This is a genomic window from Bdellovibrio bacteriovorus (assembly GCF_048286975.1).
Lineage (GTDB): Bacteria > Bdellovibrionota > Bdellovibrionia > Bdellovibrionales > Bdellovibrionaceae > Bdellovibrio > Bdellovibrio bacteriovorus_H.
Genome location: NZ_JBLVRT010000004.1, coordinates 113,326 through 226,472, shown reverse-complemented (window position 1 = coordinate 226,472; position 113,147 = coordinate 113,326). Strand labels below are relative to the sequence as shown.

The following is a 113,147-nucleotide window of genomic DNA, read 5'->3' as shown; positions in this document are numbered from 1 at the left end:
AGCGCTCAATTGGTTGCTGCGGGCGTTCCTGCACAAACAGTGACTTCCATCGGCATGGGTGCATTGAACCCAGTGGACCCAGCGAAAACGAAAGAAGCGCGCGCGAAAAACCGCCGCGTGGAAATCGAAATCACTGTGGACGAATCCAAAGTTCCTAAGTCTTAATTTCCCAATAAAAAGGCCCGATCTCTTCGGGCCTTTTTGCTGACTCTCAGCACAGACTTCCCGTGTATGTTACCACTTCATTTGATCCCATTATCTAGATAGCAAAACTGTGCCCTACACTTCTCTTTAAACCTTTCAGAGGAGTTTTCCATGGCATTTGGAATTGTTCATTTTTTCCCGAACGGCACAAAACAACAATACGACGCCACACTGGCCGCCGTACATCCGGACCGCAGCACATTGCCAAAGGGGCAGCTCTATCACGCCGCAGGCAAATCTGAAGGCGGATGGACCGTCATCGCGATCCACGATTCAGCGGAAAGCTGGGAAGAGTTCCGCAACGACATTTTGATGCCTCGTCTTTCCAAAGGCATCCAGGGTGGCTTTACGACGCCTCCCCAAGAGCAGAGCTTTGAAGTTTACTATGAAAAACAAATCCGCAAAGGGCCGGAACGCGAAGCGCATATTTAATATCCAAGCGGGGCCCTGTTTGAGTTTGAAGATTCTTTCAATCAAGTCTTTCTGACAAACCGAGCCTCGTCTTTAATCTGCAAGACCGCGCGAAATCCCGCGCTGCCACACATTGCGGCCACCAGGCATCTCATGGATTCAATGGTGCGCCCCTTCGAGCCTACAATTCTGCCAAAGTCGGCGGACACGGTGTCGATTTCATACAGAGTCGTTTTGCTTCCGACACTGACTCGGACCGTGGTTTGACTTGGTTCTGCGACAAGGCAGGACAGCATCTCTTGAAGCACGAAACGGACCCTTTCACGCACGTCAACGGGGTCTTTATCCGAGTCCCCACTTTGCACCTGAGAACCAAGACCGTTTCTTCTGATCACCACGACATCATTACCGTCACCTTTTCCCACCACGTCCCCCCTGTCCCATTAGATTTGAGAATTGGAACAAAGAAAAGTCCGGCAAAAAAAACTATCGTTGCTCAGAAGTACTGGGCAACGGTGAGGCCTTCGTAGCCCCACCGTTCCAGTTTTTAAATTTTAGTTGTCGCCACGATCATGGCCTCCGCCATGCCCACCGTGACCACCATGGCCGTGACCTCCGCGACCGCCTTTACCACCGCGATCCCCACCGCGCCCTTCATGGTCACGATAGGGTTTGCACACGCTACCGCAACGATAGAAGCCACGGCCCCAGCCGCCCCAGCAGTACTTCGCTGTTTCTTCATAGTGCGCCGGGCATTCAGAGCTGTTCGAAGGTTCACAGGCGCCAAGAACCTGCAGGTCTTCGGCCGTGGGTTGCGGTGGGCAATAACCACTCAGCGGCTGCAGAACAATCGTTCCATCCGAACCAATCGCCACGGTGCCTTCCTGCGTTTGCGCCTGCGCGAAGGAACCCATCAGCATGAAACTCAGTACCAGAGATGAAATAACTTTTTTCACGATTTCTCCTTAATGTTTTTTTTCGGGCGAAATTGCCCTTGGATCGGCAGCCTATTTTTGCAAATCAGGAATTTCCAGAAAAGTTCGATCGGCCTGCGGTTAAACAGCGAGCATTCAAAATTTTGAGCAACACCCAAGATAATCAAGAAAGTCGTGTTGCTGGCGAAAAAAGAGCAACGGAATAGAAGGCCCCCGCACTCTCCCCGTTTGACACCAAAACTTCAAAAAAGAGATTGTACCCGTACATGGATCTCTCACAACTTCTGCAAGACGAATTCGAAAAAAGAAGACGCAAAAACCCACGCTACAGTCTGCGGGCCTTCGCCAACAGTCTGAACATAGATGCGGGAAGCCTGGCCCGGGTCATGAGCGGGCAACGCGTCGTCAAGGATGCCACCGCCCGACAACTGATGACGGGTCTGCAGATACCGAATGAACACCAGATCGTGGTGCTCAGCCACCTGGAAGCCAGTCGACGCAAAAAGAAGGAACAGGATGAAATGAGCTTCCTGGCCACGAGCTCTATTGAAGAGGCCGTCGACAAACTGAATATCTATATCCTGATAAGCCTTGAAAGCGGTCCGTTCTGCCAAAAAGAAAACTTTCCCAAGCTGGCCCAGCTTCTTAACATCAGTATTGAAGAACTCCAAAAACGCCTCTTGGAGCTGGAGCGATTGGGACTGTTGTCAGCAACCGACACTCACATGGTCTGCGCCAGCAGCAGTATCAGCAATATGACTTTGCCATTGAATCCGGAAGACCTGCCTCGCGTGCGTGACATTCTTAAGAATGCCCGAAAACGGATCAACGTTCTGACCTCCCGAAGCAAAGGAGACAAAGTCCTCTACAATATCTGCACGGTCGCCTTCCCCGTCTGAGCACACACCTGCATCTGAATAATTTACAGGCCGTTGCTCAGGTTTTTCCAAGCAACGGTATTAAAATCCCCAATCTCCTTCTTACAAATAACGTAATTGACATCTAATTTGCGCTCCATAGAAGATGCGCCTCATGGAACTAGCGGCACTTTTAAGAACAGAACTCGCAAAAAGGCAGAACAAGAATCCTCGGTACAGCCTTCGGGCGTTTGCCAAGAGTCTTGATCAGGACGCCGGAACACTGACACGGGTGATGAGCGGCCAAAGAGTCGTAAAACAGCCCACAGCCCTGGCCGTGATGCAGGCGTTGAATATTGATTCTGGGATGCAGGACCAGATTCTGGCCAGCCTTTCCAGCAGCCGCAAACAAAGAACACCAAAGACCGCCAAGATGCAGCCCGTTTCCGTGGCTGACTTTGAGAACATCTTTGAAACAACCAACATTCATCTTCTGGCCAGCCTGCGCCTGAAGAAATTCAGACCCAAACGCAATTGGGACAACCTGGCCCGCCACCTGAGTCTCGCACCGGAAGAACTCGAGTCCCGCCTGATCAGTCTTGAAAAAATCGGTGCCATCGCCATCAAAAACTCGACTGTGGAAGTCATCAGCAAAAATCTCAGCACCCTGCCTATTCCGTTCACCACGGAAAGACGCAAAGCCGTGCAGAAGGCTTTCCTGGATCAGGCCAAACGCGCCATTGACGAGGTTCCCTTTGAGCTTCGGGACAACTGCACCTTGACCATCCCCATCAGCGGGAAGGACCTTGCCAAGATCAAACAGATTCTGCAAAAGGCCCGGACTCGTATCAATGATCTGTCTGAAAAAAAATCGACCCATGACCATATCTATAACGTCAGCATGGCTGTTTATCCGGTGATTCTATGACAAAACAATTCCTGTGCCTTGTGCTTGCTCTGACTTTCGTGTCAACCGTGGCTTCAGCCCAAGTTCAGCGCCCCGGCGGCATTGAAACCAATGGCGGCAACGCTTATGCCGCAGAGTTTTTCAGCATCCTGGATGATCTGCTGTCTCAGTTTGGCCAGAAAATTCTGTCAGAGAGCGATTCAACCGTTGTCGCCAAAGTGCGAGCCACCAGATACAGGATCTCGGTAAAGTCCGAGACACGCGTGCTACTTGGCGATGTCGAGGTGAGCGCCATCAACCAGCCGGGCTTGAACCTGATCATCTTGTCCGAGGACGCTTGGAGCCGTCTTAACGCCGATCAAAAGCGTCTTTTGGTGTTGCATGAAATCCTGCCTGTTGCGGGATTTGGTGATAAGAACTACCACCTGTCGTCGTCCCTTTTGGCGGTGCTCGCCACGACTGACGCCACTGCTGAACAGATAAAAGACCTGATCGGCATGTGCCAGAAGTACCGCATCGCCACTTTTGATCTGGAGCTTCTGAAAAGTCGAAAAGATCTTAGTTATATGATTCACGTCGCCGCTTTGCGCGGATGTCATCCGTTTATTGAAAAAGCGGCTCAGGCAGAGTGGGATGTGGATTCCTGCTGGAACGAAAAAACCGCCTACCAAAGACTTGTAAAGTCGGTCGACGTTCTGCTGCCCGCAGAGATGCAGGATCGCCTGGACACCGCAGATCTGCTGTTAAGGCTGGGTGCAAACGAAGAGTTCAACTGTAAGTAAGGAACGATACGGAAGCCCAGAACAGGGCTTCCGAATGGGTGCGAGCTTATTTCTTCAAAAGGCTTTTTGCCAGATCCAGGAAGCGGGCCTCGGTGACTTCCGACGGCCAAGGGATGATCGGGAAATCAAACGGCTCATCTTCTGAAATATTCCAGGACTTCAGATCTTTGGTGATCAGGTCACGGACTTCCGTCGCCAGCAGGCGGCGGTCGATCTGCTTCACCACTTTTGGCAGTGGGTATTCCAGGTTGAAACGCTTGGAAATCGCCCAATGAATGCGGGATTCGATGATTTCAAAATCCGGCAGCAAAGCCTTCACCGGAGACACCAGGTCGCCCACATAAGCCTCGGTCGCATCATGGAAAAGCATGTGCAAGGCGATCTCTTTGGTTGGGGAAACTTCCGCCCCCAGGCAAGAGTGCTGACCCACGCTGTAGAAGAAGCGTGTGTGCCCATTAAATCTTGCCTGACGAGCCAGCGCACAAGCGATGTCTTCGATCATGATCGCATCCGGATCCGGCTTCAGAATGCTGAAGCGGCTTCCCGACAGGGTCACAACCCAGGATTTTTCCACGATTTCAGGACGATTCAAATTTTCCGGCAGAATGGGCATTTCGATGTTCATGGGTTGGTTGCTTACCTTATGGTTTCAGCAGTTGCATGAAGAATCCGCGCAAGGCGCCGCGTCAGGGTAGGAATTTCTCGGAACAGTCAAAAGACAAAACACCCCCCATTTACCGGACGGTAACTTGAGAAAAGTATGTGCTCTGCCAGAAGCTGCCTCCATCTCTTTGCGCAAAGAGGACAAATAAAATCGAACACAAAATGGAGACCCCAGAATATGAAACGTATTATGACTCTTTTGATCACTTTGATGTCCGCTGTGCCTGCTTTTGCCGCTGTGAACGCCAACTCTTCATGGGAAGAGATCATGCGTGACCGCTATGCGATCGTGAAGGCCCCAACGATTTACATGGGCCGCGCGATTGACTACACCTTCGCCTGCCAGGACGGTGACCGTCTGCGCACACAAAAGCCCGTGGACACCACTGTCAGCCGCACTCGCGGTGACCGCGAAGAGATCATCGTGATCGACCGCGATTATCTGTCGACGCCAATCAACTACACTCACGAAGTGGAAAACTGCTTCTGGAACAACAACCAGCGCCGCTGCAAAATGGAGACGGTCACAGGCTCTTACCCACTGACAGTGAACATCCCGGTTTACAAGCGCATCTCCAACCGCAACGTGGAAAGATATGAGCTTATGTTTAGAAAATCTTACACGGTTCCTCAGTGTGACACTCCGACTGTGGACTAAGTTCTGCTTTCAATACCCTTTCAACAAGAGGAGTTCTAGGAACTCCTCTTGTCTGTTGAAGGCCCCGGAATTAATCAATCGCCATGCAAAGACGTGATTTTCTAAAAACCAGCTTGTCCGTGGCAGCTCTTTCTTCTCTTCCTGCATCCTCTCTGGCCAAAGGCTCTGAGTGGGTCAATGACCAGCTGACGGACGACTGGCCGATCGCGCGCCTGAAGGACTCTGAAAACAACAGCATCGACTTCAATGGTGACGACATCAATCGCCCGCACGATGCCTTCTGGAACATCGACGGCTATATCGAGAAAAAAGGCGGCGAGCCGAAGTCCTTCTCTGAGGATCTGGATGTCGTGATCGTGGGTGGCGGCATTGCCGGTCTTTCCACAGCTTACTATCTGCGTGACAAAAAAATGGCCCTGCTTGAAATGGATTTCCGCCTGGGTGGAAACTCCAAAGGGGAACAGTACAAAAATTCTGTCTATTCTACTGGCGCGGCTTACCTGGTTGAACCAGATCAGACAGCTCCTTTGGGAACCCTGCTGACAGAGCTGGGTATCTGGGACAAGGCCCGCCGTGAAAGCTCTGATCACACCACGGTTCTTTACAACAACAAATTCACGTCCCCGTTCTGGAAAGGGGCCACTGACAAAGCGGCCGCTGACAACTTCAACAAGGTCTTTAAGCGCCTAGCTGAAATTGGCGCCGAAGCTGATTTCGACTATAACGGAGAGCTGGCTCGTTCGGTGGATCACCTGAACTTCGAACAATGGCTGGCAAAAGAATTCGGCGATGTTCACAAGCACTTGCTTGAATACTTCCAGCTGTACGGATGGAGCTCGTTCTGTGGATCTACCGACGAACTGTCGGCGTACCAGTACCTGGGCTTTATCTGTGCTGAAACCGGCACGTTGATGGCCTATCCGGGTGGGAACGCTTACGTGGCACACAAGATGGCGCAAAGAATCCGCAAAGATGCGGGCGATAAATCCCTGCGTGCAGGAAGCATCGTTTTGCGTGTGACCACTGAAGGTGATTCCGCTGTGATCCTTTATGAAGACGCCATGGGTGTTCTGAAAAAGATCCGCGCCAAACAAGTGGTCATGGCCTGCCAAAAGTTTGTCGCCAAACGCCTGTTGCCCCAGATGCCAAAAGAACAAGCTGACGCGATCACCATGCTTCCGTACCGCGCGTACCTGGTGGGTAACATCCTGACGAAAAAGAACTTCCAAAGCCCCAGCTATGAACTGTACTGCCTGAAAGGCCAAGTGCCCCCGTCGCCAACACCGATGAGACGTGGTGACCGCAGCTTCACGGATGTTTGTTTCGGCACTTGGGCCCAGGAAGACAAAGTCGATCACAGCGTCCTGACTCTTTATCACGGCATCCCTTACGATGGGGCCCGTCAGTTCCTGTTCAACCCGGCTTCCCATGACAAATACAAAGCCAAATATCTGCAGGATGTGGAACCGATTCTGCAAACCATGAATCTCGGCATGAATGACGTGCACGGCATCCGCCTGACCCGCTGGGGTCACGCATTGCCGCTGTCTCGCGCGGGCCTGATTCAAGACGGTTTGCCACAAAAAGCGTCTGAGTCCATCAACGGCATCATCCACTTCGCCAATCAGGACAACTGGATGAATCCCTGCTTTGAGACGGCTCACCATTGCGCAATCGAAGTAGCGACAAAAATCAAAGGCCAGTAAGACCGAACCCACCCATGTTCAAGCTTGGCAACGGACGTTGCCAAGCAGATACTGTCTTCAGCAAAAGGCGGTATCGTGTCCCCGGAAATCAAAGTTCATTTTGAAACCGAGTTAAGTAAATCTTTGGAGTTCATCAAATCCAAGGATTTTGATTCCGCATGGACTGCTTTAGCCCGAGCCCATATCCTTGGCCAGTTCGATGCAATTCCCCACTTTAAAGTTCACTGGCATATGTTCCGCTTAGGAATTGCTTCACTGAATACGCAAGAGATTCTGGGACAAATTCCCCGAATGATTCTGGCGATTCCAGGTTCTTTAACCGGCAAAGCTCCGAAGGGAAACACGGGGCTTTCCAACGTCGGAATATTTGAGCCCATGGACGTGCCTGAAGACCTGCAGAAAATCCTGAATCCAAGACTGTAAAATCCGTCATATTCCTGACCTACTGGCCGTATTAATTTGAGAATACAGGCGCTTTTTTCTAAAGATCACGGGCGACAGAACGATATAGATTTATGCGTTTTATTGCCCTTTTGCTTTTTGTGACGACATCTGTGAATGCCTGGGCTGATGGCAAAGCCTATCTTGATCTGGAAGAAGACCAGATCCTTTCCGTATTCAACAAACCCGGAATGAACTGGAAGAACTGTTCAGCCGATCCCAATTGCCGCCCCGTCGGCTGGCCGGATCGTGATGCTTCCATTGAAGTGACTTCCAAGCCGCGCAAGATGAAGGTGGAAGATCCCTACACGGGACAGATGCAGGACGAAGAATACGTTCAGATCAAATATTCCTACACCCGCGAACGTGAAGGCATCACCTACACCCAGCAAGGCACTGGCTGGGTCGATGCCGCCTATGTCAGTCGCAGTAAGACCAAAGCGGTCTATGGTGCCGCTGATGACAAATCAGAATACTGCCCACCCGTTCAGAAATCGACAACCGGTGGTGGCCCCAAAGAAACTCAAAAAAGTATTTCTGCCATTCAATCCGCCATCGCCAACAAAGGTGTGAAAGAAACCGCCGCGGCACTGAAAGGTTCTGTCGGTGCTTGTGTGATCAATCCGAAGAATCCACCGGCTGCCTACAAGGGTGAAAACCCGTTTGATTCTTATGTACTGCCCCACCTGAAAAAACAGCCCGTTCCCAAAGTGGCTCGTGAAGATGGCAAGATGATGACCCAGCAGGATCTGGTCACCATCGATGCCCTTTCCCGCACCATGTATGCCGAGATGGCCCGTTGTTACAAACACGGTCTGCACTATCCAATGGCCGTGGCAAAGATTGCAGTGAATCGCGCCAACACAGAAAGCCGTCACAAGGAGTTCATCAAAGGATCCCACAACGGCGGAAAAAGTGATTTGGCAAAAGTGGTGACCACTCCCTCGCAGTTCAACCTTTGGATGAAGACCCACAACGGCCAAAAAAACGGCCCCCTGGCCCATGCCCTGTGCCCGCCCTCTGACAAAAACAAACTATTCTGGAGTGGTGCCAAGCCCAGCAAAGAAGAACAGGACATCTGGGACAACACGCTTCGTATCGCGACTGAGGCCGTGCTGTTTCCAAAAAAGTTCAATGCCCGAACTTCGCAGCTAAAGCAGTTCCACTATACGTCGGGTATGGACAGCTTCTTCGGAATGAAGCAGGTCTTCCCTTGGATCGCCGACCGCAAAGTTTCCAAAAATGCCTGTGTACAGGTCTGGGATGGCGGCGTAAAATAGCCGCATGAACCAACAAAACACCAACTATGTTTTTCTGATGGATTGCGCAGATTTTTCAGAAGCTCAGGTCGTAAAGTCGTATCTGACTTCTCAGGGTTTTCATCCTCGCGTGCGGGATGAACAAACCCGCGGCGTGGCTCCGCATTTTGGTCAGTTGTTGGGTAAACTCACATTGGAAATCCCTGAACATGAATACATGGAAGCTTCATTGCTGATGGAAAGCCAGGAGAAGCCCCGGGTCCAGATTATTACAGAGAGCGGCTATGACACTCAAGCCTTGGCCAAGAAAGCTCTTTGGAATGCAATCATTGGCTGCACGATGGTGCCTTTGATCTGCAATTTCTATTCGATGATGCTGGGTTACCGCGTCCTTCGTCATGAAGTTCCGCTAAGCAAGACCAGCCGCAATCGTCTGTTCTTGGCGATCGTGTTTAACTCTATCGGGTTCTTTGTTTGGCTGACTGTGGGTCCTAAGATCCTGAAGCTCGGTTTCTAAGTCCACAAGACTCACCTTGACTAGCTCTGGACCTCGCGGTTGTCAAAATTCAATCAAGGTTGCGCTACAATGATTGCATGAAGCGATGGACCGCCCTTATTGCCTTGATTTTTGTTGCCTTAACATCAATGAATGCCCGCGCCCTTGTCGTCGTGGGCCAAGACTATGAGCCTTACTATTTTCATAATGGAACTTCCGGTGTGAATGGTGCTTGTTATGAGATCGTGCAAAAGCTCTGCACTCTTGAAAAAGTTCACTGCAAATTCAAATTTGCTCCAGTACGCCGGTTTATGGCCATGCTTAAAAATGGCGAGGCCGATGTTGGCTGCCCACTGTCCCGGTCCGCACCACGCGAGACCGCCTTTCACATGCACACCCTGTTTCGCGGCCGCTATGCGTTCTTTGGACTGCTTGAGGCCACTCACAAAATCAAAAACTACACGGATCTAAGCGGGCTAAAAATCGGTGTGTTGTCCCCGGCGATGACCGAAATCAGCCTGCAAAGGATTCACGAGTTCACAGACAAGACATTTACGATTGAACCTGAAAAGACTATCTTTAATTCCCTGCGGAAGGCCGAAAAGAAAACCTATGCCCTGGCCTATGGAAATCGTGATGTGGCATTGCGCTGGATTGAAAAGACCCGCAGCAAACTGCGCGAAGTCCCCGAGCTGGGGGAACCGGTGGCGTATTCGATCGCGTTTTCAAAAAAGAACATCGATGACAAACGCTTTCAAAAGATCCAGCAATATCTGTCCGTACTGCACAAGGATGGCACCCTTGAACAAATCGCCCGCAAATACCGGCTGACTCTGGCGGATAACTTCACCTCAGCCCCGGTCTCGGATCCAAACCCTTAGACACAAATAAAAAACCCCTGATGTCAGACACCAGGGGTTTTGTTTTTGAAACTGTCAGCGACTGATTACAGGCCGCGGATCAGATTCAACGCACTTCCTGCGCGGAACCATTTCAACTGTTCAGCGTTGTAAGTGTGTTTCAGCTCGATAGTCTCAGCAGAGCCATCAGCGTGTTTGATGTTCATTTTCACGTTTTTGCCTGGAGCCAGATCTTTCAGATCAACCAGGGAAACACGGTCTGCTTCCTGAACTTTGTCGTAATCTTTTGGATTAACGAAAGTCAAAGCCAGCACACCTTGTTTTTTCAAATTCGTCTCGTGGATACGAGCGAAGGATTTCGTGATAACTGCAGAAGCACCCAAGTGTCTTGGGCACATTGCCGCGTGTTCACGGGAAGAACCTTCACCGTAGTTTTCGTCACCGATGATAACCCAGCCTTTACCCGCTTTTTGGTAAGCACGTGCCACCTGAGCGAATTCTGCTGTTTCACCAGTCAGTTGGTTTTTACCTTTGCCGATTTCACCTGTGAACGCGTTATCCGCACCCAACAACATGTTGTTGGAGATGTTGTCCAAGTGACCACGGTAGTTCAACCATTTACCACCCGGAGAGATATGATCCGTCGTGCACTTGCCTTTTGCTTTCGCAAGAACCAATTGATCAACGAAGTCTTTGCCATCCCATTTAGTGAATGGAGAAAGAAGCTGCAAACGATCAGAAGAAGGATTCACTGCCACTTGAGCGGTTGCACCTGCTGGTTTCTGATAGCCTTCAGTGTCGGCGATGAAGCCTTTAGCCGGCAACTCTGGAGCCACTGGCGCCTGAAGTTTGATTTTGCCTTTTGGTCCTTCCAGCTCGTCAGTCGCCGGGTTGAAGTCCAAACGACCCGCAAGACCCAACGCCATAACGATTTCCGGAGAAGCGATGAACGCCAGAGTTTCTGGGTTCGCATCGTTACGCGCACGGAAGTTACGGTTGAAGGAAGTTACGATCGTGTTTTTCTCGCCAGACTTGATGTCGTCGCGTTTCCACTGACCGATGCAAGGACCGCAAGCGTTCGCCAACACTGTCGCGCCCACTTCATTGAACGTTGCCATCTGGCCGTCACGCTCAATCGTGTTCTGGATCTGAGTGGAGCCCGGGGAAACCAGGAACGGAGACGTCATTTTCACGCCCACTTCCATAGCTTGTTTCGCCACGAACGCCGCGCGACCGATATCTTCGTAAGAAGAATTCGTGCAGGAACCGATCAAAGCAGAGGAAATCTTAACTGTGTAACCTTTCTCAGCCACTTCTTTTTTAAGTGCAGAGATCGGACGAGCCAAGTCTGGAGTATGAGGGCCCACCAGGTGTGGTTCCAAAGCAGACAAGTCGATTTCGTAAACTTCGTCGAAGTATTTGCCTGGGTTTGCCACAACGTCCGCGTCTGCAGACAGGATGTCTTTGTGACCGTCAGCGATGGACGCCAATTGATCACGACCTGTGGATTTCAGGTAAGCGCCCATGCGCTCGTCGTATGGGAATACAGAGCAGGTTGCACCCAGCTCAGCACCCATGTTGGTGATAGTTGCTTTACCAGTACAAGAGATGGAGGACGTGCCTTCACCGAAGTACTCGACAACTTTATCCGTACCACCTTTTACAGTCAGCATTCCGCACAGCTTCAGGATCACGTCTTTTGCAGACGCCCAACCGCCCAGTTTGCCTTTCAGGTGAACACCGATCAGCTTAGGATTTTTAACTTCCCAAGGCAGACCCACCATCACGTCAGAAGCATCAGAACCACCAACGCCCACAGCACACATACCCAAACCACCCGCGTTCGGAGTGTGGGAATCTGTACCGATCATCAAGCCGCCTGGGAACGCGTAGTTTTCAAGGATGACTTGGTGAATGATACCAGCGCCTGGTTTCCAGAAGCCGATGTTGTAACGGGAAGAAGCTGTTGCCAGGAAGTCATAAACTTCTTTGTTGGTTGCATTGGCAACAGTCATATCTGCGCCCGCACCTTTGTAAGCCTGGATCAAGTGATCGCAGTGAACTGTGGAAGGAACAGCTGCTTCGTCTTTACCTGCAAGCATGAATTGCAACAAAGCCATTTGCGCTGTCGCATCTTGCATCGCCACGCGGTCTGGTCTCAACAACAAGAAACTTTCGCCACGAACCAATTCCTGGTTTTGTGGATCGTCCAAGTGACCGAACAAAATTTTCTCCGCCAATGTCAAAGGGCGGTTCAAGCGATTGCGAACAACAGCCAGTCTTTCAGCTGTCTTCTTGTAAACGTTCTGCACCATATCCGGTGTAGTTTCGATTTTCGAAGCCATTGTAATTGCCTTTCGTTTAAGAACGCCCCATCCTAATGAAAATCAGTTGAAATCTCAAACAAAATGCGGGGCTGGGATTCATTCTCGGGACCGTCCCCATGGCCTGAATTGCGCGAGGCATAATGGACTTAAGGCTATTTAAGAACATCGTCATCCTCACTGGCGCCGGTATCTCGGCCGAGAGCGGAATTCGCACGTTCCGGGACCAGAACGGCCTGTGGGAAGATCACCGCATCGAGGATGTGGCAACTCCTGAAGCTTTTGCTCGAAACCCGGCTTTGGTTCAGCGCTTTTACAACCTGAGAAGAGCTCAACTGAAAGAGCCCAACCTCGCCCCGAACCCAGCCCATCAGGCCCTGGTCGAACTGGAAAACCTATGGGAGGGAAACTTCCTGCTGGTCACCCAAAACGTCGACAACCTTCACCGACGCGCAGGTTCAAAGAATCTGCTGCACATGCACGGGCGCCTTGATCGCGTGTTTTGCCTGCATTGTGACGAGCATTTTGAGTGGCTGCTGGATCTGGCGGTGGATGAACCCTGCCCTCATTGTGGGCGCAAAGGCGGCGTTCGCCCTGATATCGTCTGGTTTGGTGAAATGCCCCACCACATGGAGGAAATCTATGAGGCCCTGGACAAGGCTGATTATTTTATCTCGATTGGAACCAGCGGGAATGTCTATCCGGCGGCGGGCTTTGTGCGTCTGGCCTGGAAAGCGAAGAAAATAGAAATCAATCTCAAAGACACCGAGATCTCCCCCGCGTTTGACGAGCACTTTGTCGGCCCGGCCTCCACGGAGGTTCCTCGGTTTATTGCAGAGTTCCTTCAGGAAGGAACCTAGAACTTACCAGCCAGAATAGCAGCGTTGGGAAGTGATCACTTTGTCAGAGTCACGAACCATGTACAGGCAGCTTTCATAAGCCATGTGAAGCTGGATGCGCACGTGAGGAATCACGTCGCCTTTTGGTGTGATCACGCGGGACGGTTGAGCTTCAATGTCCAGGATTCTCGCGAAAGTGCAAAGCTCGTCGTAAGAGAAGTCCTCTTGAGCCGCCACAACCTTGATCGCCGCTGTATAACGGTCGCTGTGCTCCCATTTCGTGCAAAGGTTACCGGCAAAAGCCGCAGAAGATGCCAACAAAGTCAAAGTCGCCAAAAGAATACGCATTTTGATTCCTCCTTAGGAAAACGGTCCCATGCTTAAAGGACATAGACCTAAAGAGCAAGAGTGCCCCGAGCCTTCTCATTCAATGAAAACTCAATGAAACCGCCCCGCAGCGTATCAAAACAAAACAGACAACTTCTTTTTGGTTACAAAGTTATGAACGGCGTTAATCCGGCTGTTGTTTATCCGATACGTTGGTCTATGGACCAATATCGAGAGCCCTCCATTAACTCGGATGACCTTATCTTGCTGAAGAAAGAGAACCCGTTCACCCGGTTCCTTTTCTGCGACTTCAACTTTGTAAGTCGAATCTTTTCACGCCGCAGTCAGGAGCTGATCAGGGCAATTTGGATCACGTTCATTTTGGGATCCCTGCTGATTTTCTTTTGCTCACTTGTTCTTTCAGGATTCGATTTTACTACGACGGCTCGCCTCATCCGGGACACATTTACCGCTGTCAATGGTTCCACTAGAAACTTAACTCAAGGATTCTTAACAATCACTATGGCTCCGATCGCTGTTTACTGGAGTTTGGACGCCATCTTTGGCCGACGATGGACTTACTGCGCGGGGCTTTACAATGAGCTCGTTAAAATGAGGATTACCAACACTCCAACTGACAGACTGGAGCTTTATTTCTTCAACCGAAAAGAGGAGTATTTAGAAGCTCTCATCGCGTATGACCTCTTTGATTTGGATCTGTACCACCAGAAGTCATTTAGTGAGTTTTTTGCACGCGTACTCGAAAAGTCAGTTAAAGAAAAAAACTGGGTTTTGAACAGCTTCATCGTCGATTTGAGATCGAAAAAGATCGGCCATGAGCAAGTTAAAAATCTGCTTAGCGCATACTTAGACAAGAAAAAACGAGCCATGGAAAGCGCTCGAAATCGCGCCGTTACACTTCGCCATACTCAGACAGTGACGCGAGCAAGGCAACATAACCAAAACAAAATCAAGCTAAGAGGCCATCTGGCAAAATATAAAGGCAAAAAAGCCAGTATCACCGTTGCCTCCGGCCAATTCCCGGGAAGTCCAAAAAGGAAGACGCCTTAGTACCCCGGAGCCCCGGCTTCTTTGGCGCCGCCGGCTTCCCGTTCGGCTTCTTCTTCGTCGGTTTCAAAAAGCTCGACGTAATCCTGATAACCGTTTTGAGAAAGATCGCGGACCGGGATGAATTTCAATGCGAACGGATTCACCCAATAGTCGTTGTCCGCCCGAAGCAGAATAGGCTCTCCGGTTTTGGCGTCGACAAAGATGCCTTCGGGTTCAAGGCCCTCAATATCATTCATGTGACGAAATGGCGAAAAATCGGGAGTCGTCATAACTGCCTCCTTCTTTGCCTCTGATTATCCCCCCGCGTTCAAGGGAGCCCAAGGTCTTTTGTTCTGCCATTCTGCACCAGCGACCTTGATTTTTGTTGGCAACGAATCTCTGTTCGATAGTCTAGGGTTATGATGCATCTATTTTTACTGCTGACACAATTGGTATGGGCGGCTCCGCAAGCGGCTCTTTATGAACGTCCTTGCTACATTGACGAAGGCGACGCGCTGACGACCCATCTGCAGGTTTCAGACAGCCAGTGGATCATGACTCATGTGGCTTATGAAGAAGATGCGTGCAAACAGCCGTATCTGACGTTTGAGATCCAGTACAACACCGTCACTGCCGGGACTGACGTGGATATGACTGTGTCGGAATCCTCTTACACTCCTCTGACGGAAGAGGTGGCCGAGGCTTTGAATATGGTGAGATACTGCGACTACACTGACTGGAAACGTGGCGAGAAAAAAGTCGTCTCTGGATACTTGTGTGACGAGTACAAGGCACCGAACGTGGGAGACAAAACTTATTCAATCTTCAAGGCGGAACAAAAAGACGGAGCCGAATTGCTTTATATCGGAACCGCCTCGGCGGACGGAAGTGGCAAGACACCCTCCCAACGTCATAAAAAGTACGAACCGCTTCCGTTCTTTAAACGATAAAAAACAAAAAACCGGATGAAAATCCGGTTTTTTATTAACGCAATCCGCCTCCGTAGCGATGGCTGATTGCGCCATGCCGAGCTGATTTCCCCATCAAGGGTTACTTCTTTTTGGTCTTCTGAACTTCAAAAATGTACGGATAGAAGAGACTCACGACTTTCCCCGCTCTTTGACTTTGCAGTTTTTCGAACTTCGCCTGACGAATGGAATTTTCAATACAAGAGTTCAAAGCTTCAGAGGCTGGACGAATGCGGTTTTCCTTGAACTGGAAGTTCGTCACTGTGCCTTCAGAATCAAAACTGAAATCCACAACCACTTTACCCACCGGAATCGGCTGATTGGCCGCTTTGGCTTCAGCAACCGTCTGGTCATGACATTTTTTAAGTTCACCGATCACAACGTCTTTGTTGGTGTGGTGAGCGGACTTCAGATCGACTTTGGCTTCGCCCTGAGGAGCTGTCAAAGTGATGTTTTCTGAAGGCATTTGCTCTGGTGTTTCAGAGCCAGGTACTGGATCTGCCGGAGGCGTCTGCGCCCCTGCGTGCAAAGCCATAAGGGTCAGTGAAGTCACAATCAAAGATTTCATTTCTATTTCTCCTCGACCGCGGATACCACCGCGTTCAGAACTTTTTTAGCATGATCCACCTGGGATTTCATGGTTTCTTTTTCTTTCATTTTGCCCAGCATCTCTTCCGGGGCAAAACTCAAGGTCTGGAAGAACTCAAAACTTTTTGCAATATCATCACCGTGGTCACGGCGAATACTTGGCGGAATCACTTCCAGCAGACGTTCAATTTCCATCGCCGCCCCACCTGTGCCGGACACTTCACCCAGAACTGTGTAGAAGGTGTTGGTCATTTCCACACCCACTTTACGGTAGTCGGTTTTACCCAAAGCCGTGTCGACAACTTTGAAGCGTTTTTGAACAAGCTCTTTCAAAGTACGGCGACGTCGGCCCCAGCCGAATTCACGTTGAGCTCTAACCAGCAACAACAAAGAAGCAACAGAATATAAAACCGCCCACAACCATGGACGATAAAGGACGCTGGCTTCGGCTGCTGGCTGCCACTGCATCAAAGGATCTGGCAGACGGTTTTCGACCACCTTCGGAGCATCCGCTTTTTTACCGGCATCCGCCATGCGTGAAGAAGAACCCACCGGCGCATTTGGATTGTTGGAAACAGTCAGGTTGATCGGTTGAGTGGTGCGCGTGTAGTACTTCTTGGTCTGAGGATCAAACATGCTGACACTCAAGCCCGGCAGAACCATCTGGCCTTCCTGACGAGGAATCACCAGCACTTCAAATTCTTTGTAGCTGCGCCCGTTTTTAAAGAACTTGGATTCCGACTTGCTGTCGTACTGCTCAAGGCCCGTTGGCAGATTCAAAGCCGGAAGATCAATCATCTTCGCATTGCCGGCACCCTCAAAGCGGATTTTCAGACTGAACGGCTGATTCACCAAAACCTGCGGATTTTCCACAGACGCATGCAGCTCAAACTGCCCCACCGCTCCGGTAAAGTCAGAAGGACGCCCTTCCAATGGCAACGGTTTTACTTTGACTGGAACTGCCGCAGAACTTTTCGTGTACTCATACGGCTTGCCATAGAATCCAAAACCTTGGGTCGGCAGGCGCACGCGGGACTTGATTTTGTATTCATCAATGGTCGCCGTCCCCGGTTTGATCGGGAACAGAGCGTGGGACGCCAGCAGCGCCTTTTTCCAAGGGGTGCCGTTCACGATTTCTTCGGTGAACTGGATGGAGGGAACTTCTTCGATGATCTCTTTCCAGTAGCCTTTCAGACTTGGGAACTTAAGACGATCCAGGGTTTCCATCTGACCACGGGTGTAGATGTACCAGTTGACTGTCACCTGCTCGCCTTCAAAGACCTCGGTCTTGTCGACTTCAACAGAAATGAAAAAGGCTTCGTTGGGATTCGTCGGCAAACTGCGGAAGGCAGCTTCCGGCAAGCCCGTCGTATTCGGATAGCCACCAAAGTCTTCTTGCTGCTGCTGTCCCTGCATTTGCTGTTGTAAAAGTCTTTGGCGCTGACGCAACAACTGATCAAAGATCTCTTGTTCGGCCTGATCCATGGATTCAAACGGATCATCAAAACCCGGAGGAGCCATCGACGGACGCTTCGGTGGTTTTCCCCCGCCCATGCTTTCCTGGCCGACTTTGATCACGATGGGTTGTGTGCGGTGGACCTTGCCACCGATCACGACCTCATAAGAACCAACGCTAAGAGTGCCCGTTTTCTTGGGGCTGAGCTGATAGTGGAATTCCTTGCGGCGTTGGGTCTGAAACTGCATCCCGGAAGGTGTGTTCACCAGCTTCTGAGCAACGGCATTGCTTTGCCAGTTGTTCAAAAGATCAAAGCCATCCAGATCCGGCAAACGCGGGTCCTGGATATCGACATCCTCACTGGATGTCACGGCCACGGTCAAAGTGAACGTATCGCCAAGGCCCATCTCGGTGCGGTCCACTGTGGCCTGCACCGTGGTGCCCGCGGCATGGGCAAAAAGCCCGAAGAAAATAAAACTTAGAAAGAACAGGAAATTACCAGTCTTTGTCACGAGGCTGCTCCTTCACATCTTTGCGATTGTATTCAGCACGGATTTTTTCTTCCTGCTGTTTCAATTCGCCCAGGATCTTTTTCACGTCCCCTTCAGTCAGCTCTTTCCCGTTGAACGGACGAGGCTTGTACTTTTGGGACTGTTGAGGGGTTTTGCCCTCTTTTTGTTCCTGATCCTTGTCGCCTTCTTTAGGATCTTTACCATCCTGATTTTGATTCTGCTGATTCTTATCACCGTTTTGCGGCTGATCTTGCTTGCCTTCACCACCGCCCTGCCCCTGCTGTTGTTGGGTCAGAAGCTCGATGTTGGTTTTCACTTCTTTGGAAGAAGGAATGATCTCCAGCGCCTTTTGGTAAACCGCCAAGGCTTCGTCCACTTGTTTAGCTTTGCCTAAAAGCTGCGCCTGATTAAAGCGCGCCATAAACACCAGCTCAAAGTTCTTGTCAGCCAAGGCCAGCTTCTCGGCTTCACGATAAGACTGCAGTGCTTTTTCCGCCTGCTGCAGACCTTCAAAGCTCAAACCCAAATTCAAATGAAGCTGACTGACAAAGGGATCATAACGAAGCCCTTCAAGATACTTTTCCATAGCCCCCGGATAAGTCTGCGCCGTCAGGGCTTTGTTCCCCTCACGATTCAGCTCCAGAGTTTTAAGATGAGGCCTGCCCGGCCCACACCCTGTCAAAGCAACTGCGATTATGGATGCACCAACCAAGTGTTTCATGCTGGAGGCACCTCGTAGCGACCTTTCCAGAACAGGAAAGAGTTTCTGCGTTCACCCAGGAACAGTTCTAGAAGCGCGATGATAATTCCCAACATCAGAACTGTCTGGAAGCGTTCTTCGTACTGGGTGGCCATAGTCGTGTCGAACTGGGCTTTTTCAAGCTTGCTGATGTCTTCCACCAGCAACTTGGTCTGCTCGCCCCCAAAAGTGGCGAAATAGAAGCTGCCCTGACCGGCTTCAGCCAGCGCGCGCAAGGCATCGCCTTTCACGGTGGTCAGAATGGTCTGACCCTGACGGTCTTTTTTATAACCTTTTAAGAAGCCCATGCCGTCACGAACCGGAATAGCGCCGCCTTTTTCCGTCCCGTAAGCCAGCGAGAAGATTCTGACGCCTTCACCAGCCATTTTTTTGGCTTCATCCAATGCGCCCTGCTCGTGGTCTTCCCCGTCAGAGGCAATCAGGATCACGCGGGTTACCTTCACGGTTTCATCGGTGGAAACCCCACCGCGCTCGAAAGCTTCTTTGGAGATCTTCAAAGCTTCCGTGAAGTTTGTTCCTTGCGAGGACACAGAGCTTGGCTCCAGGGATTCCAGATACATTTTGATCGCGCCCGGATCATTTGTCAGGGGCGACAACAACGCCGCCGATCCGGCAAAGGCCACGATGCCCACTTTATTTCCCGGCATCAGATCCACCAGACGGCTCAGTTCGGCTTTGGCTTGCGCCAAGCGCGAAGGTTTCACGTCTTCGGCCATCATACTTTCAGAAACGTCGACGGCGAAGATGATCTCAACCCCTTCACTTTTGACTTCCTGTTGGGATTCACCCATTTGTGGGCGTGCCAAAGCCAGTACAAAACAAAGCACGGCCAAAACCTGCAAAGTGGTTTTGATTGAACGCTTCTTGCGCGATACAGAACTTGAAAGGAACGGATACAGTCTTGAACCAATGGCGGCTTCCATCTTTTTTCGCGACATGCGATCAAAGACAAAGCCCACGATGATAATCACCGGGATCAGCCACAAATAATTAAATGCCGCAAGGTTTTCAAAGCGGAACATTATGGCACCCTCCTTAACCAGGAACGGCCCAAAAGCAGTCCGGCCAAATAAAGAACCAAAGCCCAAATCAGGAAGGGCGGAAATTTTTCAGTGTAGTTCGTGAACTTGTTCACATCGATCTTGGTTTTTTCCAAAGTGTCGATGTCATTAAAGACCCGTTGCAAGGCCCCTTCATTGGTCGCGCGATAGTATTTACCGCCGGTGTCGGAAGCCATACGACCCAAAAGATCCTCGTTCACGGTGCTTTCAAATGGCTGATAGGTTTTTACCCTCTGGCCGAAGATGTCGCGGGAATAAACCGGGATGCGCGTCGGACCGTCTTTACCAATACCGATGGAATAAACCTTGATGCCGTAACCCTTGGCGATTTCAAGACCCGTTTCAGGATCAATCGTGCCCGAGTTGTTCTCCCCGTCCGTCATAAAGATCATGACACGGCTGCGGGCTTGGGAATCTTTCAAGCGGCCGGCCGCATTGGCCATCGCCACACCCAAAGCCGTACCATCTTTGATTTTTGCGCTGGAAGCACTGGAGATCTCATTCACCCGCTGCAAGATCATCTGATAATCCAGCGTAGGTGGTACCATGGTGAAAGATTCACCGGCAAACACCACCAGGCCAATACGATCGGAAGTACGCGCGCTGATGAACTTGGCGATGGTTTCTTTCGCGGCTTCCAGACGGTTCAAAGGCTTCATGTCTTCAATCAACATTGAATCAGAAACGTCCAGACAGATGACGATGTCGATACCTTCCACATTCTTGCGGATCTTGGTGTTCATTTCCTGCGGGCGCGCCAACGCGACAATCGCAAACACCAAAGCCAGGGATTTTAGAATCACCGGCAGGTGCATCAAACGCGTGCGCAAGGTCGGCGCCACGGATTTTAGCAGCTCAACCGAGCCAAACTGCAAAGTCGGCGTCTTCTTTTTTCTTTTCCAGAAGTTCCAGATAAGAATCAAAACCAGCGGCAGCAGGAACCACAGGGCCCACAACGAATGATAGGTCATGAGGACACCCTTTCCATTTTCTCTACCAGAGTGCGGCAGTGGGTGGCCAGATTCAAAACGTCGCTGCTGGAAAGGTTCTGCTTATCCGCGAACGCGTGCTGATATTCATGGAACAGCTTCAGCAGGCCTTCGCCCGCTTCCACATAGACGTTGCGATGGTATTTCTTGATATCCTTGATCACCAAACGCTCGCTCCACTCCAATGCCGGCACGCGGAACTGGCGGGTCAGGAAAAGCTTAAACATCTTATTGGTTTCAACCAGCACCTGCTCGATTTCTTCTTTTTTGGCGTCTTTGCCAAAGAAGACCGGATTGGCACGTTGAAGACGGCGATAGTTCTGATGGAATTCAGACAGCGGCGTTAAAGCCGAGTCATGTTCACGCAGGCGTTCCAGCATATTGCGTCTTTGAATCACGCGATAAATCTTGGTGATCGCAATCAAAGCAATCACACCCAGGAATGCCGCTAAAATTCCCCAATAAAGCATCGGCACACCGATGCTGGCAGGCCCAATCGGACCATAAGGTTCTTGTTTCACGGGCTGTTCACCCGGATTTTGCGGCGGAGGCGGCAACACGGAAGTCACCCCGTATTGAATCGGCCCCAGATCCAGCGTCTGCACACCGTCACTCAGCTGCAGGTTTTCAAAGGGAATATTGCCAGCCGTGTACGCGGTGGCCTTGATATCAGCCAACGTGGGCGAGCGGAATTCAAAACCCAGAAGCTTGATCTGGTACTTCTGCTCAGGCTTCAGAACAAAATGAAGTTTTTCCTGCTGAAGATCGCGCGGGAATTCCCCGTCACACACCAAAAGAAACTCGCGCCCGACGGTGAGCTCGTTGTCTTTCAGTCCCTCGACTGCGGGAATTTCTGCCTTACACTGAATTAAAGCCATTATCTTCTCTTCTTAAAGAAGGCCACCAAAGGATTTACATAATCCTCGCTGGACTTCACATCCACACGCTCCACCTGAGCCAGGCGAAGCAGACGATCCCGGGCGTCTTTGCGTTTGGCCACGGCCTCTTCATACTGGGCGCGGAACGATTGCGAAGACGTGTCCACGGTGACGATCTCCCCGGTCTCGGCATCTTGCACTTCGATCACACCCATGGAAGGCAAAGAATACTCGGCCGCATCGTTGACCACGCAGGCCACGACGTCATGCTTTCTTCCCAGCAAACGCAAGGACTGTTCAAAGCCCTGATCCATAAAGTCACTGAATACAAACACCGTCGCGCGTTTCTTCAAAATCCCCTGCAAATAAGAGAACCCGGAAGAAAGCTTCGTGCGATGGCTTTTTGGTTTATAATAGAACAAATCCCGCAGCAGACGGTGCACGTGACCCCGCCCCTTTTTCGGCGGAACAAAGTGTTCAACCTGATCACTGAAAAGCAACAAACCAATCTGGTCGTTGTTCTTCACCGCAGAAAACGCCAAGAGGGCTGCCATGTGGGTCATGACTTCGCCCTTAAAATAGGGCCCGGTTCCAAAATCACTGGAACCACTGACGTCCACGGCCAGAATCAGGGTCAGTTCACGCTCTTCCTCGAAGGTTTTGATGTACGGCTTTCCCGTGCGCGCGGTCAGCGGCCAGGAAATCGAACGAACATCATCGCCCGGAACGTACTCCCTGAAATCTGCAAAAGTCATCCCCTGCCCTTTGAAGGCCGTGTGGTATTCACCAGCAAAGAGATTGTTCACAAGTCTTCTTGTGTTGATCTCGAGCAGTTTGACTTTCTTTAAGACCTCAGGAGGCAAGCTCACTATGGCACCTCGACCTGACTTAGGATTTCTTTGATGATGTCATCGGTTCTGATGTTTTCAGCTTCGGCTTCGTACGTCAGAATCAGACGATGGCGCAGAACGTGGTACGCAATGGCTTTCACGTCTTCGGCAGTCACATAACCGCGACCCCGCAAGAACGCGTGAGCTTTCGCCGCACGATACAAGCTGATCGTCGCACGCGGGGAACCACCCACGTTGATCAGGTTCGCAATACGGCTCAAACCGTATTCACCCGGCTTACGGGAGGCCATGATCAATTCCACGATGTAGTTTTTGATTTTGTTATCAACATAGATCTGATCCGCACGGTGAGCCGCACGCAAAAGGTCTTCTTTTGAAATCACCGGCTGCACTTCCGGTTTTTCGTTCGTGCCCATGCGGTTGAGGATTTCAAGCTCTTCGCCCTTACCTGGGTAAACGACGTTGATCTTGAACATGAAACGGTCCATCTGGGCTTCCGGAAGCGGATATGTACCTTCTTGTTCCAACGGATTCTGAGTCGCCAGAACCAGGAAGGGACTGGAAAGTTTGTAAGACTCATCCCCGATGGTGACTTGTTTTTCCGCCATGGCTTCAAGCAGTGCTGATTGCACTTTCGCCGGAGCACGGTTGATCTCATCCGCCAGAACGATGTTCGTGAAGATAGGTCCTTTGCGCGGAGCAAATTCACCGGATTTGGGATTGAAGATCATGGTACCAATCAAGTCCGTTGGCAGAAGATCCGGCGTAAACTGGATGCGTTGGAAATCCAATGAAATGGATTTGGAAACCGTCGCGATGGTCAGCGTCTTCGCCAAGCCAGGCACACCTTCCAGCAGGATGTGGCCGCCGGTCAGAAGGCCCATCATGATGCCCTCCACCATTTCCTTTTGCCCAACGACAACCTTGTTGATTTCAGCCATCATTTTATCAATGAATTGGCTCTCTTGCTTGATTGCGGCATTCAGGGCCATGATATCGACTTCACTCACGTTCTTGCCTCCAGAGTAGATGAACCTCTCTATTTCACAATTTGCTCTGAATCTTCGCAAGCTTAGAGTGAAATCCCGACGAAAAACTATGCGCCGTTCCTGTGCTTGCCAAGGGTCTGGTTTAGTGGGACTAATTTTATATGATCAACAACAATACAAAAGTCTGGATATTCATTCTATCAAGCTCTCTGGCCCTGCTGGTTCTTGGCTACCAGTTCGGGGAACGTCTGGGGTTGTTGATTGGTTTCTTCTTTGCGGTTCTTTTGAACTTCTTTGTGTTCTTTTATGGCGAAAGCCGCGTGCTGGCGAAATTGAACGCACAAAGAATCAAAGGCCAGGATTCCTGGGGTCTGATCGACAAGGTTCAAAAGATGTCAGCCCAACTGTCCATGCCGCCACCTGCGGTCTACATCACCCCGCATGCGTCCGTGAACGCATTCTGCGTGGGTCATTCCTGGAAGCGCGGATCTTTGGGTTTCACCGCCGGGCTTTTGCAAAAACTGAGCGATGAAGAGCTTGAAGCCGTCGTTGCCCATCAAATCTGCCACATCCGCCGTCTGGATACTTTCGCATTCGGAGTCAGCAGCACACTGGCTAATTCCGTGGTCGGCCTGGGGCAATTCCTGGACAACCTGATCCCTTATAAGTTGCAGTTCTTTATGCCTCTGCTGTCCCCGATTGGCTGGCTGATCATCAAGCTTGTGGTGGTGGAAAAGTCTTTCTTTGAAAATGATTTGATGGCTTCCGAACTTTTGGAAAGCCGCAACCGTCTGGGTGAGGTTTTGTGGCGCATGGAGGGTCTGGCTCAGACCCAGCCGCTGGACATCCCGGCCTGCACCAGTCATCTGTTTATGGTGAACCCGGAAGGTTTTAGACAAAAGAATCTATTCCTGAAATCCCACCCGGCCATTGAGGTCCGTTTGCAAAAGCTGATGGGTTATTACCCCATCTAACTTGACAGGATTAGCAGGGAACTCACATTCACAAAGAGGGTATTTATGAACGAAAAAATTGAAGCCTCCTTTTCAGTCCTAATTATGTCCGTCGCCTCTTCGGCGATTATGGCTATGGGTCTGGCTCCAAATCCTCAAAACGGCGAAGTGAGCAAAGATAAAAATATGGCTCGCTTTAACATCGACCTTTTGGTGGTCCTGCAACAGAAGACCAAAGGAAATCTAACTGGCGATGAAGCCAAATTTTTGGAAAACTTAATCAGTGATCTGCAAATGAAATTTGTGTCTATGTAAGGAGAAAACTGTCTATGAAGACGCTGTTGGTTCTTATTCTGTCTGTCGCAATGACCGCTCAAGCCCAAACGGGCGCGAAGGAACTCCCGAAAGATCCGCCGAAGATGAATCTGAGCGCCGCCCTGCCGGGGAATCTGTTTGTTGAACTGGCCAAGGCCATCAACCCGGCGGTCGTGAATATCTCCACCACCGCAATTCCCAAGAACTCTCCGCGCATGCGCGACCCGATGCTGGATATGCTGGAACAGCTTTATGGCTTCCGCATGCAGCAACCTCAACAGCAGCAACAGCGCCCGCAGCAAATGGGCCTGGGTACCGGCTTCATCATCCGTGAAGACGGCCTGATCGTGACCAACAACCACGTGATCGCCGGTGCTGACATCATCAACGTGCAGCTCAGCGAAAAATCCACCGAAGTGTTTGAGGCAACCCTTGTCGGCAGCGACGAACGCACGGACATCGCGCTGATCAAGATCACTCCAAAAGGCAAACTGCCAGTGGCGGTTCTGGGCTCTTCTAAAGACGTGGAAGTCGGCGAATGGGTGGCGGCCTTCGGGAATCCATTCGGTCACGGTCACTCAATGACCAAAGGAATTATTTCCTCCAAAGGCCGCGACATCACTGAGATCAATAAAATCCCTCTGCTTCAGACTGATGCCAGCATCAATCCGGGGAACTCGGGCGGTCCGCTGGTGAACACCAAAGGTCAGGTGATCGGCGTGAACTCGGCGATTGATGCGCGCGCGCAAGGGATCGGTTTTGCGATCCCGATTGATGAAGTCAAAGCCATCTTGCCAATCCTTGAATCCAAGGGCCGTATTGCCCGTGGCTTCCTGGGTACGGCCTTGGGTGACTTGGATCCGGAAGCCGCCGAGTACCTGGGACTGGGCGAGCTTCGCGGGGCCGTGATCACGCAGGTGTCTCCGGGCAGCCCGGCTTTGAAGGCCGGTTTGAAAATGTATGACATCGTGACCGAGTTTAACGGCAAGAAAATCAGAACCTCTTTGGATCTGATGGATGCGGTGGCAGACGCCCCTATCGGTCAGCCGATCAAAACCAAGATCATCCGCAACAACAAGGAAATGACCCTGAATGTGGTGACGGCCGAACGTGTGGAAGAAAAACGCGCGGTTCGCGCAGCGACTAAAACCTATGCGGGCCAGAAAGCTCCGTTTGATCTGGGCTTCACGGTGATTGATCCAACCACCGAGCTTCGCAAGGAATGGGGCCTGCCGGACGATATGAAGCAGCCGGTGGTGATCGAGACGGAAAGAAACTCCAACGCCTCCAAGGGTGGTTTGCGCGTGGGCGATGTGATTTTGGATGTTAATAAACAGCCGGTCGACACCGCCAAGGACGTTTTAAAGGCTCTTAAAAAGGGCAAGAACACCCTTAGAATTGCCCGCAACACCCGTATTCAGATCATCAGCATCGAATAGTTTGGCCTTCGGAAATTTTAATAAAGAGCAGTGCTTCAAAGCCCATCTTCGGATGGGCTTTTTTATTTTGCCGCTATATAAGTAAACACCTGCCTCAAATTGAGGCAGGTCGCGGAACCTCAGTAAAAATATAAAAAAATCCTCGACCTAGGTCTTTAGTTTTTCTTGGGCCCACCGAGAAGAAATACGGACCATAGTTTGGCTCCAAGATTGCGACAAAAAGGCCGGTCAAACGGCTTTTAAGAATGAGCAACTGTTATGGCAACAAGAACGGCAACAAGAAAGGGACTGTATGAAAGTCACCGAGGTGAAAGTTTTCCCCGTCAATGAGGACCGGCTGAAGGCCTACGTCTCGATCACTCTGGACAACTGTTTTGTCGTGAGGGATCTGAAGGTCATCCAAGGAACCAGCGGTTTGTTCGTGGCTATGCCCAGCAAAAAACGCAAAGACGGTCAGTTCCGCGATATCGCCCACCCCCTGAATCAGGAGACCCGGGCGATGATTGAAGACCTCATATTTGAGGCCTACGAAAAAGAATTAAAATCCATGGGCGAAACCCTGGTCAGTCTAAAACGCCAAAAAGCTCCTGGGAGCGACTACGGCAACGACGACTACTAGGTTTGACTTGATTCACCCTAGGGCCATGGGGCCGGGGTCGAGTTCCCTGCTCACGCACACCTGGCTGCCTAATGTGGAGGCAGCCAGCAACGGCGGCTTCAAGTAAACCCCCTGGAATTCTTAGCCCGTCAGATCCCTGACGGGCTTTTTTATTAAAAGGTTCCCGGTTCTTTCCCAGGCCCATGGCGCGTTATCTTTCAACGCATAAAGTCTTTTCTTGATTTTGGGCCGCAATATCCGTAATTTGGGCCTTCGAACGCATCATCTTGCTGGGGTATCGTCAAGTTGGTAAGACAACAGATTTTGATTCTGTCATTCGCAGGTTCGAGTCCTGCTACCCCATCCATTTTTCCTAAAAAAAATAAGACAACATAGACACCAGGAAACTCGCTTCGGGCATTGCTACGTCTTCAGGGTAGCAGGACTCGAAGAGAGCAATCGGCTTTGCGGTGAATGCGCCAGTGGCGCGTTCAGCGTAAAGCGGCAGGCCCGGACGGCCTGACGAGATTGCGGCCCCGGCTCCGGGACGAAAAGGCGTGACGCCTTTTCGTGGGAGGACCGAGTCCTGCTTTTTGACGCCTCGACCTGACATAGCACCTAATTGACGGCCCCTTACCCTTATTTATAAAAATCCCATAGCCACCATTCAATTAATGTTAAGCAAAGGAATGACCTGCATGTGGAATTACCTCGGCGCTCTTTTACTGGAAAAGGAATTTCAAATTGGCATTCTGCTCTTGCTCATAGGCTCTATGGGCACATTGATGTGGGGTTTTACCAAAAAAGCATATGAGAAGGTCCGTCCACCCCAAGCAGCAGATGATAGTCCACTATCGTTTGAATACTGGCGGCTTTTCGGCGGGGCAACTGTCCCCCTCATTATGAGGGTTCTGGCCGAGGAATATTCAGTTGAAGAGCAGCGGCTATCTGATGACGAATGGCCCTACGCCAATCTTCACTTCGCCAGCGGTGAAGATAAATTCGTTTTGTTAAAGAAACCAATTTTTTCATTTTTTCATACTTTAAAATTGAAACGATCGGAGCCGTTGCTCGTGGCTAGAGACCCCTTATGGGATCTATATTCCTTCAAGCATGAAGAAGGCATCAGACTAGATTTTTTGGCAAAGCCTCCCGACGATATCAATATCATGAGATGGATTGAGGAAAACTATATGGATGAGTCCGGAGATGTAAACTATCCGGAAACCGTGAGATCTAAGTGGTCACCTCAACCTGAAAGTGATTTGTCAAATCAAGTTGGTTTCCTGTTTTTCAAAGTAAAAAACAAATCATCAGAATCTCTATACGACACTTCAATTGAGTTTGAAAGGTCAAGTGTTTTAGAGTTCTATAGCGATATAAAACATCCTATATCGCATGATTGGCAAACCATAAAACGATCCTTTGAACACAAAGGTCAACCAGAGCAATACCTAAACAGCACGCCTTTTGAGGACGGCACAAAAAAAGTAGTTAAGATTCCAGAGCTTCTTTCAAATCAAGAACTTCTGTTTCTTATTTCCGTCTACAGGTCAGATGCGGATGGATTCGAAGTACAATATTTCTCCGACAAATACCTTCCGCTTTCAGCAGAAATTCGAACCGAAAAAAGCACCCACAAAATCAATATTAGATCGCCACATAAACAGGCAGCCCTAAAAAGGAAGGTACCTTATGGGTGGTTTCAACAATAAAAAATAGAAGTAACTCTCTATCGTATAGTCTTCCGAGCTTCAACGGACAGACTAACTCTTCTCAGAGTAATACTTTTGCAGATCCTCAATATGTTTTTTCATTTCTTTAGCTCTTGCTGAAACCTCTCGTAAAGAGTTCTCAAGACCTTGTTTTATTTCCGAAGTATAATTTCCCGATAAAGCATTAACCTGATGGTATCGCCCAAACTCCTCAATGCGCCCATCACAAACATTGACTATCTCCTGCAGAACCTGTTTACTTTTAAGAACATTCGAAAGTGATTCACGAGCATTCAAGTCTTCAAGATTAATCTCTCTTTTAAGCCTATTAGCACTAATTGCGACTCTTTTTCCAGACCAGTTCAGAAACTTCTCATAGACCTCTTTTAATATCGGAAGCACCAAAATACAAATTATCGTGAGCCCTAGCGACCAACCAAAACTCGTCCAGAAATAATCTTCAAGAACTCGATTACCTTCCCTCAACTTTCCCTGATAATCTAACTCAGAAAAGATTATTACGAAAAATCTCCAATTAAAGATAAGTAAATAAATTGAGAAAGTTCCAAAGATTGGACTTTCAAGACGGCTTTTAATAGCTCCACTTACTTCATCAAAACTCATTCGTTACCTCTCACATGTCCCAACCAAGAGATTGGCAAGCAATTAGAAATCGTAGTACTCTGGACATCAACTTCATGTCCACAATGCCCTGCCTTTCTAGAGAAGTAAATTCGAACGTGCTCTGTCGCCCATAGCAACAAACAAGTCCACACCCATCCAACAAACTATTACAGTACTCATTGTCTTAATTCTGGCATGCTATCTTTAGGGGGAATCATACCTAGACACTCCTTTAAGTCTCCAAAACTTGGTATTAACTATAATTCAAAAAAAGTCGTACTTCTTCAAAATCCAAGAACCACCGAAGACGCCGATCGTATTCTCAATGAACTTGACCAATGTAAAGCCAAACTTCTTGCAGACGGAATTTGCGATCATGATGTAACCACCATGTTGATTGATCTCCTTTTTGAGAAGATCGTCCTGAAGTCTCGTTCTTAAACCAACTGTACCATTCAATGGGAAGATGAGAAACCTACTGGGACTTACCCAATAAGCCTGCCATCTCTCTCCGCTAGAACCCCCTCCCAAATTTACAAAACCCCTCCCCTTCACCCCACTTTCAAATACTTAATTTGCGTTTTCCCGGGATAAACAATAAATCATCTAGCAACCAAAACCCTGGAGAAACCTTTGAAAGCCTTCAAACGTGCCCTGACTGCGATCGTTCTGTCCCTGGCTCCGTTCGTAAACGCTCACGCTGCTGTATGCACTATCACCACGAGCGAAACCCCATTTAAAGCCTCTAAAGAACAGCCGGACCGCGAATACGCGACCCTTGAAAAAGGCTCTGCCAACGGAGTTGATTTTTACCTGCGTGCCGCTCACGGCGTGGTTCGACTGGAAGCTTGGAAATCCGGAAAACTCGTAGTCAGCACCTTTGCTCAAGAAGGCGCTCAGTCCCCTTATGGCGATGCCCTGAACCTGGCGATCCAAACCCCTGCGGGTCCGGTAGAGGCTCAATGTGAAGGCTTCAACGCCCTGCTTGGCTATTAGAACCAGTTAAAACTACAAAAGGGGCAAAAGCCCTTGCCTATACCCCTGTTTTTATGGGACTTTCGCCCGTCATCCCCTAAAAACAGGAAATACGTTATGCAAGACTTCATCCCTCCACAACCACCAAAATCCTTCCGCATTGTTCTGGAGCTGTTCAAGTCTGCCAAACGCCTTGATGGCGTCCTGCTAACGGCGATCAAAAACCAAAACGAAGACCTGAATCTGCGCGAGATTTCCCGCACACAATACAAAGAGCTATTTACTTCCGGAAAAATCCTGATCAAAGGTCAAAGAGCAACACCGTCTTCTTCCGTTGCTAAAGGCATCACTTACGTAGACATCCTGGGATTCAAAAACAAATAATCCAGTCGGCGGGATGCTTAAGTCCCGCCAAACTTCGCGATCATGCCGCAGCGACAGGCACCGAAAATGTTCTTATCTGGATTGGCTTTCACCGTGACGGCCCCACAAAGACAAGTGCCTGTGATGTGATTCCCTGTTTCCATTTTAATTCCCCTTTGCCTTGCTCATCTCAACCAGACGTTTGCGGATCTTGCCGATATCCATCTTGGGATTATAGTTCGTCACGGCCGCAAGCCACGCCCCGTCCGCAGCATATCGGATGATTTCCAACTGCTGGTCGGAATCGGTCTTGGCGTGCCTTTTCATTCTTTTCACGTACCAATCAGTACTCAACGATGACAGATCCGGGTCGGAAAGAAGCACGGATGAAAAAGCTTTTCCGTACTCGCTATGCAAATCTAAAATCACCTGCACATAAGCGCGAGTGAAAACACCATAGTCATTCGAGTCTTTCGCGATCAGAGCATCAATTTCTTCATCCAGGCTTTCCACCAGATAGTCCATCATGGCGGCAATCAAAGCCCGCTTGTTTTCAAAATGATGAAATAACGCCCCCTTCGTCACCCCCGCGGCTTTTGAAACCAAACTTAAGGTGATCGCTGGAACCCCCTGCTCACTTGCAAGCTTTGCCGTGGCCTTTAGCAAAGCCAGTCTCACATTTTCAGGGTCTTTCTTTCTCTTGGCGGGACTTTTCGTTTTCATTTCTATCCTAAAAGTTGATGCACCTTTACAAACATACCGGACGGTAGGTATGCTGGCAAGGATTATGGAAAACACGCTAAAACACAATAAATGGCTCATTCTCTTTGCGGCCTTGCTGGCAAGCCTCCCCGTCGTGATCAACATGACCACCCTGCACGTGGCCATCCCGACACTGACAACCTCCCTGCAAGCCAGTGGCACGCAGGTGCTTTGGATTATTGATATCTATGCTTTGATGATGTCAGGTCTGTTGATCCCCATGGGAACACTCGCCGACCGAGTGGGCGGACGAAAGATGATTCTTGCTGGCTTGACGATCTTCCTCAGCGCTTCGTTTGTTGCATCATGGGCCACGTCAGCCAATTTCCTTATTTTTGCAAGGGCCGCCACCGCCTTTGGTGCGGCGATGATCATGCCCAGCATTCTGTCGATCATTCGCATTGCCTTTGATGATGAAAAAGAGCGCGGTCTTGCCTTGGGTACATGGGCCACGGTGGGTGCTGCTGGTGGGGCCATCGGGCCTCTGATCGGCGGCTATCTGCTGACGCATTTTTCCTGGAGCTATGTCTTTCTGATGAACGTTCCTTTGATTTTGATCATCATTCCATTCGGGGTGATGGTGTATCCAAAATCCGCAGTTCAACCTTCCGGCAAGTGGGCTTTCGATCAAGCCTTGCTGCTGATCGTTGGATTGATCAGTTGCATCTATGCCGTCAAGTCCGCATTTAAGGCAGACATCAGCATCTTGGAGCTTTCAGGAGCACTCGCCCTTGGCGCACTCAGTTTGTATGTGTTCTTTAGAAAACAAAAGACTTCCGAGTTCCCTCTTCTGGATTTGGAGCTGTTTAAGAAACAGGAAATTCGCGTTGGTTTGCTGCTGGCTTTGGTAGTTTCAGGAGCCATGGCGGGCGTTGAGTTCACCATTGCGCAAGAGCTTCAGTTTGTCTTCGACAAAACTCCTCTTCAGGCAGGTTCGGTCATGCTTCCGTTGATGCTGGCCACGGGGCTCGGTGGTCCCGTTTCCGGCTATCTTGTGGGAACCTTTGGCGTAAGACTTGTCGCGACCGTCAGCCTTCTGGTGTCGGCAGCATGCCTGCTGACACTGACGATTGCAGACTTTGGTTCCATTGGGCCCGTCATTGTCGGCTCCCTCTTCATTCTGGGGCTGTCCTTGGCAATTGGCCTTACGGCTTCTTCTATTGCTATTATGAATGCGGCCCCACCCGAGAAGGCCGGAGCGGCTGGCTCTATTGAAGCCGTCGGTTATGAACTGGGTATGGGACTGGGGATTACATTCTTTGGTTTGATGATGTCAGCAAGCTATCGTCACGCAATCACCCAGGCTTCGGAAGTCATCGCCACCCTGCCCAAGCAGGCGACACTTACTATCGGCGACACCATGATCGCGGCAAAGCAGTTTGACCCAAGCACGACCGAAGCCATTCTGTCGGCGGCCAAGAATGCTTTTTCATCAGCCCATCAGAATGTGCTGGTCACTGCCGGAGTCATGATCGCCCTGGTCGGGATCATTGTTTTTGTTCTGCTTGGCAACCGTGCAGGCGGCCCACAGCGTTCTTAAATTCGTTTTCGGATTTATAAATCGCCAAGGCATTTTCAACCATCTCGTCGGCTGATACTGCCTGCTGGTTGATTTGAATCAAGGTCTTTAATTTCTGCGCGTCCAGAGAGGCGCGCTTTTCTTTGGCCGTCATTGCAATCCCGGCATAAGACTTCTTTACATGGGCTTGATGGCGCCCCACTAGTGGTGATCAAAATCCAAAACGAAGACCCGAACCTGCGCGCGAGTTCCCGCACAGAATTCAAAGAGCTTTTCAATACTGGTAAAATTCAGATCAAAGGCCAAATAGCAACGCCGTCTTCTTCTATTTCTAAAGGCATCACTTATGTAGACATCTCCTGGGATTCAAAACAAATAGCCAAAAAAGCTGCTGACCGCTCTAGTTAGGGCATAAAAAAAACACAATGAACGGTCGTAAGGGATACTTTTTAGATCTCTACTTTTCGCGTACTGTAATCGCTGTGGACCCAAAGCAGCAAATTCAAGATAGACTTAAATTTTTCAAAGTTAATCTCTTTTTGGCCCTTTTGTACAACTGCAGATGCAAAAATTTTCTTCCCATAATGACTTTTATTGTCATGCTTATTCGCTCGAGAGAACGACTTGCCGCCAATCTTCTTTTCCAGAGTACCCTGATCAAAATAGTCTTCAATAACAGTGGCCTTCTCGCTTAACTTGGGAATTCTAACAATATAAAGATTCTGAGAGACATAAAATACATCACTGTGAACCTCTGTCGCTCGTGCACCTGTTATTAGTTCATTCCCTGCCTTATCGTTATCAGTGAGCATTATTACTGGATGAGCAAGCCCTCTACATCTAAACTTACTCATAAAGCGGCTATAGCGCAAAGCGATGAATTTCATGCCGCTAGCTCCTTCGGCCAACTTAAGCATGTTAGCATTTACATCAGTTCTCTTAAAAAATTTTATTTTAAATTCAACACCTTTATCACTTCTCTCCGCTAAGCTTGGAAATGCCTCAAGCAACTGCCGAATTGCACATTTAAGATAAATATTGTCCGTCTCTCCCTCACAAAAAATCAGGGGCTTGCTCAATGCAAAGAAGTACTTAAAATATAAGAACTTCTCATACAGATTCTTGATTCCATCAATTGCAACAACATGGCTCTTATCAGAGTACTGACTACACCGATTTAGTGGCGGATACATAGGTGTCTCATTTTCCTGCCTAGGCTTAAAATGACCGTCGTGTCTATGCTTTCTATAGCCAGGTCTCGCATACCAATTCCTGAAGGACTTGATACTATAAATATAATTTATCCTTCCTTCGATCTCGAAAAAAGATACAATCTTTTCATCTTTGCTTCCTCGATGGAAGTAACTCCCGTCCTTAAACAACTGGTTACACATTGTTCGCGTATCTCGGTAGTACTCAGAAGGAACGTTCACATAACTATTTACAACCAACCCAGTAACTTGCTGTCGAGAGGTCCGAAATTGCATTCGCGTTTTTTCTTTATTGATTTTAAATCCCGACCATTTTATACAGCCCTCCAATTCTTTTCCAACAATCCATTCCCCGTTCAGCTGGCATCCAATTGCGGCAGGAAACAATCGAAGATTTGTTGAAAAAGTTAAATCATCGGCATACCGAGAATAATTACATCCACTCCTCTTAGCTATTCGAGCTAATCTGACATCGAGAATTCGTCCAATTAAATTGGACATTATCGGAGAACATGGACTACCTTGAGGCAGCTCGTTATTATGACAAATAATCTTAGCCAAAATTGTGGCAATCTTTGGATCAAGGCCGAAATTTCGATCTTTAATAAAGAAACCGCGGACTCTACCGTAATTAATTGAAGGAAAAAATCCTTCAATATCTAAATTAAAAACATATCTTTTTTGAAGATGCTTCTCAGCATTCGTTTTGATTGAGAGTCCTTTTTGAAATCCGTGAGAAATGACGTTCGAAGGTCTTCTTTTGCCACCATATGAATCACTCTCAACAAGTTGGCCATGTGGATTCGAATATTCTTCTACGCAATTTTCTAAAAACTTCGCTAGAGTCTTCTGGAGTTTTTTTAGACGAGGAACCGGCGACTTAATTTCCCTTTGGCCACCATTCTTTTTGGGAATCGTAAACGTCGCATACTTGGACTTGTCAGGAATTACATAGATTATGTAAGAGAGGCTCTTCGCCTCATAGTTCAACAGTTTGGCTAGATCTTCTAAATTCTTTGCTTTTCTAAGCGCTTCAACTTTACTCATTTTAAAAAAAAGGTTTATGGGCACTCTTATGCGGCCCTAGCGGCACTTTAATACGCTAAAGAAGGCGAAAGATCCTAGAAAGTGTAGGTAGCAAATGCTCCAAACATTCTATCTTAAATTGCGATACGCAATAATAAATCTGCCCATAAACCAAATAAAGATTATCACCAAACAAACAAAATCCAATGTTATTCGCCAGGGCAAGACTAAAGTCCAATACGAAAAAAGGACAAATGCATAAGATCAAGGAAAATGAAAATGAAAGATCCTGCAAATCAATCAATTACCAAGGGCGCAACCGTGCAGGCGGCCCACAGCGTTCTTAAATTCGTTTTCGGATTTATAAATCGCCAAGGCATTTTCAACCATCTCGTCGGCTGATACTGCCTGCTGGTTGATTTGAATCAAGGTCTTTAATTTCTGCGCGTCCAGAGAGGCGCGCTTTTCTTTGGCCGTCATTGCAATCCCCGCATAAGCCTGCTTCACGTCGGCCATTTCAACAGCACTGAATTCTGGAAGTGTCGGATCGGTCCCGATATACACAAAAGCCGTTTGCAAGGACTCTTCCCCGCAGACCACATCCAGATCCGAACGCCATACGTATTCGGCCATCATGATGTTTTCACTTTTCAGGGCTTTTTGCAGAAGCAATCGGAAGCGTGCATTTTCAGGCTGAAGAATCATCGCCAACGTCATCTCGGAAATTCGCATGGAATCAGGAATGCCGTTGGCCGCGTCCGCCACCAGATGACCTTCCTGATATATTGCTTTAACAGTGTCTTCACTCAGGTAAAGGCCACGGGCCAGGCTGATATAGTACGAATCAGGCTTCACCGTGAACTCGATCATCATCTTGCCATAGCTTTCAGAAATATTCGGGTCGATGGCCAGATAAAGACCTTCCCCGGCAAACAACCCTTTGTTGCCGGAAGCTTTGGCCCAAAACTTGGAAGTCGCATAAGAAATGCGGGTTTGCAAAACCTGCTTTCGCCCTTGAGGTGTCGCCATCAAGGCTTGAGTGGCAGGGGCTGCTTCCTGATAGATGTCGAAGTAATGATATAGCCGCTGCTCATGACCAAAGGTCACCTTGGCATTTCGCAAATCACGCGCCAGCAAGGCTTCGGCGGAAGCGGCAAAGGCTTCCACGCCCAGAATCAGACCTAACGCTATGATACTTAAAAGCTTACCCATCCTAATCATAGATCCCTCAGTTATCGGCAGTCCGACAGTTCGCGAACAACGACTTCATCATGTCTTGCCACGGGCTCGGACTTGATTTCAATCGTGCCTTCCTCGTTATAGACCTGCATGATGACTTGTTCAGTCCAGTTCATCGCATGAACCAGAACATCTTGTCGGCCAGAGTAAGACTGCTGCTGCATCTCGATGGTGGTTGAGATATTGCCATTGCTATCGACACGGGTCACTGGCGTTGGCACCAGAACAAAGTAACTGCAGCCCTTCACGACTTCCAAACGCTCGGAAGTCACATCCGACTTCTGCACAACAGAGCTGAGGTTGGCACTTTGTTCGGCCGCTTCCGAGCTAACCAAGAATTGCCCTTCGGACTTGATCGAGCTTTTTGGAATTCTAAATTCAAAAACTTGGCCCTGATCCTGAATTCGCACCACACGTTCGTTTTTCATCCAGCGAACAGGAGATGACAGCTTCGAGGGTTTGCTGATTTCAAGCTTTACGGCCCCGTCCTTGATCGCCACCGCACGGCCGTCTTGATTTAAAAGCTCCAGGCGGCCTTTAACCACACGAACCGAAGCCAGTTGTTCCTCTGCCAGGGATGTCAAAGGAACAGACAATAAACAAATTGCGACCCATAGTGCCTTCATATTTCCACTCCCTGTTCCAATAGCTTTTCTTTGAGGTAAAAAACTTCGTCTGCCAGCTTAGATTGCAAGCGCCAGTCCATTCCGTCCGCCCTTACCAATAGCCAGCCAGGGACAAGTGAACATTACTAGTATCCGTATCCCCCAGACGCCTCGAAAGCCGCATCTAGGGCCAGTCTTAGCCTCGATCTTCAACAAATTTATTATAAATCTGCAAAGTTCTTTACACTGTACCCTGACAAGGAGAACTGATGCGCCCATCTTTCAAAACGACTGCCAGTGCCGCTCTTCTGCTCACACTTACAGCCTGCGCAAGCACGCCTGCCAAAAAAACCACCGCCCCTGACAAGCAAAGCCTGGTGATTCCCGCTGCAAAGTTGGATCCCGTCAATGCTCGTGCCGAGGCTGACTATAACTTCATTATGGGTGACGTTCTAAGCCGTGAGGGAAAGTCCGAGCAGGCCGTTGCTCTTTTTGAAAAGGTCGCAGCCTTGGATCCAAATTCCCCGGCAGTGCAGATGCGTTTGTCTGCTGAATACCTGAAGGTCGGCAAAGTGAAAGAGGCGATTCAAAAAGCCGAACAAGCCGTCGCCAACGATCCGAAAAATGCCGAGTCCCTGTTGGTATTGGGCGGACTGTACTCTGCTGAAAAATCCTATGATAAAGCCATCGCTCAGTATCAGGCCGTTTTGCGCCTGGATCCGAAAAATAGCGAAGCTCCGATTTACATCGGCTCTTTGTATGCAGATAAAAAAGAATTCAAAAAAGCACAGCAGTATTTCAACTCGTTATTGAAAGATACCAGCTATGAAACTCCGCACGAGGTGCACTATTACATCGGCCTGACCCACCTGGATCAGGAAGGTCCCGTTCATCAAAGAGCGGCGGAAAAGGCCTTCAAAAAAGCCCTGGAAATCAAACCGGGGTTTGAAGATGCTTTGATCTCGCTTGCGAACCTTTACCTGCAACAAACCAACCGCGCCAAAGCGCTGGCCCTGTGCCTTGACTATCAAAAACAAGAAAACTTCAGCCCGAAGGTTGCCGACCTTATCGCGCAAATTTACCTTGAGGATGGAGATTCTGAAAAAGCCTATTCCCAGCTGGAACTGATCACTGGAAATTCAGAATCCTCGTTGGACGTGCAAATGAAGATGGCCTTGCTGTTGATTGAACAAAAGCGTTTCAATCAAGCCGGAGCCAAACTCAAAGATATCGTCAGCCAGTACCCGACAGCGGACTCTGCCCGTTATTATCTGGCGGCGGTTCAGGAAGAAACCGGCGATATGGAAAATGCGATTCGCAACTATATGCAGGTCGCACATACCAGCCAGCATTTCAGCGAAGCTATTGTGCATGCGGCCCACCTGCTGAAAGGCCAAGGCAAGTTGAACCAAGCCCTGGTTGTCACCAAAAAAGGCCTGCAAACCAATGCCGACAAACCGCAGGTGTACACCATGTACGCTTCGTTGCTTGATGCCAAGGCGGACTATTTGGGCGCGGCTCAGGTGTTGGAACAAGGCCTTTCCAAGTATTCCAAGAATGTTGAATTGTTGTTCCAGCACGCGCTGATCCTGGATCGTCTGGGCAAAAAAGAAAACATGATCGCACAAATGAAAAAGGTTCTGGAAATCGAACCTAATCACGTTCAGAGCTTAAGCTATCTGGCCTTTTCATTGGCCGAACTGAATCAGCATCTGCCTGAGGCTGAAAGACTGGCAAGACGCGCTTTGGAGCTTGATCCTAAAGACGGCTATGTTCTGGATACGCTGGGTTGGGTGCTGTTCAAACAAAAACGCTTCTCTGAATCCATTCAAGTCCTGGAGAAGGCCCACGAGTACCAGGCCTCTGCCAGCATCATTGCTGAACACCTGGCTGATGCTTATTCCATGGAGTCCAAAACGGACCAAGCCAAACAGATGTATGAAAAGGCCGCCAGCCTGACCACAGATGAAAAGCGAGCAAATAAGATCCGCAGCAAACTTCAAAGGCTTCTTTCCTAGTGAGAGAAGCCTTCTTGTGATATCTTAGCCCCATGTTAAAGTCCTATTTTCCTGAGCACTCCTTTAAAGCCCTTTTGTTTGATTTTGACGGCACCGTGGCCGACACCATGCCAGCGCACCTGTCGGCTTGGAACAAAGCCTTGGACAAATATGATCTGTCCCTCAGCCGGGATCAGCACATGTCCTGGGCCGGCCGTCCCACGGCACGAATTGTTGAGATGATGAATGAGCTGCATAAGACGAATATCAATCCTGAGCAGTTCGTGAAAGAAAAGGAAGCACACTATCTGGCTTCTTTAAGCGATGTCACCACCATCAAATCTGTGATGGAGATCATCGAGCACTATCATGGCAAGGTTCCGATGGCGATCGTCACCGGCAGCCGCCGCAAGATCGTTGAACTGACAATGAACCAACTGGGTATTCAGAAGTACTTCGAAACGTTGGTCTGCGCTGAGGACTATACCCAAGGCAAACCCGCACCGGATTGTTTCTTGATGGCCGCGGCGAAAGTCAATATTGCGCCGACGGACTGTCTGGCCTTTGAAGATGCGGTTCTGGGGATTGAAGCGGCTCATACCGCAGGCATGAACTGCCTCAAGGTGACTGACGACTACAGTCTGATTCACACTCGCTAACGGGTCTTCAAGGACGGCAGCAGCAAACGCAGTAAGGCCGTCGTCGTTCGCGCCTTGTCGTACTGTTCATACGGGATGTTCACAACCGTTTCCCCATGGTCAGCGCCGTCCAAACGGACAAAGTCCACGCCCGGAAGCTTGGAACTTTCAAAAGGCACCATCCCGTCACTCAGATCATACGGTCCGGAATAAAGCCTTACCACACACTGGCCAAAAACTTTTTCAAGACAACCCATCGCCATAATATTAACCGCAGGAGTGAACAAGCTGTTCTGCCCGTTGACCACCCCTCCGACCGTAATCATCGGAATATTTGTGATCGTGGTGATCGTCTGGCTGTTTTCTTTCATAAACTGCGAACGGCTGGCGGTCCCCAGATAACGAATGGTTTCTGGCGAAGTATTAAAGAACGGGATCAGTCCGCCCAGGAACTTATCCAGATAAATCGGATTATCAAAATACGCATCCGCAATGGGTGAGCCCTTGAATGGGCTTTGCAAGAATACAATTCCCGCGACAGAGTCCCTGTAATTCGGGGAATCCACCAATTCTTCCAGCAGCGCCAAACCACCCAAAGAGTGAGTCAGGAACACGGCTTTTCTGCCGACACTCGCCGACTGATTCAGAGCTGCACGGATACTGTCTTTGATTTCAGAGACTGATTTGGAAGAACTGGAAAGCCTGACAGAATTAAATTTATAAACGTTCTGTAGAAGCTCTTGCTGGGTGCCTAGATAATCGCCCGTCAAACGCGCGAAGCTGACTGAAGATCGGTCGTCCTCTTTCAAGAAGGCCTCGGACAGTATTCCCGGCACCAGATAAAAATCAAATTGGCGAAGCTGAGCTTGCTCGGCAAAGCTTAACAGAGAATTGTCGGCATAGGTCTTCTGAAAGACCGACGTCAGGTCCGCAGCCCTGCCAGATAGGCTGACCACAAGACCCAAAGCTAAAATGAAAATGGCTTTCAACCGACTTAGCACCATCCCCTGCTTATAGCTTGAAATATGCCAATCATAAAGACCCATTTATTTCATTTTAAGCCTGAAAATACGCCGTTTTACGTCCTTTACGACGCCAGAGGGCCTTCAGATAGTCCCAGCCCCCGGTGCACCAAAGCGCCCAGGCCACCAAGACCGGTTGAAAGAACAAACGAATCAGCCTTGCCGTGTCGGTATTTAAACCGAAGGCATCGATCTGATAGACGTACTGATTGATATTCCCCGGAAAGATCGCAATGAAGAACAATGCCCCGGCAACTCCGACCTGCGCTTTGTAACGGGTCAAGAACAGGAAACTAAGACCCAGCAGGATCTCAACAACCCCCGAGGCCACGACCACAAAATCAGGATCCAAGGGCTGCCATTTTGGAACTTGCGCCAAAAATTCAGTGCGAAGCCATGTCAAATGCCCAGTGCCGGCATACACCAGAAAAGCGCCCAGCAAAATTCTAAGAACCAGTTTGATTTTAGATTTCATCGTAAGATTCCTTATACCTATTTTCTATCAGGCGGAATCTTAAATTAAAAGGACAAAGAGGCCCTTTGTTTTCACAAAGAGCCTCGGCAATTTTAGCGTTTCTTCGGCGAAGAACTTGGATAGCTTGTCTGGGAAAGATCCACAGTCTTTTTCAAAGAATGTCCGGTTTTAAGGCCAATCACAAACCAACCCAAAGCCAATGCACCCAAGGCAAAGACTGTGTCGCCAATCACTCGCAACCAGCGAATGACGTCCAACAGCTCCGTCTGCATAAATTCAGCGGACCTTGCGTACCAAAGACCGTGCTCAACACTGGCCATGGTCTGCAACAACCCCAGAGGCAACAGACTTAACAGCGCCATCAGCAGCAAACCAATGTTGATGCTCCAGAAGGCAAAACCAATCACTCCGTCCCGCCATTCATTACGGGCGGCCAGGCCTTTAAGCACGAACAGCATCAAACCGATTCCCAGCATGCCATACACCCCAAACAAAGCGGTATGACCATGCAGTGGAGTCGTATTCAAGCCTTGCATATAATAAAGGGCAATCGGTGGGTTGATCAGGAAACCAAAGATGCCTGCACCCAGGAAGTTCCAGAACGCCACCGACACGAAACAGTAGATTGGCCACTTGTAGGCTTTCAACCACGCCGTTGATTTTCCCAGTTTCAGGTTGTGATAGGCTTCAAAACCCATCAGCACCAAGGGCACGCATTCCAGCGCACTGAACGACGCTCCTAACGCAAGGACCGCCGTTGGAGTTCCAGTAAAGTACAAATGGTGGAAAGTCCCAAGAATGCCCCCGAACAGGAAGATCACTGTCGAGAACAGAACCGTACTGGAAGCAAGCTTCACGTTGACCAGTCCCATGCGCACGAACAAGAAGGCGATCACGACGGTTGCAAAGACTTCAAAGAAACCCTCAACCCACAAGTGAACGACCCACCATCTCCAGTACTCGGCCACGGCCAGATTTGTGTGACGTCCCCACATCAGACCCGCGCCATAGAACAACGCAATCGCCGCACAAGAGATCAGGAACAGCGCCAGCAAGTGACGTGATTCTTGCGCCTTTTTAAACGCCGGCCAAACCGAGCGCACCATCAGGAACAACCACAAGAACAAGCCAATCAACAAGAACGCCTGCCAGAAACGTCCCAGGTCGACATATTCATAGCCCTGATGACCGAACCAGAAGTTCTGCACCAGATCCAGTTTTTGCATGACCCCGAACCACTGGCCCGCCATCGAGCCAACGACGATCACCAGCAAAGAAATGAAAAGGAAATTCACACCGAATCTTTGGAACTTCGGCTCATGTTCCGAGATCGCAGGACCAATAAACAATCCCGTTGCCAGCCATGAAGTCGCAATCCAGAAGATACCCATCTGCACGTGCCAAGTGCGAGTCACCGAGTACGGCAGGAAATCCGAAAGCGGAATACCATAGAAGCCATCCCCTTCGACCGCATAGTGGGCCGCCACCGCCCCCAGAATCACCTGCACCACGATCAATGCCGTCACCACCCAGAAATACTTCAGGGTCGCTGACATGGAAGGTGTTGGATTCAATCCCAGCAACGGATCTTTTTCAGGCAAACTTGCGACACCGGGATCTTCATCCCTTTGAGCCGCATAATAAAGCCCCAACGCCCCCACACCGGCCAGCAGAATGATGACACTAAAGCCCGTCCACAACAGCATGGAACCTGTTGGTTCATTGCCGATCAATTTGTCCGGAGGCCAGTTGTTGGTATAAGTGATATCGTGACCAGGGCGCTCGGTGCCCGCAGCCCATGATGCCCAGAAGAAAAAGGCATTCATCTGGCGCATGCGATCCTGATCGCGAATGGCGTTTGCCGGAATCGCATAAGCTTCACGCAAACCTTTCAACGCCGGATCGTCCATGAACAAGGAACGATAGTGCGCATTGTTGGAATCCATCGACTCTTTACGAATAGCCGAGACTGTCAACGTGCCATTTTCTTTAGAGTAAGTATTGGTGCGCATTTCTTTTTGAAGACGCGCCACCAGCCCGGCCTTTTGTTCTTCGTTCAGCTGCTCATAAGGTTTTGTGAATTCGGCGTTGGACCATTTATCCAGAATGAATACGGCTTCACGATGAAGCCAGTCCGCTGTCCAGTCCGGCGCCACATAGGCCCCGTGACCCCAGATGGATCCGACCTCTTGTCCGCCCATGGACTGCCAAACGTTCTGCCCGTTTAGAATGTCTTCACCCGTGAAAAGGACTTCACCACTGGCGGTGACGACCTTGTCCGGTATCGGGGGCGCTTCGCGATAGATCTCGACACCATAGAAAATCAAAACCGAGAAAGAGGCAACAACCACAACCCCAAACGCGATCCAAAGTTTTTTCATGCTCATTTTAGTTTCTCCATATACAGCTATTAAACAAAATGATGACGGCAGAATTCGCAAGAGTTTCCGTGGAACCCTGCCGTCCCGCAAATGCGGTTTTGAGATGAAAATGGACCTGTTTTGATTTAAGAACCTTGATCGATATCAAGATTGAAACTTTTCCACCCCGGGGCGGAGAAAATTTCTGCGTTTCTGCATAATGACTTCTAAAACCATTACATGGAAAATCATGTTTAGCAGAGGAGCTATTATGTTCGCAGCAAGATACGTCCCTGGAAAAAAAGAACTTTCCCTTGTCGATATTCCCAAGCCAACCCCAGGTCCGCTGGATGTGATCCTTAAAGTCCGCGCGGCAGGCATTTGCCATTCAGACCTTCACGTTCTGCACGGTGAAGTTCCTTACAAAGAAACTTTCACTATGGGTCACGAGGCCTGCGGTGAAGTGGTGGAAAAAGGTTCGGAGGTCACAGGTACTTTCAATCCCGGTGATCTTTACGCGGTTCACGGGCCCAACCCTTGTGGGCACTGCGACTATTGCCGCACTGGTCACGACAACCTGTGCAATGACCCGAGCAGAACCTTTATCGGCCTGGGACAAGACGGCGCGTATGCCGAATACCTGAAAGTTCCTGCACGCAACATTGTGAAAGTCCCTAAGGGTATCAGTCCCGAAGTCGCGGCTGTTGCGACCGATGCGGTGTTAACACCCTATCACGCCATCAAAACCAAAGGCGGCGTGGGCTTGGGATCCAAAGTGCTGGCCATTGGCTTGGGTGGACTGGGAATGAACGGTGTTCAGATTGCTTTGGCTTTGGGGGCCGAGGTCACAGCCGTTGATTTAAAAGATGCCAACCTTGAGATGGCGAAATCTTTTGGCGTGCAGAATGTTTTGAATTCGAAACAGATCTCTTCACTGAAGCCCCTGTCCTATGATGTGGTGGTGGATTTTGTGGGCCTTGAATCAACCTTCAAAGATGCCCAGAATTTTGTAAAACCCGGCGGCACCATTCTGCTGATCGGTTTGGGGTCTGCGCAAGTGCCACTGACAACTGCGACAGCCATCACCTTTGAAACCAAAGTGCAGGCGTCCTTCTGGGGTACACACGTTGAGATGCAAGAGCTTTATGACTTGATTGCAGAGGGTAAAATTAAACCGCAGGTTCAAACCGCCCCCATGAAAGAAGTGAATCACTGGCTGCACGAGCTGGAAGCCGGACGAATCAAGTCCCGCATGGCCTTACTGCCATAAGAAATTTATTTTCCGGATTTCTTGGCAATGGATAAAAAGAAGGCGTTTTCCTTCTTTTTATCTGTCTTGGCTTTCCGCGGGGATTTCTTCGCGGAAGTCCCTTCGGCTTTTTCCGACAAAGTTGACTTCACCGGCAGTCCCAGCAGCGGATTGCCCTTGCTGATTTCGCGCATCAGTTGTTTGACCTCGTCTTCGAAATCTTCAGACTGGGCCGGAATATACAACCAGTCTTTGTTCGCCGGATGATTTTCCAAAAACAGATATTTCAAAAAGAACGCACTTTGCTTTTTCTTTTCCACCGGAATGATACAGCCATTCCACAGCTCAAAGGGATAGCTGACACCTTTATGTTCATAAAGACCTTTTCGCTCGACCAGAATAAGCACCAGCTTCATATCCAGATAGTAGGCAAGACCGCCGTGCTTGGGCAGGCAATCATATCCCGGGGGCAGAAGCTCCTCGATCCAGTAAAGATCATTCAGTGGCTGTTTCATTTCACCTCAACAAAGTACAATCCAGGATGGATCCTGGTCTCAAATTTACCAAAAGGATACCGTTGAGTCATGAACAAACCCGCCACGGGCCTGTGTGGTTATCGTCAGGTTCCGCGGAAATATTCGCAATACTTAGTTTGTTTTTGGTTGCCTGACAGGCCTTGAAAAACAATGCTTATACAAACCAAAAAAGGAGACACCATGAGATCACTTCTATTGCTGCCTTTGCTCTTTGCCGCGGCCTGCAGTTCCACTCCCAAGGAAACAAAGCCTGCCACCCCAGCGTTGCCAACCACATTGCAAGAAGCTCTAAGCAGCCCTTATCGCACAGAAACCAACAAAGTCCGCGATGCTTACCGCCATCCTGCTGAAACTCTGGAATTCTTTGGTCTGAAACCGGAAATGACCGTGGTGGAAATTTCTCCGGGTGCCGGCTGGTATGCTGAAATCCTGGCCCCTTATCTTTCTGCCAAGGGCAAGTACATCGCCGCAGCGGTCCCAGTGTCTGTCTATGGCGGCGGTCAGAAATTCCTGGACTGGCTGCAAGCTCACCCTGAAATCAGCGCTAAAGTGACGGTGAATGACTTTGCTCCCCCGGCAAAAATCGCCGAAGACAATTCAGCTGACATGGTTCTGACCTTCAGAAACGTTCACAACTGGATGACTCATGGTTCTGAAAAAGCGGCTTTCAAATCTTTCTTCAATGCCCTGAAACCTGGCGGCGTCCTGGGTGTGGTTGAACACCGTGCCGATGCCCGCAAAAAAGAGGACAAAAAATCCAAGAGCGGTTACGTCAGCGAAAAGCAAGTCATTCGCATGGCTCAGGCAGCAGGTTTCAAACTGGTTGAAAAATCCGAAATCAATGCCAACCCAAAAGACACCAAGAACTATCCAAAAGGTGTCTGGACTTTGCCACCGTCTTTTGCTGAGGGCGACAAAGACCGTGCGAAGTATGAAGCTATCGGTGAAAGCGATCGCATGACCCTGAAATTCGTTAAACCGTAATTCACTGATCTAGATCCCGGCCGTGTCGTTCGCGCGGGCCGGGACAATACACCCCGTTTCTAGCAAATGGGTGTGTCGCAATTATTCAATTTTTCCAGAATCAGCTTTTTCATCATCTTCAGCCCCTGGCTTTGCTGCTCGATCCAAAGCAGCTTCTTTTCAAGCTGCGAACGCACTTTTTCGCGGGACAACTCACCTTTAAGCAAAGCCACCTTCAAACTCTTGATTTCTTTCAGGCTGAAGCCCAGGGTTTTGGCAAGCTGGATCAGCTTCAGCTCCTCCACCACCGCAGACGCATAGTCTCTGTATCCATTTTCTCTTAATGAGCTGCGGATCAGCCCCTCTTTTTCATAAAAGCGCAAGGTATCCCGGGAGATACCGGTTTCTTTGGATAATTGTCCAATCAGCATAAAAAGCCCTCTTGACCATGGAGTTTACTCCATAGTTTAGGATGAAGTCCATGGGAGTTCGTATGAGAAAATATTTGATGATTTTAATGGCAATAACCGCAATCTCATTCCCGAGCTGGTCTCGCGATGAGAAACTGAATGTGAAGGTTCTGTATACCGGAACCATTTCCCCGCCTGAGGCTGAAACTATCAAAGGAGGCTCGTGGTTTAAAAAGTTTTCCATGGTCCACCCCGCATTCTTTATCCAGCATCCGAAAGGGACATTCCTGTTTGATACCGGTTTGGGACATTCCATTAAAGCGCAGGTGAAGGATATGGTCTGGTGGGCCCGACCGGCCACAAAGTTTATACAAAAAGAATCCGCCGCAGATCAGCTGAAAGCCCTAGGGCTTAAGGCAGACCGTATTATTCTGTCCCATGCTCACTTTGATCATTCCAGTGGCTTGATCGATTTTCCAGGTGTCCCGGTCGAGGTTCTTCCTCAGGAACTGGATTTTTTAAAAACAAAAAATGCCTCTCCGGCAATCTTCCCCTCTTTGTTCAACGACCAGATTGTCTGGCAGACTTACACGCTGGAAAACAAAAGCTATGAGGGCTACGCGAACAGCCGCGATATCTTTGGTGATGGAAGTCTGATTCTGGTGGGAATGCCGGGGCATTCTCCGGGGTCCGTGGGGCTTTTCATCAATCTTGCCAGCGGCAAAAGAGCCTTTCTGGTCGGTGATACAGTTTGGAATTCCGACGGGATCACCAAAGGGCTGCCCAAGTTCTGGATTAGCTCGAAATTCGCTGACAACAAACCTGATGAAGTCATGACCCGGATTCTTGAACTGCAGGCTCTGCAAAAAAAGTATCCCGATCTTCTGATAGTTCCAAGCCATGACGCCAAAGCCGTCGGGGCCTTCGAAGAAATGATGAACCGTAACTAGTGATCCAGCCCCTGATTTTGTACCGGGGTCTGGGAGGTAGAGTCCTGCAGTGAGGACTCTACTATATGCAGATCCCGCCGTGGATAAGGAATGAGTATTTTATTTTCCTGAAAACGCTCGACGATTATTGAGCGAATATCGCTGGTGATGCTTTCAATGCGCCAGATATTCTGACACCAAAAGCGCAGATCGAAATCCAGCGACGATTCCCCGAAGTTTTTAAGCAAAGCATTGGGTTTGGGTTCCTTCACAACTTCGGTGTGCTCCAAAGCGGCTTCAATCAGAATCTTTTTCACCAGTGCGACGTCAGAACCATAGGCCACACCCACCGTGATGTGCTGGCGAATTTTGCCCGAGGCCAAACTTTCATTAGTGACTTCTTCAGAGATGAATTTGGAATTGGGAACGATGATGGTGATATCATCCCGGGTCTGAATGATCGAGGAACGCACCCGGATGTCGATGACTTTTCCAGAGGTGTCGCCCACCCGAATGATGTCGCCGACCTTGATCGGACGCTCTATCAGTAAAATTATCCCGGCTATAAAATTCTGGGTGATGTTTTGCAAACCAAAACCGATTCCCACCATCAGGACGGCCCCGACTGCCGCCAACGAGCTGATCGAGATCCCCATGTTATCAAGGGCAAATATGCCCCCCATCACCACCAGCACATAGCGCACAAACTTCGCGATGGAGTCACGCACCCCGCTGTCCACCCGGCGCCGTGACAGCTGTCTGACTACAAGCTTACTGACCAGCTTCGAACCATAGACAGCCGCAACCAGCAACAACAGAGAAACCAACACACTGGCCGCAGAAATCTCGGCGTCCTTGATGCGAAAGATGGGCTCATTGAGCATTTGCCAAACCTGCTTAAGCTGCTGATACAATTGTGTGTCTTTCATAGCTGTCATTTTATGAAAGATCATCGGTGGGGGCATCCTTCACGCCACACTAATGCTGCCAACTTGTCACAAATCAGTGTCACAATTTGAGACTTTACAATCTGAGCAGTTGATTCAGGTCCAGTTTCATCCGATACCCTTAGTCTATGAGACATATCCTTTCACCCGCCATGGTCGCGCTTCTGATCTCTGGGGTCGGTCTGACCACCTTGGCGCAAGCTCCAAGCCCCATTCAGCGCCGCCCCTTCAGCGGCGACACCTTGGGTAAGAATGCCGTGATGTGCCTGATTGCCAAAAACATGGAAGTCCATGGTCACCGCGGCATCGATGGATATGCCAATAACACCATTGCCTCTTTCAAAGCGGCTTATGATGCGGGGGCCGACACCGCAGAGCTGGATCTGATGATCACCGGGGATGATCAGATCGTGACGGCTCATGACCCGATTCCAAACATTCAGGCGGAACGCTGTTCTTTGCATGGCAAGTCCCTTGAAAAAGCCGCACTTCGCAATATGAGTTATGCCGAAGCTTCGCAGATCCGCTGCGGAGAACGCCACTATTCTGAAGCTCACACCGAACCCATCCCGCTGTTGCGTGATGTCTTTAGTGTTTTCAAGGATTATAAAGTGGCAGGCAAGCCCACTCGTCTGAATATCGAAATCAAATATTTCAAAGATCAGGTGCAGTATTTCCCCGCAGAGGAGCAGTACCTGGAACTGATCCTCAAAGAGATCCGCCAAAGCGGCTGGAGCCATGACCGATTCTTTGTGCAGTCCTTCAACCATGAAACTCTGAGGAATCTGAAAGCCAAAGCTCCGGACATCGAAGTCGTGCCCTTGATATGGGACGCCCGAGGAGCCTTGGAGGCCGCCAGCAAACTGGGCAGCCGGCTGGTAACAACGGGCTGGCCACAGCTGACGCCGGAGGTGGTCTTTGGACTGCATCAAAAAGGAATTCGCGTGGTGGCGTGGACTCCGAACTCGGTTGAGGAACTGAAGTGGGTCATCGCCTCTGGGGCCGATGGCGTGATTACTGATCGCGCGGATCTGTTCATGAAGATCCGCGACGAACTGTGTGAGTAGTGTCAGTCAATAGTGATTAATACGATTGCGGTGCCCTTCGCTGTCGATGACTTCAGATTTATCACCGTCTTTTTTATCCCAGGGCTTTTCCTGATCGTCTTTACTTTGATGATCCTCGATGTCCCCTTGATTGTACTGAACACCGTTTTGAACTGCCGGATTGCGTTCTTTGCTGAAGTTGCCGGAGATTGGTGACGCTTCGGAAGGCTTACTTGAGTCCATAAACACCTCTCTGGATGACTTACATTAGACGATACAAGCCCTCCCCGCGCTACGAACCCATGACAACAATCATGGTCCCCGGACCAATCCCCGCCTGAAGGCAGTCCAGGTCCCAACCTGTGAATCACCTTCCATAGGTATTCACCTATAGAAGGTATATACAATATCTGACTTTACATATAAATGCCTTCATAATAGCTTGCGATCAACAAATTGGAGGTATCTTATGAAATCACTTTTCCTGGCCGCTGCTCTTCTTCTTGGCAACTCAGCAATGGCCTTAAATCTGGAGTGCACGGACAGCCCCTCTTTCACACAACGTAACTTCTTCATCAACCGTGACGGCGCCATCGGCTTTGACGGCACCTACATCACTCTGAACGCAGAGTTAGGCTACTGGGGCAATCGCGGCAACTACGACCTTTCTCAAGTCACAGGGCGTGCAGCGGATGCAAATAAAACACTGACTGGCATGACATTGGCCATCAGTCCGAAAGCCGCCTGCACGAATCCCCACGGGGATCTTATGAAAACGTCGTTCACATGCGGCCCGGTGCAAGCCACCATCATTGCCAAGGGGGAAAGCACCTCCAGTGAAAATGGAATCTTTGACCGTACCACCATTTACAGTCAGCTGAAAGGTCAGGTGACGGCCTCGTTGTCCATCAATCCCAATGGAACTATGCTACTAAAAGCCACCGTGACTTCATTGGGTAACACCCCGATTGAACTGGAAGTTCCGGTTCGCGACTCAAAATACTGCAATATCACCGGTGACAAAGTCAGCCAGGACAATTAATACATTTTCCAGAAAATCCACTAGGCACCTGCTGTCAGAATAGGCTAAAAACAAGCCCTCAACAGACAGCAGGTTCCAATGAAAAAGATCCCCAAAAAACACCAACCCCGCGGCTTTGAAATTCTTCACGAAGACCTGGATGTCATCGTCGGCAACAAGGCAGCCGGTGTTCTGACTGTGGCGGCTAAGTGGGATCGAGACAATACTGTCCACAACCTGCTGAATCTGTACGTCCGTAAGGGCAACCCCCGTTCCAACAAGTGTGTCTTTGTCGTGCATCGTCTGGATCAGGCCACAACCGGTGTTTTGATCTTTGCAAAAACCGAAGAGGTTATGCACTTTCTGAAAGACGACTGGAAATCCACGATCAAAACATACTACGCGATTGTTCACGGCAAGATGCCGAAGAAAAGCGGCACGATCACCAGTTATCTGGAAGAGGATGAAAACTACGTTGTCCATTCCAGCAAGGATTCCGACAAAGGAAAGTTGGCAATCACCGAATATGAGGTTCTGAAAGAAACTGAGAAATTCAGTCTTTTGAAAATCAACCTGCTGACCGGCAAGAAAAATCAAATCCGCGTGCATCTGGCTGGCGAAGGACACCCCATCGTCGGCGATCCCAAGTACGGAAAGCCCACAACGAACTTCAAAGAACTGCGTCTGCATTCTGCCAGTCTTGAGTTCACTCACCCGCACAGCAAAAAGCGCATCACCATCAAGGCTCCTGTCCCGAATTATTTCCGCACGCTCATTGATTACGAATATTAAAAGGCCAGTCTGATCCTGACTGGTTTGGCAGCGTAAATTACCAGTGATACTTTGAAGCCATCAGCTCCACACATTCGTACAAGGAGGTGGTTATGCGTTTCAAAATAATATCACTTTTTGCGACGTTGTTATTGTCTTCATTCTCGGCCCAAGGGTACGTTCCCAACTCGCCCCTCACGACAAATGATCCTTCGTTCGGTATGACCGGAAAGTTCAATCCCGCCGGGTGGTCCGATTGGATCACCATCGGTGGTATTGGCACTTCCGATCCGGCCAGTTGTTCCATGTCGGGTTTTCGTAACATCGTGTTTGTGAAAGGCACCGACAATGCGCTGTGGTCGCGCTATTGGAATGGCGCTGGCTGGTCGGAATGGTTTTCTTTAGGGGGCGTGCTGACGTCTTCTCCGGCGGCAGCCTGCCAAGGTGAACAGATCTATGTCTTTGCCCGAGGCACTGACAATGCTCTCTGGGCGCGTTACTGGTGGGGATCTCAGTGGAGTGAATGGATCAGCATCGGTGGTGTGCTGACATCAGGCCCTGCGGTGACTTCATGGGAATTTGGCCGGGTGGATGTCTTTGTTCGCGGCACCGACAATGCTCTCTGGCACAAGTGGTTCGCCAGTGGCGCGTGGTCTGAGTGGGAATCCTTGGGTGGCATTCTGACTTCCGACCCTGCGGCGGCGTCATGGTCCGCCGGAAGAATTGACGTCTTTGTCCGTGGCACTGACAACGCCCTCTGGCACAAGTGGTTCGCGGGTGGCTGGTCCGGCTGGGAATCTCTGGGCGGAATTCTGACCTCTGATCCCGATGTGGCTTCCTGGGGCGCAGGAAGACTGGATGTTTTTGTTCGCGGCACTGACAACGCCCTTTGGCACCTGTGGTGGGATGGCAAATGGAGCTCGTGGGAGTCCTTGGGAGGAATTTTAACCTCCGGCCCCGGAGCTGCCGCATTGGCTCAAGGGTATCTGATCATTTACGTGAAAGGAACTGATCAGGCTCTCTGGTTTAAGGCCTTTACACCTTAACAACCTATTCATCACAAAAAACTGACACCGAGTGCTCCGTCGGAATCTGACGGAGCACACAATTGAAAAATCCCGTGAATAATTTTTATCCGACCCTCTGCCCCCATAGTGATTCGTATTTGTCTGTGCTAAAGAGGGCTCTTAAAAAACCACGGAGTTTCCCATGAAATCATTGATTCTTGTTCTGATGACCCTCGTTTCCACTTCCGCGATGGCTGCTAAACTTGAAAAACTTCCCTGCGCTCAGTTTGCACAAGGTGCCGCGGAAGCTGATTATCTGCGTGACGCCACCGGCATCCAGGGCCACGAATTTGAGTCTTCCATCACTGCCTACGTAAAAATTGACCAGCGTCAGGCTGCTGTGACTGTTGAAATCTCTGGCGCCAACGACGAAGGTGACACTTGGACAACTCAATATGAAGTTGTCGTGCAGGCACCGGCTTGCACACTTGTTGAAATCAGCGCGAAGTAAATAATCGCCGTCATAGTTTCTGTTAAAATACCGCCGACTCCACCTCTGGGGTCGGCTTTTTTATGCCCTTCAACCCGGGTTGGATTGAAGAGCCCAGTGTCGGAATAAACCTACTCAATTATTGAAAAGTAATTGATAATCCGTTTATGTCCAACTTCAGCAAACTCAATCTGCTTATTTTGCTTCTTTTCGGTATTGTGATCGGCTTGGGCTGCTATTCATTCATCTATGCCAAAGGGTATTCGTACCTGTCGGACGATCCCAAGGCCTGTGTGAATTGCCATGTAATGCGCGAAAATATGGATTCATGGCAAAAGTCCGCCCATCACCACGTCGCTAAATGCAATGACTGCCATCTGCCCCACAACATCGTCGGCAAGTATGCCGTCAAGGCGCTGAATGGCTGGAACCACTCCGTGGCCTTCACCCTTCAGAACTTTCACGAGCCCATCCTGATCAAGGAACACAGCCTGAAGGTGGTAAAAAGCTCCTGCCTGAACTGCCATCAACCGATGGTGCAGGCCATGGATCGCACCGATAAAAATCACAACGAGGAAGCCAACTGTCTGCACTGCCACCGCGGTGTGGGACACGTTCGATAGGAGTCTGATATGAATAAGAACAAATGGATGTTTCTGGCTGTCGGCGGCGCTGCCATCGTCACAGTTCTGGTCACGGCATTGCTGGTGAATATCTTTGAAAGAAAATCTGAAGAGAAAAATCCATTCTATCGCGTGGTTGAGATCACTGACGACATCGATGATCCGGCGATCTGGGGGAAAAACTTCCCGCACCAGTACGACTCTTACCTGAAAACAGCGGACATGACCCGCACCAAGTACGGTGGCTCTGAAGCGTTCCCCCACATCCCAACAGACAAAGACCCCCGTGATGTGGTGTCCGCTCAAAAATTGGATGAAGATCCCCGCCTGAAGACCATGTGGGCCGGATACGCCTTTTCCAAAGACTTCCGGGAAGAGCGCGGTCACGCCTATATGCTGGTGGATCAGATTTTCACCGAGCGCCAGAATGTAGTGAAACAGCCGGGCACGTGCCTGAACTGCCACGCCTCCACCTATTTGTTGTATAAAAAACTGGGCAATGGCGACATCACCAAGGGCTTTGAAGAGATGGGGAAAATCCCTTACAAAGACATCGTGCACTCAGTTCAGCACCCGGTGTCCTGCATCGACTGTCATGACCCGTCCACCATGTCTTTGCGTATCACCCGTCCGGCCTTTATCGAAGGCATCAAGCTGGTCAAAGCCCAGCAGGGCATCAAGGAATACGACGTCAACAAAATGGCTTCCCGCCAGGAAATGCGCAGCTTTGTGTGTGGCCAGTGTCACGTTGAGTATTTCTTTAAAGGTGAAGAAAAACGCCTGACTTATCCATGGGGTAAAGGCCTGAAGGCCGATCAGATCATGGAATACTACAAAGAAAACGGCTTCAAGGACTGGGTGCATGCCCTGACCGGAGCGGAAGTTCTAAAAGCGCAGCACCCCGAGTTTGAAATGTTCAATCAAGGAACCCACGCCCGCGCTGGTGTAGCCTGCGTGGACTGTCACATGCCTTATCAGCGTGTCGGCGCTATGAAAGTCACCGATCATCAGGTGCGCAGCCCGCTTCTGAATATCAACAAAGCCTGCCAGACCTGCCATAATGTGCCCGAGGCAGAACTGAAAGCCCGCGTGGAAACAATCCAGGATCGTCATATATCTTTGCGTGATGTGGCCTTTGATGCGCTGGTGGACTACATCAATGACCTGAAAGAATTTAAAGACGAAAAGAATCCGTCTGAGACACTCATGAAAGCCCGCGCCCTGCAAAAAGAAGCTCAGTTCCTGTTCGACTTTGTCGAAGCTGAAAACTCCTCTGGCTTCCATGCTCCTCAGGAAGCTGCGCGTATTTTGGGTCTTTCCATCGAAAAAGTCCGTGAAGGACAAAAACTGGTGGCAAGCCTTCGCGCCAAAAAAGTAGCCGGAAAGTAGTTTCCGCGTGTTTCGACCGGTGATTCGTTTTTTTGCTTCCTTAAAACTGGCGGTGGTCATCATCGCCGTTTTAGCTGTACTGATTTCCGTGGGCACATTCATTGAAGCCCGCTTTGATGCCTGGACTGCCAAGCAGCTCGTTTACAACTCTGTCTGGATGTACACTGCCTTGGGACTGTTGGTCACAAGCCTTGTCGCCGTGATTGCCGATCGCTGGCCTTGGAAGCCCCGCCATGCGGCGTTCATCTGTGCCCATGTCGGCATCATCATGATCATATTTGGAGCGCTGTTAACCCAGCTCTATGGCGTGGACGGCATCATACGTCTGACCCGCACTGCTGAAGCTGTCAGCGAAGTTCAACTTCAGGACACACAGCTGACCGTCTACCGATCGCGCACAGGGGACGGCTATGACAAAGTCTATTCCGAAGAAGTGAACTTTCTAAAAAATCCCATCACCGCCAGCGAACCGTTTCTGATCAAGGCCAAGGGGCTGCATTTCGAATTGCTGGAATCCATCCCCTATGGGCTGGCACAAACCCGTGTTGAAGCTTCGCCGGCAGCGCAAAGCGGTTCCGCCGTGCGCTTTCAACTGGCCAATGCCAATGTCAGTGAAATCGACTGGCTGATTCAGCGCAACGCCTTTGAACGCGCCGAAAAACAAATCGGCCCGGTGCTGGTGACCATGGGAGGCCTGTGGGAACGCCGTCCTGAGATCAACGAAATCCGTCTGTATCAGAATGAAAAACAGCAGCTGAACTATGCCCTGTACAGCAAAGACAGTCAGAACCCTTATAAAAAAGGCACCCTGACGGAAGGCGACCGCATTCAAACCGCGTGGATGGGCCTTGAGCTTCGCACCCTTCAGTTCCTGACCAAAGCTGTACAGAAATACGAAGTTCGTTCCATGGATCGTCCCACCCCTGCCACGCGCGCTTCCCTGAAAGTTCGTTATAACGGACAGGAAAGCTATCTGGTGCTAAATGACTATATCAAAGTCTTCACAGACGAATGGGTTTATCTGGTCGCGTATCATCACAAAAAAATCCCTCTGGGATTTGATATCTCTTTAAGAAATTTCAAAAAAACAGATTATCCCGGCACCATGCGCGCTATGGCTTACGAAAGCGAAGTGCAGTTCGCTGATCAACGCGCGAATATTTCAATGAACGAACCCCTGAAGCATCAGGGTTATTATATTTATCAAGCCAGTTTTGAAGAATCCCCGAATGGCGGAGTCACCGCCTCGATTCTGTCAGTGAATCGCGATCCCGGTCGTGTCTGGAAATATCTGGGATCGCTGGTGATGTGTGTGGGAATCATTCTGCTGTTTTACTTCCGCTATCGTCCGCATGTTCGTCCACGTTCCACCTAAGAAGTGACCGAATACATATTGCCGCCTTGAGAGTTTGATACACAATAAACAGCTCAAGGAGGATTTCATGAAAAATATGGTTATGGCTCTGTTTATGATTCTGGGGCTGTCGTGTTTTGCTCACGCTGAAGAACAAACTCTGGTGACACTGCCGGTAGAGATCGAATCCATGGTTGAGATGTCGACAGCCGAGATACCGGCCGAGGTGGATCTGCAGGGGGGCGGTGGATCTACATCCCGTTACTGCTGCATGAACCGCGGGAACTATTGCGACATGGGCTACACCGACCGCTTTGGTCAGCCGTGCAAGTGCTACACCGGCAACAATGTCTATCACGGACACGTCTGTCGCAACTAAGAACGGACTTCCCTTGGGCAAGTCTGCCCAGCGGCTTCCTTTCACGCTGGCAGGCTTGCCTGATTCCCGAATATGAAACCATCTTAATTTAAGTCCCGTTGACAAATTTTTCCATTAGACCGAGCTTCAGTTGAAAGAGGACTTTATGAAACAACTGGTGCCGGTTCTTTTCCTGATATTTGGTTCTGCCGCCGCGAAAACCGCGTCCCACAGCTTATTCTGCCAACGTCCCTACCACTCGGATATTTTTAATACTGATTTGCGTATCACTGTGAGCAAAGAACCGACCTTGCAGGTTCTTTGGATCGACACCCACATTCCCTATGGAATTCGTCCGATGCCGTATCAGATTCAAACCCTTGAATGCCGCGACAACGGTGTCAGCATCGTCGCGGGTGACGCGGATATCGAACGACACGTTGAACTGCATGTGGATGGTGACCAAGGAAAACTGGTCTATCTGGATGGCCAGGGCCCCAAAGATCCGGCGATAATCTATACCTGCTTCCCGGATACCATCCGCAACTTCTGCGCGGGGAATTAATTACTTTTCCTTCAGCAACAAGGTCACCTGTGGGGCCTTGCCTGCCTCTCCGGCACTGCCTGATAACAAGTACAGCCGTTCCGTTTCAACTTTGCCAGCAGCAAGCTCCGTCATGACAGCCTTTCCCCGGGTAAGAGCCAGGCCTTTTAGTTCATCGTCGCTGACGGACAATGCTTCCGCTGTTTTCTTTTCCCAGGTAGCGATGCGCCCGGCTGGGTCTTTGGCAAATTGGTCTTCAATGGCTTCGAAAGCTTCCGGCTGCAAATTCTCTTTTGCGACAATTCGCACCGCTTTGCTGCGATCTTTGTTTTTTGCAAGTAACGGTTCAAGCTTTTCTTCCAGGGCTTTCACCTGCAGCGCCTGCCTGTCGGCCTCCTGATATTCGCCGCGAATCTCAAGATTCAACTGTGGTCGCTCGGCCAGGGCTTGGGCCAGCTTTATCAGCTTTTCTTTTTCACCGGCTTTAAGCTCGCTCTGCCCCGGAGCAAAGAGGATGTCCTGCATGTCATCGCCGCCACCGACCAGGCTTGCGAGAAAATCAAAGGGTGCCGCCACGATATTGATGATCATGTTTTTGACGGCTGTCCAAATCAGATTACCCAATGAGAAGGACGGAGAATTCACATCCCCTTCCACCGGCAGTTGAAACTTGATTTGCCCTTTGCGGTCCTTCATCAACGCCAACCCCAGCTTTAAAGGCCAGCCGGTCGCATTCTTGCTTTCAACCTTGTCCCCCAGAGTGAACTGATCCAGCAGCACCTTGTTGCTGCCTTTGATACGACTGTTGACAAGCTTGTAGTTCAAATCCAGGAACAGCTTTCCTTTTTTGATTTCGTATCCGGCGAAGTGCCCTGAATAAGGCGTAAAGGTCGTCATCTCGATATTGTGGAAGTTCATGTCCAGATCCAGCGTGGGGCGCTTGGTTCCCGGAATCACAAAACCTTTGCCCTTGAATTTTCCGTAGGCTTCAACCTGCCCGGACAAAGCAATTTGAATCTTTTCATCCGCCTTTGGGGAAATCGGTCCGACAGAACCCTCAAGATCATGCACCAGCGCTTTAAAATTCGGACGGATCTGCAGATCCGCGTAGTTCACCAGGCCGTCGCTTAAAGTCAGTTTTCCAATATGATATTTTAGCGGAGCTTTTTTCGTGGCGTCAGCAGGCTTGGTGGTTTCCACTTCCGCGGGGCCCTGCGGAGATTTCTTCACGAAGGAGCGGAAGTTCAACGTGCCGTCTTTTCGCAACTCCACGTCAGTTTTAAGACCTTTCAAATCCAACTCGGCAGCCTTTAAATCCAACGGGCCGGTGGTGACATCTATGCCTTGCAAATCCAACTGCGCCCATTCCACCACGGGCTTATCCTGATTTTCAGGCACCAGCGCCAAGTTGTGGATCTGGGCTTCGCCTGTTACACGCACTCGGCCATTCTGATATTGAATGCGTGACACGGTGTCGGCCTGCCCCTTTTTCAGCGTCAAATAAGTATGATCCGAAAGATAAGCTGTCAAAAAATCCAACGGTACTTGACGTGCTTCCACGGTAAGATTGACGGTGACAGGTTTTAACTGCATGTCCCCGCTTAAATTCAATGATCCTTGTTCACCGAAAGAAATGTTCAAAGACTTCAAAGAGGTCGTGGAGCCCAAAGATGTGCTGATATTGGCAGCGGCCAGATTCATGGGTCCCAAAGGAAGTTCCAGCGGCGTGGCGTGAGTGTAGTCAAAAAAGTCCACACCACTTTCACGGATTTGAATTTGCTCCAGCGTCAAAATCCAATCTGAATCCTGAGAAGTGTCTTTTTCGGGTTCCCCGGTCGGCGTCAATTCCCAATTGGTGTCACCACTTTTAAACACCGCAAAGCGCGCCGAGGCCTTGTCCAGAGAAACGCTTTTCAGACGAATTTCCTGATTGAACAAAGCATAGAGAGTCAGATTCACCGAGAAGCGTTCAAATGCCAGCCGTGGTTTTTCCTGATCTTTTGATGGCAGCAGGAACTTTTGAATTACAAGCTCAAAGGTGAAGGGATTGAGCGACACCGAACCCACCTGCGGGGTTGTCTGAAGTCTTTGTTCGGCTTGTTTGATGATTTGGGATTTTATAATCCAGGGAACCAGAATGAATCCAGCAAGGCCATAAAGGCCAAGAACCAAAATGCTGATTTGCAGGATTCTTTTTACAGTCTTCGTCATACAGTTCCCTCTGCATGAGTACTCCAGCACTTGGGCGCGAACGTCAAGTAATCAGTTTGTCATTTATGCCGCGCGGACATCCAGCCGATTCATAAGCTCAGGCACATCCAGAATCATAAACGTCTTTTTTACACCGGCAAGGTCCGTGACTTCGACAATTTCTTTCATATGGCCCTGCAGAGTCTTCGTCGCTTCCGGAGCAAGGATCGTCGGAATACGCGTCTTATTGGCCTCATCCACGGTGTCAATGGACTCCACAGAATCCACCAGCAGACCGAACTTGCTTTGCTGGCCCTTGACGATCAAAACCCGTGAGTTCGCAGGGTCTGTGGTCGGCTTCATTCCATAGAAGGTTCGCAAATCAACAATCGTCACGACCTCGCCACGCATCTTCATCATGCCCACGACATATTCCGGATAACCCGGCGGCCGCATCAATTCACCTTCGACCTTGGCAATCTCGTCAATCGAACTTAAGCGCGTCGACAGCATGAAATCCAGCCGGAAGGAAATATACGGCTTTCTTTCGGTCCTGGCTTTGGCCGCCTCGGCCTCTTTCTCGCGATTTCCATACAAAGAATCATGCCCGCGAGTGATAGCCAGGATCTCTTGGTCTGAAAGAATTTTGCTTTCGTTCAGCAGCACAACATTGGCTTTATTTTCCTGCGCCAGCAGCCCGCGCATCATCTCGACTTTTTCCTGTGCAAACATGGGAATCGGCAAAACTTCCTCTTCAAAGAAAGTTACGATGCTGTCGACACTGTCGACCAGAAAACCCACCTGAATATTCTGAAGCTTCAAAATCACGATGCGACGGGACTCAAGGTCCTTGCATTCTTCGCCTTCAATCTTCAGGAACATGCGAAAATCCAAAATAGGAATGATCGTGCCACGCAGGTTCACCATGCCGATGCAATAGTCCACGGCCAGAACGCTGCGTTTAATCTCGGGTACACGGATGATCTCGCGAATCCCGGAAATACTCAGACCAAATTCCAACGCTCCAGAGTGCACGGTGATGCACTGTTCCCGTTTGGAGGCCTTGCGGGTCATTTCCGTCTCCGTACTGCGGCTTTGCTCCAGAATCTGCGGGATATTTTCGATTTTAACCAAAGCTTCAGGATCCAGCACCTCAACGATGCGGTCCCCGCCGTTAAGCTTCAGGATACTGCGGATCACTGACTTGCGACCCTCCAAAGGGTTTTCAAAGCGCGAGACATCCCCGGCCTGAACATTCAAAATTTCCGAAGTGGAGTCAAAAAGCAAACCGATGCGCACGCTGTTGACATGCACGATCGCCACTTTTTTGACACTGTTGTTGCCGGAAGTTTCCACATCCAGCAGGCGGCCGATATCCACAATCGGAGTGACCGTGCCACGCAGGTTAAACAAACCCGTCAGATAATCCGGCGCCAGCGGCACCAGAGTGATTTTTTCCGGATAGTTGACGACTTCCTGCAAGGACGAGATTGAAACGGCCAGTTCAGTCTGACCCAGTCGGAAAGAAGCAAACATTTGCATATGCGAAGAGTTTTTCATAGTTTCTTCCTAACCCGTCTTGGGAAGTCTTTCGATGGAATAGTCACCGTCACCGGCGATACGCATCTTGGTTCCCTGTTCACCGCCGGGCTCAAAGGCCACGATGCGAATGCGGTGTTTTTCCAGCACCGCTTTTGCCGCTTTCAGATTTTCATCTCCGACGACAAATTTGGAATAGCTTTTATCCCCGTCCATCATGCGGCCGCCACCGGCGACGATGGCCTCCATTTCGGAAACATCCGCCAAAGTCGCGCCCATTCTTTCCAGCATGCGGGGAACGGTTTGACTGACATAGCGGGCATCTTTGTCCTCTTTGAAGGTTTCCGGGTACGGCAGCAGGCAATGAGCCAGAGCCCACTTGTTCTGGCGTCTCCACACCAGAGCAATTCCCACACACGAACCCAGCACAGTCTTTAACACCTCGCCGTTTTCAGCGATCAGGATCTGACCAATTCTGACGTGGTGTTCGACTGGCAACATATCAGCCCTTCACATAGATCAGAGGTTTTTTAAAGTTGAACTGAGTCTTATGGCGCGCCAAAGACTCGGATTCACCCAGGATCAGCATGCCTTCCGGCTTCAAAGCCCGGTGCATATTGGAAAGCACCAGTTCCTGATCCTGATCGTTAAAGTAAATCAAAACATTGCGCAAAAAAACGATGTCAAACATCAGACCCTTCGGAGGCGCCTTGTGCAGATTGTGCTGGAAAAAATCCAGATTGGCGCTGATCACCGGGCTGATGCGGAAAGTGCCATCGGCCTGCTCGCGGAAATATTTTTCAACAAATTCCGGACGGCGACTTTTCAATTCATCCAAAGTCCGGTCTTTGAAAACACCCGAACGCGCCTTTGCAAGCACTTCTGTGTCTATATCTGAACCCATGACTTTGTATTTGAAAGAAGGATGTTTGAAGCGGAATTCTTCGCAAGCCATACCCAAAGAGTGGGCTTCTTCACCGGTCGAGGCCGCCGCCGACCATATTCTGAGGATCGTATCCGGATTCTTTTTATACCATTCCGGAAGGTACTCGTTCTGGAAAAAGTCCCACACCGCCTGGGTGCGGAAGAAGTGGGTTTCATTGGTTGTGACGAGATTTACGAAATCCTGAACTTCGACTTTGCCCTGTTCCAGATGGTCAATGTAGTCTTCCAGAGATTCAAGCCCCAAAACCCTCAGGCGCGGTTTGATCCGGGCGGCAAGCATGTCACGCTTGCGCTCTTCCATCGTGATTCCGGTATGTGTCTTCACCAAAGAAAGCAGCCTTGTCAGGGCTGCTCCTTCCAGTTTCTTTGCTGCTTCTGCCACGTTTACACCACAAATCTAGCCACGGTTCTGTTCAGATCATCGGCTTCTTTCACCAGCATCCCGGTGTTGTTTGCAATGGTTTCAGATGATTGCGCCGATTTCTCGGATTCAGCAGCAATGTGCTGAATCGAAGCACTGACGCCTTTGGCTGCCTCAGACTGCTCTTCCGCCGCCAGAGTGACTTCAGAGATGGACTGGGTGGTCTTTTCGATGCCCGCCACGATTTTGCTGAAGGCTTCGCCGGCCTGCTTGGAAATGGAGCTGCCCTGTTCCACGCGCTTGGTGGATTCGTTAATCAGTTTGGAAATCTCTTTGGTTGCCTGAGACGATCTTTCCGCCAGTTTGCGAACCTCGTCCGCAACCACCGAGAAGCCCAGACCGTGCTCACCGGCACGTGCCGCCTCGATCGCCGCATTGAAAGCCAGAAGATTCGTCTGACTGGCGATCTCGCTGATCACCTTGATGATCTCGCTGATGTCTTCAGAGGACTTGTTGATCAGCTCCATAGCCTCGATGGACTTGGCAATGGCCTGACTGCCCTGTTCAGCTTCCTTCTGCGTGACTTTCGCCAGTTCATTGGCCTGTTTGGTGTTGTCAGCAATCGATGCGATGGACGCTGTGAATTCTTCAATGGAAGCGTTCATTTCCTCAACTGTCGCGCCCAAACTCTGGGCGCCAGCGGCCACGGAAGTGGACTGCTCGGCGATGGATTTGGAAGAGGTTCCAAAGTTGTTCGCAGAAGAGACAACCACGGAGATCACTCCCCGCAGATCCACCATCATTTTCTGGATACCATCCGCCAACTGGCCAATGGCATCCGCGCCGGAAACCGTGATTGGTGAAGTCAGATCGCCGGCTGCAGCTTTATTTACTGTCAGCAGCAGGGCATCCACTTTCATCTGGTCTTCTTCGGCTTTTCTTTTTACCTCTTGCTCCAGTTCAACCTGCCTGGTGATGTCACTGGCGAATTTCACAACTTTATAAGGCTTGCCATTCATATCCATGATCGGATTGTAAGTGGCCTGGATCCAGATGGACTTGCCCCCTGCACCCACACGCTGATACCGGCCGGAATCAAATTCACCGCGGTTCAGCTTCGCCCAGAAATTAGCATAGTCAGGACTTGCCGTGTATTCACTGCTGCAGAACATGCGATGATGTTTTCCCTGAATTTCCGACAGGCCATAACCCACCGTTGCCAGGAAGTTTTCATTGGCACCGATGATTGTGCCATCCATATTGAATTCGATCACCGCCTGCGCTTTTCCGATAGCGGAAATTTTTCCGGCATCTTCGGCGGCTCTCATTTTGGCGGCCGTGATATCAGTGGCAAATTTCACCACTTTGCAGGGTTTGCCATCAGCATTGAAAATCGGATTGTAAGAAGCGTTAATCCACACCTCGCGACCGCCCTTGGCAAAACGCTTGAATTCGCCCGCCTCAAACTCCCCGCGCGCCAGCTTTTCCCAGAACATTTTGTATTCCGGAGAATTTGTATAAGCCGGGTCGCAGAACATACGATGGTGATGGCCCTGGATATCATTCAGTCCATAGCCCACGGTCGCCAGGAAGTTTTCATTGGCGCTGATGATCGTGCCATCCAGGTTGAATTCGATCACGGCCTGCGCACGGCTGATCGCCGTCACTTTGCCCTCATATTCAGAGGTTTTGGCTTTCTGAGCCGTGATGTCGGTGGCGAACTTCACCACTTTGCAGGGATTGCCTTCATTATCAAAAATCGGATTGTAAGAAGCGTTGATCCAGATTTCTTTGCCTGCTTTGGTGAGACGCTTGAATTCACCGGCAACAAATTCGCCTTTAGCCAAAGTCTGCCAGAATTTCTTGTATTCCACGCTCTTGCCATACTCTGGTTCACAGAACATGGAGTGATGGTGGTCCTGAATCTCTTCAAGGGAATACCCCACTGCGCTCAGAAAGTTTTCGTTGGCTGTGATGATAGTTCCATCAAGGTTGAACTCGATTACTGCCTGCACCCGATGCAGAGCTTTGATTTCTTCGCGGAGGCTGGTAAGTTCATCAAGCTGGGGACTTTGTTCTACAAGTTTACGTGCAGTACTCATCGAAGGTCTCTCCTTACAAATATTCGACCTACAACTGTTCGGTAGGAATATTTCAAAGGACGAGAGGATCATTTTGTTTTGTCTAAATCTTAATCTTCACGCGGAAAGGCGAGAAAATTAGGAATCAGTAATCATATAAACTAATGCGCATTTTAGGGGTTTTGAGTCCCTTGAAGTTACAAAATGCCCGTTTTGTCTTGCCGGGCTGTAATAAACAACCCGCAATCCGAGCAGAAGCTCACACGAATGGAGGAGATATTTTATTTCGGACACTTTTAGGTTTACCGGTCTTTTACCGTTCGTTTTTGAGACGGTCGAGCCCTGCAGAAACAAAAGCTTCCTCTAGCGCATCTCCACTTTCGCTGTGCTGTCATAGGCTTTCAGCAGCTCCCCGGCCCGATAGTCGGTCATCTCGGCTTCACCCGCCTGTACTTTAAGCAAAGCCTCACGGAAGGAATCATTCAGAATCTGCAGATCACGCAAAGCTGCACTGGCATTATAACCACGCAAAACCGCCTGCACCGCCTGGGTCTGAATCTTGTTTTGCAACGCCTTCGGATTTTCATGAATCAGGGCGATATTTTCATAATAGTCGGCATTGATGCTGTAGCCTTCATTGCGATAGGCACAAGACAGCAGACGTGCATACTCCGTCTGTTCAGCATTCAGCAGATACTGCGCGCGCAGGGCCTTCATTTCAGCCTTCGACAAAGCATATTTGGCCTGACAGGCAGCCGCGACGCGCGGGCTGAGATCTTGGGCTTCAAACAGATAAATCTGGCGATTGTCCATCTGAACCTGCACACAAGATGAATTAGTGCCACACACTGCATGCAGGCGCTGCACGACCTTAAAGAAACGATAGGCATTGAAAAGACCCGCTTTGTTTTTTTCCGAATACAGACTGTGGAAAGAACGAATCGCCGTTCTTTTGATCAGACTTTCAACTTGCGCCCGCGACAATGAAGGAATCAAAGCCTTCGCATTGGCGATGGATCCAGTAATCAATGGCGTGGCACCACTGGTTTCACCAAACAAAACCTCCTGCCCGTTGCCGTCAATGGCCGCCTGGTATTCATCAGCCGGTGCCAGAATGTCCAGTTGGTCAGATTCCTGCGACGACAGCGTTTGCAGACCCCGCGGGGAATAAGAACCAACACTGATCACGGGAGCAACCCGTTCATGCTCGGCGATTTCACCGGGATGATCGTTGCCCGCCGCCATCACCCAGATGATGCCCATCTGGTCGACCTCGGTGGCCAGCTCCAGCACGGACTCAGATGTCCAGCCCATGGAGTTGGAAATCACCTGTGGTTTTACCGGAAGTTCTTTAAGCTCTCTGACAGCGCCAAAGTAAAACACAGCCGGGGACACTTTTTTAAGTTGCACATAGTTTACATGCTCAGAAACAGAGACCATGCCCTTGCCGTTGATCAACGAAGCCACACTGGTACCATGATGCCCTTTGATCGGACGGTTCCCGTTCATGGCGCGATCCACTGGGATGTCATAAGCCAGATTGATATGCTCTTTTTCAAAGCCAACATCATAGACAGCCACAGGCACGCGCTGCAGATTCGGCACCTGGCGCATTTCTTCTTTCACCAGATCAGCACCGATGTATTCCTGCGCCCAGTAAGGCGTCAAACGACCGTCTTCGACCACCAGAGGCTGGCGTTTTTCAAGTTCCACAAACGCACCGGCCTGGATGGTATTTAAAAGCACCATAACACAAGCAAGAATGTGGGATTTTTGATTTTTCATAGAAAGCCCCCTGTGGGACTTAAGTGTGCACTCTGCATGCCCGCCCAGAGTCACCAGAGGCTAATCCAGACACAGAAGCTGTCTAGGCCCCTGAAACCCGGCAGGATTTGTCACAGGCGTTTGTCTCAGGACGAGACAGGCTATTCAGGAATAGGGAACACCAGCTTCACCGTGGTGCCGGAGTCAGGACTGACGGAATGGTGCACGGAAGACACTTCCACCTGCCCACCGAACAGCTGCATGTATTCCGCAATCAGCGAGGTGCCAAAGCCCGTGCCCTCTTCATTTCCGGTGCCCTTGTGCGAAAACAACTTGTTTCGCTTGAACAACAGACTGACTTCATTGGGATGAATGCCCATTCCCTGATCACGAATTTCAAGCACGACACGGTCGCCCTGCTTCTGCGCCAGCAAACGGATTTCTCTGCCTGGCTCACAGAACTTGATGCTGTTGGAAAGAACGTTGGAAAGAACCTGATTGACCAGCGCAGAACGGTCAGCCCGCACGCAAACATCATTTTCAATTTCAACTTCGATCAGAAGCTCTTTTTCTTCAATCTGCCACGAGTAATGATTTACCGCCTCCCAGCACGCCGAAGCCAGTTCCACCAGCTGCATTTCAGCGTTCTGCTTGAACACGTGATAAACCTCTTCCTGGCGCACGGATTTAAGAATCTGATTGAGTTTGTTGGTGGATTTGTTGATGCGATCCAGATGGGCATCCGCCGCCTCGGCATTGACATGATCTTTCAGCATTTCTGAATGATACAAAAGGCCCGAAACAGTGTTTGCCACATCATGGGAAAGCACGCGCACCAGACGGTGATAGCGTTCCTTGTCTTCGGCAGCCTGCTGGGCCAGACGCTTTTCATCATCCAGCACGCGGATCTTGTAGGCCAGCCCCAAAGACAGCACGATCATTTCCCCCAGGTTCGCCAACAGCAGTGAATACTGGGTGTAGATATTGCCGGTGATGAAGCCGTGAATTGAGGCAAACCAGATAAAGGTTCCGATCAAAACCACCAGCCAGCTTAGCAGGAAATGAGAGGCCAGCTTGTGACCATAATGTATCAATGAATAGAACCCACAGAAGATAAAGAACAAAATCGCCGACACAATCGAGATATCGATCAGATATCCCAGGAAGAACAAACCCCGGTAGGCCGGAGCAAACAGGCTTCCCACCATGGTCACCAACGACAAGGCGGCAAACAGGCGAAGTCCCCAGTAACCGACCGCGAACTCTTTTTTGATGCTCAGGAATCTTTCAACAAAAAGGCTGGCCGAAAAAAGACTGACCGACGAAAAGAACATCAGATAGTTTGAAAACACAAAACGGCTGTTCGGGAACAGATAGCTGTCAAAAACCCCATGCAGCACCAGCGCCGTCACACCAAAACTTGCGGCAAAAAACGAATAGCTGAGATGATCTTTCTGCGTGGTAAACAGCCCCAGCAAAAGATTGTAAACGACCAGCGAAAAAATTCCGCCCAGGTAAAAATAAAAAATTGTGCGCGACAGTTCATCCAGATGTTCAAGATCCGATGGATCTGCCAGAAAGACCCGTGTGCTCAAAGCATGGTGAGAATCGCGTTTGATGAAATAGGTGGCCGATTCCCCGGGCGCAAGCTCGACCGGGAAGGCCCCGAAGCGGCTTTGAATGGCACGTTCTGCCAGCGGCAGGCCGGGACCGGAGGACAGCTGCTGGGACTCGCCCTGCTTTTGCAAATACAACCGCCCCATCAACGGAGCATCAAAATAAAGTACTTTTGACTGAACTGTGCTCTGATTATTGTGTAAAGAAATCTTAAACCACTGATCCTGTTCGGTGTATCCTCGAGCCAGTTCTTTGCCCCCGGAGGCTTGGAAAAGCACCGCTGCCGGAGTATTGATGCTGGCGGCGGCCTCTCCCATTTGCACCTGTGAGGTGATTTCCATCACCTCTGCCTGGGCCTGAAATGCAATTAAAATAAGAAACACGCAGATGGAACGAATGGCTGACTCCGAACTATGTCAATTAACGGTAGTTTAGTTGCAGCCACGAAATAACAGCCAAGGTTTCCAAGTTCAAGCAAAGCCTCGGTTAAGATTATTACAATCCAGCCACACTAAGACGACGCGTGCTTATAGCTGCGATACTTAGGATACCAGTAGTTCTTATCGATCAACGCCAAAAGCTCGTCATCAGAAACTTTTACGGCCACATCGTCAGCTTGCGCGGCTTTGGCCACGGCAAAGGCAATTGTGCGAGAGACCTTTTCAATCTGTGAAAGTTCCGGCAACAAAGCCCCCTTGCCATTTTGAGCCAGCGGAGAACAATCCGCCAAAGCACTGCTGGCAGCCATCAGCATCGCATCCGTCACCCGGCGAGCTCCACAGGCCAAAACCCCCAGGCCGATCCCCGGGAAGATGTACGAGTTATTACACTGGGCAATGGGGTAAACCTGATCATTCATATGCACTGGCATAAACGGACTGCCCGTGGCCACCAAAGCTTTGCCATCGGTCCAGCGCAGAATATCCGCCGGAGTGGCCTCCACGCGGGATGTTGGGTTTGACAGCGGCATAACAATCGGATGCTCGCAGTGACTTTGCATCGTGCGGATGATTTCTTCAGTAAACAGTCCCGGCTGTGCGGAGACACCAATCAGAATTGTCGGCTTGGCATTACGAACGGTCTCCAGCAAAGAGATTTCGTCGCTGGCAACATCCCACCCGGACAGAGTTTCAGTTTTTTGTACCAGCGGACTTTGGAACTCAAGCAGGTTAGGCATCTTGTCAGTCAAAAGACCGAAGCGATCCACCATGAACACCTGCTGACGGGCTTGTTCGTCAGTAAGCCCTTCATTTTTCATTTCGGCGATGATTTGTTCAGCGATACCACAGCCCGCAGAGCCCGCCCCCAGGAAGACCACACGCTGATCGCGCAGGCGTCCCCCATTGGCACGGCTGGCGGCAATCAGGCAACCCACCGTGACAGCCGCGGTGCCCTGAATATCGTCGTTGAAACTGCATATCTCGTCACGGTAACGCTTCAGGATTGGTGAGGCGTTTTTCTGAGCAAAGTCCTCAAACTGCAACAGCACATCCGGCCAGCGGCGTTTCACCGCCTGCACGAAGGCATCGACAAAGTCTTCATACTCTTGACCTGTAACACGCGGTTGGCGCCAGCCCATGTATAACGGATCATTGATCAAAGCCTGATTGTTGGTGCCCACGTCCAGCACCACCGGCAAAGTGTACGCCGGACTGACCCCGCCACAAGCTGTGTACAGAGAAAGCTTGCCGATAGGAATCCCCATGCCACCGATGCCCTGATCGCCCAGGCCCAGGATGCGCTCGCCGTCGGTCACGACGATGACTTTGACTTTTTGTTTGGTCACGTTGCGGAGCATTTCGTCGATACGGTCTTTGTTGGGATACGAAATGAACAGACCGCGGGACGCGCGATAGATCTCAGAGAAGTGTTCGCAGGCTTCACCCACCACTGGCGTGTAGATGATCGGCATCATCTCGGTCAGATGATTGACCACCAGGTGATAGAACAAAGTTTCATTGGTGTCCTGCAGGTTGCGCAGATAAACGTGTTTGTCGATATCGGCTTTCAGCAGGCGATACTGAGAATAAACACGTTCAGCTTGCTCTTCGATGGTTTCAATGGTCTGAGGCACCAGACCGTGCAGATTCAAATGGGTGCGCTCTTCTTCGGAAAATGCACTGCCTTTGTTCAGCAAAGACATTTCCAACAAGACAGTTCCAGAGTACGGAATATAAACAGGGCGCGCGTATTTATTGTCGGTTTCCACGAATAATCCTCAAGTAAAGGAAGGGTCGTTATGAGCATGAACCTACTCCTTGCCCGCCCTATAGGCAAGCAATGGCCCTTGCATAATTTACCCTGTGAAATTCGTAAAAACCCCCTCGCTGCCCTTGCCAAAACGCACCCAGAGGACTATGCATGGGTCCATGATGAAAAGCCTGCTTTTATCTTTATTGGGACTGTTGTTTTCTGCTCAAAGCTTCGCGGCAGTGTTGCATTTTTACAGCAACCCCCGCGTGCCACAGCCACTGTTCCACGTAACCCTGGAATACAAGTCCTATGTGTATGAAGCCGACACCCGCGAAGGTGGCCGCCGTGTTCCAGCCCATCACCTGCCTGCTGGTCATATCCGCGTTGAAATCCCGGATGAACTGGTTAACGAACAGGCGCTGCTGGGGCAAATGGGACTGCCATTTGATTATAATTTCATCTGGGACAACCAAAAGACCTACTGTTCCAAGCTGGTGGGAATTGCCCTGAACATGAAGCCCCTGCCAATGAGCTTCGCCGGAACCCACTATGTGAAATATTATCCGGACTGGATCTATCGCAATGATCCGGGTATTTCCCCGGATCAGATTCTTGAATTCGGCCTTGAACACGGCCGTCAGATTTACCCTCAGTAGCTTTGCAGCACCATTCCGAGATAGTTCCATATTTGCAACAATCTATTGCGAATATGTCTCCTTACGCAACAATTCCACCCATGGCAGGATGAATCCATAACGAACACTCATCCCCTTGAAGGAGGAACTTATGACAACGACCAAATGGAACATCGACCCAATGCACTCCAGCGCGAACTTCACCATCAAACACATGATGATTGCGAAAGTTCACGGCGGCTTTGAGAAACTGTCTGGCAGCCTTTCTTTGGACTCATCCGATATCACCAAATCCTCGATTGAAGCTGTGATCGATGCTTCCAGCATCAACACCCGTGAAGCCCAGCGCGACACCCACTTGAAAAGCGCAGACTTCTTTGACGTTGAAAAATATCCGACCCTGAATTTCAAATCCACGAAAGTGGAAAAAGATGGCGACGACCTGAAGGTCACCGGAGACTTGACCATTCATGGCATCACCAAAGAAGTGGTTCTGGCCGTGGAAGGCCCGACGGCTGAAATGAAAGACCCGTATGGAAATATCAAAATCGGGATTTCTGCGACGACCAAAATCAAACGCAAAGACTTTGGTTTAAGCTGGAATGCGGCTCTGGAAGCCGGCGGCGTGCTGGTCGGTGACGACGTCAGCATCTCTTTGGATGTCCAGTTCGCTAAACAGGTATAATTAATAAAAAACGGACGGGCCTTTAAGCCAAATTGCGCTTCAGGGCCCAGACGCTGATTTCAACGGCGTTGGAAAGATTCAGCTTTCTCATCACATTGGTTTTGTGAGTTTTGATGGTGTGTTCAGAACACTCCAGACATGCAGCCACTTCTTTGTTGGTTTTGCCTTGAGCGATCATGCGCACAACTTCCAGCTCACGCGGAGTCAGCACATTGGTCAGACGTGGCTCTTCCATGATTTTTTCCAGTGCCGGACAAAGATACTGTTTGTCTTCCAGCAGACTTTTAACTGCATCTTCCAAAACATCCATTGCAGACACTTTGGACAATAACACCTTCACACCCAGACGCTGATATTGTGCCAGCGTTTCAGCATCTTCACACTGAGTGACCAGCATGAACTTCAAATCAGGGCGTGACGATGCCGCCAGCGTCAAAAGCTCCAGTCCGGATTGACCGGGCAGCATGTGATCCAGGACCACATAATTCACATCAAGGCTTTTCAGGTTGTGCATGGCAGAAGCCACAGTGGAAGCCTCACCCAGGCACTGGATCTTTGCAGACAAAGACGTCAGCGCCACACGCAGTCCATGACGGGTCACCGGATGGTCATCAACAATAAAAAACGATACAGGCTTTAGAAGTGTGCTCTCTAGTGTGCTCATGCTTTACCAACTATTCTCTGCTCAGAGTATCAGGTCAACCAAATAACGGCAATTGTACACGGACCAGAGTCCCTTGCCCCTCTGCAGATTCTATGACCAACACACCCCCCATTTGGGTGATAAAGTCCTTCGTAAAATGCAGACCGATTCCAAAACCTCCGCCCGTGGCCATCGAAGTCACTTTGGAACTAAATAGCTGGTCGATCAATTCCTGAGACATGCCAAGGCCATAATCCTGAACACTGAGCTCAATGTGACGCTCAAACATTCGACCCGTCACTCGCACAACACCCTCACGCGGACTGAAGCGAATGGCATTTGAAAGAATATTGCGAACAACGGCCTCGAGCACTTTACCTGATCCCAAAAGATGGATGTCATGTTCAGGCAGCTCTTTATGCAGTTGAATATTTTTTTGCAGAAGCTGTGGCGACAATTGTTCAATGGCGGCATTCACTCGGCCTTTGAAGTCAATGCTGCGCTGACTTTCATCTTCGTGGCTCCACGCCAGTACATCACGCAAAAGACTCATGGAGGATTTATTCGCCTCGTGAACTCTCTGCAAAGACTCCACTGGGGTTTGATCTTCGCTTTGTTTCATCTGACTGATGACTCCAGTAAGCAACATCTGCACTCCGGAAAGCGAACCGGTCAGATCGTGTGACAACACTGTTTGGACCTTGCGGCTGAAACGGGTCATCTGAAGAATCTGGGTATTCAGCTCGCGCAAAGTGCGGTTGCTTTCCTCCAGATCGGTCACGTCCATCAAAACATAGATCTTGGCAGTTTCAGGCCCCTTCTTCATATGCACCGTGTGTTCGACAATTCGAAAGGTACGGCTGGCAAATTCAAAGGACTCGTCGCTGTCCATAATTTCGCGAATCACGGGAATCTGCGCGGCTCTTTGGCCAAAGTCAGTTGCGCTAAGCTCCAGCACCTTTTTCGCCGCCTGGTTGCAATCCCAGAACTCGCCATGCGTGTTCAACACGATAACCGGGCTGGGTAAATGATCGAACACGCTTCTTTGCGCCAGCGTGGTGATCTCAAGAAGGTCCCCGCGAACTGCCGCATAATTTAGAGCCAGCATCGAGGGCCAAATTCCCGCCACAGTGAGCTGCGTGAATTGCGGCTGAAGCTTAAAGACTGTCTGCCCCAAAATCTCAGCACCCACCGGAATCACGCTTGCCAAGAACATATAAAACGCGTGCCAGCGGCGCGGGCCTTTTTTGGTGGCCATCACCCAGAAATAAATTACGTAAAGAACCAAGATCCAAAAGAACGAATACATCAGATTGGCTTTTTGCAGCGGACTGCGGTCAAAGATCGGAAGTCCTTCAAAGCCATCAACCAGACGGAAGTTAAAGAAAATCCAGTCTTTTGCAAAAGGAAAGCCCATCATAGAGATGAGGTTGGCGACGATCACCACTGAAGGCAGAACATAAAGAATCCACTGCCAGCGTCGTATTTTTTCCCACAGATTCGGCAGAAAGATGGCCGTCCCCACCAGCGCCCAGGTTGCACACAGAGGTGGCAAAATCAACTGCCGCAGATGAGTCATGAATATCTTGATGGCCATATCATCAATTACCAGGACTGTTATGACGGAGAAAGCCCAGACCGCATAGGTCACCTGGATGCTCAGAATCATCCGATGCAATAGCTGCCGGCGATAAGGCCACAAATAACAGCTTAAGACCGTACAGACCGAGAACGTCAGCATCAATGATAGAAACACCAGAAGAAACACCATTGCTAAAAATTCTAACCATGGTATCAGAGTCGCGCAAATTCATTGAAAGCTGACGCTGGGGGCCTAATGAGCCCCGCGACGAGCCTGGAGTTCCTTGATAACTTCCTGAGCGGTCTTGGTTGGGGGACGTTCGGTGCGGACACCGCGCTGACTCTCCAAAGGCTTGACGCCAATCAGTTGCGAGATGAACTGCGAAGTTCTTGCCACCGTGTTGAAAATAGCCACTGGGTTCTTATTCGGAGATCCAGCCAATTCTGCGTCTTTGGCCAAATTGCCAGCCGCAGATCCCACGGTATAAATCGGCAATTTTTCCCCGCCTGCATCAGCATACTGACGAGCCACAACGGTCTCAGACAAGTTCAGCTCTTTCAATGGGCCCATAACATCAACCAGTTCGGGACTTTTCGCCACATTAGAAAGCAGCTGACCATTCAGGTTGGTATAGCCCGTGGAATCGATGATCATGTCACCTTCAGCCTGGCTGACGATGTTGTTCTTCGCATCCCGCACAGTCACCAGATAACGGCCACTTTCAAGGCGCTCGACTTTTTCCACATGCCCCGGCAGCCCCGTAACACGGTTCTGCTGGTATTGCGGCACGATCATGTCAACATAGCGATCCCAGCCGTTCTGGCTTTGGACGTATTCTTCAGCCGTGCGGAAGGTGTTGCCGATCCACTGAATCTTGAAATCTTCTTGAGTTTTAACATGAGGATTCAAGAGTCCTTCGATGGCGATACGGGATCCGTCACCATTGCCGATGATGATCAAGTCACGCGGCATGTGCACGCCCAATTTCTGCAAACGGCTTTCACGCAACGACACCAGGAAGGCGTCGGTGCTCATGATCGGACGCAAGACAGCGGGTTCGGTCTGGTGAAGCTTTTGAAATTCTGCAAAGGCCGTCTGGTAAGAGGCGTCTTTGACTTTGGTTCCAACTTCGCCAAGGCCTGTTCCCAGAATCACGTTCTTGGCGCGCAAAGTAACACCCTGATCCGTCACAACTTCTATTTGCAGCTTGCCATCAACCATCACCTTGTTCACGGCAACGACGGTGGTTTCAAGCATCACGGGAACTTTTGAAACATACTGCTGGCTTTGGATGTGAGTCGCAAGCTGGGTCGAGTGCGCGTACATCTGCGACGTCAGATGCGACAGACTGCCCACACCGCCCGGAAAATCATGCATCGACAGCCGATGCGCTTCGATACTGTTGATATAGAAATCTTTTTCCGCAAAGGTCTTGGCCACCAGATCTGTTTTTTCAACCACCAGGGACTTCAGATTGGTTTTCCCCAGCACCAAAGAAGCCGCCGCACACTGAGGCCCGGCCCCCAGACACAGGACATCCAGTTGAATGGTTTTGCCTTTGTTTTCATTTTTAAGTGCTGTCGACTGACGGGTCATTTCCTGCATCAGGAATTCAGACACTTTCAGGCTTTCCTGCTGCTCTTTTGCAATACGTTTTAATGTCGCTGGATCCTGCGGGAAGGGCTTGCCACCGCTTTCTTTCCAAACACTGGGAGCAAAGACAGATTCACAGGTCGGGGCGGCCTGAACCGCGGGCACCACCAGCATCAGCGAAATCAGCAGGGATAATAAACGTGTCTTGCTCACAGGGACCTCAAAAGCCAAAGGGCAAAATCGCCAGAAGCCCTTAAAGCAACCGCTATGCCACCATAGCACACCGCTGAAATCGTCCCAAAGACAATCAACTGTTCAAGATTTTTACATCAAGCCCGTTTTCAGCCGAAGATACGGCCCGCAAACAAAAGTCTCACAGTTCGGAAGAAGCTGCCACTGACTGCTGTCCACTGCCCCTTGTCCTGAATGACGTCAGCATTCAAGGTCAAAACCCCCGACGGCATTCCGATCTGCACTTCAGTTGATATACCATGGGCAAGTTCGCTGACCACTGTTCCAGGGATCTTCGCCGCCACGGCGGCACACAACGACACCGTCAACGGCAAAGCCTTGTGCGGCTGCCCGCTGGCGATCACGCGCATGGAAAAATTCATCTCGCCTGAAGAAGGCGCACTGACCAGCGCGATGTACGGAATGGCGATCGAGTTTTTAGCAGCTTCCAGATCCGGGGCTATCCCCATTTTCACAGAGCCCAGCCGGCGAATCAGATCCAGTTTTTTTAGCAGCTCCACTGAAGCCTCCAATTGAGCCGGCGTTTCAGCTCCGGTCAGCCCCAAATCTTTGGCCCGCACAAACACACAAGGGTTCGCCGCATCCAGCAATGTGACATCCATGGACTCGGACTCAGAAACTTTCAAAGTTTCGCGAACCTGCCCGGTGGGCAGAAGTTTTCCTGTCACCGCGCCGCCGGGTTTCTGAAATTCAAGCCGTACCGGGGCGGCGGTGCCGCTGACTCCGGGAATGGCAAAATCACCCGTAAACACGGGTTCGCCATTTTCCACCGGGAAATAGGAATGAATGACTTTCGAGGTGTTGGTGTTAAAGATGCGCACACACGCTTCACTGCCCGAGGGCTTCACCCATCCGGCCATCACCGCAAACGGCCCCACAGCCGAACTGACATTGCCACAGTTGCCTTTGTAATCGACCTTGGCTTCAGTCACTGACACCTGAGCAAAGGTGTAATCCACATCCGCGTCTTCACGTGACGATGGCGACAGCACACAGACTTTGGAAAGTGAAGAAATGCCTCCACCCATGCCATCCAGCTGACGACCATGGCTGTCGGGGCTTCCCATACAGGATAGGAAAATCTCATTCCAGAGCGCCGGATCCGAAGGCAGATCGTCTTTTTTGAACACCACCACACGACTGGTGCCGCCTCTCATGTAAACTGCCGGGAAAGATCGCTGTGCCATTCATTCACTCCTTGGAAATACCCTGAAAACCCCGACCATCATCCAGTGAACTGACTTATGCCTGAAGGGTGTCCTGCCGAAAAGACTCCCATGGGTAAGATCATTTTGCCACTTCTTTTGCTGTTCTGTCAGGCGGGCTTTGCCGCCGATGATCTGTCGTCTTTTGCGACAAACCTGGACACCACCTTGCGCTATCTGAACAACCGCGAAAGCGTGCCATGCAAAAGCGAAAAGCCCACTGAAGTCAAAGTGGCCAGCGCAACCCTTCAGGGCGACAAGGCCACCGTGATGAGCGAGGCCGATGCGCAAAAATTATTCAGCGAACTTAAATCCCAAGGGGACATCCCTTTTGAATTTTCCATCGCCGGCTGTGAAGAGCGTGCCCATGAAATGTCGCGCCTGATGCTGCTGAAGGGTATCACACCGCTGAAGGTCTTTGCTTCAGTGAACGAAGATGAATCCCCACGCCTGCGCCGCCCGAATCCCACCAAAAATGGCATGACCGTTGACTGGAAGTACCATGTGGCCCCGGTGGTGCTGGTAAAAAAAGGATCGGAACTGGTTCCATATGTGATGGACCCGTCTTTGGAGAAAAAAGCCGTCCCGGTTTCTGAATGGCAGGCCACCATGACCCGTCACAATCCGAAAATGAAAGTGAACCTGAAGTTCACACCGGCCGCGACATACAATGACGCCGGAACCATTCGGGTGAATTTCAAAGACAATGATTTCAACAAGTCCGTGCAGGGCACTTTGAAAGAATACAAAGTGCGCAGCAAAGATGTCGATGGCGAAGACAACCTGTGGTTTGAGCTTATGCGCAACGAAGAGCGTATGATGATGATCGACGAAGGCTATTAATGCAGTGACGGTTCGCTTTGCGGGATCGGCTCTTTCTTGCGCTCCCCTTCCGGCACCTGCCAGAAGATCGCCGCCGAACTGAACGTGATCACCCCCATACAAATGAAGGTCCACTGGAACGTGCGCAACGCCGCGTGATCAGCCGTGCCGAACTGATCCGAGAATCCGGTCAGCATCGCGCCGGCCGCTGCGACCGCCAGACTCATCGCCAGCATCTGCATCATCGAATAAAGACTGTTCCCGCTGCTGGCGTACTCACTGCCCAGATCTTTCAGCGTCAGCGTGTTCATCGCCGTGAACTGCAGTGAATTCACCCAACCAAAAAAGAACAGCTGCACCAGACGCAGCCACATGGGCTGGGATTCCGACATCAGCGCAAAGCTTGCCATAGTCAAACCCACCAACAAGGTGTTACCAACCAGCATGTTGCGATAACCGGCGCGGGTAATTAAAGGCGTGGCAAATCGTTTTGCCAAAATGCCTGCCACCGCCATCGGAATCATCATCATCCCGGCATAAGACGGCGAATAGCCCAAGCCCACCTGCAAAAGCAACGGCAGCAAAAACGGCATCGCCCCACTGCCGATACGGGCAAACAAGTTCCCCAGCAGGCCGATGTTGTAAGTTCCGATTTTAAAAAGATTCAAAGAAAACAGCGGAGACTCTGTGCGCCCGGCATGCAGCCAGTACGCCGCAAGACTTGCCAGACCGAACACCAGCAGAATCATCACCAATCCGGGGCGAAGCCCCAGTTCGGCCAAGCCCTCCATCCCGAATGAAATGGAAACCATACTGAAAGCCAAAAGCACATAGCCGGAGATATCAAAGCGCGATGCCTTGGCGCCGCGAATGTCCGGCATTAATTTGTAGGTTGCCCAACAGCCCACAAGGCCGACGGGAATATTGATTAGAAATATCCAGTGCCAGGAAGCATATTCAACCAGCCATCCACCAAGTGTGGGACCGATCAAAGGACCAATCAGACCGGGAATGGTGACGAAGCTGATGGCTTGCAAAAACTTGTCTGCCGGAAAAGCACGAAGTACGGCCAGACGCCCCACGGGCAGCAGCAAGGCCCCACCCGCTCCCTGCAGCACACGTGAAAGCACCAGCTGCGGCAGGGATTGAGAAAACGCACAACACAAAGATCCCAGAGTGAAAACCAGAATCGCACCCAGATAAACTTTCTTGGTTCCAAAGCGATCCGTGATCCAACCCGAGGAAGGAATCAGCAAAGCAATTGTCAGGGAGTAAGCAATCACCACGGATTGCATGTAAAGGGGGCTTTCTCCCAGACTCTTCGCCATCCCCGGCAGTGCGGTGTTGACGATGGTGGAATCCAGGGTCTCCATGAAGAAACCGATGGCGACCAGCCACAATAAAAGGTTTTGAGATCGTTCGTCTGATTTCGCTGAAACAGCAGGGGCCATAAAAAACTCGATTTCTATGATTCCCCTGATCTTACTCCAAGAGCGGGTCCCCCACAATCACTGTGCTAATGCGTATAGTTCGTACTGTTAAGTTCCACCAGACTGCGAATCAACTGAGGGACGGCAAAAGGTTTTCCCATGAAGGAGTCAAAGCCTTCGCCCAAGGCCTTGGTTTCGCTGCCTTTATCCACAAACGCTGTCAGGGCCATCATTGGCACCTGCCGCGAAAAGTGAGTTTCCCCCGCACGAATCCGGTGCGCGAATGAAAAACCATCTTCACCGGGCATACTCAGATCACACACGATCAGATCAAACACGCCTTGAGACTGCAGTGCTTCCTCGACAGAATCTGCTGCCACAACATCCGCACCGTTGATTTTTAAAACCGTCTCCATCACCTGAAGTGAGTCTTTATCATCATCCACAACCAGAATGTGAGTCCCCAGCAAAGGCCTGGAATTGCGCGATGGCGCAGTTGGGGACGGTTCATTGATAATCTCGCCCTGCTTGTTCCAAGCGGGAATTGAAAATGAGAATTCCGAGCCTTTGCCTATGCCTTCGCTGCGCGCGACGATGGTGCCTTGGTGCGCTTCCACCAGATGCCGGGAAATCGAAAGCCCCAGTCCCAAGCCGCCAAATTTTCGAGTAGTCGATCCATCCGCCTGACGGAATCGTTCAAAGGCCTGCGGAACAAACTCCGGATCCATCCCCACCCCTTCGTCTTTCACCGACACCGAGAAGCTGGGCCCCTGACGAGTCACAGCCACTTCAATACGGCTTTTGGCGTGTGAAAACTTAATGGCGTTGATCAGCAGATTATTGACGATTTGTTTTAAACGTTCGATATCCCCTTGAATCATGGCGGTCGCAACACCTTTGACGATCTCAATATGGATGTCCTTTTTTTCGGCCATCAGCCGAACGGCGTCGACGGCCTGATTTACCACTTCGACCAGATCGACCGGATGTTTTTCCATGTGAAAACGTCCCAGCAGAATGCGTGATGAGTCCAGCAGGTCCTCGATAATACGCGTTTGATTGCGCGCATTGCGTTCGATGGTTTCAAGGCCCAGACGTGCATCATGGTCTTCGGGCTTTGCCTCCAGCAGAATTTCGGCCCAACCCATAATTGAATTTAAAGGCGTGCGCAACTCATGGGACACCGTCATCAGGAATTCATCCTTGGAACGATTGGCCTCTTTCAGCTCTTCGATGCGTTTTTGCAGATCATTATAGTTGTTCAGGTTCTCGATACTGACGGAAACAGAGTCTGCAAGGGCTCGCAACAATTCACGTTGTTCATCGGTGGGAAGTCTTTGATCCTTCCAGTAGGTGCCAATGGCCCCGATGGGGTCTTCCCGCCGTATCGGGGTCATCATCATGCTCTTCACAAAGGTCGGCCGATATGCATCCCACGGCACACGCTCGTCGCGATAAATATCTTCGATGATCACGGTTTCCTTATGCAGCATGGCCCAGCCGGAAACGCAGGTTTCCAGCGGAAAGCGCTGGCCCTTCCATAAAGGACTGATCGCGTCCTCATCGGCATAAAAACAGAAATCACCGTCTTTCAATACAAAGGTGGCCCCGTCCGCATCGGCAATCACCCGCGCCGCAGTCCGCACCAGTTTTGTGATTTCATCCAAAGACCGGGCCGCAGACAGGTTCTGTATCACTTCCACAAGCTTTCTGACACCGCCATCATACGACATGAAACCTCCGAACAAGCGCTGGCTTCAGACTATGTGGGTTCAAAAAATTGTCCATCAAAGACAATCTTGAGAATCTTGAAGATGTAAACAAACAAAAAACTACAGATTAAAAGCCCCTTGTAATCAAGAAGCTTTAACACCGACCTGCACTAACGTGGGCTGCAAAAGCCTTTGGACATCCTGCGGCTTCATTGAAACCAGGAATCCACGCTTGCCTCCGTTGATGAATATAAGATCCAGATCCAGGATGGTTTTTTCCATATACACCGGCATTTCGCGCTTGGTGCCAAATGGCGACGTGCCGCCAACCTGATAACCCGAATGACGGTCCGCCACTTCCGGTTTGCAAGGTGAAATTGTTTTCACACCCAGCTCGCGAGCCAGTTGTTTCGTGGATACCTGCAGATCCCCGTGCATCAGAACCACCAGAGGTTCCTTTTTTTCATTTTCCATGATCAGGGTCTTGATCACGTGATGCTCGGGCACACCAAGCTCTTTTGAGGAATGAGCCGTTCCGCCTTTTTCTTCATAAGGAAAAAGATGTCCTGTGTACTGCACCTGATGTTTTTGCAGTTCACGAACAGCCAGAGTCACCGGAAATTTGTCTTTGTCGCTCATGGGTTCAGTGTAACCCCGAAGGCCAAAGCAAATCATTCATTTTTCGTGCACAGATGAGTCATCAGGTCCCCGGCGGCATCCAAGCGCCGCTCTTTGCCATACATGCCTGCAACATGTTCGAAGACTTCCTGATTCTTGGTGACCGGATAAATCTCGGTGCCCTCTCGATAAGTCGGAGTGTATGAGGCCCCAAAGATTTTCACCCGCCCGGCCGTTCGCGCCAGCCCCAGGTAAACCACCAGTCCGGTTTTTCGGGCCAATCCCGCCTGGCCCGCGACAAAGTTCCCCAAAGAATACGCCACCAAAGTTTCACGCCCGTCTTTCGTGACATATTTTTCCCACGGCTGCAGCACATGCGGATGAGATCCAATGATCGCAGTGACCCCCGCCTCAAGATAACGACGCGCAAAGGCTTTCTGTCGCGAATCCGGGGAATGCTTGTATTCCTGCCCCCAGTGCGGAAGCAAAATCAGCGCATCGACACTGGAATCCGAGGTGATGCTTTTAATCAGATCCACCATCTTGTCCGGATTCTTGTAGCAGAACAGCACCTGATCCTTGCTGTCGTTGTGGCCGTTGCTCATTTCTGTACATCCCAAAAAGGCCACCCGAAAACCCTCGATGGAAACAATCTGGTGAAAAGCCCCGCTGCGCTCTGATGACATGCGAATTCCCACCGTGGGAATTCCGACATTGCGTGCGGCCCGGATGGTTTTATCAATTCCCAGCCAGCTGCGATCCAGCGAATGATTGTTGGCCACCGTCAAAAGGTCATAGCCCGAGCGATACAGATCCGACAAAATGCGCGGATGATAGTTGAAGGAAAAATTCGAACCCGAATACACGACCTCGTCATAGATAAAGCCGACATCCCCATGATCCTTGCCCCGCTTGTCGACTCCCAAGGCCGCTGGGCCTTCCAGATTCCCCACTGAAAAATGGGCTTTCGTCATCAAGGGGTCGGTGCGCCGCCAGATTTGATTAAAGTGCTGAGTGCCGTTGACGACCGCGCGGTACAAGGCTTCATGCACCAGAATGTCGCCGACAAAGGACAGACCTATGCGGTCCTGCCCTTGCTGACACTCGGTTTGAAACCTGACTTGCGGTGCCGCCAGCGCGTTTGAGGTGTGAATGAAAAGAACCGAAATCAAAAGAACAATGAAGTGATGTCTTTGCATAGACATCACTTTTTACCGAATTTAAAATGGAGGCAAAAGAGCGCTGCGAGTTCTGAAGAAATACAGCGCTGGCAACAGGCAGGAAACTAAATCTGAGAGCTGCTTTTCGCCATCTTCTGCGCGTACTTGAAAAATGGATTGTCAGAGCCCAGCTTGTTTTCCAAAAATGCTTCCGCCTTGTCTGGACTGATGCTTTCGGATTGCAGCCACAGGTCTTCAAACAGATTTTGGGCCGCTGCCATATTCAATGACGGGAAGCTGGAATCCTGCACTTCTCCATAGCCCACCACAAACAGATAGTTCCACAAAGGCTTCATCGCCCGGTTGTAATGGCTTTCCATCAGCTTTCCCTGCCAGCCCAGGTTTTCTTTGATCACTTTGGTTGACTGCGGGGAATCCAGTAAAAAACTGTCCAGCGCTTCCTGACTGGAACGCGGCAAATGAATGCGCCCCTGCGAGCTTCCCAGATACGCCAGCATATTCAGAAAAACTTCTTTCGAGAAAAAAGTCGCGCGGTTGCGGAACCACTTGGCATAAATGACTTCTTCACTGCGAGAAAGCTCTTCACGCAGAACCCACATTTCCGCCACGCGGTTGTCACCATCCTGGTCCCATTCCCAACGCATTTTCGTGCGCGGGTAAAGTTCGGACCACAGACTGGCAGGCTCTTTGCGGTTTTCCAGCGGATACACCAACAGGCATCCCCGCTCATTGATTGCCTTCACCATCTGTGCTTTTTTCTTGGTTGAACTCATGGGGAAATTCTAATCTGCCAGGGCTTCCGGCGCAATCCTGACTTCGAAGGCTGGTGCCCCCGCCTCCAGCCACGCTTTCAGCAGTTCGTACTGACGCACGGTCAGCATGCCCCCCAAGGGCATGCGCTTTTCGACGATGGCGGCCTGATAAATTCTGGCGGCATTGAAGCTGGCTTCTGCATAGGAATCCAAAGCAACACCCCCACGGGTGACTCCAAACAGATGACTATGACAGCGATAGCAGCTGACAGAGAAAACTTCGGCATCCACATTCGGGTAATGCAGCTCCTGCGGGTCCACGGGCTTTTGCGGATTGGTGTCCGGGTCTTTCTGCCTTGAACTGTCATCCCCGGAAGAGATCGCCCCGCAGGCAACCAGTCCCAGTGTCAGCAGCAAAAGCAAAAAACGGACAAGATGGTGCATAAATCCCCTTATGACTTAGTGAAAGTCTTGGGGATGTCGTTGATGAAGGCAATCTGTCCTTCAACGCTGGATTTTAGTTGGCGGATTCGTCTTCTTCGCTGTCAAACTTCAGATCCAGGAAGTCCAGGACGGAGGCATCGGCCGCTTTGGGAATGGCCGGAGCCACACGATTCAAAATGCGGCGCTGACGGCCGACAACATAGTTGGAGGGACGATCAATACGGAAGCGTCGCGGATTGGGCAACACCGCTGCAATCAAAGACGCCTGATAAGGATTGATATTCCGGGCACTGCGCTTGAAGTACTTCTGTGAAGCCGCTTCAACCCCGTAAACCCCGGGGCCCAGCTCGATCACATTCAGATAAACTTCCATGATGCGCTCTTTGGGCCAGGTGAATTCAATCAGAATGGTAAAGTAGGCTTCAAGACCTTTACGAACCCAGTCGCGCTGGGGCCACAGAAACACGTTCTTGGCCGTCTGCTGGGTGATGGTGCTGGCACCTTTTTTTCGCTTGTGGGTTTTGTTGTACTTCATCGCCTTTTCAATGGCGTCAAAGTCAAAACCGTTATGCTCAAAGAAACGATAGTCCTCGGCCTTCAGCACGGCCTTTTGCACAGAGGGGGCGATCTCTTCCAACGGCACCCAGTCCTTGTGAATGCCGACAAACTCTTCTCCCCACATCGAACTGACCGAACGAATCACCATCAAAGGCGTCAACGGAACCGGAACGAAGCGATAGAGCAAAACGAATCCCAGACTGCTCACAAAAAAGAGCAGCACTGCTTTCACGATCCATTTTCTAAGTGTTTGCCAACGATTGCGCATGTTTTTTATAGAAGACCTGGTTGAACCACCTCAATCCAATATTGATCTGGATCTTTGACAAAAGCGATGTTTTTCATACCACCCTCGCCCAGACGTTTTTGGAAGTTCACACCCAGGGATTCAAAACGGGCACAGGCCTTCTGAATATCCGGGACTGAGATACAGATATGACCAAAACCGCGAGGCTCGGTATTGCCATTATGGTATGGGGTGGTCTCTTGCTCTTCTGTCCCCCAGTTGTGGGTCAGTTCAAGAACCGCTTCCCGACCAAAGGCATAGCGGGCATTGGCTTCATTGTCAGTGGGAACATTGGTGCCTTCCGGAACATACGCCAGAAAGAACAAAGAAAACTTCCACTCTGCAAAATCCAGCTTGCGCACCAGCTTCATCCCCAGAATGCGGGTATAAAAATCCAAAGAAGCCTTAGGATCTTTGATTCTAAGCATGGTGTGATTGAAAACGTATTGCTGGGTTTCTTTGTCGGGGCTCATGCATTCCCCTGGGATGTTTGACATGGAATTCTCCTAACCGTGGCCTATTCATAGCATGCTTTTGACAACAGTTCAAAAAGGCATTTGGTAGAGGGTAAATAGGTATAGATTGTTTCACCTCTGGAACATCGATAAAATGGGCTCATGTTCCGACGACTTTTAAAAACCTGGGCAGTTCAAACCTTTCTTATTTTTGTCCTGTATTACCTGACAGGACGGCTGGGGCTTTTACTGGCTTTGCCACCGGGTTATGCGTCATTGGTTTGGCCTCCTTTCGGAATCAGCATCGCAGCGCTGTTGCTTTTTGGAATCAACCGCTGGCCCGGTGTTCTTATTGGCGCTTTTTTGGTCAATGCCCGCCACCTGGAAAGTATTTCAAACCTGCTTATGCCGCTGGGAATCTCGGCGGGAAACACCTTTTCAGTCGTCGTTGCCGCCCTGCTAATCCGACGCTTTCTCCATTTCCCAAAACGCTTCTATCTGGAGCGCGAGGTGATTCTGTTCTTGTTCCTGTCCGGGCCTGTTGCGGCCTTGCTGAGTGCCAGCTGGGGTGTGGGACTGCTGTACTTAAACGACGTTTTGTCACAGAAAAATATTCTGATGAACTGGATTCACTGGTTCGTTGGCGATGCCATTGGGGGACTGATCTTCGCCCCGCTGGCCCTGATGTTTTCGACCCAGTCGCGCCGGTACTGGCTTAAATCCGTCACCAAAGTTCTGGTGCCGGTGTGTGTGGCCTTTGCCCTGATTCTTTCCGCCTCTCAATATCTGACCCACTCCGAACAGGAAAAGCAGGCTGCCGAATTCACCCGCAAAGCCGAGTTCACGTTCAATGTCCTGGAAAAGGACTTTAACGGCAACATCGACATGCTGATTTCCCTGAAGAGCTTCTTTGACAGCTCAACCACCGTGACCAGACAGGAGTTCCGGGAGTTTGCCACCACCCTGCATTCTCGCCGTCCCGAAGTGCAGGCTCTGGCCTGGATTCCCTACAACCGCTCCGAACCCGAAAAGTTCCGCATTGAGTTCATCGAACCCAGCGCCCTGAACAGCCGGATACTGGGCTATGATTTCGGAACCCATCCTGAACGCACGACTCTGCTGAAAAAAGCTTTGGAGAAAAAAAGCATTATCACCTCCAGTCCGCTGGAGCTGAATGAATTCAATCAGCCTGCGCGCGGCATTTATCTGCTGATGGCCATCGGCCGCCCCGAAGGTGTTCTGCTGGAGGTTCTGCGCCTGGATGGTATTTTACGGGACCTGACTGAGGTTCTGAATGATCCCAGCTATCGGGTGCTGATTGAAGACGTCACCAGCATTTCCGCGCGCGAGCTGCTGGTCGACACCCTGAGCGGTTCTTCCAGCGAGTTCCATCCGGACTTCAAATGGAGCTCCCATCTGGAGATCGGCGACCGGCAATGGGAAATCAGCGTTCAACAGGACACATCCCTGCGCCTGGGGTCCGCCTTCAATGCAGCAGTGTTTCTGCTGACGTCGCTGATTTTTGTGTTTTTAATCTGCGCTCTGCTGCTGACCATTGCCAACCGGATCATCACGGTGGAGGAAATCGTTGACGAAAAAACCCAGCACTTGATTGATCTGAACGTGCAGCTGAAAAAAGCGTCAGAAACGAAGTCCGAGTTCCTGGCCAACATGAGCCACGAAATCCGCACTCCGCTGAACGTGATCGTCGGCATGTCCGACCTGCTGGAAGAATCCCCTCTGAACGACGATCAGAAACACTATGTGGAGATTTCCAAGAAAGCCGGTCACAATCTTTTAAGCATCATCAATGACATTCTGGATATTTCAAAAATTGAGGCCGGGTTGGTGACTTTGGAAAAAACCGAAGTCGACCTTCACAGTCTGGTCACTGACATTACCGAGATGTTTGAACTAAAAGCACGTGAAAAGAATCTGGATCTGACCGTGTATCTCAGCGAGGACACCCACAGCATCTTCATGGGTGATCCGACCCGCATCCGCCAGGTGCTTTCCAACCTGATCAGCAACTCCTTAAAGTTCACCACCGACGGATCCATCCGCGTCGAGCTGATGAAGAACCATACGGACATGGAGGGCAACCTGATCTTCCACGTCAGCGACACCGGCATCGGGATTCCACGCGACAAAATCCCGCAGCTGTTCCAGCCATTCACCCAGGCTGACTCCACCATCACCCGCAAGTTCGGCGGCACCGGTCTGGGGCTTTCCATCTCCAAACGCCTGGTGAAGATGATGAAGGGTGATATCACGATTGAAAGTGAACTGCACCGCGGAAGCCGCTTTTCCTTCAGCCTCGATCTTCCGTGGTTGCGCGACGTGCAGGAGGAAAGTCAAACTCTGGCAGGCGAAAGTACCCCGGCACCAAGCGCCTCTCCGGCGGCGCAGGAACCGCTGTCCATCCTTATTGTTGATGACACCGATGACAACCGTCTGCTGATCAAGGCCTATCTGAAAAACACACCTCATCACATCACAGAAGCCTGCAATGGACGCCAGGCTCTGGAGCTGGCGCAAAAGCAGCGCTTTGATCTTATATTGATGGACATGCAGATGCCGGTGATGGATGGATTCACCGCCACTCAGAAGATCCGCAAATGGGAATCGGAGCACCAGTTGCCTGCGGCCACGATCTGGGCCCTCACCGCCTTTGCCTTGAAAAATGAAATTGATCGCAGTCTTTCAGTTGGTTGCAATTTGCATCTGATCAAACCCCTGCGCAAAGCCGACCTGCTAAATCATATTCAAAAGCTGAGCGAAGAACGACACCAGTCTCGCTAGTGCGTCATGACAGGGGTGGAGCCACGCTGCCACCGAAAGCGCTGGCCCGGCCCTTGCTATATGGATTCCCAGGTGACCGATGTCACCAGTTTCTGGGGGGAAACATTATGATCTGGCGGGGAATCACATCATTACTTGGAATGTCTCTGTTAATGTCTGCACCGGCAGCCTTGGCCCAAACGCCACCAGGCATCCGTATTCACAGTATCCAGGCCGTTGGCTCTGGATGTCCGGCAGGCACTTACAACGCCACGATTTCTCCGGATGCGCAGACGTTCTCGCTGCTTCTGGATAATTTTATCGCTGAATCCACCATGCACCGCCCGATCGTTCGCCTGAATTGCGAACTGAAAGTGAACTTCCAGGTCCCAGCGGGATGGACTTTTGCGGTGACCTCTGCAGACTATCGCGGCTTCGCTTACGCTGAAGCCGGAACCATGGTGACTCATCAGGCGCTTTATTCTTTTGACGGCAGCAAGCCCCGCAACGAACGCCCGGGCTATGAAAACGGCGGCACTTACAATTTCCGCGCGCAGGAATTCCGCGGACCTTACAACGACACTTACTACATTCGCCATCAAGTCGACCCTCGCGTCGCACCGTGGGCGGCATGTAACGCCAACTCCATTCAGTCTTTGTACATCACAACTTATCTGATGGCCCGCAATCTGAATCTGTCTTCACTGCTGACCGCCCAGATCACTCTGGACAGCATCGATGGTCAGGTGCAGTCACAAAGATACCAGCTGGCCTGGAAGACCTGCCGACCGAGCAATGGCGGCGTCAATCAGCCACCAGGACGTGATCCGGGACCGGGCCGACCGAACAATCCTGGAAGACCGCCGCGTTTCCCGTAATTAAAAATTCAAAACCAAATTAACGAACTAACAATATCATAATCACAAGGGGGATTTATGAAAGGTAAACTATTGATCGCAATCGCGGGGATGATCTCTGCAATGAGTCTGCAAGCCTACGCTCAGGAAATTCGCCTGGGTCAACCAGCCTACGGTGGAACCGGCTGTCCTGCGGGAAGCGCCAGTGTCACTGTGAGCCCGGATGCTTCTGCACTCAGCATCCTGTTCGATAACTACGTTGCAGAAGCCGGAAACGGCCGGTCCATGGATCGCAAATCCTGTAACATCTCTGTTCCAGTGACGGTGCCAAGTGGCTACAGCGTGGCCGTAATCCAGGTCGACTACCGTGGATTCAACTTCGTGCCTCGCGGCGGGATGTCACGCTTTGATGCTGAATACTTCTGGGCCGGTGCGCGTGGTCCTAAGATCAGCCGTACTTTCATGGGTCCTGTGAACGACAGCTATACGATCTCTGACGGTCTGATTGCCAGCACTATGGTTTGGACGCCGTGCGGAGCTAACGTGAACTTGCGTGTCAACACATCCATGATGGCTAAATCCAATGCCCGTGGTGAACAGACTCTGGCAACAGTGGACAGCGCCGACATCAGCTCCGGCCTGGTCTACCACTTGCAATGGAGACGCTGCAGATAGTGACGTTGCAGATAGCGACGTTGCCGCTAGTTTCTTAAGAACCCCAATTGGGCTCCTGCAGAGCTGCTAAAAGTAGATGTCAATGGCGATAAAATACGCTAGGATCGGCTTTTAAAAGCGAACCAGGAGCCCTACCCCATGTCCAAATCAGCTCATCACTCTGCCACTTTACAAGTCCGTCAGGCCCTGTGGGCTCTGCAAAAAGAAGTTTTGAATTCCCTGAAAGAACAATTCGACCGTGAAGTCGGCTATCAAGCTGCGCCAACAGAATGGTTCCAGGTGCTGATGACCGCTGAACGTTATATGTGGCTGCGTGAACTGACATCCCTGATGGCCGATATCGATATCCTGACTGAACTGGAACACATTGCGGAAGAAGATGCCGGTGTGGCGCGTGCAGAAATCGAAAAACTTTTGATTGATCACGTCGAAGAAGGTTTCGGAAAACAATACCGCGATCTTCTGATGTCCGGCGCAGGTCTGCTGCCTCTGCACTCTCAATTGAAGGCGCATCTGCAACAACTGCCTGAAACAAAAATTGAAAAACATCAAACTGTGCACCACAGAAAAAACTGGCAGGAAACTCACCGCCAGCAATCCCGCAAGAAGCGCAACTAGCCTTTCACGCACAGAACCTGTTTTAATACCGCCACGACTTCGACCAGATCTGACTGATTCTTCATCACCTGGTCGATGTCTTTGTAAGCGCCGGGAATTTCATCAATCACTCCGGCGTCCTTACGACACTCCACGCCCGCAGTTTGCTTTTGCAAATCCGCCATACTGAATTGACCTTCAACGAATAAGGCAGCGGCGCCCCTTTTTTCCCGACGTGATGAGAAATCACCTCCATCACCCGGCGAAGCATCTCTTCGCGGTTTTCCAGAGCATAAGTTTGTGCCCACTCCAAATCGCGCATATAGTTTTCGTATTCAATGCTGCCTTCGATGTAATAGCTCAGATCCGGATCAGGCAATTTGACGGCCAGCCTTGCTAGTTCGCTTTTGGCCCCGCGAATGTGCTCCCAACTGATGTGCAGCGCGATCTTTCAGGCGCAATAGCGATACGGACTCTGGCATGTTATTCATGTCCCAGCGGAATCACGCTTTCGATACCGGCACGCAGTCGATCCAAATCGTGTAACACCGACTCTGGATTCACGTTCAGACGAGCGGCAATCATTCCGCAACCAATATCCACACCGACAGCTGCAGGAATCACAGCGCCCTTGGTGGCGATGACACTTCCGACTGTGGCTCCAATTCCCAGATGCACATCAGGCATTGCAGCCACGTGTTTGAATACAAATGGCAATGATGCCACATTCTGAAGTTGCTTCAAGGCTTGTGACTCAACTTCGGATTCCGGGGACCAGATTTTCACTGGAACATGAGCAGACTTGATATTCGACAGGACTGGCATATTGCTCTTCCTCCACCGGTGTTCGATCTGTGATAAGATTAGCACATGTCGCAGCTGTTTTTTTTGATTATTTTTTTACTGCTGCCACCGGGGCAGACATGCTTTGCTTCACAGTCCGCATTGCGAATTGTGACCGAGCACTGGCCCCCTATTACCTATGAAAATGCAGGCTCAGCAGAGGGCATGGCCGTCGATCTGGCGCGCATGATTCAAAAATCAGCTTCGCTCACACAAAGTATTGAGGTTCTGCCATGGCCACGGGCTTATCACCTGGCCATGACCCAGCCCGATGTTTTACTGTTCACGGTGGTCCGCAATCCTGAACGCGAAAAACTGTTCACTCTCATAGGCCCCATCGCCAATGGCGAAATCGCCATTTACGTGCGCGGCACCCATGATCTCAAGAAAGTAACGCTGCACTCTTTAAAGAAAGATCTGCGCATCGCCGTCCATCGCGGCACAGCCTTTCATAATATCCTGGAGCAGGAAGGCTTCAGCAATATTGTGCCGGTGAATTCGTCAGTCAACGCCGCGAAGATGCTGATGTCCGGACGCGTAGAAGCCATTTGCGACGATGAACTGGCTATTGCCGAACTTTTCCGTCGAGCAGGATATAAGTCCAATCCCTTCGTCAAGGTGCTGTCACTGACCCACAGTTCTTTGTATTTTGCTTTTTCTAGGGGGACAGCCCCACTGACTATAACCAAATGGAAAACCGCCTTCGAAGAAATCAAACGTTCCGGGCAGTATGACCATCTGTACAAAAAATGGTTTTTGAATCTGAAGGCACCACCAGAAGTTCATCTGTCTCTGCCTCCGGCTCATCCGGCACTTAAACTTGTTGAAAAGCCTGCAAAAACACCTCGAGTGGCTGAGCTCCTGAAATTCCAGCCTCCCGATTTAAGATAACAAAGGGCACTCCGCTGATTCCCAGCGCATAAGCTTCGTCGATCAGGGCCGCCACTTCGTTGAAGCCTTGTTCGCTTTGCAGGAAAATCAGAACCTCATTCCTGGCATAACCCACTCGCGCCATCACATCCGCCAAGACTTCACGCTGGGACAGGTCCAGGGCTTCAGCATAGTAAGCCTTGTAAATTTCATTGGTGACCGCCACCTGGTTTTGCCGAGTTCCGGCCCACCAGATAAGACGATGGCAATCCATGGTGTTGATCTGCACCTGCATTTTATCGAAATGAAGTTCCGCTCCAGCCGCTGCCGCAGCTTGAATCACTCGCTGTTCTGCCATTTGAAAACGTTCGCTGTTGCCAAACTTGGCTGCAAGATAAGCCGCTCGTGGAACACCTTCTGCGGGAGTGCCTGGATCCAATTGAAACGGAAGAACACTCACATCAAAGTCATACTCGTCTTTGACAGATTCCATGGCCTTAAACAGTGTTGTTTTTCCGACATAACACCACGGACAAACAATATCGACCACCAGTTCAAGTTTGATTTTCTTTTTCATAAGGCACCTCCGCAGTAGTATACTGATTTTTATGAGTCTGCGCCATCATATCGACGAAGTTCTGCGAATCCAGCCGATGCCATCTCCCTGGCCTCGCATGCTCGTCTGCGCTTTTGCGACAGCCTTTCCTTTGGTGATTGGCTCGATCATGGGGCAGCTGCCGGTGGCAATCTTCGGTTCTTTGATGGGCTTTCTGCTGCCTTTGAATGATCATTTGGGGACCTTGGGACATCGCCTGTGGACGATCACTCTGACGTTCTTGATGATGGCGGCCGGACTTTCTTTGGGCATCCTGACCCACAAACACAACGCACTTTTCATTCCGACATTGCTGGGCCTGGTTTACTGGCTGGGGCTGATGGGTGGAGGCAAGGGTGCGGAACTTGAGCGCGCTTTGCTGTTTTCAATCTTTCAGTTACTGGCCGGAGCTTACGCCGGGGATCTGCAAAAATATTTCGTACCGATCGTGAGCTATGCTTTCCTGGGTTACCTGTGCGTCTTTGTTTCTCTGGGCATTCTGGTGTTCCTGCGCCGGCACCAGCCGAACCCCTTTGCGCGACTTCGCACCACCCTGAAAGAATCCATGACCACGGAAAGATCCCGGCACTTGTATGCCACCGGATATGCGATGGCGATTCTGCTCAGTCTGATTGCCGTGGATGTTTTAAAGGTGGATCACGGTTATTGGGCCGTGGGCACAGTATTGATTATTATGCGTCCAGAGATCAAACAAAGTGTCTATCGCAGCATTCAGCGTTTCCTGGGAACATTAGTGGGTGTGATCGTCGCTGATGTGATTATTTATGCCGAGCCACCTTTGTGGCTGGCTATTTTGATTTTGGCACTGGTCAGCTTCTGGGGGCCATGGTCCATCATCCGCAGCTACTGGCTGGGATCGGCGGTCATGGCTGTGATGTTATTGCTTATTCTGGATATGCCCAATCTGGAGCGGGGTGATTTACACACCCCGATGATTCGCCTGACAGCCACGGGCATCGGCTGCATTCTGGCCCTGGTTGGCATCCTGGTGGTGAACCCCCAGGTGCTTTTCCGGCGCCGCAGTTAGTGCTTTTTACCAACGTATTTCGGGTTCAGCAGATTTTCCATTGAGAACAATTCATCCAACTGCGCCTGAGTCACCACTCCGCGTTCAAGAGCGACTTCAGCCACATTGCGACCGGTCTCGGCACAAATCTTTCCGATACGATCACCTTCGTCGTGACCAATAATCGGATCCAGATACGTCACGATACCAATGCTGTTCATCACGTAATCGCGGCAGCGCTCCGGATTTGCAGTGATGCCCTTCACACATTTGTGCTCCAGTGTTTCACAGGCATTTTTCAAAAGATCCAAAGACTCAAACAAACTGGAGGCAATGACTGGTTCCATCACATTCAACTGCAATTGCCCTGCCTCTGCAGCCAGTGTGATTGCCAGATCATTGCCAATGATCTTGAAACTGACCTGATTCACCACTTCCGGAATCACCGGATTAACTTTTGCAGGCATAATAGAAGAACCCGCCTGCATTTCCGGCAGGTTGATTTCTTTCAAGCCCGCACGCGGACCGGAACTGAGCAAGCGCAAGTCGTTGCAGATTTTGGAAAGCTTCACTGCCGTGCGTTTCAAAGCACCAGAAATAATGATGTAAGCACCACAGTCACTGGTCGCTTCGATATAGTCTTCCGACTGAACAAATGGATGCCCTGTGACCTCCGCCAGCTTTTGCACGGCCAAAGACGCGTAACCTGGTGGCGTGTTGATGCCGGTGCCGATAGCCGTCGCACCCAGATTCACCTCCAGCATGAATTTCTGAACCGTGCGGGTCAGACGACCGTCTTCTTTCAGCAAAGTCGCAAAGGCATTGAATTCCTGCCCCAAGGACATGGGAACGGCATCCTGCAACTGCGTGCGACCCATTTTCAAAACGCTCTGGAATTCTTTGCCCTTTTTCTCGAAGGCCAAAGCCAACGAATCCAGCGCCGTCAAAGTTCCGTTCAGATGTTCATACAGCGCCACTCGGAAAGCGGTCGGATAAGCATCATTCGTGGACTGGCACTTGTTCACGTGATCATTCGGATTAATCACAGAATAGGTGCCTTTCTGCAAACCACGTTTTTCCAGGGCAATATTGGCAATCACTTCGTTGGCGTTCATGTTGATGGATGTCCCTGCGCCGCCCTGATAGACGTCCGATGGGAACTGCTGACCCCATTTTTTTGGATCCTGCAGAACAATGTCACAGGCTTCCACCAAAGACTTGGAAACATCCGCCGGGATTGTGCCCAGTTCACCATTGGCCAAAGCACAGGCTTTCTTCACCAGTGCCAGACCACGCACAAAACTTTGATTGCCCCCCACCGGGATGCCCGAGATCTGGAAGTTCTCCATCGCCCGCAGGGTATGAATGCCGTAATAAGCTTCCGCAGGGACTTTCTTTTCACCCAGCAAATCTTTTTCTACGCGGAACTTTTCCATCACTGACTCCAAATCTATTTTCTATTGTCCAATTTCAAAACTTCACCATGCATCATCACACGGAACCCACTCGCGTCGATTCCGGCACGCTCCCTTGCCGCTGCCAATTCCAGGGGCGGTTCGGCCAAGGGTTCGTCGCTAAGGCGGAAAGTGCCCCAGTGTACCCCAATGCTCAGACGGGAATGAAGATCCTTGTGAATTTTAACTGCTCCATCCGGATCCACATGCTGCTGCCCCATGAACCAGCGCGGCTCATAAGCGCCAATCGGGATCAGCGCCAGATCCACATCACCAAATTTGGTGTGCACATCTGAAAAATCCTTCGAATATCCGGTGTCCCCGGCATAGAAGAACTTGAATTTTTCTGACTGCACATGCCAGCCGCCCCACAGGGTCTGATTGCGATCCCAAAGGCTGCGCTGGGTCCAGTGCTGAGCCGGTGTGAACGTGATCGTCAACCCATCCAATGGGAACTGATCCCACCAGTCGAGCTCTTTGACGTTTTCAATTCCTTCGGATTTCAAAAGGTCGGCATTTCCCAACGGAACCAGGAACAGGGCCTTCCCCAGATTCTGCTTGTTCAGATCACGCAAAGTTTTTAAATCCAGATGATCATAGTGGCTGTGAGACACCAGCACCACATCCACCGGCGGCAGGTCTTTGATTTCAAACGGCAACGCCACCAAACGCTTCGGCCCCATGAAACTGACCGGAGACACTCGTTCGGAAAAGACCGGATCAGTGACAATGTTTTTTCCGTGAAGTTGCAACAAGAAGGAACTGTGTCCGATCCAGGTCAGTGTGGTTTCTTTTTTATTCTGACGCAAAAAATCCGTGTCCGTTTTCAGAACAGGCGGATTGAACGGCGGCTCGTCCTTGCGTGGCCCCGTCAGACGCTCCCACTGCCACTTCCAAAAGCTGGCTTTCGGGGAATTATCATAGTTGTTGTAAAACTGGGTTTCCCCGCGGTGCGGTTTCTGGGGGTCATGATAACGGAAACTTTGGCAACCCAAAAACACAAACAACCCGGTCACAGCCATCAAGGTCAATTTCATGCTCCGCAGAGTCTCACCGAGCGGCTTTGTAGGCAAGAATTTGGTTGCCACCGACGCCCCAAGATATTACGACAGAGCTTTGACAAAATGACCGAACACCCCAGCAAGGACACCCCTGTGATTCGTGAATTCTGGAAGCAGCAAAACCTCTCGCAAAAAGTCACCATCCTGTTCATTTTGACACTGATTTTCCGAGCTTTTTTCTCGCTGAATATCGGCCTGATTGACGACGAGGCTTACCACTGGTCCTGGGCTAAATGGCCCCAGCTTTCCTACTTCGATCACCCGGCGATGATTGCGTGGCTTGAAGCCATCACCACCAGCGCTTTTGGCGACACTTATCTGGGTGTGCGCCTGCCGGGCTTTCTGTGTTTTGTTGGCACCGTCATTCTGCTTTACAAGCTGACACGTGATTTATTTGACGACTGGGCGGCGATTTTTGTCGGCGTCGTTTTGCTATGGTCCCCATTCTGGGGCTTTGGCGGCTATGTCGCATCACCGGAACCACCTTTCATGTTCTGCTGGGTGGCGGCATCTTACGTGTTCTGGCAGGGCGTGCGTGAAGACGGCAAAGCCTGGAGCGTGAAAAAAACCTGGATCTGGCTGGGAATCCTGATGGGCCTGGGGCTGAATTCCAAATTCATCATCGCACTTTTGGCGCCGGGGTTTGGTTTGTATCTGCTGGCGACACCTTCCCGCCGCAAGGATCTTTTGACGCCTTGGCCGTGGGTGGGTTTGCTGATTGCAACTGCGCTGGCAACGCCGATCTTCCTGTGGAATCACCTGCACGACTGGCCGGGCTTCAAGTACCAGTTCCATGACCGCCACACGGGCGCTCGATTTGATATCGGCCGCTGGCTGGTGTTCTTTGGCGCTCAATTGCTGTTTGCAACTCCGTTCCTTTACGTGATGATTGCCTTGGCGTTCATTACCTCGTTCATTAAACGCCACGAGGCGCGCTGGAGATTCCTGCTGTGCCTGACCCTGCCTTCCATCGCGATCTTCTATCCACAACCTTTGTGGGCTGAATACAAGCCTCACTGGAGTGGTGCGGCCTACACCCTGCTTTTGATGGGTGCTGGTGCGATCTGGTCTCAAGGTTTGGTATGGGGTCGTCGTCAGATCGTTCAGGCGCGAAGCAAAGTCTTCACCTGGGGCGTTGGGACATTCTTTGTGCTGCTGGCTTTGATCAGCTACACACCGTTTGCTTATCCGTGGATTCCAAAAGCATACAAACTGTTCAACCCGAATGGCGAGTGGCAGACCACCTATGACTTCAGCAATGAATTCACCGGCTGGGAGGATCTGGGTCGGTATGTGAACCGTCGTCAGCGTGAAATCCATGCTGAAAGCGGCAGCAAACCGTTCATCGCGGCTCACCGCTATGAAAACACCGCTCAGACCACATGGGGCACAAAACAGAAAGTGTACATGCTAAGCTCTACGGTCAGTCATTACACCGTGATGCAGTCCCCGGAGGAAATGAACAACCTGAAAGGGCAGAATGCGATCTTCGTCAGCACGGAAAAATATCCGGCCGATCCGATGGAATGGGCTGCTTGGGATGGTTGTGACAAAGAAACCTTGAAAACATTCCGCCACGGCATCCACGCCCGGACATTCAACGTGTACTTCTGCCGCAACTTCCAGGGCATCACGAAGTAATAAAAAAGCCGCTCTTCGAAGCGGCTTTTTTATTTAATTTAGAACATATTCAATTGGAACTGTGATCGACCAGGAGCCCCGCTGGATTTCCTGCGGGAAGGGCTTCAAACCGTGGATGCCTTTGACCAGATCCAGTGCAGCTTGGTTCAAAGAATCGTAAGGTGTCTTTTCCACGATCTCACTGGTCAGCAGTGAACCATCCTGCGCCAGAGTAAAGCGCATGGTGACTTTCCCCGTCTGACCCATTTTTTTTGCCAGCATCGGATAGCGCTTACGACGCTCCAGCAGCTTTTTGATCTCATACAGGTAACGCTGCTCCGGTGACACTTCACTTCCGTTGGCAACCCCTTCACGGCCTTCCAGCGCGCCTTTGTCAGACGTTCCCGCCAAAGAACCCGCTGTCTTCCCGTTCGGAACCGGTTGCGGTGCCGACTCTGTCACTTTTTCAGTTTTAACAGTCGGACCTTCAGAATTGTCAGCAACAACCGGGGCCTTCATCTTAGGGGCTTTGACCTGTTGTTCTTGTTTGGGCGCCTGAACGCTGCCGCCATCACCGTACTGAAGCTCCACTCCTACCGGCAAAGGAAGCGCCTCCGGTGCCGCCATGCCCACCGCCAACGCAAACAGCCCGCCATGCAAAAGCACTGACAGAAACACGGAACGGTTGAGAGTGAAAGATAATGAGAATCGTTTTTTGGACATGGCCTTGGGCAATTTATAGATTCTTGCCCCTAAAAACTCAATACAGGGACCCAAAAATGGGCTCAAATGTAATTAATTTAGATTTGAGCCTTTGCTAATGAAAGCGAAATGAAAAAATAGACATTTGGCAGAGGGAAATCTAAAACCTAAACCCTGATGAGCTCCTTGAACCCCCATTTCACCTTTAGCTACTCCCAGCCCGAGGAATACCGTTTTTCCCATGATTCGGTGTTTTTGGCGCGCCAGGTGTTTGAGCTTATGAGCGAGGATTTAAGCCCCCGGACGGCTTTGGATCTGTGCTCGGGTTGCGGGATCGTGGGCCTGGATTTTCTGTACCACTGCAAGCAGGAGCAACGCCCTTACCCGGCAAACTTTGATTTTATGGAAGTGCAGGAAGTTTACCGCGATCACTTTGAAAAAAACCTGACAGCATTTGGCGACAATCTGCCTTCAGTAAACTTCGTGAATCAGAATTACGAGTCCCTGCTGACACCAGAATTCAGCGGCCGCTATGACCTGATCCTGAGCAACCCGCCCTATTTCCGCATCAATCAGGGAAAGCTGTCGCCGTCGGAATTCAAAAACCGCTGCCGTTTCTTTATCGATTCAGATTTTACAAATTTGATTCGCGGAATTGATGCCGCATTGAAACCACAAGGTCGCGCTTATATTTTACTGCGCGATTTACAGGATCACGGCTGGAATCCCTTGGAAGAAGCCCGTCGTCTGCTCCACGGGCGCCGTGAAATACAAAAGGTGGCCGACATTCGCGGCACACCTTTGGTTTTAATCAACTAGCGGCAGAAAACAGAGCCGATTGTCAGTGGCTTCAATGGGAAGATCTGCTCGTGCTGAATCTGGCCCACCAAACGACCGCTGATACCGTACACCAGATTGATCAGATACTTTCCGTCACCCGCGCGATTTTCTACACAGTAGTAAGCTGGAGCACGGTCTGGAGTGTTCTGCTGGGAACGATCCGCCTTTTCACAGATCATGTTCACCGCGAAGTCACCGTCGAAAGTCGCCAGCACACCCTGTTTCAAATTCACAACAGCCGTGTCCTGAATTACGAAAGAGATCGCCGTGTCGTCATTCAGATGACCGGAACACTTGGCAACAACAGTCGGAGATACATCCGCTTGAGCGGAAACACATACAAAAAAGGCGGCAAAGGCAAATACGATGGCTTTCATGGAAAACTCCCGGGTTTGAAATTCGAGGGTTTTTTAACAAAATTAGCAGCACTTCGAAAGGGCTTTTGCCAAACCCTACCGAAGTTTCATCTTTCTAACCGCCTAAACGCCGGAAATGGCTGGAGGAATTGAAGAGTTTATAGTGTTCCGGCGATAACCGGGAGTACTGAAACTGCTCCAGCTTGCGCGCCGGTCGGCGCTCCAGCACTGCCGGCGGGGCCGACTGCCGGGCTGCCGCCAATAAAAAAGCCCCCATCCGTGAGGACAGGGGCTTGGGTGGTTCTAACTTTTAAAATCTCTTAAACGTAGGATCCGCGTTTGATTTTCTCAAGAATCAGTTTTTCTGTCTTGATTGGGTCTTTCGGGTCGACGGAGAAGAAGGACTGCTGCTCGCAACGAATCTTTTCTTTGATCAACCAGCGCAGGATGTCCGCCAGATTTTTGTTCTTTTTATCCAGGAAGAACGGATCGTTCTCCAAAGCATCTTTGGCTTTTTTCAAAGCGCGTGCTTCGGCTGGATCGGATTCTTTCACTTTGTAGTGAGGCAGATCGTATTTTTTCACGTCTTCCGGCAACACGCCCAGGAACTTCACGTTCGGAGCGGAGAAGTCAGCATTACGGATCAAAGACGCCGCGGAACCGGCTTTCAAAGTACGATAGATGTTCTGCATGGTGTACGCATCGAGATCCCCGAAGAAGTACATTGGAACATCCAATTCTTCCTGGATCAGTTTTGCCCAGCCACGAACACCGTTGGATGGAACCCCCTGGGCACCCATCACGATACAGTTGTTACGTTTGGTGAAGCCCATGGTTACCAGCGTATTCGCGGTACCTTCAGATTCCACGATCAGACAGAAGTCGATTTTCTTTTTTGCCTTCAGCTTCAATGCCTGAGGCTTGTTCTTTGGCTGGAACGGAGAAGTTCCCAGCGTGGAAAGGTCGATCACGGCCTTTTCCCCGTCTGCCAGAGTTTCAGTCACAACCAACTGCTGGGAATAGGTCTGTCCACCACGGTCATTGGCGAATACGTTCAGTTCTTCACGATACACTTCCAGCATATCACCGATGAAGTCGATGATCGCATCTGATTCCGGCTGGTCGTCGAAATCCAAAGGTTTCAAACGAGGGTTGCCCTTGATCTCACCTTTACACATGTAATAAAGCTCACGCTTGGTATTCACGGTGCCGGTTTCCAAATTACGAAGCAGCATTTCCAAAAGGAACACCACACGTGCCAGTTTTTGCACGGAAGAAACGTTCAGCTCGGTACGGACAACTTTATCACCCGGAGTCAGGTAACCCACTTTGGCGTTGTACAAAGAGTTGTCCAAAGAGGTTTTTACCGCCTCAAGAACCGGACGCTTGGAAGACTCAAGGTCTTTCAGCATCTTATCCGCAAGAATGCGGGCCTCTTTAGGAATATCAATTTTCAAATCGCGAATGCTAAGTAGTTTTGCCATTACGCTTTTTTCCCAGTGGTTTTCTTAGTGGTTACAGTCTTTTTGGTGGTGGTTTTCTTGGTTCCTTGCGGTTCCTCGGAAGCCTCTTCCACCAGGTCACTGGAAGAAATCACATCGAATTCTTCTTCGTCACCGTGAGCGATGCCTTTTTTCTTGTCGCGTTTTTTCTGCTCAAGAAGTTTTGATTCCGCTGCTTCCAGATCCGCCATCGCGTCTTCGGAATCACGGCCCAGAAGTTTCTTCAAACCTTCTTCAGCTCTTTTCTTACGGGACTCTGGTGCCTTGATGATTCTTGCCAAACCTTCAACCAGGATTGGGCCGAACTGCTCGATGTGCGCCAGTTTTCTTTCAAGATCCGCTTCCTTCACTTCTTTTTTGATGTGACGGGACAGCTTTTGACCGGCTTGGATCAGGGCCAGACGGATTTCAGCAACCAGTTCCTCGGAAGCGTCGATCGTTTCCTTGGAGGCATTTTTAAACTTGATGAACGGAGACACGATGGAAACCGCGAAGATGTACGGCCCCAATGGCAAAGAGTCTTTTGGCTGACCCAGGCCATAGGCTTTCCAGTTCACAGATTCAATCGCCCATGTGATGGCGCAACCGGATTTATCAAATTGCAGCGGAACACGGTTGGCAAAACGAAGCAACGTCACTGGTGAGTCATTTTGCTGATTGCGGTCTTTGAAACGCGCCAATGCGACTTCCACCACGACCGGTTTGAAGTCACAAATGGTCGGTTTACGAGTCACAACCGCGAAGAAGTCGATTTCACCCAGACGAGTGATGGATTTGGACAACGCCTCTTCACCCACTGTCAGAACGGACTTCGTGCTTGGAGCCATCAAGTCTGTGTTTTGCACAGCCTGGAAGACTTTTTTGAAGTCTTCTTCGCTCAAAGCGGTCAAAGGCTTTTCAAGAAGACCTTTTGGCAGGCCTTTTTTCACGAAATCAGAAATAGACTGATCAGAAATACGGGAGAAACCCGTTTTCAAAAACTTGGACAAAGTCGTTTTGCCGAACAAAGTGGAATGTGTGATGAACTCACCCAGCTTGAAGGTATGAGGATGCGGCAAAGACGCTTCCGGAACTCTTGGCACTTCCGTGCTTACGCGAGTCACGGTCACGAAGTCCGCGTCCGTCAGCTTGTACGTGATGGTCATATGAGGATTCACCAGGATGGTGCCCTCAATGTAAGTCAAAAGACCGCCGTCACCGTTCAGCTGAATACGTCCATCAAGTACGAATTCAACGCGGGTGCCGTGTTCACGATCCCAATCCAGTGTTTCTTTGTTTTTCAGAACACCGGTGTTGGATTTGATGTCGACGTCCACTTGCGCGGAGATCGCTTTACGCATTTTTTTGGTTTTGGAAACAACACTGACACCACGGGCATTGGTCATCTGCGCCCACGTGGTCGCCGCAGAGATACCGATACCTTGTTGACCACGAGAACACTGACCACGACCAAATTTGGAAGATGCCAGATATTCACCGTAAACCTTGGCCAGGTCTTCACCTTCGATACCAGGGCCGTTATCTTCGACAACGATGCGAATTAAATCAGTATTTTTAGTTGAGCCTGCTCCCACTTTGGAGATCTCAACCAGTAGATCAGGCAGAATGCCGGCCGACTCACACGCATCCAGAGAGTTATCCACGGATTCTTTCAAGGTCGTCAAAACGGCCTTCAAAGGAGATGAGAAACCCACCTGCTGGAGGTTCTTAGCAAAATATTCAGCTGTGCTACTTTTGGTAATTTTGCTCACAGTCGCTTGGTCCTTACACGATGTTAACGAATTTTAATGAATGACTTTGATAGGTTAAGCCGAACGCAGGGGGTCAAAGCAAGACTTAAGGCTTAGTGATGCTTGGCGTAAATTTAAATGCGAGGAACTAGTAGGCTTTAAAAAGGGGGTCTGGAAGGGTCCAAAACCCCCCCTTTTTCATAGCTATCGATAGGCTTTTCCACGTCCATTTGACCAGATTTTCAGCCCAGATGGACTGTTGACGTTCTGGCTGGCCGTGGAGGAGTAGGTCAACACACGATTGTTGATATCCGTGTCACTCGCCACATTTGAAAGGTATACACCCGAAATATCATTCCACACGCAACCGGCAATCTGACTGCCGCCACCTGGTACAATTGAAATCGCAATATCCGCTGGCACACTGACGGCATTGGGAACTTCGATCGCAGCACCCCCATTACCACCGTTGTATCCGTTGGCATCGGTGTTGAGATTTCCAGCATCGTTCATATCTGCAAGACCACCGGCACCACCACCTCCGCCGAAGTGACCTCCACCGCCGCCACCACCAAAGGTGATATCACAAGCTCCGGCACCACCGCCAAAGCCGGCGCCGAATCCTCCGCGCCCAAAGAAGGCTTCGCCGGGATTGTTTCCTAAAGCAGAGCCCATCAAACAAGTGCTTCCACCCTGACCGGCAACTCCTTGAGTGTGCGCCACTCCGTTGGAAGGAGTGTAATCACCAGCAGGAGATGCTCCGCCAGCAACGGCTGTAGCTGGAGCTCCTCCGGCGCCACCACTGGAGGCCCCGGCTGTTCCGCTTACCGCAGCAGTTGCAGGTCCTTCCCCTGCGCCTCCGGCACCGCCTGCACCGACATCACTGTTGTCCGTGCCTCCGCGGCCGCCGCCGCCGCCGCCACCATAGATCATACCGTTATTCAAGATCGTGACGCTGGCGTATTGAGCCTCCACTTTGAACGCTGTTCCTCCGTGCTGACCCATGCGCAAAGAACCTGCAGTTGCTGCCGGAGCAAGACCGCCCGCCCCCGAAGCCCCAATGATCAAACCATCGTTGATCAAACGAACCCGCGCCGTCGCCGCCAAAGATCCCGTGCGCATCGCTGGCAGTGCAGGATCGTTGCTGGAGACTTTCACCGTTGGATTGACTCGCACGACAAAGGTGCGCGTAGATGCCGCCACGGCCCCACTGTACTGAGCCACGGCCTGGTCATAAATGTTGTAATTCAAAGTGTCGGCAGCAATTGGTGCCAGCACAACAGCATCCGTCATTGAAACGGCAATACTTGCCACAGCGGATTCATTGGTGCCACCACCGTTATCACGCACCTTCACAGTCACCGTCGCCGAAGCATCCACGCCCGCACTGGCTGACAGATTCACCGTCAAATTGCCATCCCCGACACGTGTCTGTGTGCAGTCCACTGTCAGGCGCGAAGTGTTTGAGTTGGTGCAGATCAATTCCAGATTCTGGGTGTTTTCATTGGCAGGCCCCACATCCACCGTCAACGAGAAGCTGGAAGGCGTTGCCGAGCCCGGGGTCAGCAGGATTTCATGTGTCGTGGGAATGGACGTGATCACCGGAGCATCGTTCACCGGCTGCACGATGATGGCGATTTCCTGCTCGACCACAGAGTTCCCCGCAGCATTGCCGTCATCAAACTGAATCTTGGCGTAACAGGTTCCAAAGTACTCGGCCCGCGGTTTGATACTGACTGCGCCCGTGACCGCACTGATTACAAAGTCCGTCGCAGGCGTCACCACCACCGAAGTGTCATTACAGGCCGTGCCGGTCAAACCCGTATAGTCCAGGGAATAGGTGCCCAGGCCCTCATCCAAAGAACTTACCGCAGCCGCACCAAGCACATCCACCAACGCCGAGAACGAGGGATCATCCTCGGTCAGGACTGTCGGAGTTCCGATCGTCAGCGCAGGTTCTGTGTTTGCAATTGTGATATCAATAAACTGAACGTCAGTGGCACTTTGAGGATCTTCAGCATGAATGGCCAGCCGGCAGGTTCCAACATCATCATCGTCCGGTGTGCCGTTGATCGTCACCACCCGGCCGTTGCCTGAAGGAGTTGCCGTCAACCAAGTACAAGTGTCTGAAACATCCCGGGTCACCGTCACCGTTTCAGGATCCGGGTCAGTAACTGCCACGATACAATTGTATTCATCATCTTCATCGACATTGGCTGAACACGGTGTCAGACCCGCGGCAATCACGGGTGCATCCTGAACGTTATTCACCGTGATGGCCACGTCCGCATACCCCGTGGAAGGGAAAGCATCCGTCAGTGCGATGCGGATCTGACAGACACCTTGATAGTCTGCCGCCGGCTGAAACGAAAACGCACCGGTCACTGGATCAATGCTATAGTTTGTCGCGGCTGGCGCCATCGCGTGATCTTCACAACGATCCCCGGCAACCGTTGGGGTTACCAAAGAATAAGTGCTGCCCGCTTCTTCAATGGAAGAAACATTGGCGCCGGAAATCACTTCGGCCAAAACAGCGTCTTCAGAGATACTGTAAGGCCCCCCGGTGACATTGATGATGGGGGCCGAGTTGGTCACTTCCAGTTCCCAGGCAAAGATCGAGGATTGTCCGGAGACGTCATCTTCAGCATAAACCGCCACATGACAGGTGGTTCCCACTTCTGCGGCAGAAGGTGTACCCGTCACCGCGCCTGAATTGGCATCAATTCCCAGCCAAGGTCCGCAGGTGGTTGATCCATCCAGATGATAAGTTAAGGTCAATGGTGATGGAAGATCGACATCCGTGGCATTGATACCGCAGGCATAAGCATAGTTTTCACCGATACTTCCCGCACAGGCCAGAGTCGTGATAACCGGCACATCATTCACCGGCTGCAGATCCAAAGTCACCGTGACCGTCGCCGATTCATTTCCGGCGCGATCCACCACCTTGTATGTGAACGTGTCATCAATGTCGTTATTCAATGAAGGAACGTAAGTGCAGTTCAAAGCACTGCTGCCACCACAGCCGGATAAGGAGCCACGCGCGGGAGCTGTGACAATCTGAATCTTGTACTGATCGTTGTCACTGGGGGTATTTAAAACAAAAGGACCTGCGGTGTCCTCAGTCACCAGCTCGGTCTGATCCGCCCCTGCCACCGGAGGCTGATCATCAATCAGGAAAGAGCCCAATTGCAAAGTTTCACGGGCATCCCGCACCACTGCTATTAGTCTTAAGTGATGTGTGCTGCCATCAGCCAGATGAGAGATATCCCAGTCATAGGCACCGGTGTTGGACATGCGATCCTGTATGACCAGCCAGGTGTTGCCGCCGTCTGCGGATGCTTCCAGCTTCAAATAATCAGGTGGAATATCCGCATCCGCTGTCGACCAGCGCACCGGCACCAGAGATGTGGACTTATAGGCGGCATTCAAACTTTGAGTCTGCGTGAGTTTACTTGTAAGGATAGCCAAGTCGGCGTTCATACACGCCGAAAGCGACAGAAGCATGATGATGGTCAATCCAAGACGTACAATACTCATCCTGTATATTATCGGATTATTCTGGTAAAACTGGATTGTTTTGATATTAAAAAGGTGCCATCATCTATCTCACAATGAGAAATCGGTTTTATTCGGAATATCTTTTCATTGCCCTACTCTGGACCAGTGGCGCCCAAGCCACTTCGCTCAGCGCTTCTCCCTGGAGCGGTCAAAGACTGGTTAATCTCGAATTCAATGAAAGCGCCCTGGCTTATGCTCAGGTGATCAATGCGACATTCAAAGACAGCTCTCTGGCGCAAAACACCTGGATGCAAATCACACTGACCAACACACGTTTTGAAAACACCCGCATCGTGGGGACCCAAAGCAACCGCTCTGAGTTCAGTGATGTTGAATTTGTTGATTCAAACCTCAGCGGATTCAAATGCGATCTTTGCCGCTTCACGAACTCCACATTCAGGAAAGTCCGCCTGGATGGGGCCCGCTTTTTGGGGGGCACTTTCAGCAATACACAATTTATAAATTCAGATCTCAGCCGCGCTGACTTTGTCGGTGTCAGGTTTGAAAGCTGCTCGGTCGATTCAGCGACGGCAAAAACCGTTCATCCGGCCATGCTGAAAAAATGGAATCTGCCGATTCTGGAGCAGCCATGAAAGAACTGCTGAAGTCCCGGGCCCTGCAGATCTATGGGGCATTGCTGGCTTTGACTCATGTGCTGTCGGCGTATTTCTGGATGGACCGATCGCTGGACCTGGTTGTCAGAAGTGCCGACAGATCTTCGTCGCTGTGCTGGCCGTTTTTGCCCTATTGCGAAAGCCTGCGATTTGTCAGCACCGGAACGGCATCGACCTATTTGCAGATTTATGCCGGTGTGGGTTTACTTACCGCCGTTCTTTTTCTGATTAAAAAAATCAAACCCGCTTATTTCCTCCTGCTGGCTTTGCTGGCGATGAAACTATACTTCACCAGTCTGTCTTATGGACTGATGGGGAATTATCATTACATGAGCTTCTTTGTGCAGGTGGCGTTCCTGTTCCTGCCACACAAAACCACAATGATTCCGTTCTTTATCGGAGTTTTTTACTGGGGCGCCGGAATTCTGAAACTGGATCCTGAATGGCTTTCAGGCGTGTCTTTGATTCACCCAAGTTTTCTGCCTGCACCTTTGCAGCACGCAAGCTTGATCTATGCCGTGATCCTGGAATGCATACTGGTGGTGGGGCTTTTCAGCCAGCGCCCTTGGATTCGCTATTTGACCCTGGCGCAGTTTGTTTTATTCCACGCTTTTTCCTGGCACATTGTGGGCTATTTCTATCCCCTGACAATGCTGTTGCTGCTGGGGCTTTTTGTGCTGATTCCCCTGTACCAGGAGTCATGGCAGGCGTTCTGGGATGAAAGCCTGCAAAACAAAAAGTCCGCCGTGATCCTGACCGCGGCGCTGGCTCTGCTTCAGATACTCCCCTTGCTTCTGGTGAAAGACAGTGCTGCATCGGGAGCACCAAGACTGATGTCCCTAAACATGCTCGATGCCCGCATGGAGTGCGAAACTCTGCTGATTCGCCACCAGAACAGGGCCGAGGAGGTTTACAATCCCTTTGTGAAAGCTCCTTCAACCCGCACGCAGTGTGATCCTCTGGTGTTTCTTTCCCAGATTGAATCTTTGTGCCAAAGTTCCGGTGAAAATTTTGATTTCTGGATGCAATCCCGTCGCACCACCGAATTGCAGATGCAAACCCGCCTGATCCTGCGTGATGTGTGCAAAAAGTCCCGCGCGGAACTGATGTGGGCGGAGGTGCTATGAAGTCCGCCTTATTTGGTATTTACTGTATAGTCATCCTGGGGCTGCTGATTCGGGCAGAATCCAACACCCTGCCTTTGCTGGAAAAGGACCTGAGTTTTCAGGAACTTCCTTCGCCGGTTCACGGGGCCACCCTGACTTACGAACTGAGTTCACGCGAAGCACGCTCACCGCAGTCCACCTATCGCGGAAATGCCAATCGCTCTGGCCTGGCGATTTCATCAGGGGATCACTTCAATGCCTTTCAACTAAAATGGCAAGTGCCGCAATTAAACAATGGCATTCACCGCGCCAGCAAAAGCTCACCGGCCGTGGATGATCAGGGTTTTTACGTCGCTGATGACACCGGCTTTTTGCGAGCTTATGACTGGACCGGATCACTGCGCTGGCAGTTTTATTCAGGAGTGAGTTCCCGTGGAATTCACTCCACTCCGTTAACGGATGAAGACAGTGTGTATGTGGGTGACTACGCCGGACACCTTTACTGCCTGAACAAAGACACCGGTGCCATCCGCTGGATCACCAAAACCGGCGTCACGATCGGTTCTTCGCCCTTTATGAAGGATGGAGTTCTGTACGTCGGAATTGAGCTGGCAAAACCCGACGGATACCTGCTGGCGGTTTCTGCCCGCGACGGAAAGTGGCTGTGGACATCGCCCTTGATCGGCAATCATCCCCATTCTTCGCCAGCGCTGACCCTTCCGCACAGCCTGATTCTGATGGGCTCCAACACCGGAGCCATGCAGGCCTACGAACTGGACGATGGAAAAGCAAGATGGAGCTTTACCACTGGCAGTGATATCAAGTGTGCGGCATTGATCCACGGTGACCGTGCTTACTTCAGTTCCTGGGATGGATTTATCTACGCTGTCAAAGCTGATACCGGAGCCTTGATCTGGAAAACCGAACTGGACAAAGGCGGCAGCATGAGTTGCCCCTCCATCAACGCCGACGGCACTGTCCTGGCGATCACCGGATTCATGAAAAACTTTGTCCTGGAAACAGCCACCGGAAAAATTATGTGGGAAAAAGCCATTGCCGGCCGCACTTCGCGCGCGCAGGCAAGCCCGTTGATCATTTCATATGCTCATCAGGAAACTGTGGTGATGCTTTGTGAAAACAGAAAAATCTGTGTTTATGATTTAAAAAACGCCCGGGAACTTCAGTCGCTGACGTTAAGCGGGGATTTTTCCGGTTCGCCGGTTTACTTCAAGAATCAGCTTTTCCTGGCGACAACCGGTCCCGATGGACTGCTGGTATTTACTCAATAGCGGCGCCCCCGGCGCCCAGACGAAGTTTGTAACCATTTTTTTCAACCATCGCACGGTCATACTGGGAGCCCACCGCCCCCGTCATCTGCCAGCCGCTTGGATGAGTCGCCACTGTCACCTCACCTCCGGAACTGACGATACGAGTGGCCTCTTTTATGACGGCATCAAACAGAAGGTCTTTTTGAGCCTGAAAACCCCCAAGATTGGTCACTTGCAGGGTTTTGATACCGGGCTCGGATGAACGGATGCTGCAAACCGAGAAACCAAAATCATCACTGGGAGTGCATACAACCGGGACCGTCCCCAGTCCTTTAATCACCGTGAACTGGGGAACATAACCGGCAACCACTGTGTTGTCTGAATTCATCAACTGAATTGCAAACTGAAGTTCGGTGACACCATCGGCCTTTCCAGAGGGACCGACCAGAATCTCTGATTTCGCAAAATCACTGATGGAAGGATCTGTGACCACACCGGCAATAGGCTGTTTATTGGTGATATCAATTCCAGGCGGCAGTTTGGGACCGCGAAGGCCTGCCAAATCCTGCAGACTGGCTTCGATTGAACAGCCTGTCAGCAGCAACAACAGTGGTAAAAGATTTATCGCAAGGTTCCGAAACATTCCAATGCCCCCGATTGATCTGTCTATTATATCGGCAGGATTCAGGACTTTCTGTAGATTACATCAGGTTTAGAATCCAGCCCCAATTCAAGAAAACTTTTGAAACATCCGAAATATCAAAGGTCTATGAGCATTCGGAACGTCATCTTATTAATTCTCGGGACTGCAGGGATCTCCGTTTTATCGGTGATCATCACCCTGCGTATGACTCAAACCAAAACAGACACTGCGACGCAAGTCAGTCAGCATCCAAAACAGATTTTGCCGGCCCAACAGCTTCCTCCAAATAATACAACTCCGGCACAACTGCCGCCAAACCCGGCACTGACACCACCAAAAGAAAAAACAGCTGCGGCTAATACGGATGCTGGTATGAACTTCGAGGCCGCCGCCATTCCCAAAGAATTCCAGCGCGGTCCGGTGGAGCAAAAGCCTTTATCAGCTGACAATGTCATCAACAGCCTGATGAAAGAAACTCCGGCCTGTCATGACGAATACAAAGAGCACTGCACGAAAAATCGATTTTTAGCTGAGCATCCATTGGCTTGCCTGCGCAGCAAAAAAGACCAGTTGTCACGGGCCTGCTTCAATCAGCTGTCGGCGGTGCGCGAGCGATTCCATCAGGACTGTGGTGAAGATATAAAAAGATTCTGCCCAAATGAAGCCAGCTATTTTGTTTGTTTGAAAAAACGCCTGTCTGAGCTGTCCCCTTCCTGCAAAAACAATATAGCAAAGTCCTCGCGCCCATAGTGTCTCGCCCTGAAACAAGATTTGTATAAATTGGTAATGCTTTATCCCCCGATTAATGTAGTTGGGAAAATAACCCGATAAATAAGGTATTGAGCGACTATTCGACCTTGTATTGAACGTTTCGGAAGGACATAAGGTATGGATTTTTCAACACTCATTAAATTCACGGCCACAGCTCTGTGCAGCTTAAGTGTCTCTGCCAATGCCAGCGTATCTCTGACTGAAGTGCCCCAGGGACTGACTGTCCAGGGTCGTATCATTCAGCCCAATGGAATGCCGCTGGAAGATTCGCATGTGTCTTTTAATATCAAGGTTCTTTCACCAGGGCCGGAAACATGCGTGCTGTTTGAAGAAAACCGCACAGTCAATATGACCAACAGCAAAGGGATCATCAACTTCACTCTGGGAAGCGGTGAAAATGGCGCCACCGTGGTGAACACGGGTCCACTTCTGCCCATTCATCAGGTGCTGAAAAATTCCTCTGCTATCAACGGACTGACTGCCTGTGCCGCGGGTTACACCGCCTATGTTCCGCAACCTGGTGATGCCCGTAAAGTTCGGGTCACGTTCACCGTCGGGTCCGACACCATCACCCTGTCTCCGGATTTCCAGATGCGTTCCGTTCCATATGCACTGGAATCTGAAAATGCCGTGGCTTTGAGTGGAAAAAAAGCCGCTGACTTTATCCAAGCTTCGGCAAATGTGACTCAGGAAAAGGCCGACACCTTGTTCCTGCCTGCCAACTTTGATGGACTGCTTTCGCTTCTGAATCCAGCGGCCTCCCCGCCTTCGGTGGGCACTATCGGAATCCCTTCTTCTGATGGCACCGCAGCGCCTCCGGCACGCGATGGTCTTATGCGCTATGATGAAAACACACAGACCGTGCAAGTATCTGTTGGTGGCCAATGGCAGCCGATTGTCACCGGCAACACCACTGTGGGCTCTTCCAATATTGCTGATGGATCCATTGGCACTGCGGATCTGGCATCCAATTCTGTGACAGCAGCCCAAATCAGCAGCAATGCCGTGACCACAGATAAAATTCTGGATGAAGCCATTACATCCGACAAATTGATGAACATGTCTGTCACCAACTCCAAGATCGCCGATGGTGCGATCACGTTTAATAAAATTGCCAACGGTGCAATTAGCACTTCCAAGATTGTCGATTCCGCCATCACCTCCGCAAAAATTCTGGATGGCAGTATTGTCACGGCGGATATGGCTGATTCTGCCATTACCAGCGCAAAGATCGCTGATGGCACAATTGTGACATCAGATGTGGCTGACTCTGCCATCACCAGTGCCAAGATCGACGACGGCACCATTGTCACCGCGGATCTGGCGAATAACGCGATCACAACGGCAAAGATTGCCGATGGGAATGTTACTGACGCAAAAATCAATACTGTATCTGGCAGTAAAGTGACCGGCAGTATTCCCGGCAATGCGGCTGGCTTCAACGGAGCCTTAAGTGGTGACGTCACCGGCGGGCAAAGCTCAACCGTGGTCACGGCCCTGCAAGGGCGCTCGGTTGCGAACGTCGGCCCGGGCGCAGGCCAGGTTCTGAAATGGAATGGTTCCCAATGGACACCGCAAGCGGACAATAACTCGGGTGGTACCATCACCAGTGTCGGTGCAGGCACCGGGTTGACCGGCGGTGGTTCTTCCGGAGCCGTGTCACTGGGCCTGACCAATACAGGTGTCGGTGCCGGCTGGTACGGAAGCTCTACGGTCATTCCGACGTTCTATGTCGATTCTCAGGGACGTATCACCGCGGTCAGTAACGTGGCTGCGGCGGCTGGCGCCGCCTGCGGAGGAACTCCGCACGGCCGAGTCACCCTGGCAGTCAACTGCGGAACTGCAGCCGTGACTCAATGTCTGAACGGTGGCAACGTTTCTTTGGGCACCGTTCTGGTTCCTAACGGGTGCGACGGTGACGGCGACGGTTTCTAAACTGTGAAAGCACTGACTTCTTATTATCTCATCATTTGCGTGGTCATTCTGGGAGGATACTATCTTCCCCATGGCCACGAGCTGTTTCCAGCTCCCAAAGTCCGGACATTGGATTTTCCGTCGGTGGAACAGACTTTCAATCCGGCATTTCCCGTACTGGCCCCCGGAACTGTCCCCCAATTCCCTGCAGCTGAAATCGTTCTGCAGGAAAATCTGTTTGCTCCTTTTGCAGTTTTACGCGACCAGAATCTGTCAGCCAAAAATCTTTCAAAATCCAACCTGAGCTTTGCAGACTTGCGAGGCGCCAATCTAAAAGGCACCAATCTTTCTCAGGCGCTGCTTTACGGAAGCCAGCTTGAGGGGGCTTTGTTTGACTCAAGCACCCGTCTGCCCTTTTCATCAGAAACCGCGCGGTCTTTGGGAATGCGAGACGACCGATGAAGACCTTAAAGTCTGAACTGCTGAAACAGCCCGCATTATGGGCTGTGGGCGCCATTTTAAGTTTTGAACATCTGCTGACGGTTTTTTTCTGGCTGACCGAAAGACCTTTGCTTTTGATTCTTTCACCGTCCACGCCGGCTGTGTGCTGGCCACTGCTTTCACAATGTGAAGCTTTCAAGCCCGGCCCTTTGCTGCTGCAGATATTGCTGGGCACTTATGCGGCATTGGCCGTGATTTCATTGGTCTTGTGGCCTCTGAAAAAGAAACCTGCAGAAGCGGTGGGGCTGCTTTGGGTTTTGCTGGTATTCAGGCTCGGGTTCATTATTCTGGATTACCGCCTGACGGGAAACTATCACTACATACCGACATTGCTGACTTTGGCGTTCCTGCTGATCCCCGAGCGGGCGCGGTCCCTGCCGATGACATTCTTCGTTTTGTATTTTACGGCCGGATTGCTAAAACTGAACGGCCAGTGGCTCAGTGGCTCGGCCATTAACGAACGACTGCTCCC

The 113,147-nt window shown here is 50.6% G+C and carries 116 protein-coding genes and 1 tRNA gene (2 of these 117 only partly in view); 57 read left to right on the top strand and 60 right to left on the bottom strand.

The genetic code is table 11. From position 1 onward, the window contains the following. Together ACNQKP_RS13995 and ACNQKP_RS13990 are read left to right on the top strand one after the other, a co-directional pair. A protein-coding gene (locus tag ACNQKP_RS13995; protein ID WP_417865310.1) for an OmpA family protein crosses the window boundary here: on the top strand, window positions 1–165 show its 3' end. Its footprint begins 480 nt before the window's first position; only the last 165 of its 645 coding nucleotides appear in the window; its start codon lies beyond the left edge, outside the window; the stop codon is at window positions 163–165. A 150-nt stretch (window positions 166–315) separates the two neighbouring features. Continuing rightward, window positions 316–636 (top strand): hypothetical protein, encoded by a 321-nt coding sequence (locus ACNQKP_RS13990; RefSeq protein ID WP_417865308.1) that lies wholly within the window; start codon window positions 316–318, stop codon window positions 634–636. Between the two features lie 41 nt (window positions 637–677). Here the strand turns inward: ACNQKP_RS13990 and ACNQKP_RS13985 are convergent, their stop codons facing one another. Continuing rightward, window positions 678–1,040, bottom strand: coding sequence for a KH domain-containing protein (locus ACNQKP_RS13985; protein ID WP_050792924.1), 363 nt, complete (start codon window positions 1,038–1,040; stop codon window positions 678–680). A 129-nt stretch (window positions 1,041–1,169) separates the two neighbouring features. After that, on the bottom strand, window positions 1,170–1,571 hold the full coding sequence (locus tag ACNQKP_RS13980) for a hypothetical protein (protein WP_417865306.1): 402 nt from the start codon (window positions 1,569–1,571) through the stop codon (window positions 1,170–1,172). A 245-nt stretch (window positions 1,572–1,816) separates the two neighbouring features. Between ACNQKP_RS13980 and ACNQKP_RS13975 the strand changes: the two genes are divergently transcribed. From ACNQKP_RS13975 to ACNQKP_RS13965, 3 genes are all read left to right on the top strand, one after another. Further along, window positions 1,817–2,449: a hypothetical protein gene (locus ACNQKP_RS13975; protein ID WP_417865304.1), complete on the top strand. Its 633-nt coding sequence runs from the start codon at window positions 1,817–1,819 to the stop codon at window positions 2,447–2,449. 133 nt (window positions 2,450–2,582) lie between these two features. Next, window positions 2,583–3,335 (top strand): DUF4423 domain-containing protein, encoded by a 753-nt coding sequence (locus ACNQKP_RS13970; RefSeq protein WP_417865302.1) that lies wholly within the window; start codon window positions 2,583–2,585, stop codon window positions 3,333–3,335. Next, window positions 3,332–4,096, top strand: a complete 765-nt coding sequence (locus tag ACNQKP_RS13965) for a hypothetical protein (RefSeq protein WP_417865300.1) — start codon at window positions 3,332–3,334, stop codon at window positions 4,094–4,096. Before ACNQKP_RS13970 ends, ACNQKP_RS13965 begins: the two co-directional genes overlap by 4 nt. A 46-nt stretch (window positions 4,097–4,142) precedes the next feature. Here the strand turns inward: ACNQKP_RS13965 and ACNQKP_RS13960 are convergent, their stop codons facing one another. Then, a complete protein-coding gene (locus ACNQKP_RS13960; protein ID WP_011165163.1) occupies window positions 4,143–4,721 on the bottom strand; it encodes an HD superfamily hydrolase in 579 nt (192 codons plus the stop codon). Between the two features lie 216 nt (window positions 4,722–4,937). Between ACNQKP_RS13960 and ACNQKP_RS13955 the strand changes: the two genes are divergently transcribed. The 6 genes from ACNQKP_RS13955 (at window position 4,938) to ACNQKP_RS13930 (ending at window position 10,200) form a co-directional block, all read left to right on the top strand. After that, window positions 4,938–5,417, top strand: a complete 480-nt coding sequence (locus ACNQKP_RS13955) for a hypothetical protein (protein WP_038450018.1) — start codon at window positions 4,938–4,940, stop codon at window positions 5,415–5,417. 83 nt (window positions 5,418–5,500) lie between these two features. Next, window positions 5,501–7,123, top strand: coding sequence for an FAD-dependent oxidoreductase (locus tag ACNQKP_RS13950; protein WP_417865297.1), 1,623 nt, complete (start codon window positions 5,501–5,503; stop codon window positions 7,121–7,123). A 24-nt stretch (window positions 7,124–7,147) separates the two neighbouring features. Continuing rightward, window positions 7,148–7,546 (top strand): DUF3703 domain-containing protein, encoded by a 399-nt coding sequence (locus ACNQKP_RS13945; protein ID WP_417865295.1) that lies wholly within the window; start codon window positions 7,148–7,150, stop codon window positions 7,544–7,546. A gap of 92 nt (window positions 7,547–7,638) precedes the next feature. Further along, the gene (locus ACNQKP_RS13940; RefSeq protein ID WP_417865293.1) at window positions 7,639–8,844 is read left to right on the top strand and encodes a hypothetical protein; all 1,206 of its coding nucleotides are present in this window, start codon (window positions 7,639–7,641) and stop codon (window positions 8,842–8,844) included. A 4-nt stretch (window positions 8,845–8,848) separates the two neighbouring features. After that, window positions 8,849–9,340: a hypothetical protein gene (locus ACNQKP_RS13935; RefSeq protein WP_417865291.1), complete on the top strand. Its 492-nt coding sequence runs from the start codon at window positions 8,849–8,851 to the stop codon at window positions 9,338–9,340. Window positions 9,341–9,417: 77 nt separating this feature from the next. Beyond that, a complete protein-coding gene (locus tag ACNQKP_RS13930; protein ID WP_417865289.1) occupies window positions 9,418–10,200 on the top strand; it encodes a substrate-binding periplasmic protein in 783 nt (260 codons plus the stop codon). Window positions 10,201–10,265: 65 nt separating this feature from the next. Here the strand turns inward: ACNQKP_RS13930 and ACNQKP_RS13925 are convergent, their stop codons facing one another. Further along, window positions 10,266–12,524 carry an aconitate hydratase gene (locus ACNQKP_RS13925; RefSeq protein WP_417865287.1) on the bottom strand — a complete coding sequence of 753 codons (2,259 nt, stop codon included), beginning with the start codon at window positions 12,522–12,524 and terminating at the stop codon, window positions 10,266–10,268. Window positions 12,525–12,646: 122 nt separating this feature from the next. Here ACNQKP_RS13925 and ACNQKP_RS13920 point away from each other — a divergent pair, with 122 nt between their 5' ends. Then, a complete protein-coding gene (locus tag ACNQKP_RS13920; protein ID WP_417865285.1) occupies window positions 12,647–13,363 on the top strand; it encodes an NAD-dependent deacylase in 717 nt (238 codons plus the stop codon). A gap of 3 nt (window positions 13,364–13,366) precedes the next feature. On the opposite strand, the gene ACNQKP_RS13915 is transcribed toward ACNQKP_RS13920, so the two are convergent. Next, window positions 13,367–13,690, bottom strand: coding sequence for a hypothetical protein (locus tag ACNQKP_RS13915; protein WP_417865283.1), 324 nt, complete (start codon window positions 13,688–13,690; stop codon window positions 13,367–13,369). Between the two features lie 93 nt (window positions 13,691–13,783). Here ACNQKP_RS13915 and ACNQKP_RS13910 point away from each other — a divergent pair, with 93 nt between their 5' ends. Next, complete coding sequence (locus ACNQKP_RS13910) at window positions 13,784–14,740, top strand: hypothetical protein (protein ID WP_417865281.1); 957 nt, start codon at window positions 13,784–13,786, stop codon at window positions 14,738–14,740. On the opposite strand, the gene ACNQKP_RS13905 is transcribed toward ACNQKP_RS13910, so the two are convergent. Further along, window positions 14,737–15,009, bottom strand: coding sequence for a peptide methionine sulfoxide reductase (locus ACNQKP_RS13905; protein WP_041577875.1), 273 nt, complete (start codon window positions 15,007–15,009; stop codon window positions 14,737–14,739). The two genes, ACNQKP_RS13910 and ACNQKP_RS13905, sit on opposite strands and share 4 nt — an antisense overlap. 129 nt (window positions 15,010–15,138) lie before the next feature. On the opposite strand from ACNQKP_RS13905, the gene ACNQKP_RS13900 reads away from it, so the two are divergent. Next, window positions 15,139–15,669, top strand: coding sequence for a hypothetical protein (locus tag ACNQKP_RS13900; RefSeq protein ID WP_374033664.1), 531 nt, complete (start codon window positions 15,139–15,141; stop codon window positions 15,667–15,669). Window positions 15,670–15,769: 100 nt separating this feature from the next. Here the strand turns inward: ACNQKP_RS13900 and ACNQKP_RS13895 are convergent, their stop codons facing one another. The 8 genes from ACNQKP_RS13895 to ACNQKP_RS13860 are packed head-to-tail and all read right to left on the bottom strand — an operon-like array spanning window position 15,770 to window position 23,774. Next, window positions 15,770–16,255, bottom strand: a complete 486-nt coding sequence (locus tag ACNQKP_RS13895; protein ID WP_417865279.1) for a hypothetical protein — start codon at window positions 16,253–16,255, stop codon at window positions 15,770–15,772. A 2-nt stretch (window positions 16,256–16,257) separates the two neighbouring features. Then, window positions 16,258–18,243: a BatD family protein gene (locus tag ACNQKP_RS13890; RefSeq protein WP_417865277.1), complete on the bottom strand. Its 1,986-nt coding sequence runs from the start codon at window positions 18,241–18,243 to the stop codon at window positions 16,258–16,260. Next, window positions 18,227–18,964, bottom strand: a complete 738-nt coding sequence (locus tag ACNQKP_RS13885) for a tetratricopeptide repeat protein (RefSeq protein WP_417865275.1) — start codon at window positions 18,962–18,964, stop codon at window positions 18,227–18,229. The genes ACNQKP_RS13890 and ACNQKP_RS13885 overlap by 17 nt, the downstream gene beginning before the upstream one ends. After that, on the bottom strand, window positions 18,961–20,025 hold the full coding sequence (locus ACNQKP_RS13880) for a vWA domain-containing protein (protein ID WP_015091830.1): 1,065 nt from the start codon (window positions 20,023–20,025) through the stop codon (window positions 18,961–18,963). The genes ACNQKP_RS13885 and ACNQKP_RS13880 overlap by 4 nt, the downstream gene beginning before the upstream one ends. Further along, window positions 20,025–21,035 carry a vWA domain-containing protein gene (locus ACNQKP_RS13875; RefSeq protein ID WP_417865273.1) on the bottom strand — a complete coding sequence of 337 codons (1,011 nt, stop codon included), beginning with the start codon at window positions 21,033–21,035 and terminating at the stop codon, window positions 20,025–20,027. The genes ACNQKP_RS13880 and ACNQKP_RS13875 overlap by 1 nt, the downstream gene beginning before the upstream one ends. Next, window positions 21,032–21,931 carry a hypothetical protein gene (locus ACNQKP_RS13870; protein WP_417865271.1) on the bottom strand — a complete coding sequence of 300 codons (900 nt, stop codon included), beginning with the start codon at window positions 21,929–21,931 and terminating at the stop codon, window positions 21,032–21,034. The genes ACNQKP_RS13875 and ACNQKP_RS13870 overlap by 4 nt, the downstream gene beginning before the upstream one ends. Further along, window positions 21,931–22,800 carry a DUF58 domain-containing protein gene (locus tag ACNQKP_RS13865; RefSeq protein WP_015091833.1) on the bottom strand — a complete coding sequence of 290 codons (870 nt, stop codon included), beginning with the start codon at window positions 22,798–22,800 and terminating at the stop codon, window positions 21,931–21,933. Before ACNQKP_RS13865 ends, ACNQKP_RS13870 begins: the two co-directional genes overlap by 1 nt. Further along, window positions 22,800–23,774, bottom strand: coding sequence for an AAA family ATPase (locus ACNQKP_RS13860; protein ID WP_038451994.1), 975 nt, complete (start codon window positions 23,772–23,774; stop codon window positions 22,800–22,802). The genes ACNQKP_RS13865 and ACNQKP_RS13860 overlap by 1 nt, the downstream gene beginning before the upstream one ends. A 158-nt stretch (window positions 23,775–23,932) precedes the next feature. On the opposite strand from ACNQKP_RS13860, the gene ACNQKP_RS13855 reads away from it, so the two are divergent. From ACNQKP_RS13855 to ACNQKP_RS13830, 6 genes are all read left to right on the top strand, one after another. Then, window positions 23,933–24,745 carry a M56 family metallopeptidase gene (locus tag ACNQKP_RS13855; protein WP_417865269.1) on the top strand — a complete coding sequence of 271 codons (813 nt, stop codon included), beginning with the start codon at window positions 23,933–23,935 and terminating at the stop codon, window positions 24,743–24,745. A gap of 45 nt (window positions 24,746–24,790) precedes the next feature. After that, on the top strand, window positions 24,791–25,039 hold the full coding sequence (locus ACNQKP_RS13850; RefSeq protein ID WP_011165185.1) for a DUF1844 domain-containing protein: 249 nt from the start codon (window positions 24,791–24,793) through the stop codon (window positions 25,037–25,039). A gap of 14 nt (window positions 25,040–25,053) precedes the next feature. Next, window positions 25,054–26,478 (top strand): trypsin-like peptidase domain-containing protein, encoded by a 1,425-nt coding sequence (locus ACNQKP_RS13845; RefSeq protein ID WP_417865267.1) that lies wholly within the window; start codon window positions 25,054–25,056, stop codon window positions 26,476–26,478. 292 nt (window positions 26,479–26,770) lie between these two features. Further along, window positions 26,771–27,097 carry a septation regulator SpoVG gene (spoVG, locus tag ACNQKP_RS13840; RefSeq protein WP_011165187.1) on the top strand — a complete coding sequence of 109 codons (327 nt, stop codon included), beginning with the start codon at window positions 26,771–26,773 and terminating at the stop codon, window positions 27,095–27,097. Window positions 27,098–27,367: 270 nt separating this feature from the next. Further along, a tRNA-Gln gene (locus ACNQKP_RS13835) sits at window positions 27,368–27,443 on the top strand. A gap of 307 nt (window positions 27,444–27,750) precedes the next feature. After that, window positions 27,751–28,791, top strand: a complete 1,041-nt coding sequence (locus ACNQKP_RS13830) for a hypothetical protein (RefSeq protein ID WP_417865265.1) — start codon at window positions 27,751–27,753, stop codon at window positions 28,789–28,791. Between the two features lie 51 nt (window positions 28,792–28,842). Here the strand turns inward: ACNQKP_RS13830 and ACNQKP_RS13825 are convergent, their stop codons facing one another. Then, entirely contained in the window at window positions 28,843–29,415 is a 573-nt protein-coding gene (locus ACNQKP_RS13825; protein ID WP_417865263.1) for a hypothetical protein, read from the bottom strand. A gap of 633 nt (window positions 29,416–30,048) precedes the next feature. Between ACNQKP_RS13825 and ACNQKP_RS13820 the strand changes: the two genes are divergently transcribed. Both ACNQKP_RS13820 and ACNQKP_RS13815 read left to right on the top strand, forming a co-directional pair. Further along, window positions 30,049–30,411 (top strand): hypothetical protein, encoded by a 363-nt coding sequence (locus ACNQKP_RS13820; protein ID WP_417865261.1) that lies wholly within the window; start codon window positions 30,049–30,051, stop codon window positions 30,409–30,411. A gap of 96 nt (window positions 30,412–30,507) precedes the next feature. Then, window positions 30,508–30,774: a hypothetical protein gene (locus ACNQKP_RS13815; protein ID WP_417865259.1), complete on the top strand. Its 267-nt coding sequence runs from the start codon at window positions 30,508–30,510 to the stop codon at window positions 30,772–30,774. Between the two features lie 17 nt (window positions 30,775–30,791). Here the strand turns inward: ACNQKP_RS13815 and ACNQKP_RS13810 are convergent, their stop codons facing one another. Both ACNQKP_RS13810 and ACNQKP_RS13805 read right to left on the bottom strand, forming a co-directional pair. Beyond that, window positions 30,792–30,917: a hypothetical protein gene (locus ACNQKP_RS13810; RefSeq protein ID WP_417865257.1), complete on the bottom strand. Its 126-nt coding sequence runs from the start codon at window positions 30,915–30,917 to the stop codon at window positions 30,792–30,794. Between the two features lies 1 nt (window position 30,918). After that, the gene (locus tag ACNQKP_RS13805; protein ID WP_417865255.1) at window positions 30,919–31,476 is read right to left on the bottom strand and encodes a TetR/AcrR family transcriptional regulator; all 558 of its coding nucleotides are present in this window, start codon (window positions 31,474–31,476) and stop codon (window positions 30,919–30,921) included. 49 nt (window positions 31,477–31,525) lie between these two features. Between ACNQKP_RS13805 and ACNQKP_RS13800 the strand changes: the two genes are divergently transcribed. Further along, window positions 31,526–33,055 carry an MFS transporter gene (locus tag ACNQKP_RS13800; RefSeq protein WP_417865253.1) on the top strand — a complete coding sequence of 510 codons (1,530 nt, stop codon included), beginning with the start codon at window positions 31,526–31,528 and terminating at the stop codon, window positions 33,053–33,055. Here the strand turns inward: ACNQKP_RS13800 and ACNQKP_RS13795 are convergent. Further along, on the bottom strand, window positions 33,003–33,236 hold the full coding sequence (locus ACNQKP_RS13795) for a hypothetical protein (protein WP_417865251.1): 234 nt from the start codon (window positions 33,234–33,236) through the stop codon (window positions 33,003–33,005). The two genes, ACNQKP_RS13800 and ACNQKP_RS13795, sit on opposite strands and share 53 nt — an antisense overlap. A 5-nt stretch (window positions 33,237–33,241) precedes the next feature. On the opposite strand from ACNQKP_RS13795, the gene ACNQKP_RS13790 reads away from it, so the two are divergent. Continuing rightward, the gene (locus ACNQKP_RS13790) at window positions 33,242–33,442 is read left to right on the top strand and encodes a hypothetical protein (protein WP_417865249.1); all 201 of its coding nucleotides are present in this window, start codon (window positions 33,242–33,244) and stop codon (window positions 33,440–33,442) included. A 41-nt stretch (window positions 33,443–33,483) separates the two neighbouring features. Here ACNQKP_RS13790 and ACNQKP_RS13785 read toward each other — a convergent pair whose 3' ends face one another. The 3 genes from ACNQKP_RS13785 to ACNQKP_RS13775 form a co-directional block, all read right to left on the bottom strand. Beyond that, complete coding sequence (locus tag ACNQKP_RS13785; protein WP_417865247.1) at window positions 33,484–35,292, bottom strand: retron Ec67 family RNA-directed DNA polymerase/endonuclease; 1,809 nt, start codon at window positions 35,290–35,292, stop codon at window positions 33,484–33,486. A gap of 279 nt (window positions 35,293–35,571) precedes the next feature. Next, a complete protein-coding gene (locus tag ACNQKP_RS13780) occupies window positions 35,572–36,492 on the bottom strand; it encodes a hypothetical protein (RefSeq protein WP_417865245.1) in 921 nt (306 codons plus the stop codon). 11 nt (window positions 36,493–36,503) lie between these two features. Further along, window positions 36,504–37,136, bottom strand: coding sequence for a hypothetical protein (locus tag ACNQKP_RS13775; protein WP_417865243.1), 633 nt, complete (start codon window positions 37,134–37,136; stop codon window positions 36,504–36,506). Between the two features lie 248 nt (window positions 37,137–37,384). Between ACNQKP_RS13775 and ACNQKP_RS13770 the strand changes: the two genes are divergently transcribed. Both ACNQKP_RS13770 and ACNQKP_RS13765 read left to right on the top strand, forming a co-directional pair. Then, on the top strand, window positions 37,385–39,133 hold the full coding sequence (locus ACNQKP_RS13770; RefSeq protein ID WP_417865241.1) for a tetratricopeptide repeat protein: 1,749 nt from the start codon (window positions 37,385–37,387) through the stop codon (window positions 39,131–39,133). A gap of 32 nt (window positions 39,134–39,165) precedes the next feature. Further along, entirely contained in the window at window positions 39,166–39,771 is a 606-nt protein-coding gene (locus tag ACNQKP_RS13765) for an HAD family hydrolase (protein WP_417865239.1), read from the top strand. Here ACNQKP_RS13765 and ACNQKP_RS13760 read toward each other — a convergent pair. From ACNQKP_RS13760 to ACNQKP_RS13750, 3 genes are all read right to left on the bottom strand, one after another. Next, window positions 39,768–40,796, bottom strand: coding sequence for a hypothetical protein (locus tag ACNQKP_RS13760; RefSeq protein WP_417865237.1), 1,029 nt, complete (start codon window positions 40,794–40,796; stop codon window positions 39,768–39,770). The two genes, ACNQKP_RS13765 and ACNQKP_RS13760, sit on opposite strands and share 4 nt — an antisense overlap. Before the next feature lie 10 nt (window positions 40,797–40,806). Then, window positions 40,807–41,247, bottom strand: a complete 441-nt coding sequence (locus ACNQKP_RS13755; protein WP_417865235.1) for a DoxX family membrane protein — start codon at window positions 41,245–41,247, stop codon at window positions 40,807–40,809. Window positions 41,248–41,339: 92 nt separating this feature from the next. After that, complete coding sequence (locus ACNQKP_RS13750; RefSeq protein WP_417865233.1) at window positions 41,340–43,634, bottom strand: nitric-oxide reductase large subunit; 2,295 nt, start codon at window positions 43,632–43,634, stop codon at window positions 41,340–41,342. A gap of 244 nt (window positions 43,635–43,878) precedes the next feature. Here ACNQKP_RS13750 and ACNQKP_RS13745 point away from each other — a divergent pair, with 244 nt between their 5' ends. Next, on the top strand, window positions 43,879–44,877 hold the full coding sequence (locus ACNQKP_RS13745; protein ID WP_417865232.1) for a zinc-binding dehydrogenase: 999 nt from the start codon (window positions 43,879–43,881) through the stop codon (window positions 44,875–44,877). A 5-nt stretch (window positions 44,878–44,882) separates the two neighbouring features. On the opposite strand, the gene ACNQKP_RS13740 is transcribed toward ACNQKP_RS13745, so the two are convergent. Then, a complete protein-coding gene (locus ACNQKP_RS13740) occupies window positions 44,883–45,371 on the bottom strand; it encodes a hypothetical protein (protein ID WP_417865230.1) in 489 nt (162 codons plus the stop codon). A 201-nt stretch (window positions 45,372–45,572) separates the two neighbouring features. Between ACNQKP_RS13740 and ACNQKP_RS13735 the strand changes: the two genes are divergently transcribed. Next, window positions 45,573–46,376 carry a class I SAM-dependent methyltransferase gene (locus tag ACNQKP_RS13735; protein WP_417865228.1) on the top strand — a complete coding sequence of 268 codons (804 nt, stop codon included), beginning with the start codon at window positions 45,573–45,575 and terminating at the stop codon, window positions 46,374–46,376. Window positions 46,377–46,435: 59 nt separating this feature from the next. Here the strand turns inward: ACNQKP_RS13735 and ACNQKP_RS13730 are convergent, their stop codons facing one another. Next, window positions 46,436–46,786, bottom strand: coding sequence for a MerR family transcriptional regulator (locus ACNQKP_RS13730; protein ID WP_417865226.1), 351 nt, complete (start codon window positions 46,784–46,786; stop codon window positions 46,436–46,438). 86 nt (window positions 46,787–46,872) lie between these two features. Here ACNQKP_RS13730 and ACNQKP_RS13725 point away from each other — a divergent pair, with 86 nt between their 5' ends. After that, window positions 46,873–47,715, top strand: coding sequence for an MBL fold metallo-hydrolase (locus ACNQKP_RS13725; RefSeq protein ID WP_417865224.1), 843 nt, complete (start codon window positions 46,873–46,875; stop codon window positions 47,713–47,715). Here ACNQKP_RS13725 and ACNQKP_RS13720 read toward each other — a convergent pair. Then, window positions 47,712–48,623, bottom strand: coding sequence for a mechanosensitive ion channel family protein (locus ACNQKP_RS13720; protein ID WP_417865222.1), 912 nt, complete (start codon window positions 48,621–48,623; stop codon window positions 47,712–47,714). The genes ACNQKP_RS13725 and ACNQKP_RS13720 overlap by 4 nt on opposite strands. Before the next feature lie 146 nt (window positions 48,624–48,769). Here ACNQKP_RS13720 and ACNQKP_RS13715 point away from each other — a divergent pair, with 146 nt between their 5' ends. Beyond that, the gene (locus tag ACNQKP_RS13715; protein ID WP_417865220.1) at window positions 48,770–49,708 is read left to right on the top strand and encodes a glycerophosphodiester phosphodiesterase family protein; all 939 of its coding nucleotides are present in this window, start codon (window positions 48,770–48,772) and stop codon (window positions 49,706–49,708) included. 6 nt (window positions 49,709–49,714) lie between these two features. On the opposite strand, the gene ACNQKP_RS13710 is transcribed toward ACNQKP_RS13715, so the two are convergent. After that, window positions 49,715–49,930, bottom strand: coding sequence for a hypothetical protein (locus ACNQKP_RS13710; RefSeq protein ID WP_417865218.1), 216 nt, complete (start codon window positions 49,928–49,930; stop codon window positions 49,715–49,717). Between the two features lie 226 nt (window positions 49,931–50,156). Here ACNQKP_RS13710 and ACNQKP_RS13705 point away from each other — a divergent pair, with 226 nt between their 5' ends. The 9 genes from ACNQKP_RS13705 to ACNQKP_RS13665 all read left to right on the top strand — a co-directional run bounded on the left by ACNQKP_RS13705 (window position 50,157) and on the right by ACNQKP_RS13665 (window position 57,265). Further along, entirely contained in the window at window positions 50,157–50,729 is a 573-nt protein-coding gene (locus ACNQKP_RS13705; protein WP_417865216.1) for a hypothetical protein, read from the top strand. A gap of 78 nt (window positions 50,730–50,807) precedes the next feature. Further along, a complete protein-coding gene (locus ACNQKP_RS13700; protein ID WP_417865214.1) occupies window positions 50,808–51,500 on the top strand; it encodes an RluA family pseudouridine synthase in 693 nt (230 codons plus the stop codon). A 92-nt stretch (window positions 51,501–51,592) separates the two neighbouring features. Further along, window positions 51,593–52,525 (top strand): hypothetical protein, encoded by a 933-nt coding sequence (locus tag ACNQKP_RS13695; protein WP_417865212.1) that lies wholly within the window; start codon window positions 51,593–51,595, stop codon window positions 52,523–52,525. Between the two features lie 163 nt (window positions 52,526–52,688). Continuing rightward, window positions 52,689–52,997 (top strand): hypothetical protein, encoded by a 309-nt coding sequence (locus tag ACNQKP_RS13690; RefSeq protein ID WP_417865210.1) that lies wholly within the window; start codon window positions 52,689–52,691, stop codon window positions 52,995–52,997. Window positions 52,998–53,143: 146 nt separating this feature from the next. After that, window positions 53,144–53,599, top strand: a complete 456-nt coding sequence (nrfH, locus tag ACNQKP_RS13685) for a cytochrome c nitrite reductase small subunit (RefSeq protein WP_417865208.1) — start codon at window positions 53,144–53,146, stop codon at window positions 53,597–53,599. Between the two features lie 9 nt (window positions 53,600–53,608). After that, complete coding sequence (locus tag ACNQKP_RS13680) at window positions 53,609–54,988, top strand: ammonia-forming cytochrome c nitrite reductase subunit c552 (protein ID WP_417865206.1); 1,380 nt, start codon at window positions 53,609–53,611, stop codon at window positions 54,986–54,988. A gap of 19 nt (window positions 54,989–55,007) precedes the next feature. Further along, a complete protein-coding gene (locus tag ACNQKP_RS13675; RefSeq protein ID WP_417865204.1) occupies window positions 55,008–56,363 on the top strand; it encodes a cytochrome c biogenesis protein ResB in 1,356 nt (451 codons plus the stop codon). Window positions 56,364–56,430: 67 nt separating this feature from the next. Beyond that, window positions 56,431–56,721, top strand: coding sequence for a hypothetical protein (locus ACNQKP_RS13670; protein ID WP_417865202.1), 291 nt, complete (start codon window positions 56,431–56,433; stop codon window positions 56,719–56,721). Window positions 56,722–56,866: 145 nt separating this feature from the next. Beyond that, window positions 56,867–57,265 carry a hypothetical protein gene (locus tag ACNQKP_RS13665; protein ID WP_417865200.1) on the top strand — a complete coding sequence of 133 codons (399 nt, stop codon included), beginning with the start codon at window positions 56,867–56,869 and terminating at the stop codon, window positions 57,263–57,265. Here ACNQKP_RS13665 and ACNQKP_RS13660 read toward each other — a convergent pair whose 3' ends face one another. The 8 genes from ACNQKP_RS13660 to ACNQKP_RS13625 all read right to left on the bottom strand — a co-directional run bounded on the left by ACNQKP_RS13660 (window position 57,266) and on the right by ACNQKP_RS13625 (window position 69,950). Continuing rightward, window positions 57,266–59,455 carry a DUF748 domain-containing protein gene (locus ACNQKP_RS13660; RefSeq protein WP_417865198.1) on the bottom strand — a complete coding sequence of 730 codons (2,190 nt, stop codon included), beginning with the start codon at window positions 59,453–59,455 and terminating at the stop codon, window positions 57,266–57,268. Between the two features lie 63 nt (window positions 59,456–59,518). Next, window positions 59,519–60,994, bottom strand: a complete 1,476-nt coding sequence (locus tag ACNQKP_RS13655) for a chemotaxis protein CheW (RefSeq protein WP_417865196.1) — start codon at window positions 60,992–60,994, stop codon at window positions 59,519–59,521. A 9-nt stretch (window positions 60,995–61,003) separates the two neighbouring features. Beyond that, window positions 61,004–61,474, bottom strand: a complete 471-nt coding sequence (locus ACNQKP_RS13650; protein ID WP_417865194.1) for a chemotaxis protein CheD — start codon at window positions 61,472–61,474, stop codon at window positions 61,004–61,006. A gap of 1 nt (window position 61,475) precedes the next feature. Next, window positions 61,476–62,300 (bottom strand): CheR family methyltransferase, encoded by an 825-nt coding sequence (locus ACNQKP_RS13645; RefSeq protein WP_417865193.1) that lies wholly within the window; start codon window positions 62,298–62,300, stop codon window positions 61,476–61,478. Between the two features lie 2 nt (window positions 62,301–62,302). Continuing rightward, on the bottom strand, window positions 62,303–64,381 hold the full coding sequence (locus ACNQKP_RS13640; RefSeq protein ID WP_417865192.1) for a methyl-accepting chemotaxis protein: 2,079 nt from the start codon (window positions 64,379–64,381) through the stop codon (window positions 62,303–62,305). A 342-nt stretch (window positions 64,382–64,723) separates the two neighbouring features. Continuing rightward, on the bottom strand, window positions 64,724–66,145 hold the full coding sequence (locus tag ACNQKP_RS13635) for a S8/S53 family peptidase (RefSeq protein WP_417865191.1): 1,422 nt from the start codon (window positions 66,143–66,145) through the stop codon (window positions 64,724–64,726). 140 nt (window positions 66,146–66,285) lie between these two features. Further along, entirely contained in the window at window positions 66,286–68,082 is a 1,797-nt protein-coding gene (locus ACNQKP_RS13630; RefSeq protein ID WP_417865190.1) for a sensor histidine kinase, read from the bottom strand. A gap of 170 nt (window positions 68,083–68,252) precedes the next feature. Then, window positions 68,253–69,950: an NAD-dependent malic enzyme gene (locus ACNQKP_RS13625; protein ID WP_417865189.1), complete on the bottom strand. Its 1,698-nt coding sequence runs from the start codon at window positions 69,948–69,950 to the stop codon at window positions 68,253–68,255. A 160-nt stretch (window positions 69,951–70,110) separates the two neighbouring features. Here ACNQKP_RS13625 and ACNQKP_RS13620 point away from each other — a divergent pair, with 160 nt between their 5' ends. Next, window positions 70,111–70,590: a hypothetical protein gene (locus ACNQKP_RS13620; RefSeq protein ID WP_417865188.1), complete on the top strand. Its 480-nt coding sequence runs from the start codon at window positions 70,111–70,113 to the stop codon at window positions 70,588–70,590. A 130-nt stretch (window positions 70,591–70,720) separates the two neighbouring features. Next, window positions 70,721–71,254, top strand: a complete 534-nt coding sequence (locus ACNQKP_RS13615; protein WP_417865187.1) for a YceI family protein — start codon at window positions 70,721–70,723, stop codon at window positions 71,252–71,254. Window positions 71,255–71,276: 22 nt separating this feature from the next. Here the strand turns inward: ACNQKP_RS13615 and ACNQKP_RS13610 are convergent, their stop codons facing one another. The 4 genes from ACNQKP_RS13610 to ACNQKP_RS13595 form a co-directional block, all read right to left on the bottom strand. Then, window positions 71,277–71,918: a response regulator transcription factor gene (locus ACNQKP_RS13610; protein ID WP_417865186.1), complete on the bottom strand. Its 642-nt coding sequence runs from the start codon at window positions 71,916–71,918 to the stop codon at window positions 71,277–71,279. A 34-nt stretch (window positions 71,919–71,952) separates the two neighbouring features. Further along, on the bottom strand, window positions 71,953–73,668 hold the full coding sequence (locus tag ACNQKP_RS13605) for an ATP-binding protein (protein ID WP_417865185.1): 1,716 nt from the start codon (window positions 73,666–73,668) through the stop codon (window positions 71,953–71,955). Between the two features lie 63 nt (window positions 73,669–73,731). Then, complete coding sequence (locus ACNQKP_RS13600) at window positions 73,732–75,285, bottom strand: hypothetical protein (protein ID WP_417865184.1); 1,554 nt, start codon at window positions 75,283–75,285, stop codon at window positions 73,732–73,734. Window positions 75,286–75,413: 128 nt separating this feature from the next. Then, on the bottom strand, window positions 75,414–76,511 hold the full coding sequence (locus ACNQKP_RS13595; RefSeq protein WP_417865183.1) for a 2-methylaconitate cis-trans isomerase PrpF family protein: 1,098 nt from the start codon (window positions 76,509–76,511) through the stop codon (window positions 75,414–75,416). A gap of 90 nt (window positions 76,512–76,601) precedes the next feature. Between ACNQKP_RS13595 and ACNQKP_RS13590 the strand changes: the two genes are divergently transcribed. After that, a complete protein-coding gene (locus tag ACNQKP_RS13590; RefSeq protein WP_417865182.1) occupies window positions 76,602–77,372 on the top strand; it encodes a protein-glutamine glutaminase family protein in 771 nt (256 codons plus the stop codon). On the opposite strand, the gene mdtD is transcribed toward ACNQKP_RS13590, so the two are convergent. The 8 genes from mdtD to gloA all read right to left on the bottom strand — a co-directional run bounded on the left by mdtD (window position 77,369) and on the right by gloA (window position 84,829). Beyond that, the gene (gene mdtD / locus ACNQKP_RS13585; protein WP_417865181.1) at window positions 77,369–78,802 is read right to left on the bottom strand and encodes a multidrug transporter subunit MdtD; all 1,434 of its coding nucleotides are present in this window, start codon (window positions 78,800–78,802) and stop codon (window positions 77,369–77,371) included. The genes ACNQKP_RS13590 and mdtD overlap by 4 nt on opposite strands. A 65-nt stretch (window positions 78,803–78,867) precedes the next feature. Beyond that, on the bottom strand, window positions 78,868–80,514 hold the full coding sequence (locus tag ACNQKP_RS13580) for an ATP-binding protein (RefSeq protein WP_417865180.1): 1,647 nt from the start codon (window positions 80,512–80,514) through the stop codon (window positions 78,868–78,870). A 123-nt stretch (window positions 80,515–80,637) separates the two neighbouring features. Next, window positions 80,638–81,132: a Cys-tRNA(Pro) deacylase gene (gene ybaK, locus ACNQKP_RS13575; RefSeq protein ID WP_417865179.1), complete on the bottom strand. Its 495-nt coding sequence runs from the start codon at window positions 81,130–81,132 to the stop codon at window positions 80,638–80,640. 32 nt (window positions 81,133–81,164) lie between these two features. Further along, the gene (locus ACNQKP_RS13570) at window positions 81,165–82,310 is read right to left on the bottom strand and encodes a CapA family protein (protein ID WP_417865178.1); all 1,146 of its coding nucleotides are present in this window, start codon (window positions 82,308–82,310) and stop codon (window positions 81,165–81,167) included. 86 nt (window positions 82,311–82,396) lie between these two features. Then, window positions 82,397–83,065: a hypothetical protein gene (locus tag ACNQKP_RS13565; RefSeq protein WP_417865177.1), complete on the bottom strand. Its 669-nt coding sequence runs from the start codon at window positions 83,063–83,065 to the stop codon at window positions 82,397–82,399. A gap of 9 nt (window positions 83,066–83,074) precedes the next feature. Beyond that, window positions 83,075–83,488, bottom strand: coding sequence for a hypothetical protein (locus tag ACNQKP_RS13560; RefSeq protein ID WP_417865176.1), 414 nt, complete (start codon window positions 83,486–83,488; stop codon window positions 83,075–83,077). Between the two features lie 73 nt (window positions 83,489–83,561). Next, window positions 83,562–84,314 (bottom strand): monofunctional biosynthetic peptidoglycan transglycosylase, encoded by a 753-nt coding sequence (gene mtgA / locus ACNQKP_RS13555; RefSeq protein WP_417865175.1) that lies wholly within the window; start codon window positions 84,312–84,314, stop codon window positions 83,562–83,564. 5 nt (window positions 84,315–84,319) lie between these two features. Beyond that, a complete protein-coding gene (gene gloA, locus ACNQKP_RS13550; RefSeq protein ID WP_417865174.1) occupies window positions 84,320–84,829 on the bottom strand; it encodes a lactoylglutathione lyase in 510 nt (169 codons plus the stop codon). A 120-nt stretch (window positions 84,830–84,949) separates the two neighbouring features. Here gloA and ACNQKP_RS13545 point away from each other — a divergent pair, with 120 nt between their 5' ends. The 4 genes from ACNQKP_RS13545 to ACNQKP_RS13530 all read left to right on the top strand — a co-directional run bounded on the left by ACNQKP_RS13545 (window position 84,950) and on the right by ACNQKP_RS13530 (window position 89,718). Further along, window positions 84,950–87,589 carry an ATP-binding protein gene (locus tag ACNQKP_RS13545; protein ID WP_417865173.1) on the top strand — a complete coding sequence of 880 codons (2,640 nt, stop codon included), beginning with the start codon at window positions 84,950–84,952 and terminating at the stop codon, window positions 87,587–87,589. A 140-nt stretch (window positions 87,590–87,729) separates the two neighbouring features. After that, window positions 87,730–88,446 (top strand): DUF4360 domain-containing protein, encoded by a 717-nt coding sequence (locus tag ACNQKP_RS13540; RefSeq protein WP_417865171.1) that lies wholly within the window; start codon window positions 87,730–87,732, stop codon window positions 88,444–88,446. Window positions 88,447–88,503: 57 nt separating this feature from the next. Beyond that, window positions 88,504–89,100 carry a DUF4360 domain-containing protein gene (locus tag ACNQKP_RS13535; RefSeq protein ID WP_417865170.1) on the top strand — a complete coding sequence of 199 codons (597 nt, stop codon included), beginning with the start codon at window positions 88,504–88,506 and terminating at the stop codon, window positions 89,098–89,100. Window positions 89,101–89,238: 138 nt separating this feature from the next. Continuing rightward, window positions 89,239–89,718: a hypothetical protein gene (locus tag ACNQKP_RS13530; RefSeq protein WP_417865169.1), complete on the top strand. Its 480-nt coding sequence runs from the start codon at window positions 89,239–89,241 to the stop codon at window positions 89,716–89,718. On the opposite strand, the gene ACNQKP_RS13525 is transcribed toward ACNQKP_RS13530, so the two are convergent. The 3 genes from ACNQKP_RS13525 to ACNQKP_RS13515 form a co-directional block, all read right to left on the bottom strand. Further along, window positions 89,715–89,882, bottom strand: a complete 168-nt coding sequence (locus tag ACNQKP_RS13525) for an RtcB family protein (RefSeq protein ID WP_417865168.1) — start codon at window positions 89,880–89,882, stop codon at window positions 89,715–89,717. The genes ACNQKP_RS13530 and ACNQKP_RS13525 overlap by 4 nt on opposite strands. Beyond that, on the bottom strand, window positions 89,825–90,088 hold the full coding sequence (locus tag ACNQKP_RS13520) for an RtcB family protein (protein WP_417865416.1): 264 nt from the start codon (window positions 90,086–90,088) through the stop codon (window positions 89,825–89,827). The genes ACNQKP_RS13525 and ACNQKP_RS13520 overlap by 58 nt, the downstream gene beginning before the upstream one ends. Before the next feature lie 92 nt (window positions 90,089–90,180). Beyond that, window positions 90,181–90,522, bottom strand: coding sequence for an RtcB family protein (locus ACNQKP_RS13515; protein WP_417865167.1), 342 nt, complete (start codon window positions 90,520–90,522; stop codon window positions 90,181–90,183). A gap of 45 nt (window positions 90,523–90,567) precedes the next feature. Here ACNQKP_RS13515 and ACNQKP_RS13510 point away from each other — a divergent pair, with 45 nt between their 5' ends. Then, complete coding sequence (locus tag ACNQKP_RS13510) at window positions 90,568–91,431, top strand: substrate-binding periplasmic protein (protein ID WP_417865165.1); 864 nt, start codon at window positions 90,568–90,570, stop codon at window positions 91,429–91,431. Here the strand turns inward: ACNQKP_RS13510 and ACNQKP_RS13505 are convergent. Beyond that, window positions 91,355–91,987 carry a DsbA family oxidoreductase gene (locus tag ACNQKP_RS13505; RefSeq protein WP_417865164.1) on the bottom strand — a complete coding sequence of 211 codons (633 nt, stop codon included), beginning with the start codon at window positions 91,985–91,987 and terminating at the stop codon, window positions 91,355–91,357. The two genes, ACNQKP_RS13510 and ACNQKP_RS13505, sit on opposite strands and share 77 nt — an antisense overlap. A 31-nt stretch (window positions 91,988–92,018) precedes the next feature. Here ACNQKP_RS13505 and ACNQKP_RS13500 point away from each other — a divergent pair, with 31 nt between their 5' ends. Then, window positions 92,019–93,053, top strand: a complete 1,035-nt coding sequence (locus ACNQKP_RS13500) for an FUSC family protein (protein ID WP_417865163.1) — start codon at window positions 92,019–92,021, stop codon at window positions 93,051–93,053. On the opposite strand, the gene aspA is transcribed toward ACNQKP_RS13500, so the two are convergent. Further along, window positions 93,050–94,468, bottom strand: a complete 1,419-nt coding sequence (aspA, locus tag ACNQKP_RS13495; RefSeq protein WP_417865162.1) for an aspartate ammonia-lyase — start codon at window positions 94,466–94,468, stop codon at window positions 93,050–93,052. The two genes, ACNQKP_RS13500 and aspA, sit on opposite strands and share 4 nt — an antisense overlap. Window positions 94,469–94,482: 14 nt before the next feature. After that, a complete protein-coding gene (locus tag ACNQKP_RS13490) occupies window positions 94,483–95,523 on the bottom strand; it encodes an MBL fold metallo-hydrolase (protein WP_417865161.1) in 1,041 nt (346 codons plus the stop codon). Window positions 95,524–95,610: 87 nt separating this feature from the next. Here ACNQKP_RS13490 and ACNQKP_RS13485 point away from each other — a divergent pair, with 87 nt between their 5' ends. After that, window positions 95,611–97,188: a glycosyltransferase family 39 protein gene (locus ACNQKP_RS13485; protein ID WP_417865160.1), complete on the top strand. Its 1,578-nt coding sequence runs from the start codon at window positions 95,611–95,613 to the stop codon at window positions 97,186–97,188. A 33-nt stretch (window positions 97,189–97,221) separates the two neighbouring features. On the opposite strand, the gene ACNQKP_RS13480 is transcribed toward ACNQKP_RS13485, so the two are convergent. Then, a complete protein-coding gene (locus tag ACNQKP_RS13480) occupies window positions 97,222–97,890 on the bottom strand; it encodes an energy transducer TonB (RefSeq protein ID WP_417865159.1) in 669 nt (222 codons plus the stop codon). Window positions 97,891–98,046: 156 nt separating this feature from the next. On the opposite strand from ACNQKP_RS13480, the gene ACNQKP_RS13475 reads away from it, so the two are divergent. Continuing rightward, window positions 98,047–98,688, top strand: coding sequence for a methyltransferase (locus tag ACNQKP_RS13475; RefSeq protein WP_417865158.1), 642 nt, complete (start codon window positions 98,047–98,049; stop codon window positions 98,686–98,688). On the opposite strand, the gene ACNQKP_RS13470 is transcribed toward ACNQKP_RS13475, so the two are convergent. From ACNQKP_RS13470 to ACNQKP_RS13455, 4 genes are all read right to left on the bottom strand, one after another. Continuing rightward, entirely contained in the window at window positions 98,685–99,086 is a 402-nt protein-coding gene (locus ACNQKP_RS13470; protein WP_417865157.1) for a hypothetical protein, read from the bottom strand. The genes ACNQKP_RS13475 and ACNQKP_RS13470 overlap by 4 nt on opposite strands. A gap of 299 nt (window positions 99,087–99,385) precedes the next feature. Continuing rightward, window positions 99,386–100,549 (bottom strand): DNA topoisomerase IV subunit A, encoded by a 1,164-nt coding sequence (locus tag ACNQKP_RS13465; RefSeq protein ID WP_417865156.1) that lies wholly within the window; start codon window positions 100,547–100,549, stop codon window positions 99,386–99,388. After that, window positions 100,549–102,318, bottom strand: coding sequence for a DNA topoisomerase VI subunit B (locus ACNQKP_RS13460; protein WP_417865155.1), 1,770 nt, complete (start codon window positions 102,316–102,318; stop codon window positions 100,549–100,551). The genes ACNQKP_RS13465 and ACNQKP_RS13460 overlap by 1 nt, the downstream gene beginning before the upstream one ends. 183 nt (window positions 102,319–102,501) lie before the next feature. Beyond that, window positions 102,502–105,837: an Ig-like domain-containing protein gene (locus tag ACNQKP_RS13455; RefSeq protein ID WP_417865154.1), complete on the bottom strand. Its 3,336-nt coding sequence runs from the start codon at window positions 105,835–105,837 to the stop codon at window positions 102,502–102,504. Window positions 105,838–105,911: 74 nt separating this feature from the next. Between ACNQKP_RS13455 and ACNQKP_RS13450 the strand changes: the two genes are divergently transcribed. Genes ACNQKP_RS13450 through ACNQKP_RS13440 form a run of 3 tightly spaced genes read left to right on the top strand, consistent with a single transcriptional unit; the run spans window position 105,912 to window position 108,867 of the window. After that, window positions 105,912–106,451: a pentapeptide repeat-containing protein gene (locus ACNQKP_RS13450; protein WP_417865153.1), complete on the top strand. Its 540-nt coding sequence runs from the start codon at window positions 105,912–105,914 to the stop codon at window positions 106,449–106,451. Further along, the gene (locus ACNQKP_RS13445) at window positions 106,421–107,599 is read left to right on the top strand and encodes a hypothetical protein (protein WP_417865152.1); all 1,179 of its coding nucleotides are present in this window, start codon (window positions 106,421–106,423) and stop codon (window positions 107,597–107,599) included. The genes ACNQKP_RS13450 and ACNQKP_RS13445 overlap by 31 nt, the downstream gene beginning before the upstream one ends. Further along, window positions 107,596–108,867 (top strand): PQQ-binding-like beta-propeller repeat protein, encoded by a 1,272-nt coding sequence (locus tag ACNQKP_RS13440; protein WP_417865151.1) that lies wholly within the window; start codon window positions 107,596–107,598, stop codon window positions 108,865–108,867. The genes ACNQKP_RS13445 and ACNQKP_RS13440 overlap by 4 nt, the downstream gene beginning before the upstream one ends. Here the strand turns inward: ACNQKP_RS13440 and ACNQKP_RS13435 are convergent. Then, complete coding sequence (locus ACNQKP_RS13435) at window positions 108,857–109,489, bottom strand: hypothetical protein (RefSeq protein ID WP_417865150.1); 633 nt, start codon at window positions 109,487–109,489, stop codon at window positions 108,857–108,859. The two genes, ACNQKP_RS13440 and ACNQKP_RS13435, sit on opposite strands and share 11 nt — an antisense overlap. Before the next feature lie 126 nt (window positions 109,490–109,615). Here ACNQKP_RS13435 and ACNQKP_RS13430 point away from each other — a divergent pair, with 126 nt between their 5' ends. From ACNQKP_RS13430 to ACNQKP_RS13415, 4 genes are all read left to right on the top strand, one after another. Continuing rightward, window positions 109,616–110,239: a hypothetical protein gene (locus ACNQKP_RS13430; protein WP_417865149.1), complete on the top strand. Its 624-nt coding sequence runs from the start codon at window positions 109,616–109,618 to the stop codon at window positions 110,237–110,239. Between the two features lie 138 nt (window positions 110,240–110,377). Next, window positions 110,378–112,195 carry a hypothetical protein gene (locus ACNQKP_RS13425; protein WP_417865148.1) on the top strand — a complete coding sequence of 606 codons (1,818 nt, stop codon included), beginning with the start codon at window positions 110,378–110,380 and terminating at the stop codon, window positions 112,193–112,195. Between the two features lie 3 nt (window positions 112,196–112,198). After that, a complete protein-coding gene (locus ACNQKP_RS13420; RefSeq protein ID WP_417865147.1) occupies window positions 112,199–112,636 on the top strand; it encodes a pentapeptide repeat-containing protein in 438 nt (145 codons plus the stop codon). After that, window positions 112,633–113,147, top strand: the beginning of a protein-coding gene (locus ACNQKP_RS13415; protein ID WP_417865146.1) for a hypothetical protein. The gene runs 709 nt beyond the window's last position; 515 of the gene's 1,224 nt are visible here — the first part of the coding sequence; its start codon is at window positions 112,633–112,635; its stop codon lies beyond the right edge, outside the window. The genes ACNQKP_RS13420 and ACNQKP_RS13415 overlap by 4 nt, the downstream gene beginning before the upstream one ends.

Coding starts and splice junctions, on each gene's coding strand:
- ACNQKP_RS13990 (WP_417865308.1), top strand. CDS start 316: ATGGCATTTGGAATTGTTCATTTTTTCCCGAACGGCACAAAACAACAA.
- ACNQKP_RS13975 (WP_417865304.1), top strand. CDS start 1,817: ATGGATCTCTCACAACTTCTGCAAGACGAATTCGAAAAAAGAAGACGC.
- ACNQKP_RS13970 (WP_417865302.1), top strand. CDS start 2,583: ATGGAACTAGCGGCACTTTTAAGAACAGAACTCGCAAAAAGGCAGAAC.
- ACNQKP_RS13965 (WP_417865300.1), top strand. CDS start 3,332: ATGACAAAACAATTCCTGTGCCTTGTGCTTGCTCTGACTTTCGTGTCA.
- ACNQKP_RS13960 (WP_011165163.1), bottom strand. CDS start 4,721: ATGAACATCGAAATGCCCATTCTGCCGGAAAATTTGAATCGTCCTGAA.
- ACNQKP_RS13955 (WP_038450018.1), top strand. CDS start 4,938: ATGAAACGTATTATGACTCTTTTGATCACTTTGATGTCCGCTGTGCCT.
- ACNQKP_RS13950 (WP_417865297.1), top strand. CDS start 5,501: ATGCAAAGACGTGATTTTCTAAAAACCAGCTTGTCCGTGGCAGCTCTT.
- ACNQKP_RS13940 (WP_417865293.1), top strand. CDS start 7,639: ATGCGTTTTATTGCCCTTTTGCTTTTTGTGACGACATCTGTGAATGCC.
- ACNQKP_RS13935 (WP_417865291.1), top strand. CDS start 8,849: ATGAACCAACAAAACACCAACTATGTTTTTCTGATGGATTGCGCAGAT.
- ACNQKP_RS13930 (WP_417865289.1), top strand. CDS start 9,418: ATGAAGCGATGGACCGCCCTTATTGCCTTGATTTTTGTTGCCTTAACA.
- ACNQKP_RS13925 (WP_417865287.1), bottom strand. CDS start 12,524: ATGGCTTCGAAAATCGAAACTACACCGGATATGGTGCAGAACGTTTAC.
- ACNQKP_RS13920 (WP_417865285.1), top strand. CDS start 12,647: ATGGACTTAAGGCTATTTAAGAACATCGTCATCCTCACTGGCGCCGGT.
- ACNQKP_RS13915 (WP_417865283.1), bottom strand. CDS start 13,690: ATGCGTATTCTTTTGGCGACTTTGACTTTGTTGGCATCTTCTGCGGCT.
- ACNQKP_RS13910 (WP_417865281.1), top strand. CDS start 13,784: ATGAAACCGCCCCGCAGCGTATCAAAACAAAACAGACAACTTCTTTTT.
- ACNQKP_RS13905 (WP_041577875.1), bottom strand. CDS start 15,009: ATGACGACTCCCGATTTTTCGCCATTTCGTCACATGAATGATATTGAG.
- ACNQKP_RS13900 (WP_374033664.1), top strand. CDS start 15,139: ATGATGCATCTATTTTTACTGCTGACACAATTGGTATGGGCGGCTCCG.
- ACNQKP_RS13895 (WP_417865279.1), bottom strand. CDS start 16,255: ATGAAATCTTTGATTGTGACTTCACTGACCCTTATGGCTTTGCACGCA.
- ACNQKP_RS13885 (WP_417865275.1), bottom strand. CDS start 18,964: ATGAAACACTTGGTTGGTGCATCCATAATCGCAGTTGCTTTGACAGGG.
- ACNQKP_RS13880 (WP_015091830.1), bottom strand. CDS start 20,025: ATGTTCCGCTTTGAAAACCTTGCGGCATTTAATTATTTGTGGCTGATC.
- ACNQKP_RS13875 (WP_417865273.1), bottom strand. CDS start 21,035: ATGACCTATCATTCGTTGTGGGCCCTGTGGTTCCTGCTGCCGCTGGTT.
- ACNQKP_RS13870 (WP_417865271.1), bottom strand. CDS start 21,931: ATGGCTTTAATTCAGTGTAAGGCAGAAATTCCCGCAGTCGAGGGACTG.
- ACNQKP_RS13860 (WP_038451994.1), bottom strand. CDS start 23,774: ATGGCCCTGAATGCCGCAATCAAGCAAGAGAGCCAATTCATTGATAAA.
- ACNQKP_RS13855 (WP_417865269.1), top strand. CDS start 23,933: ATGATCAACAACAATACAAAAGTCTGGATATTCATTCTATCAAGCTCT.
- ACNQKP_RS13850 (WP_011165185.1), top strand. CDS start 24,791: ATGAACGAAAAAATTGAAGCCTCCTTTTCAGTCCTAATTATGTCCGTC.
- ACNQKP_RS13845 (WP_417865267.1), top strand. CDS start 25,054: ATGAAGACGCTGTTGGTTCTTATTCTGTCTGTCGCAATGACCGCTCAA.
- spoVG (WP_011165187.1), top strand. CDS start 26,771: ATGAAAGTCACCGAGGTGAAAGTTTTCCCCGTCAATGAGGACCGGCTG.
- ACNQKP_RS13830 (WP_417865265.1), top strand. CDS start 27,751: ATGTTAAGCAAAGGAATGACCTGCATGTGGAATTACCTCGGCGCTCTT.
- ACNQKP_RS13825 (WP_417865263.1), bottom strand. CDS start 29,415: ATGAGTTTTGATGAAGTAAGTGGAGCTATTAAAAGCCGTCTTGAAAGT.
- ACNQKP_RS13815 (WP_417865259.1), top strand. CDS start 30,508: ATGCAAGACTTCATCCCTCCACAACCACCAAAATCCTTCCGCATTGTT.
- ACNQKP_RS13810 (WP_417865257.1), bottom strand. CDS start 30,917: ATGGAAACAGGGAATCACATCACAGGCACTTGTCTTTGTGGGGCCGTC.
- ACNQKP_RS13805 (WP_417865255.1), bottom strand. CDS start 31,476: ATGAAAACGAAAAGTCCCGCCAAGAGAAAGAAAGACCCTGAAAATGTG.
- ACNQKP_RS13800 (WP_417865253.1), top strand. CDS start 31,526: ATGCTGGCAAGGATTATGGAAAACACGCTAAAACACAATAAATGGCTC.
- ACNQKP_RS13785 (WP_417865247.1), bottom strand. CDS start 35,292: ATGAGTAAAGTTGAAGCGCTTAGAAAAGCAAAGAATTTAGAAGATCTA.
- ACNQKP_RS13780 (WP_417865245.1), bottom strand. CDS start 36,492: ATGATTAGGATGGGTAAGCTTTTAAGTATCATAGCGTTAGGTCTGATT.
- ACNQKP_RS13775 (WP_417865243.1), bottom strand. CDS start 37,136: ATGAAGGCACTATGGGTCGCAATTTGTTTATTGTCTGTTCCTTTGACA.
- ACNQKP_RS13770 (WP_417865241.1), top strand. CDS start 37,385: ATGCGCCCATCTTTCAAAACGACTGCCAGTGCCGCTCTTCTGCTCACA.
- ACNQKP_RS13765 (WP_417865239.1), top strand. CDS start 39,166: ATGTTAAAGTCCTATTTTCCTGAGCACTCCTTTAAAGCCCTTTTGTTT.
- ACNQKP_RS13760 (WP_417865237.1), bottom strand. CDS start 40,796: ATGGGTCTTTATGATTGGCATATTTCAAGCTATAAGCAGGGGATGGTG.
- ACNQKP_RS13755 (WP_417865235.1), bottom strand. CDS start 41,247: ATGAAATCTAAAATCAAACTGGTTCTTAGAATTTTGCTGGGCGCTTTT.
- ACNQKP_RS13750 (WP_417865233.1), bottom strand. CDS start 43,634: ATGAGCATGAAAAAACTTTGGATCGCGTTTGGGGTTGTGGTTGTTGCC.
- ACNQKP_RS13745 (WP_417865232.1), top strand. CDS start 43,879: ATGTTCGCAGCAAGATACGTCCCTGGAAAAAAAGAACTTTCCCTTGTC.
- ACNQKP_RS13740 (WP_417865230.1), bottom strand. CDS start 45,371: ATGAAACAGCCACTGAATGATCTTTACTGGATCGAGGAGCTTCTGCCC.
- ACNQKP_RS13735 (WP_417865228.1), top strand. CDS start 45,573: ATGAGATCACTTCTATTGCTGCCTTTGCTCTTTGCCGCGGCCTGCAGT.
- ACNQKP_RS13730 (WP_417865226.1), bottom strand. CDS start 46,786: ATGCTGATTGGACAATTATCCAAAGAAACCGGTATCTCCCGGGATACC.
- ACNQKP_RS13725 (WP_417865224.1), top strand. CDS start 46,873: ATGGCAATAACCGCAATCTCATTCCCGAGCTGGTCTCGCGATGAGAAA.
- ACNQKP_RS13720 (WP_417865222.1), bottom strand. CDS start 48,623: ATGAAAGACACACAATTGTATCAGCAGCTTAAGCAGGTTTGGCAAATG.
- ACNQKP_RS13715 (WP_417865220.1), top strand. CDS start 48,770: ATGAGACATATCCTTTCACCCGCCATGGTCGCGCTTCTGATCTCTGGG.
- ACNQKP_RS13710 (WP_417865218.1), bottom strand. CDS start 49,930: ATGGACTCAAGTAAGCCTTCCGAAGCGTCACCAATCTCCGGCAACTTC.
- ACNQKP_RS13705 (WP_417865216.1), top strand. CDS start 50,157: ATGAAATCACTTTTCCTGGCCGCTGCTCTTCTTCTTGGCAACTCAGCA.
- ACNQKP_RS13700 (WP_417865214.1), top strand. CDS start 50,808: ATGAAAAAGATCCCCAAAAAACACCAACCCCGCGGCTTTGAAATTCTT.
- ACNQKP_RS13695 (WP_417865212.1), top strand. CDS start 51,593: ATGCGTTTCAAAATAATATCACTTTTTGCGACGTTGTTATTGTCTTCA.
- ACNQKP_RS13690 (WP_417865210.1), top strand. CDS start 52,689: ATGAAATCATTGATTCTTGTTCTGATGACCCTCGTTTCCACTTCCGCG.
- nrfH (WP_417865208.1), top strand. CDS start 53,144: ATGTCCAACTTCAGCAAACTCAATCTGCTTATTTTGCTTCTTTTCGGT.
- ACNQKP_RS13680 (WP_417865206.1), top strand. CDS start 53,609: ATGAATAAGAACAAATGGATGTTTCTGGCTGTCGGCGGCGCTGCCATC.
- ACNQKP_RS13670 (WP_417865202.1), top strand. CDS start 56,431: ATGAAAAATATGGTTATGGCTCTGTTTATGATTCTGGGGCTGTCGTGT.
- ACNQKP_RS13665 (WP_417865200.1), top strand. CDS start 56,867: ATGAAACAACTGGTGCCGGTTCTTTTCCTGATATTTGGTTCTGCCGCC.
- ACNQKP_RS13660 (WP_417865198.1), bottom strand. CDS start 59,455: ATGACGAAGACTGTAAAAAGAATCCTGCAAATCAGCATTTTGGTTCTT.
- ACNQKP_RS13655 (WP_417865196.1), bottom strand. CDS start 60,994: ATGAAAAACTCTTCGCATATGCAAATGTTTGCTTCTTTCCGACTGGGT.
- ACNQKP_RS13650 (WP_417865194.1), bottom strand. CDS start 61,474: ATGTTGCCAGTCGAACACCACGTCAGAATTGGTCAGATCCTGATCGCT.
- ACNQKP_RS13640 (WP_417865192.1), bottom strand. CDS start 64,381: ATGAGTACTGCACGTAAACTTGTAGAACAAAGTCCCCAGCTTGATGAA.
- ACNQKP_RS13635 (WP_417865191.1), bottom strand. CDS start 66,145: ATGAAAAATCAAAAATCCCACATTCTTGCTTGTGTTATGGTGCTTTTA.
- ACNQKP_RS13630 (WP_417865190.1), bottom strand. CDS start 68,082: ATGGAAATCACCTCACAGGTGCAAATGGGAGAGGCCGCCGCCAGCATC.
- ACNQKP_RS13620 (WP_417865188.1), top strand. CDS start 70,111: ATGATGAAAAGCCTGCTTTTATCTTTATTGGGACTGTTGTTTTCTGCT.
- ACNQKP_RS13615 (WP_417865187.1), top strand. CDS start 70,721: ATGACAACGACCAAATGGAACATCGACCCAATGCACTCCAGCGCGAAC.
- ACNQKP_RS13610 (WP_417865186.1), bottom strand. CDS start 71,918: ATGAGCACACTAGAGAGCACACTTCTAAAGCCTGTATCGTTTTTTATT.
- ACNQKP_RS13605 (WP_417865185.1), bottom strand. CDS start 73,668: ATGGTGTTTCTTCTGGTGTTTCTATCATTGATGCTGACGTTCTCGGTC.
- ACNQKP_RS13595 (WP_417865183.1), bottom strand. CDS start 76,511: ATGGCACAGCGATCTTTCCCGGCAGTTTACATGAGAGGCGGCACCAGT.
- ACNQKP_RS13590 (WP_417865182.1), top strand. CDS start 76,602: ATGGGTAAGATCATTTTGCCACTTCTTTTGCTGTTCTGTCAGGCGGGC.
- mdtD (WP_417865181.1), bottom strand. CDS start 78,802: ATGGCCCCTGCTGTTTCAGCGAAATCAGACGAACGATCTCAAAACCTT.
- ACNQKP_RS13580 (WP_417865180.1), bottom strand. CDS start 80,514: ATGTCGTATGATGGCGGTGTCAGAAAGCTTGTGGAAGTGATACAGAAC.
- ybaK (WP_417865179.1), bottom strand. CDS start 81,132: ATGAGCGACAAAGACAAATTTCCGGTGACTCTGGCTGTTCGTGAACTG.
- ACNQKP_RS13570 (WP_417865178.1), bottom strand. CDS start 82,310: ATGCAAAGACATCACTTCATTGTTCTTTTGATTTCGGTTCTTTTCATT.
- ACNQKP_RS13565 (WP_417865177.1), bottom strand. CDS start 83,065: ATGAGTTCAACCAAGAAAAAAGCACAGATGGTGAAGGCAATCAATGAG.
- ACNQKP_RS13560 (WP_417865176.1), bottom strand. CDS start 83,488: ATGCACCATCTTGTCCGTTTTTTGCTTTTGCTGCTGACACTGGGACTG.
- mtgA (WP_417865175.1), bottom strand. CDS start 84,314: ATGCGCAATCGTTGGCAAACACTTAGAAAATGGATCGTGAAAGCAGTG.
- gloA (WP_417865174.1), bottom strand. CDS start 84,829: ATGTCAAACATCCCAGGGGAATGCATGAGCCCCGACAAAGAAACCCAG.
- ACNQKP_RS13545 (WP_417865173.1), top strand. CDS start 84,950: ATGTTCCGACGACTTTTAAAAACCTGGGCAGTTCAAACCTTTCTTATT.
- ACNQKP_RS13540 (WP_417865171.1), top strand. CDS start 87,730: ATGTCTCTGTTAATGTCTGCACCGGCAGCCTTGGCCCAAACGCCACCA.
- ACNQKP_RS13535 (WP_417865170.1), top strand. CDS start 88,504: ATGAAAGGTAAACTATTGATCGCAATCGCGGGGATGATCTCTGCAATG.
- ACNQKP_RS13530 (WP_417865169.1), top strand. CDS start 89,239: ATGTCCAAATCAGCTCATCACTCTGCCACTTTACAAGTCCGTCAGGCC.
- ACNQKP_RS13525 (WP_417865168.1), bottom strand. CDS start 89,882: ATGGCGGATTTGCAAAAGCAAACTGCGGGCGTGGAGTGTCGTAAGGAC.
- ACNQKP_RS13515 (WP_417865167.1), bottom strand. CDS start 90,522: ATGCCAGTCCTGTCGAATATCAAGTCTGCTCATGTTCCAGTGAAAATC.
- ACNQKP_RS13510 (WP_417865165.1), top strand. CDS start 90,568: ATGTCGCAGCTGTTTTTTTTGATTATTTTTTTACTGCTGCCACCGGGG.
- ACNQKP_RS13505 (WP_417865164.1), bottom strand. CDS start 91,987: ATGAAAAAGAAAATCAAACTTGAACTGGTGGTCGATATTGTTTGTCCG.
- ACNQKP_RS13500 (WP_417865163.1), top strand. CDS start 92,019: ATGAGTCTGCGCCATCATATCGACGAAGTTCTGCGAATCCAGCCGATG.
- aspA (WP_417865162.1), bottom strand. CDS start 94,468: ATGGAAAAGTTCCGCGTAGAAAAAGATTTGCTGGGTGAAAAGAAAGTC.
- ACNQKP_RS13490 (WP_417865161.1), bottom strand. CDS start 95,523: ATGAAATTGACCTTGATGGCTGTGACCGGGTTGTTTGTGTTTTTGGGT.
- ACNQKP_RS13485 (WP_417865160.1), top strand. CDS start 95,611: ATGACCGAACACCCCAGCAAGGACACCCCTGTGATTCGTGAATTCTGG.
- ACNQKP_RS13480 (WP_417865159.1), bottom strand. CDS start 97,890: ATGTCCAAAAAACGATTCTCATTATCTTTCACTCTCAACCGTTCCGTG.
- ACNQKP_RS13475 (WP_417865158.1), top strand. CDS start 98,047: ATGAGCTCCTTGAACCCCCATTTCACCTTTAGCTACTCCCAGCCCGAG.
- ACNQKP_RS13470 (WP_417865157.1), bottom strand. CDS start 99,086: ATGAAAGCCATCGTATTTGCCTTTGCCGCCTTTTTTGTATGTGTTTCC.
- ACNQKP_RS13465 (WP_417865156.1), bottom strand. CDS start 100,549: ATGGCAAAACTACTTAGCATTCGCGATTTGAAAATTGATATTCCTAAA.
- ACNQKP_RS13455 (WP_417865154.1), bottom strand. CDS start 105,837: ATGAGTATTGTACGTCTTGGATTGACCATCATCATGCTTCTGTCGCTT.
- ACNQKP_RS13450 (WP_417865153.1), top strand. CDS start 105,912: ATGAGAAATCGGTTTTATTCGGAATATCTTTTCATTGCCCTACTCTGG.
- ACNQKP_RS13445 (WP_417865152.1), top strand. CDS start 106,421: ATGGAATCTGCCGATTCTGGAGCAGCCATGAAAGAACTGCTGAAGTCC.
- ACNQKP_RS13440 (WP_417865151.1), top strand. CDS start 107,596: ATGAAGTCCGCCTTATTTGGTATTTACTGTATAGTCATCCTGGGGCTG.
- ACNQKP_RS13435 (WP_417865150.1), bottom strand. CDS start 109,489: ATGTTTCGGAACCTTGCGATAAATCTTTTACCACTGTTGTTGCTGCTG.
- ACNQKP_RS13430 (WP_417865149.1), top strand. CDS start 109,616: ATGAGCATTCGGAACGTCATCTTATTAATTCTCGGGACTGCAGGGATC.
- ACNQKP_RS13425 (WP_417865148.1), top strand. CDS start 110,378: ATGGATTTTTCAACACTCATTAAATTCACGGCCACAGCTCTGTGCAGC.